Annotated in this window: 98 protein-coding genes, 1 tRNA gene and 7 pseudogenes (2 of these 106 only partly in view); 54 read left to right on the top strand and 52 right to left on the bottom strand. The window is 71.2% G+C overall.

Annotated features, from left to right (window positions below):
• From ACWZEH_RS18990 to bldG, 9 genes are all read right to left on the bottom strand, one after another.
• On the bottom strand, window position 1 holds a 1-nt sliver of the coding sequence (locus ACWZEH_RS18990; RefSeq protein WP_456192361.1) for a DNA polymerase III subunit delta'. Its footprint begins 1205 nt before the window's first position; just 1 of its 1206 coding nucleotides falls inside the window; the start codon is cut by the window's left edge — 1 of its three bases falls inside, at window position 1; the stop codon falls past the left edge of the window.
• 202 nt (window positions 2-203) lie between these two features.
• Window positions 204-3503 (bottom strand): dTMP kinase, encoded by a 3300-nt coding sequence (tmk, locus tag ACWZEH_RS18985; RefSeq protein ID WP_456192360.1) that lies wholly within the window; start codon window positions 3501-3503, stop codon window positions 204-206.
• Between the two features lie 144 nt (window positions 3504-3647).
• Window positions 3648-6533: a type I DNA topoisomerase gene (gene topA, locus ACWZEH_RS18980; protein ID WP_456192359.1), complete on the bottom strand. Its 2886-nt coding sequence runs from the start codon at window positions 6531-6533 to the stop codon at window positions 3648-3650.
• A gap of 266 nt (window positions 6534-6799) precedes the next feature.
• The gene (locus tag ACWZEH_RS18975) at window positions 6800-6997 is read right to left on the bottom strand and encodes a hypothetical protein (RefSeq protein WP_456192358.1); all 198 of its coding nucleotides are present in this window, start codon (window positions 6995-6997) and stop codon (window positions 6800-6802) included.
• Between the two features lie 287 nt (window positions 6998-7284).
• Complete coding sequence (locus tag ACWZEH_RS18970; RefSeq protein WP_456192357.1) at window positions 7285-8805, bottom strand: DUF7059 domain-containing protein; 1521 nt, start codon at window positions 8803-8805, stop codon at window positions 7285-7287.
• A gap of 135 nt (window positions 8806-8940) precedes the next feature.
• On the bottom strand, window positions 8941-9531 hold the full coding sequence (locus ACWZEH_RS18965) for a small secreted protein (protein WP_456192356.1): 591 nt from the start codon (window positions 9529-9531) through the stop codon (window positions 8941-8943).
• A 196-nt stretch (window positions 9532-9727) separates the two neighbouring features.
• Complete coding sequence (locus ACWZEH_RS18960; protein ID WP_456192355.1) at window positions 9728-12133, bottom strand: sodium-translocating pyrophosphatase; 2406 nt, start codon at window positions 12131-12133, stop codon at window positions 9728-9730.
• A 480-nt stretch (window positions 12134-12613) separates the two neighbouring features.
• A complete protein-coding gene (locus tag ACWZEH_RS18955) occupies window positions 12614-13051 on the bottom strand; it encodes an ATP-binding protein (RefSeq protein ID WP_456192354.1) in 438 nt (145 codons plus the stop codon).
• A gap of 113 nt (window positions 13052-13164) precedes the next feature.
• Window positions 13165-13506 carry an anti-sigma factor antagonist BldG gene (gene bldG / locus ACWZEH_RS18950; RefSeq protein WP_003991900.1) on the bottom strand — a complete coding sequence of 114 codons (342 nt, stop codon included), beginning with the start codon at window positions 13504-13506 and terminating at the stop codon, window positions 13165-13167.
• 79 nt (window positions 13507-13585) lie between these two features.
• Here bldG and ACWZEH_RS18945 point away from each other — a divergent pair, with 79 nt between their 5' ends.
• Window positions 13586-16123 (top strand): DEAD/DEAH box helicase, encoded by a 2538-nt coding sequence (locus ACWZEH_RS18945; protein WP_456192353.1) that lies wholly within the window; start codon window positions 13586-13588, stop codon window positions 16121-16123.
• Between the two features lie 86 nt (window positions 16124-16209).
• Here ACWZEH_RS18945 and ACWZEH_RS18940 read toward each other — a convergent pair.
• From ACWZEH_RS18940 to ssd, 7 genes and pseudogenes are all read right to left on the bottom strand, one after another.
• Window positions 16210-16419 (bottom strand): annotated as a pseudogene (locus ACWZEH_RS18940) (Rv3654c family TadE-like protein); the annotation flags it as partial.
• Between the two features lie 374 nt (window positions 16420-16793).
• The gene (locus tag ACWZEH_RS18935) at window positions 16794-17159 is read right to left on the bottom strand and encodes a TadE family type IV pilus minor pilin (protein ID WP_456192352.1); all 366 of its coding nucleotides are present in this window, start codon (window positions 17157-17159) and stop codon (window positions 16794-16796) included.
• Entirely contained in the window at window positions 17146-17355 is a 210-nt protein-coding gene (locus tag ACWZEH_RS18930; protein ID WP_456199687.1) for a DUF4244 domain-containing protein, read from the bottom strand. Before ACWZEH_RS18930 ends, ACWZEH_RS18935 begins: the two co-directional genes overlap by 14 nt.
• A gap of 93 nt (window positions 17356-17448) precedes the next feature.
• Window positions 17449-18237 (bottom strand): type II secretion system F family protein, encoded by a 789-nt coding sequence (locus ACWZEH_RS18925; protein WP_456192351.1) that lies wholly within the window; start codon window positions 18235-18237, stop codon window positions 17449-17451.
• Window positions 18234-19085 (bottom strand): type II secretion system F family protein, encoded by an 852-nt coding sequence (locus ACWZEH_RS18920; RefSeq protein ID WP_456199685.1) that lies wholly within the window; start codon window positions 19083-19085, stop codon window positions 18234-18236. Before ACWZEH_RS18920 ends, ACWZEH_RS18925 begins: the two co-directional genes overlap by 4 nt.
• A gap of 133 nt (window positions 19086-19218) precedes the next feature.
• Window positions 19219-20517 carry a TadA family conjugal transfer-associated ATPase gene (locus tag ACWZEH_RS18915; protein ID WP_456192350.1) on the bottom strand — a complete coding sequence of 433 codons (1299 nt, stop codon included), beginning with the start codon at window positions 20515-20517 and terminating at the stop codon, window positions 19219-19221.
• Window positions 20518-20627: 110 nt separating this feature from the next.
• The gene (gene ssd / locus ACWZEH_RS18910; protein ID WP_456192349.1) at window positions 20628-21734 is read right to left on the bottom strand and encodes a septum site-determining protein Ssd; all 1107 of its coding nucleotides are present in this window, start codon (window positions 21732-21734) and stop codon (window positions 20628-20630) included.
• Window positions 21735-22300: 566 nt separating this feature from the next.
• On the opposite strand from ssd, the gene ACWZEH_RS18905 reads away from it, so the two are divergent.
• A complete protein-coding gene (locus ACWZEH_RS18905; protein WP_456192348.1) occupies window positions 22301-23146 on the top strand; it encodes an HAD family hydrolase in 846 nt (281 codons plus the stop codon).
• Between the two features lie 400 nt (window positions 23147-23546).
• Here ACWZEH_RS18905 and ACWZEH_RS18900 read toward each other — a convergent pair whose 3' ends face one another.
• Window positions 23547-24371 carry a Fic family protein gene (locus tag ACWZEH_RS18900; protein WP_456192347.1) on the bottom strand — a complete coding sequence of 275 codons (825 nt, stop codon included), beginning with the start codon at window positions 24369-24371 and terminating at the stop codon, window positions 23547-23549.
• 96 nt (window positions 24372-24467) lie between these two features.
• Window positions 24468-25739, bottom strand: coding sequence for a polysaccharide deacetylase family protein (locus ACWZEH_RS18895; protein ID WP_456192346.1), 1272 nt, complete (start codon window positions 25737-25739; stop codon window positions 24468-24470).
• Window positions 25740-26074: 335 nt separating this feature from the next.
• On the opposite strand from ACWZEH_RS18895, the gene ACWZEH_RS18890 reads away from it, so the two are divergent.
• From ACWZEH_RS18890 to ACWZEH_RS18865, 6 genes are all read left to right on the top strand, one after another.
• A complete protein-coding gene (locus tag ACWZEH_RS18890; protein WP_456192345.1) occupies window positions 26075-28654 on the top strand; it encodes a SulP family inorganic anion transporter in 2580 nt (859 codons plus the stop codon).
• Window positions 28655-28870: 216 nt separating this feature from the next.
• Window positions 28871-30826, top strand: coding sequence for an acetate--CoA ligase (gene acs, locus ACWZEH_RS18885; protein ID WP_456192344.1), 1956 nt, complete (start codon window positions 28871-28873; stop codon window positions 30824-30826).
• 255 nt (window positions 30827-31081) lie between these two features.
• On the top strand, window positions 31082-32518 hold the full coding sequence (gene nhaA / locus ACWZEH_RS18880) for a Na+/H+ antiporter NhaA (protein ID WP_456192343.1): 1437 nt from the start codon (window positions 31082-31084) through the stop codon (window positions 32516-32518).
• Window positions 32519-32741: 223 nt separating this feature from the next.
• On the top strand, window positions 32742-33230 hold the full coding sequence (locus ACWZEH_RS18875; protein ID WP_456192342.1) for a phage holin family protein: 489 nt from the start codon (window positions 32742-32744) through the stop codon (window positions 33228-33230).
• A complete protein-coding gene (locus tag ACWZEH_RS18870) occupies window positions 33227-34177 on the top strand; it encodes an alpha/beta fold hydrolase (protein WP_456192341.1) in 951 nt (316 codons plus the stop codon). Before ACWZEH_RS18875 ends, ACWZEH_RS18870 begins: the two co-directional genes overlap by 4 nt.
• Before the next feature lie 211 nt (window positions 34178-34388).
• A complete protein-coding gene (locus ACWZEH_RS18865; protein WP_384010081.1) occupies window positions 34389-34577 on the top strand; it encodes a hypothetical protein in 189 nt (62 codons plus the stop codon).
• Between the two features lie 98 nt (window positions 34578-34675).
• Here ACWZEH_RS18865 and ACWZEH_RS18860 read toward each other — a convergent pair whose 3' ends face one another.
• The 3 genes from ACWZEH_RS18860 to nth all read right to left on the bottom strand — a co-directional run bounded on the left by ACWZEH_RS18860 (window position 34676) and on the right by nth (window position 37794).
• Window positions 34676-35875, bottom strand: a complete 1200-nt coding sequence (locus tag ACWZEH_RS18860; protein WP_456199683.1) for a MarP family serine protease — start codon at window positions 35873-35875, stop codon at window positions 34676-34678.
• Window positions 35876-35992: 117 nt separating this feature from the next.
• On the bottom strand, window positions 35993-36700 hold the full coding sequence (locus ACWZEH_RS18855; protein ID WP_456192340.1) for an NUDIX hydrolase: 708 nt from the start codon (window positions 36698-36700) through the stop codon (window positions 35993-35995).
• Window positions 36701-36837: 137 nt separating this feature from the next.
• Window positions 36838-37794 (bottom strand): endonuclease III, encoded by a 957-nt coding sequence (gene nth / locus ACWZEH_RS18850; protein WP_456192339.1) that lies wholly within the window; start codon window positions 37792-37794, stop codon window positions 36838-36840.
• A gap of 334 nt (window positions 37795-38128) precedes the next feature.
• Between nth and ACWZEH_RS18845 the strand changes: the two genes are divergently transcribed.
• A complete protein-coding gene (locus tag ACWZEH_RS18845) occupies window positions 38129-38803 on the top strand; it encodes a Crp/Fnr family transcriptional regulator (RefSeq protein ID WP_042163713.1) in 675 nt (224 codons plus the stop codon).
• Window positions 38804-39087: 284 nt separating this feature from the next.
• Here ACWZEH_RS18845 and ACWZEH_RS18840 read toward each other — a convergent pair whose 3' ends face one another.
• The 4 genes from ACWZEH_RS18840 to ACWZEH_RS18825 form a co-directional block, all read right to left on the bottom strand.
• Window positions 39088-39918 carry an MBL fold metallo-hydrolase gene (locus tag ACWZEH_RS18840; RefSeq protein ID WP_456192338.1) on the bottom strand — a complete coding sequence of 277 codons (831 nt, stop codon included), beginning with the start codon at window positions 39916-39918 and terminating at the stop codon, window positions 39088-39090.
• Window positions 39915-40862 carry an NUDIX hydrolase gene (locus tag ACWZEH_RS18835; RefSeq protein WP_456192337.1) on the bottom strand — a complete coding sequence of 316 codons (948 nt, stop codon included), beginning with the start codon at window positions 40860-40862 and terminating at the stop codon, window positions 39915-39917. The genes ACWZEH_RS18840 and ACWZEH_RS18835 overlap by 4 nt, the downstream gene beginning before the upstream one ends.
• A 105-nt stretch (window positions 40863-40967) precedes the next feature.
• Window positions 40968-41438, bottom strand: coding sequence for a RidA family protein (locus tag ACWZEH_RS18830; protein ID WP_456192336.1), 471 nt, complete (start codon window positions 41436-41438; stop codon window positions 40968-40970).
• Window positions 41435-41596, bottom strand: coding sequence for a Sp36 family protein (locus tag ACWZEH_RS18825; RefSeq protein WP_019355547.1), 162 nt, complete (start codon window positions 41594-41596; stop codon window positions 41435-41437). Before ACWZEH_RS18825 ends, ACWZEH_RS18830 begins: the two co-directional genes overlap by 4 nt.
• Window positions 41597-41677: 81 nt before the next feature.
• Between ACWZEH_RS18825 and bagA the strand changes: the two genes are divergently transcribed.
• Together bagA and bagB are read left to right on the top strand one after the other, a co-directional pair.
• Entirely contained in the window at window positions 41678-42655 is a 978-nt protein-coding gene (gene bagA, locus ACWZEH_RS18820) for an ATPase BagA (RefSeq protein WP_456192335.1), read from the top strand.
• Window positions 42656-42749: 94 nt separating this feature from the next.
• Window positions 42750-44222 carry an ATPase BagB gene (gene bagB, locus ACWZEH_RS18815; RefSeq protein ID WP_456192334.1) on the top strand — a complete coding sequence of 491 codons (1473 nt, stop codon included), beginning with the start codon at window positions 42750-42752 and terminating at the stop codon, window positions 44220-44222.
• 238 nt (window positions 44223-44460) lie between these two features.
• On the opposite strand, the gene ACWZEH_RS18810 is transcribed toward bagB, so the two are convergent.
• Complete coding sequence (locus tag ACWZEH_RS18810; RefSeq protein WP_456199682.1) at window positions 44461-44796, bottom strand: WhiB family transcriptional regulator; 336 nt, start codon at window positions 44794-44796, stop codon at window positions 44461-44463.
• Window positions 44797-45214: 418 nt separating this feature from the next.
• Between ACWZEH_RS18810 and ACWZEH_RS18805 the strand changes: the two genes are divergently transcribed.
• Entirely contained in the window at window positions 45215-47512 is a 2298-nt protein-coding gene (locus ACWZEH_RS18805) for a transglycosylase domain-containing protein (RefSeq protein WP_456192333.1), read from the top strand.
• Between the two features lie 89 nt (window positions 47513-47601).
• Here ACWZEH_RS18805 and ACWZEH_RS18800 read toward each other — a convergent pair whose 3' ends face one another.
• Window positions 47602-48069 (bottom strand): GatB/YqeY domain-containing protein, encoded by a 468-nt coding sequence (locus tag ACWZEH_RS18800; protein WP_456192332.1) that lies wholly within the window; start codon window positions 48067-48069, stop codon window positions 47602-47604.
• Window positions 48070-48268: 199 nt separating this feature from the next.
• Between ACWZEH_RS18800 and ACWZEH_RS18795 the strand changes: the two genes are divergently transcribed.
• From ACWZEH_RS18795 to ACWZEH_RS18730, 13 genes are all read left to right on the top strand, one after another.
• Complete coding sequence (locus ACWZEH_RS18795; protein WP_456192331.1) at window positions 48269-49195, top strand: metallophosphoesterase; 927 nt, start codon at window positions 48269-48271, stop codon at window positions 49193-49195.
• A gap of 147 nt (window positions 49196-49342) precedes the next feature.
• A complete protein-coding gene (locus ACWZEH_RS18790; protein ID WP_456192330.1) occupies window positions 49343-50146 on the top strand; it encodes a Pr6Pr family membrane protein in 804 nt (267 codons plus the stop codon).
• A 33-nt stretch (window positions 50147-50179) separates the two neighbouring features.
• Window positions 50180-50253, top strand: a tRNA-Pro gene (locus ACWZEH_RS18785).
• A gap of 409 nt (window positions 50254-50662) precedes the next feature.
• A complete protein-coding gene (locus ACWZEH_RS18780; RefSeq protein WP_456192329.1) occupies window positions 50663-51235 on the top strand; it encodes a transposase in 573 nt (190 codons plus the stop codon).
• Window positions 51236-51303: 68 nt separating this feature from the next.
• Complete coding sequence (locus tag ACWZEH_RS18775) at window positions 51304-52269, top strand: transposase (protein WP_456199680.1); 966 nt, start codon at window positions 51304-51306, stop codon at window positions 52267-52269.
• A gap of 624 nt (window positions 52270-52893) precedes the next feature.
• On the top strand, window positions 52894-53508 hold the full coding sequence (locus tag ACWZEH_RS18765) for a hypothetical protein (protein WP_456192327.1): 615 nt from the start codon (window positions 52894-52896) through the stop codon (window positions 53506-53508).
• A 53-nt stretch (window positions 53509-53561) separates the two neighbouring features.
• On the top strand, window positions 53562-54584 hold the full coding sequence (locus ACWZEH_RS18760) for a hypothetical protein (protein WP_456192326.1): 1023 nt from the start codon (window positions 53562-53564) through the stop codon (window positions 54582-54584).
• A 57-nt stretch (window positions 54585-54641) separates the two neighbouring features.
• Window positions 54642-54947 (top strand): hypothetical protein, encoded by a 306-nt coding sequence (locus tag ACWZEH_RS18755; protein WP_248510718.1) that lies wholly within the window; start codon window positions 54642-54644, stop codon window positions 54945-54947.
• Window positions 54948-54949: 2 nt separating this feature from the next.
• Complete coding sequence (locus tag ACWZEH_RS18750) at window positions 54950-56287, top strand: WXG100 family type VII secretion target (protein WP_456192325.1); 1338 nt, start codon at window positions 54950-54952, stop codon at window positions 56285-56287.
• On the top strand, window positions 56287-57018 hold the full coding sequence (locus tag ACWZEH_RS18745) for a hypothetical protein (protein ID WP_456192324.1): 732 nt from the start codon (window positions 56287-56289) through the stop codon (window positions 57016-57018). Before ACWZEH_RS18750 ends, ACWZEH_RS18745 begins: the two co-directional genes overlap by 1 nt.
• Complete coding sequence (locus ACWZEH_RS18740; RefSeq protein WP_456192323.1) at window positions 57015-57923, top strand: hypothetical protein; 909 nt, start codon at window positions 57015-57017, stop codon at window positions 57921-57923. Before ACWZEH_RS18745 ends, ACWZEH_RS18740 begins: the two co-directional genes overlap by 4 nt.
• Before the next feature lie 59 nt (window positions 57924-57982).
• Window positions 57983-58348: a hypothetical protein gene (locus tag ACWZEH_RS18735; RefSeq protein WP_456192322.1), complete on the top strand. Its 366-nt coding sequence runs from the start codon at window positions 57983-57985 to the stop codon at window positions 58346-58348.
• Window positions 58349-58543: 195 nt separating this feature from the next.
• Window positions 58544-59383 carry an IS5 family transposase gene (locus tag ACWZEH_RS18730; protein ID WP_456192207.1) on the top strand — a complete coding sequence of 280 codons (840 nt, stop codon included), beginning with the start codon at window positions 58544-58546 and terminating at the stop codon, window positions 59381-59383.
• 227 nt (window positions 59384-59610) lie between these two features.
• On the opposite strand, the gene ACWZEH_RS18725 is transcribed toward ACWZEH_RS18730, so the two are convergent.
• Together ACWZEH_RS18725 and ACWZEH_RS18720 are read right to left on the bottom strand one after the other, a co-directional pair.
• Window positions 59611-59856, bottom strand: a complete 246-nt coding sequence (locus ACWZEH_RS18725; protein ID WP_456192321.1) for a helix-turn-helix domain-containing protein — start codon at window positions 59854-59856, stop codon at window positions 59611-59613.
• 131 nt (window positions 59857-59987) lie between these two features.
• A complete protein-coding gene (locus ACWZEH_RS18720) occupies window positions 59988-60875 on the bottom strand; it encodes a septum formation family protein (RefSeq protein ID WP_456192320.1) in 888 nt (295 codons plus the stop codon).
• A gap of 863 nt (window positions 60876-61738) precedes the next feature.
• Between ACWZEH_RS18720 and ACWZEH_RS18715 the strand changes: the two genes are divergently transcribed.
• The gene (locus ACWZEH_RS18715) at window positions 61739-62902 is read left to right on the top strand and encodes a serine hydrolase domain-containing protein (protein WP_456199678.1); all 1164 of its coding nucleotides are present in this window, start codon (window positions 61739-61741) and stop codon (window positions 62900-62902) included.
• A 480-nt stretch (window positions 62903-63382) separates the two neighbouring features.
• On the opposite strand, the gene ACWZEH_RS18710 is transcribed toward ACWZEH_RS18715, so the two are convergent.
• Together ACWZEH_RS18710 and ACWZEH_RS18705 are read right to left on the bottom strand one after the other, a co-directional pair.
• Window positions 63383-64309 (bottom strand): class I SAM-dependent methyltransferase, encoded by a 927-nt coding sequence (locus tag ACWZEH_RS18710; RefSeq protein ID WP_456192319.1) that lies wholly within the window; start codon window positions 64307-64309, stop codon window positions 63383-63385.
• A 109-nt stretch (window positions 64310-64418) separates the two neighbouring features.
• Complete coding sequence (locus ACWZEH_RS18705; RefSeq protein ID WP_456192318.1) at window positions 64419-65030, bottom strand: helix-turn-helix domain-containing protein; 612 nt, start codon at window positions 65028-65030, stop codon at window positions 64419-64421.
• Between the two features lie 207 nt (window positions 65031-65237).
• On the opposite strand from ACWZEH_RS18705, the gene ACWZEH_RS18700 reads away from it, so the two are divergent.
• Window positions 65238-66890, top strand: a complete 1653-nt coding sequence (locus tag ACWZEH_RS18700) for an MFS transporter (RefSeq protein ID WP_456192317.1) — start codon at window positions 65238-65240, stop codon at window positions 66888-66890.
• Between the two features lie 205 nt (window positions 66891-67095).
• Here the strand turns inward: ACWZEH_RS18700 and ACWZEH_RS18695 are convergent, their stop codons facing one another.
• From ACWZEH_RS18695 to ACWZEH_RS18670, 6 genes and pseudogenes are all read right to left on the bottom strand, one after another.
• Complete coding sequence (locus ACWZEH_RS18695; RefSeq protein WP_456192316.1) at window positions 67096-68175, bottom strand: TerC family protein; 1080 nt, start codon at window positions 68173-68175, stop codon at window positions 67096-67098.
• A gap of 397 nt (window positions 68176-68572) precedes the next feature.
• Window positions 68573-68692 (bottom strand): annotated as a pseudogene (locus ACWZEH_RS18690) (IS5 family transposase); the annotation flags it as partial.
• A 464-nt stretch (window positions 68693-69156) separates the two neighbouring features.
• Window positions 69157-70611 carry an FAD-binding oxidoreductase gene (locus tag ACWZEH_RS18685; RefSeq protein WP_456192315.1) on the bottom strand — a complete coding sequence of 485 codons (1455 nt, stop codon included), beginning with the start codon at window positions 70609-70611 and terminating at the stop codon, window positions 69157-69159.
• Between the two features lie 169 nt (window positions 70612-70780).
• Window positions 70781-72031 (bottom strand): phthiocerol/phthiodiolone dimycocerosyl transferase family protein, encoded by a 1251-nt coding sequence (locus ACWZEH_RS18680; protein ID WP_456192314.1) that lies wholly within the window; start codon window positions 72029-72031, stop codon window positions 70781-70783.
• Between the two features lie 40 nt (window positions 72032-72071).
• Window positions 72072-72806, bottom strand: a complete 735-nt coding sequence (locus ACWZEH_RS18675; RefSeq protein WP_456192313.1) for a DUF3159 domain-containing protein — start codon at window positions 72804-72806, stop codon at window positions 72072-72074.
• A gap of 69 nt (window positions 72807-72875) precedes the next feature.
• On the bottom strand, window positions 72876-73526 hold the full coding sequence (locus ACWZEH_RS18670; protein WP_456192312.1) for a GOLPH3/VPS74 family protein: 651 nt from the start codon (window positions 73524-73526) through the stop codon (window positions 72876-72878).
• 818 nt (window positions 73527-74344) lie between these two features.
• Here ACWZEH_RS18670 and ACWZEH_RS18665 point away from each other — a divergent pair.
• The 3 genes and pseudogenes from ACWZEH_RS18665 to ACWZEH_RS18655 all read left to right on the top strand — a co-directional run.
• Window positions 74345-74581, top strand: a pseudogene (locus tag ACWZEH_RS18665) (IS110-like element IS110 family transposase); the annotation flags it as partial.
• A gap of 163 nt (window positions 74582-74744) precedes the next feature.
• Entirely contained in the window at window positions 74745-75485 is a 741-nt protein-coding gene (locus ACWZEH_RS18660) for a MerR family transcriptional regulator (protein ID WP_456192311.1), read from the top strand.
• Between the two features lie 551 nt (window positions 75486-76036).
• The gene (locus ACWZEH_RS18655) at window positions 76037-76387 is read left to right on the top strand and encodes a PRC-barrel domain containing protein (RefSeq protein ID WP_456199677.1); all 351 of its coding nucleotides are present in this window, start codon (window positions 76037-76039) and stop codon (window positions 76385-76387) included.
• A 109-nt stretch (window positions 76388-76496) separates the two neighbouring features.
• On the opposite strand, the gene ACWZEH_RS18650 is transcribed toward ACWZEH_RS18655, so the two are convergent.
• Together ACWZEH_RS18650 and ACWZEH_RS18645 are read right to left on the bottom strand one after the other, a co-directional pair.
• Complete coding sequence (locus tag ACWZEH_RS18650) at window positions 76497-77255, bottom strand: recombinase family protein (RefSeq protein ID WP_456199675.1); 759 nt, start codon at window positions 77253-77255, stop codon at window positions 76497-76499.
• A pseudogene (locus ACWZEH_RS18645) lies at window positions 77232-77330 on the bottom strand (zinc finger domain-containing protein); the annotation flags it as partial. The gene ACWZEH_RS18650 and the pseudogene ACWZEH_RS18645, both read right to left, overlap by 24 nt.
• 226 nt (window positions 77331-77556) lie before the next feature.
• Between ACWZEH_RS18645 and ACWZEH_RS18640 the strand changes: the two are divergent.
• On the top strand, window positions 77557-78426 hold the full coding sequence (locus tag ACWZEH_RS18640) for an MBL fold metallo-hydrolase (RefSeq protein WP_456192310.1): 870 nt from the start codon (window positions 77557-77559) through the stop codon (window positions 78424-78426).
• Between the two features lie 362 nt (window positions 78427-78788).
• Window positions 78789-78932 (top strand): hypothetical protein, encoded by a 144-nt coding sequence (locus ACWZEH_RS18635; protein WP_456200031.1) that lies wholly within the window; start codon window positions 78789-78791, stop codon window positions 78930-78932.
• 453 nt (window positions 78933-79385) lie between these two features.
• On the opposite strand, the pseudogene ACWZEH_RS18630 reads toward ACWZEH_RS18635, so the two are convergent.
• A pseudogene (locus ACWZEH_RS18630) lies at window positions 79386-79910 on the bottom strand (SDR family NAD(P)-dependent oxidoreductase); the annotation flags it as partial.
• Between ACWZEH_RS18630 and ACWZEH_RS18625 the strand changes: the two are divergent.
• Complete coding sequence (locus tag ACWZEH_RS18625; protein ID WP_456192309.1) at window positions 79842-80297, top strand: DUF4291 family protein; 456 nt, start codon at window positions 79842-79844, stop codon at window positions 80295-80297. The pseudogene ACWZEH_RS18630 and the gene ACWZEH_RS18625 overlap by 69 nt on opposite strands.
• On the opposite strand, the gene ACWZEH_RS18620 is transcribed toward ACWZEH_RS18625, so the two are convergent.
• A complete protein-coding gene (locus tag ACWZEH_RS18620; RefSeq protein WP_456192308.1) occupies window positions 80252-80758 on the bottom strand; it encodes an ATP-binding protein in 507 nt (168 codons plus the stop codon). The genes ACWZEH_RS18625 and ACWZEH_RS18620 overlap by 46 nt on opposite strands.
• A gap of 195 nt (window positions 80759-80953) precedes the next feature.
• On the opposite strand from ACWZEH_RS18620, the gene ACWZEH_RS18615 reads away from it, so the two are divergent.
• The 5 genes from ACWZEH_RS18615 (at window position 80954) to ACWZEH_RS18595 (ending at window position 84103) form a co-directional block, all read left to right on the top strand.
• Window positions 80954-81868, top strand: coding sequence for a helix-turn-helix domain-containing protein (locus ACWZEH_RS18615; RefSeq protein ID WP_384056056.1), 915 nt, complete (start codon window positions 80954-80956; stop codon window positions 81866-81868).
• A complete protein-coding gene (locus tag ACWZEH_RS18610) occupies window positions 81825-81962 on the top strand; it encodes a DUF397 domain-containing protein (protein WP_384056054.1) in 138 nt (45 codons plus the stop codon). Before ACWZEH_RS18615 ends, ACWZEH_RS18610 begins: the two co-directional genes overlap by 44 nt.
• Window positions 81963-81997: 35 nt before the next feature.
• Entirely contained in the window at window positions 81998-82219 is a 222-nt protein-coding gene (locus ACWZEH_RS18605) for a DUF397 domain-containing protein (RefSeq protein WP_456192307.1), read from the top strand.
• A gap of 299 nt (window positions 82220-82518) precedes the next feature.
• Entirely contained in the window at window positions 82519-83484 is a 966-nt protein-coding gene (locus ACWZEH_RS18600) for a hypothetical protein (protein ID WP_456192306.1), read from the top strand.
• Window positions 83485-83725: 241 nt separating this feature from the next.
• On the top strand, window positions 83726-84103 hold the full coding sequence (locus ACWZEH_RS18595) for a DUF6247 family protein (RefSeq protein ID WP_456192305.1): 378 nt from the start codon (window positions 83726-83728) through the stop codon (window positions 84101-84103).
• Window positions 84104-84444: 341 nt separating this feature from the next.
• Here ACWZEH_RS18595 and ACWZEH_RS18590 read toward each other — a convergent pair whose 3' ends face one another.
• From ACWZEH_RS18590 to ACWZEH_RS18580, 3 genes are all read right to left on the bottom strand, one after another.
• Window positions 84445-85005: a sigma-70 family RNA polymerase sigma factor gene (locus ACWZEH_RS18590; RefSeq protein WP_456192304.1), complete on the bottom strand. Its 561-nt coding sequence runs from the start codon at window positions 85003-85005 to the stop codon at window positions 84445-84447.
• A gap of 207 nt (window positions 85006-85212) precedes the next feature.
• Window positions 85213-86115, bottom strand: coding sequence for a hypothetical protein (locus ACWZEH_RS18585; protein WP_456192303.1), 903 nt, complete (start codon window positions 86113-86115; stop codon window positions 85213-85215).
• 23 nt (window positions 86116-86138) lie between these two features.
• Entirely contained in the window at window positions 86139-86984 is an 846-nt protein-coding gene (locus tag ACWZEH_RS18580; protein WP_456192302.1) for a transglycosylase SLT domain-containing protein, read from the bottom strand.
• Between the two features lie 740 nt (window positions 86985-87724).
• Here ACWZEH_RS18580 and ACWZEH_RS18575 point away from each other — a divergent pair.
• The 8 genes from ACWZEH_RS18575 (at window position 87725) to ACWZEH_RS18540 (ending at window position 96436) form a co-directional block, all read left to right on the top strand.
• Window positions 87725-88174 carry a DUF6668 family protein gene (locus ACWZEH_RS18575; RefSeq protein ID WP_456192301.1) on the top strand — a complete coding sequence of 150 codons (450 nt, stop codon included), beginning with the start codon at window positions 87725-87727 and terminating at the stop codon, window positions 88172-88174.
• Window positions 88171-88461, top strand: coding sequence for a hypothetical protein (locus tag ACWZEH_RS18570; protein ID WP_384012952.1), 291 nt, complete (start codon window positions 88171-88173; stop codon window positions 88459-88461). Before ACWZEH_RS18575 ends, ACWZEH_RS18570 begins: the two co-directional genes overlap by 4 nt.
• Before the next feature lie 123 nt (window positions 88462-88584).
• Window positions 88585-88869, top strand: a complete 285-nt coding sequence (locus ACWZEH_RS18565) for a hypothetical protein (protein ID WP_456192300.1) — start codon at window positions 88585-88587, stop codon at window positions 88867-88869.
• A 34-nt stretch (window positions 88870-88903) separates the two neighbouring features.
• Entirely contained in the window at window positions 88904-89761 is an 858-nt protein-coding gene (locus ACWZEH_RS18560) for a DUF8175 domain-containg protein (RefSeq protein WP_456192299.1), read from the top strand.
• Between the two features lies 1 nt (window position 89762).
• Entirely contained in the window at window positions 89763-91037 is a 1275-nt protein-coding gene (locus tag ACWZEH_RS18555) for a TrbL/VirB6 family protein (protein WP_456192298.1), read from the top strand.
• Between the two features lie 199 nt (window positions 91038-91236).
• Window positions 91237-92730 carry an SCO6880 family protein gene (locus ACWZEH_RS18550; RefSeq protein ID WP_456192297.1) on the top strand — a complete coding sequence of 498 codons (1494 nt, stop codon included), beginning with the start codon at window positions 91237-91239 and terminating at the stop codon, window positions 92728-92730.
• A 254-nt stretch (window positions 92731-92984) separates the two neighbouring features.
• Window positions 92985-94598, top strand: coding sequence for an ATP/GTP-binding protein (locus ACWZEH_RS18545; protein WP_456199674.1), 1614 nt, complete (start codon window positions 92985-92987; stop codon window positions 94596-94598).
• Window positions 94595-96436, top strand: coding sequence for a type IV secretory system conjugative DNA transfer family protein (locus ACWZEH_RS18540; RefSeq protein WP_456192296.1), 1842 nt, complete (start codon window positions 94595-94597; stop codon window positions 96434-96436). The genes ACWZEH_RS18545 and ACWZEH_RS18540 overlap by 4 nt, the downstream gene beginning before the upstream one ends.
• Window positions 96437-96500: 64 nt before the next feature.
• On the opposite strand, the pseudogene ACWZEH_RS18535 reads toward ACWZEH_RS18540, so the two are convergent.
• Together ACWZEH_RS18535 and ACWZEH_RS18530 are read right to left on the bottom strand one after the other, a co-directional pair.
• A pseudogene (locus ACWZEH_RS18535) lies at window positions 96501-97007 on the bottom strand (DUF418 domain-containing protein); the annotation flags it as partial.
• 644 nt (window positions 97008-97651) lie between these two features.
• Complete coding sequence (locus ACWZEH_RS18530; RefSeq protein ID WP_456192295.1) at window positions 97652-98044, bottom strand: hypothetical protein; 393 nt, start codon at window positions 98042-98044, stop codon at window positions 97652-97654.
• Window positions 98045-98259: 215 nt separating this feature from the next.
• Here ACWZEH_RS18530 and ACWZEH_RS18525 point away from each other — a divergent pair, with 215 nt between their 5' ends.
• Entirely contained in the window at window positions 98260-99294 is a 1035-nt protein-coding gene (locus tag ACWZEH_RS18525) for a C40 family peptidase (protein ID WP_456192294.1), read from the top strand.
• 117 nt (window positions 99295-99411) lie between these two features.
• On the opposite strand, the gene ACWZEH_RS18520 is transcribed toward ACWZEH_RS18525, so the two are convergent.
• Window positions 99412-100338 (bottom strand): hypothetical protein, encoded by a 927-nt coding sequence (locus ACWZEH_RS18520; protein ID WP_456192293.1) that lies wholly within the window; start codon window positions 100336-100338, stop codon window positions 99412-99414.
• 268 nt (window positions 100339-100606) lie between these two features.
• On the opposite strand from ACWZEH_RS18520, the gene ACWZEH_RS18515 reads away from it, so the two are divergent.
• The 3 genes from ACWZEH_RS18515 to ACWZEH_RS18505 all read left to right on the top strand — a co-directional run bounded on the left by ACWZEH_RS18515 (window position 100607) and on the right by ACWZEH_RS18505 (window position 104363).
• The gene (locus tag ACWZEH_RS18515) at window positions 100607-101086 is read left to right on the top strand and encodes a DUF4913 domain-containing protein (protein ID WP_456192292.1); all 480 of its coding nucleotides are present in this window, start codon (window positions 100607-100609) and stop codon (window positions 101084-101086) included.
• Between the two features lie 127 nt (window positions 101087-101213).
• Window positions 101214-102689, top strand: coding sequence for a hypothetical protein (locus tag ACWZEH_RS18510; protein WP_456192291.1), 1476 nt, complete (start codon window positions 101214-101216; stop codon window positions 102687-102689).
• A 30-nt stretch (window positions 102690-102719) separates the two neighbouring features.
• Window positions 102720-104363, top strand: a complete 1644-nt coding sequence (locus ACWZEH_RS18505) for a glycosyl hydrolase (RefSeq protein WP_456192290.1) — start codon at window positions 102720-102722, stop codon at window positions 104361-104363.
• Between the two features lie 171 nt (window positions 104364-104534).
• On the opposite strand, the gene ACWZEH_RS18500 is transcribed toward ACWZEH_RS18505, so the two are convergent.
• Complete coding sequence (locus tag ACWZEH_RS18500; RefSeq protein ID WP_456192289.1) at window positions 104535-107555, bottom strand: AfsR/SARP family transcriptional regulator; 3021 nt, start codon at window positions 107553-107555, stop codon at window positions 104535-104537.
• Window positions 107556-107773: 218 nt separating this feature from the next.
• Here ACWZEH_RS18500 and ACWZEH_RS18495 point away from each other — a divergent pair, with 218 nt between their 5' ends.
• Entirely contained in the window at window positions 107774-109405 is a 1632-nt protein-coding gene (locus ACWZEH_RS18495) for a hypothetical protein (protein WP_456192288.1), read from the top strand.
• A 3-nt stretch (window positions 109406-109408) separates the two neighbouring features.
• On the opposite strand, the gene ACWZEH_RS18490 is transcribed toward ACWZEH_RS18495, so the two are convergent.
• A complete protein-coding gene (locus ACWZEH_RS18490) occupies window positions 109409-111049 on the bottom strand; it encodes a PH domain-containing protein (protein WP_456192287.1) in 1641 nt (546 codons plus the stop codon).
• Window positions 111050-111247: 198 nt separating this feature from the next.
• On the opposite strand from ACWZEH_RS18490, the gene ACWZEH_RS18485 reads away from it, so the two are divergent.
• Together ACWZEH_RS18485 and ACWZEH_RS18480 are read left to right on the top strand one after the other, a co-directional pair.
• Window positions 111248-111550 carry a zinc-ribbon domain-containing protein gene (locus ACWZEH_RS18485; RefSeq protein ID WP_456192286.1) on the top strand — a complete coding sequence of 101 codons (303 nt, stop codon included), beginning with the start codon at window positions 111248-111250 and terminating at the stop codon, window positions 111548-111550.
• A gap of 195 nt (window positions 111551-111745) precedes the next feature.
• A complete protein-coding gene (locus ACWZEH_RS18480) occupies window positions 111746-112603 on the top strand; it encodes a sporulation protein (protein WP_456192285.1) in 858 nt (285 codons plus the stop codon).
• 225 nt (window positions 112604-112828) lie between these two features.
• Here the strand turns inward: ACWZEH_RS18480 and ACWZEH_RS18475 are convergent, their stop codons facing one another.
• Window positions 112829-113764 (bottom strand): M56 family metallopeptidase, encoded by a 936-nt coding sequence (locus tag ACWZEH_RS18475; protein WP_456192284.1) that lies wholly within the window; start codon window positions 113762-113764, stop codon window positions 112829-112831.
• A gap of 6 nt (window positions 113765-113770) precedes the next feature.
• Complete coding sequence (locus ACWZEH_RS18470) at window positions 113771-114160, bottom strand: BlaI/MecI/CopY family transcriptional regulator (protein WP_456192283.1); 390 nt, start codon at window positions 114158-114160, stop codon at window positions 113771-113773.
• A 141-nt stretch (window positions 114161-114301) separates the two neighbouring features.
• On the opposite strand from ACWZEH_RS18470, the pseudogene ACWZEH_RS18465 reads away from it, so the two are divergent.
• Window positions 114302-114440: pseudogene (locus tag ACWZEH_RS18465) on the top strand (twin-arginine translocase TatA/TatE family subunit); the annotation flags it as partial.
• A 260-nt stretch (window positions 114441-114700) separates the two neighbouring features.
• Here the strand turns inward: ACWZEH_RS18465 and ACWZEH_RS18460 are convergent.
• On the bottom strand, window positions 114701-115343 hold the 3' portion of the coding sequence (locus ACWZEH_RS18460) for a TIGR03943 family putative permease subunit (protein WP_456199673.1). The gene runs 98 nt beyond the window's last position; only the last 643 of its 741 coding nucleotides appear in the window; its start codon lies beyond the right edge, outside the window — the gene reads right to left on this strand; it ends in the stop codon at window positions 114701-114703.

Below are 115343 nucleotides of genomic sequence, written 5' to 3'. Positions count from 1 at the left end.
TGGGTCACTCCGCCCTTCCGTCACGTTCGCCATTGCTCACCGGATCCGTTGGCCGGATCCAGTGAACGAACCCATTGTGGGGGTGACCACCGACAGTCCCGGACCGGCGGCGGGCCGGGCCGGGGAGAACGGCGCTGGGCGGGGCCGTCGTTCCGGCCCCGCCCAGCCCGGCATCGGCGCGTCCCGGTGGGCGGCCGCTCGTGTCAGCGGCGCCGTCCCCAGCCCTTGCCCCTGCCCCGACCGCCCTCGTCGGGTTCATCGTGCTCGCCCGGTTCGCCGCGCTCGTCGTCGCTCGAGCCCAGCAGTTCGTCCGCCAGGGTCGGCAGGTCGTCCAGCGGGGTCTCCTCGGCCCAGTCCGAGCGCTGCCTGCGCCGGTCCGGCATGTTCTCGAGGTCGACCCGGGGCAGCTCGCGCGTGCTGGTCACCTCGTCCTCGTCCTGGGTGATCGCGGGGAGCACCGCCGTCTCCTCCGTGGCACTCGGCGGCGGCACGGCCGGCAGCACCTCGGTCTCGTCGCCGGCCGCCTTCGGCGGAACCGGCACCTGCGGCAGCTCGGTCGTCACCTCGGCCTCGGACGGCTGGGAGGACCTGGCCCAGCCGGGCTCCCCTCCGCTCTCGCCCCTCGCGGAGTCGCGCCGGTCCTCGCGGAACCGGTCCGAGGACTCACCGGAGCCCGACCCGTCCTCTCCGGTCCCGGCTCCCGCCCTGCCGCCCGGCACCCTGGGCAGCACCGCCGTCTCGTCCGCCGACGCGGACCCGCGGGACGCGTCCGGCCCGTCAGAAGCGTCCGGACCACGCGACGCGTCCGACCCGCTCGGCGTGTCCGGCGTGTTCGGCGTGTCCGGCGTGTTCGGCGCAATCCTCCTGGAAGGGCCCGCCGCCGCCGCGGCCGCGGCCCGTTCCGCGAGGAGCCGGGCCTCCTCGGCCCGCCGCAGTGCCTCCTCGGCCTTGCGCTGCTTCTCCAGGCGCAGTGCCTCGGCCTCGGCGCGCAGCCGCGCCTCCTCCTCGGCCTCCTTGCGGCGGCGCTCCTCCTCCGCCTCGCGGCGGGCCTCCGCCTTCGCGCGTGCCTTCTCCTCGGCAAGGAGCCGCTGCCGCTCCTCCTCCGCCCGGCGGGCGGCCTCCTCGGCGCGCTGCCGGGCCTCCTCCGCCTGCCGTTCGGCCTCGCGCCGCTGCGCCTCCTCCAGCTCGCGCCGCTTGCGCTCCTCCTCCTCGGCGCGCAGCCGGGCCAGCTGCTCCTCGCGCTCGCGCTCCAGGCGCTCCTCCTCCGCCTTGCGCGCCGCTTCCTCCTCCGCCTTGCGGCGGGCCTCCTCCTCGGCCTTGCGCCGCGCTTCCTCGATGGCCTCGATCTCGGCCTCGGACAGCGGCAGCACCTGGTCGAGCCGGTGCCGGATGACCGTACCGACCGCGTCCGGCTCCTGACCGGCGTCGACGACCAGGTACCGGCCGGGGTCGGCCGCGGCCAGCGTGAGGAAACCGGCCCGCACGCGCGCGTGGAACTCGGCGGGCTCCGACTCCAGCCGGTCCGGCGCCTCGGTGAACCGCTCGCGCGCGGTCTCCGGCGCCACGTCGAGCAGCACGGTGAGGTGGGGTACGAGGCCGTCGGTCGCCCAGCGGTTGATGCGGGCGATCTCGGTCGGCGACAGGTCGCGCCCGGCGCCCTGGTAGGCGACCGAGGAGTCGATGTACCGGTCGGAGACGACGACCGCGCCACGCTCCAGGGCGGGCCGTACGACCGTGTCGATGTGCTCGGCGCGGTCCGCCGCGTACAGCAGGGCCTCCGCGCGGTGGGACAGTCCGGCGCTGGAGACGTCCAGCAGGATCGACCGCAGCCGCTTGCCGACCGGCGTCGCCCCCGGCTCACGCGTGAGCACGACTTCGTGGCCCTTGTCCCGGATCCACTCGGCGAGCATTTCGGCCTGGGTGGATTTTCCGGCTCCGTCGCCGCCCTCCAGGGCGATGAAGAACCCGGCGCCCGCAGTCGCGGGTCCGGGATCGTCGCCGCCGAGCAGCGCCTCCCGCAGGTCGTGGCGCAGCGGCACCCCGGAACGGTCGTCGACCTTGGCCAGAACGAGTGCGGCCACCGGCAGCAGCAGCGCGCCCACCAGCATCAGCGTGAACGCGGCACCGCCGTGCGCGAAGACGAACCGGCCGCTCTCCAGCCGGTGCGGTCCGATGCCCGCGGCCACCAGTGGGGCGGTCACCGCGCCGAGTGCCACGAAGAGGCGGACGACCGCGTGCAGGTGCTCCGTCGTACGGGCCCGCCGCTGGTCCTCGGTCTCCTGGTCGAGCAGGGTGTGCCCGGTGTTGGCCGCCGTGCCCGCGCCGACACCGGCCAGCGCGGTGATCAGCAGCACGCTGGTGACGTCCGGCACGAGTCCGGCGGCGAGCAGCGCGACGCCGGTGAAGGCGAGCGCCAGAGCGAGCAGCCTGCGCCGCGACAGCGACGGAAGCAGGGCCGGCGCCGTCCGTATGCCGACGACGACACCGCCGGTCAGCGCGGCCACCAGCAGGCCGTACAGCACGGGTCCGCCGCCCAGGTCCTTGGCGTGCAGCACGAACACGGCGACGGCGGCCGACACCGCGGCGGCCACGGACGCGGACGCGAGCACCAGCAGCGGCATGGCGCCGGTGCGGCCCTTGTCCGAACCGGCACCGGAGCCGGTGCCGGTCTTCGGGCGTCGCAGGCCCTCCAGCGGCGACCGCGCGCGCGGGGTGCGCGTGCCGGGCAGTTCGAGGAACGTCACCATGGACAGCGACGCGGCGAACAGTCCGGCCGCGACGTACGAGGCGAGCGCCGCCTGGTGCTGCCCGAACCAGTCGATGCCCGTGCCCAGCAGGTTGTTGAGGAGTCCCGCGACGACGAGGACGAGGGCCGCGGCGGGCACCACCACGAACCCCGTACGCAGCGACAGGCGGCGCAGCGCGTCCATGTGGTCCGGCAGCGGCCGCACCGTCGCGCCCTCCAGGGGCGGGGCGGGCAGCAGCGCGGGCGCCGCGCTCTCGCGGCACACCGTCCAGAAACGCTCGGCGACCGACGTCACGAAGGTGGTGACGAGAAGGAGGGCGAGCGCGTCGTCGGGCGTCCAGTCGATCCACAGCGGCGCGACGATGAGCAGGGCCGCCCGCAGTCCGTCCGCGCCGACCATGGTCCAGCGGCGGTCCAGCGGGCCGCCCGGAGAGGTGAGCGACGTGAGCGGGCCGAGGAGGACGGCGCCGAACAGCAGCGTCGCGAGGATCCGCACCCCGAAAACGGTCGCCACTGCGAACGCGACGCCCCGGTAGCCGCCGCCGAACGAACCTTCGGCGACCGCGGCCTGGAGGGCGAGGAGCACCAGCACGAGGAGGGCGAGGATGTCCCCGACACCACCCACGAACTGCGCGCTCCAGAGGCGTTTCTGCTGTGGGCTGCGCAGCAGGGCCCGGATGGCCCGCTCGCGGGAGTCCGCGACCAGGGCGTCGTCGGGGGCCGTTTGAGGGTCCGTTGGCGGCTTGGCTCGCGTCATGCGTTCAGCCTATCGGCCCGCGCCGGCACCCCGGCCCCCGCCCTGACATGCGCACGTCCCGACACCGAAGTGTTGCCGGGACGTTCGCGTTCCGAACCCCCGGCGAAGATCCACACCTGGGAACGGGCAGGCCCTGAAGGCCCCTCAGTCCTCGGCGCCGGCACCGCTCGGGGCAGCCGTCGCCTTCTTCGTGGCGGTCCTGGTCGCAGCAGCCGTCGTCTTCGCCGCGGCCGTGGTCTTCTTCGCCGTGGTCTTCTTGGCGGCCGCCGTCTTCTTCGCCGGAGCCTTCTTGGCCGCCGCCGACTTGGCCGGGGCCTTCTTGGCCGTCTTCTTCGCCGTCTTCTTGGCGGGCCCCTTGGCACGCTTCTCGGCGAGCAGCTCGAACCCGCGCTCCTGGGTGATCGTCTCGACACTGTCGCCGGAGCGCAGGGTGGCGTTGGTCTCGCCGTCGGTGACGTACGGGCCGAAGCGGCCGTCCTTGACGACGACCGGCTTCTCGCTGACGGGATCGGTGCCCAGCTCCTTCAGCGGCGGCTTGGCCGCGGCCCGCCCACGCTGCTTGGGCTGGGCGTAGATCGCCAGCGCCTCCTCCAGCGTGATCGTGAAGAGCTGCTCCTCGGACTGCAGCGACCGTGAGTCGGTGCCCTTCTTCAGATACGGCCCGTACCGGCCGTTCTGAGCGGTGATCTCCACACCCTCCGCGTCGGAGCCCACCACGCGCGGCAGCGACATCAGCTTCAGCGCGTCGTCGAGCGTCACCGTGTCCAGGGACATCGACTTGAAGAGGGAGGCCGTGCGCGGCTTGACCGCGTTCTTGCCGGTCTTCGGGGTGCCCTCGGGGAGGACCTCCGTGACGTACGGGCCGTAACGGCCGTCCCTGGCGATGATCGGACGGCCCGTCGACGGGTCGGTGCCCAGCTCGAAGTCACCGCTCGGCTTGGCGAGCAGTTCCTCGGCGTACCCCACCGTCAGCTCGTCGGGCGCCAGGTCCTCGGGGACGTCGGCGCGCTGGTGGTTCTCGGAGTCCTTCTCACCGCGCTCGATGTACGGGCCGTACCGGCCGACCCGCAGCACGATGCCGTCGCCCACCGGGAACGACGACACCTCTCGCGCGTCGATCGCGCCCAGGTCGGTCACCAGTTCCTTGAGGCCGCCGAGGTGGTCCCCGTCGCCGTTGCCCGCCTCGGCCGCTCCGCTGCCGCTGCCGCCCGCGGGGAAGTCGCTGTCGGGGGCGCTCTCGCCGAAGTAGAACCGCTTGAGCCACGGCACGGACCGCGCCTCGCCGCGCGCGATGCGGTCGAGGTCGTCCTCCATGCGAGCGGTGAAGTCGTAGTCGACGAGCCGGCCGAAGTGCTTCTCCAGCAGGTTGACGACGGCGAACGAGAGGAAGGACGGCACCAGGGCCGTGCCCTTCTTGAAGACATAGCCGCGGTCGAGGATCGTGCCGATGATCGACGCGTACGTCGACGGACGGCCGATCTCCCGCTCCTCCAGCTCCTTGACCAGCGACGCCTCGGTGTAGCGGGCCGGGGGCTTGGTGGCGTGGCCGTCGGCCGTGATCTCCTCGGCGGTGAGGGGGTCGCCCTCGGCGGCCTGCGGCAGCCGGCGCTCGCGGTCGTCGAGTTCGGCGTTCGGGTCGTCCGCGCCCTCGACGTAGGCCTTCAGGAAGCCGTGGAAGGTGATGGTCTTGCCGGACGCGGTGAACTCGACGTCGCGTCCGTCGGCCGCCGCGCCACCGATCTTCACGGTGACGGAGTTGCCGGTGGCGTCCTTCATCTGAGAGGCGACGGTCCGCTTCCAGATCAGCTCGTAGAGCCGGAACTGGTCGCCGGTCAGGCCGGTCTCGGCAGGGGTGCGGAAGCGGTCGCCGGAGGGGCGGATCGCCTCGTGCGCCTCCTGCGCGTTCTTCACCTTCCCGGCGTAGGTGCGCGGCTGCGGCGGCAGGTAGTCGGCACCGTACAGCTGTGTGACCTGGGCTCGGGCCGCGGAGACCGCCGTCTCGCTCAGCGTCGTCGAGTCCGTACGCATGTAGGTGATGTAGCCGTTCTCGTACAGCTTCTGCGCGACCTGCATGGTGGACTTCGCACCGAAGCCGAGCTTGCGGCTCGCCTCCTGCTGCAGCGTCGTCGTACGGAACGGGGCGTACGGCGAGCGGCGGTACGGCTTGGACTCGACGGACCGCACGGAGAACCGGGTGTTCTCCAGGGCGGCGGCCAGGGCGCGGGCGTTCGCCTCGTCGAGCTGGAGGGTGTTCGCGCTCTTCAGCTGCCCCAGGGAGTCGAAGTCGCGGCCCTGCGCGACGCGCCTGCCGTCGACGGACTGCAGACGGGCGACGAGCGTCGACGGGTCCGACGAGTCCCCGGCGCGGCCGGTCGCGAAGGTACCGGTCAGGTCCCAGTACTCGGCGGAACGGAATGCGATGCGCTCGCGCTCCCGCTCGACCACTAGCCGGGTGGCGACGGACTGGACACGGCCGGCGGACAGCCGGGGCATGACCTTCTTCCACAGGACCGGCGAGACCTCGTAGCCGTAGAGGCGGTCGAGGATGCGGCGGGTCTCCTGGGCGTCTACCAGCTTCTGGTTGAGCTGGCGCGGGTTGGCCACGGCCGCGCGGATCGCTTCCTTGGTGATCTCGTGGAAGACCATCCGCTTGACCGGGATCTTCGGCTTGAGCACTTCCTGCAGGTGCCAGGCGATGGCCTCGCCCTCGCGGTCCTCATCGGTGGCGAGGAAGAGTTCGTCGGATTCCTTCAGCAGGTCCTTGAGCTTCTTGACCTGGGCCCGCTTGTCGGCGTTGACCACATAGATCGGCTGGAAGTCATGGTCGACGTCCACACCGAGACGGCGGACCTCACCGGTGTACTTCTCGGGCACCTCCGCGGCGCCGTTGGGAAGGTCGCGAATATGCCCGACGCTCGCCTCGACGATGTAGCCAGGGCCGAGATAGCCCTTGATCGTCTTCGCCTTGGCAGGCGACTCGACGATGACGAGTCGGCGGCCGCCCTTCGCGGTCTCGCTGGTCGGGGACAACTTCGCTCTTCTCTCCGGTCGACGCTGGGGCCTCTCCGGGCTCTCGTCCCGGGGTCGGGTCTGCATTCACGGCTCGTGACGCTGCGGAGTGTGACGGTACATCCCGCCCCCGTGTCAAACGGGAAAAGCCCGCAACGGCCACTCGAACGGTAACCCGACTTGCACCGTTCCTGCCGCCCGGACTGCCCAGACCCTGCCCGCCCCTATGCGGAGCGCACCCTCTCGATTACCGGAACCCCTGTTCGTCCGCGGTCCCCGGACGGACCTCAGAGGCGGGTGAGGCACCACACCCCGACGAGGAGGGAGGTCAGTGAGACCAGGCTCGCGACAGTGACCGAGGCGACCGGACTCACACCCTGGGCCACGGGGCGACGCCGGCGGACGCTGATCGCGATCCAGGCCAGCAACCCGCCCCCGAACAGGCAGAACACCATCCCCACGAAGATCGCCGGTCCGCTTTCCATGGTCCCCCGAGCCCTTCTTCCCGGCCGCTGACGCCGGCCCGGGGGTGAGGCTGGCACGCGCGGACGGCGGGAAGGCGAACCGGAAGTGAACGCGGGGGCGACGGCGGCGGGTGCGAAGGCGGCCGGCCTCGGCGGGGGTGTCCGAAACCACTCGAAAGTTGGCGAACCCACCACCCTCCCGAGCCTCTCTTCCCTCCCGGCTCCCCGTCTTCCCTCCCGGCTCCCGGATCCGCCTCCCGAGTCCTCGATCCGCCCCCACCGTCATCAGGGCCGGAAGTCCCGCACCGTCACCTCACCGGCTCCAGGAAGCCCTGTTCGACCAGCAGCCGGATCTGGGCCGGGGTGCGGTCGCGCAGCACGACCGGGTCCTCGCCGAGGAGCTGGGCGATGGCGTCGAGGATGCGGCCCGCGCTCATCGTGCCGTCGCTCACACCCGCGAAGCCGGCGCCGACGGTGTCCACCCGGGTGGCCCGGCGCATGCCGCGGTTCTGGCGCAGCACCACGTGTTCCGGGTCCTCCGCGCCGGGCAGCCCGACCTGTTCCTGCACCACCTCGGCGGCCAGCTTGAAGCGTGCTGCGAGCAGCGCCGCGTCGTCGTGCGTGCGGAGGTGGTCGAGCCGTTCGAAGTGGGCCCGCACCGTGTCCCCGAGCGGCTGCTCGACCGGATGCGGCCATTCCTCCACCGTGATCGACGGCAGGTCGGCACCCGACTTGCGCAGCGTGATCCAGCCGAAGCCGACCGCCTTCACGCCGCGCGCCTCGAACTCGTCCAGCCAGGCGTGGTACCGCGCCCGGTACCCGGCCGTGTCACCGCGGTGGTCGCCGGCGTCCCGCAGCCACAGCTCGGTGTACTGACTGACGTCCTGCACCTCGCGCTGCACGATCCAGGCGTCGCACCCACGAGGAACCCACGACCTGAGCCTGTCCTGCCAGTCCTCCCCTTCGACGTGCTGCCAGTTGGCGAGGAACTGCGCGAACCCTCCGTCCCCGAGCCGTTCCCCCGCCTCCTGAACGAGCGTGCGGCACAGATCGTCCCCGCCCATACCGCCGTCACGGTAGGTGAGCCGCGCGCCCGGCGAGATCACGAAGGGCGGGTTGGACACGATCAGGTCGTACTTCTCGTCCGCGCGGACCGGTGCGAACAGCGACCCCTCGCGCAGATCGGCGGCCGGGGCCCCGGAGAGGGCCAGGGTGAGCGCGGTGATGTGCAGCGCGCGGGGGTTGACGTCGGTGGCCGTCACGCGCGTGGCGTGCCGGGTGGCGTGCAGCGCCTGGATGCCGGAGCCGGTACCGAGGTCGAGCGCGGAGGCCACGGGCGTGCGGACGGTGATGCCGGCCAGGGTCGTGGACGCCCCGCCGACGCCGAGGACGACGCCCTCGTGCGCACTGCCGATGCCGCCCGCACCGCCGACCGCGCACCCGAGGTCGGACACGATGAACCAGTCCTCGTCCGCGGGCCCTCCGTACGGCCGTACGTCCACGGTCGCGGTGACCTCGCCCGCGCCGGCGCGGGCCAGCCACCCGTCCTCCAGGCAGGCGTCGACGGGCAGCACGTCCGCCACGCGCGCGTGCGGCACGGGTTGCTGCAACAGGAACAGACGTACGAGCGTCTCCAGCGGGGTGTCTTCGCGCGTGGCCCGGAAGGCGGGCACGGTCTCGCTGCGGGCCAGCGCCGCGTACGCGGGGGCGCCGAGCAGTTCGAGCAGTCCGTCGGCGGTGAAGGATGCCCCGAGCAGCGCCTCCCGGAGGCGGGCGGCGGTGTCGGGACGGTCGGACGAGGGCAGGGGCGACAGGCCGGTGTTACTCACGCCCTCCATTGTGGCCGCCGCCCCCGCCCCGCGCGTGCCGTGACCGTCACGACCGCCACGGCGGTGAGGGCCGCCGCGGCGGTCGCGGCGGCCCTCGTGGTCACAGGGTGAGGGCGGCTGTGCGCCGGCGTACCGTCAGCCCGTCGTGGACTGCGCCGAACCGGTGGCCGTCCTGCAGCTGGGCTGCCGGGCCATCGCCTCGCCGACCTCGCCCTCCTCCAGCGTCTTGAGTGCGTCGTTGCCGCTCTTGCTGAGCTTGTCCAGCTCTGCGGCGATGTCCTTCAGACCGTCGGCGAACTTCGCCTGGTCCTCCGTGTCGAGCCCGTCGACCTGCTTCTTCAGGGAGGCGTACGAACCGGAGATGCTGTTGAGTTCCTTGACCGCGTCCGTCTGCTTCTTCTCGCCGTTCTCGACGTCCGGCGCCCCCGCCTTGGTCACGGCCGCGCCGATCGCCTTGTAGGCGTCGGACATGTCCTGGAAGGCTTTCGAGTCGGTCCTCTGCACCTCTTCCGGGGTGCTGTTGTCCGAGGTCTCCTTCTGGATCGCGGCGTTGGCGGCCTGGATCTTCTTCGCCTGCGGCTGTACCGCGCCACAGACCTGGTCCGCCCAGGAGTCCAGCTTCTCGTTGCTGTCGTCGCCGCCGCATCCCGTCAGCGCCAGTACCAGTACCGCACCGCTGGACAGCGCGGCCGCGAGTTTCTTGTTCACCGGATCGGCCCCTTCCATGACTCCCGGCCCCGGAACATACACGCCGGATGCGCGACATCTCCCCGACGGGTGCCCGCCAAGACCACCATTGAGGCCATTTGCACCATCGAGAGAAGGCTCACGACGAGGGGCACGCAGCACACGGCGCGGGCGGGCGACGCGTCGTCAAAACGCGCTGCCCGCCCGCACCTCGAGCCGGGACTCGGTGGCGTGCCTAGGAAACCACCGCCGGGTCGGCCGGCTTGGAGTCCGGTTCGGCGTCGCCTTCGTCACCCATGGCGATCCCGCGCCGCTTGGACACGTACACCGAGCCGACGATCACGGCCAGGGCGAGGACCGCGATCAGCACCCGTACGCCGACGTTCCTGTCCGCGCCGTAGGAGAACTGGATGACCGCGGGCGCGATGAGCAGCGCGACCAGGTTCATCACCTTCAGCAGCGGGTTGATGGCCGGTCCCGCGGTGTCCTTGAAGGGGTCTCCGACGGTGTCGCCGATGATGGTCGCCTCGTGGGCCTCGCTGCCCTTGCCGCCGTGGTGGCCGTCCTCGACGAGTTTCTTCGCGTTGTCCCACGCGCCTCCGGAGTTGGCGAGGAACACCGCCATGAGGGTGCCCGAGCCGATCGCGCCCGCGAGGAAGGCGCCGAGCGCCCCGACGCCGAGCGTGAACCCGATGAAGATGGGTGCCAGCACGGCGAGCAGACCGGGTGTGGCGAGTTCGCGCAGGGCGTCCTTGGTGCAGATGTCGACGACCTTTCCGTACTCCGGTTTCTCGCTGTAGTCCATGATCCCGGGCTTCTCGCGGAACTGCCGCCGCACCTCGAAGACCACCGAACCCGCCGACCGCGACACCGCGTTGATCGCCAGTCCGGAGAAGAGGAAGACGACCGCCGCGCCCGCGATGAGCCCGACGAGGTTGTTGGGCTGCGAGATGTCCATCATCAGGCTCATCGGGGCGCCCTCCCCGCTGAGCCGTTCGCCCACGTCCCGCGCGCCGGTGGTGATGGCGTCGCGGTACGAGCCGAACAGCGCCGCCGCCGCGAGAACCGCCGTGGCGATGGCGATGCCCTTGGTGATGGCCTTGGTGGTGTTGCCGACGGCGTCCAGGTCGGTGAGCACCTGGGCTCCCGCGCCCTCGACGTCGCCGGACATCTCCGCGATGCCCTGCGCGTTGTCGGAGACCGGCCCGAAGGTGTCCATCGCGACGATCACACCGACCGTGGTGAGCAGGCCGGTGCCCGCGAGCGCCACCGCGAACAGCGCCAGCATGATCGACGTGCCGCCGAGCAGGAACGCCCCGTACACGCCGAGGCCGATCAGCAAAGCGGTGTAGACGGCCGATTCGAGCCCGAGGGAGATACCGGCGAGGACGACGGTGGCCGGGCCGGTGAGCGAGGTCTTCCCGATGTCCTTGACGGGGCGCCGGGTGGTCTCGGTGAAGTAGCCGGTGAGCTGCTGGATGAGGGCGGCGAGGACGATGCCGATGGCGACCGCGACGAGCGCGAGGATCCGCGGGTCGCCGTCCATGCCCTGGACCGCCGCGTCGGTGACACCGTCGAGGTCGGCGTACGACGACGGCAGATAGACGAACACGGCGATCGCCACCAGGACGAGCGAGATCACCGCGGAGACGAAGAACCCGCGGTTGATCGCGCTCATGCCGCTGCGGTCGGCGCGTCTGGGGGCCACCGCGAAGATGCCGATCATCGCGGTGAGGACGCCGATCGCCGGCACGAGCAGCGGGAAGGCCAGTCCGGCGTCGCCGAAGGCGGCCGAGCCCAGGATCAGCGCGGCCACCAGCGTCACGGCGTACGACTCGAACAGGTCGGCCGCCATGCCCGCGCAGTCGCCGACGTTGTCGCCGACGTTGTCGGCGATGGTCGCGGCATTGCGCGGGTCGTCCTCCGGAATGCCCTTCTCGACCTTGCCGACCAGGTCGGCGCCGACGTCGGCGGCCTTGGTGAAGATGCCGCCGCCGACCCGCATGAACATCGCGATGAGCGCGGCCCCGAGCCCGAAGCCCTCGAGCACCTTCGGCGCGTCGGCCGCGTACACGAGCACCACGCAGGCAGCGCCCAGCAGGCCGAGCCCGACGGTGAACATGCCGACCACACCGCCCGTGCGAAAAGCGATCCTCATCGCTTTGTGCGAGACGGCGGTGAGATCCTTTTCCGGCTCGCCCGGACCCGGTGTCGCCTCGCGGGCCGCCGCGGCGACTCGCACATTGGCGCGGACGGCGAGCCACATGCCGATATACCCGGTGGTCGCCGAGAACGCCGCTCCGATCAGGAAGAAACCCGATCGTCCGGCACGCTGGTGCCAGTCGTCCGCGGGCAGCAGCAGGAGCAGGAAGAACACGACTACGGCGAATACGCCGAGCGTGCGAAGCTGGCGGGCCAGATAGGCGTTCGCGCCCTCCTGGACCGCCGCGGCGATCTCCTTCATTTTGTCGGTGCCCTCGCCGGCCGCGAGCACCTGGCGCACCAGGACCCCCGCGACGGCCAGCGCTGCCAGTGCCACGAGCCCGATGACCACCACGAGCACGCGGTTGCCGTCGGTCAGCACGGCAGCTGCGAGGGAGAGGGGTTGGCCCGGCTGATGTGAGAGCGAAAGCTCCGCCATTCGTCCTCCTTGACGCTTGGGCTGAGCTCAAGATGTGGACGGGATTGTAGGTACCCGGAACCTGATCAAAACAGAGTGCGTTAAATGTAAATGGCCGCACATGCTCTTCACGCAATGATCGCCGGACGGCCGGGGAACCACAATCCGTAATGCCACTGAGGCATTCGACGGATCATTCACCTGATCAGACGAATGATCCCTTTGATGATCGCGCAAAAGCCTCTTCGGCCACTTGCCTGATCGTGAATTAATTCACGCGATGAACGGCACTGCGGGCAGCCCGCCCAGGAGCGCTCGTACGGTCCTGGGCGCACGGGGCGGTGCACCCGGGGGCCGCCCGGAGGGGACGGAGGGCGGGGCGGCCGGTACAGGGACCACCGCAGGCGCGGGCGATCGCACCCGCACATGCCGAAGGGCCCCACGGATGGGGCCCTTCGGCACGAGTGAGTCGGATACGTCCGATCGGAGGGGTCAGACGGGTCAGGCGGGGAAGGTGGCCGGCGGCGTGGTGGACCACCTCATGCGGATCGATCCGCCGTACTCCCCGGCACTGACCTCGACATCGTCGACGAGTCCGCTGATGACCGCGAGGCCCATCTCGTCCTCCTCGATCTCGGCCTCGGTGCCCCCGGGCCCGTCGCCGGGCGTGCGCCCGCCGGGAACCGCGTGGGGCGCCTCGTCACCGACCTCGATGGAGAACTGCTTCTCCTCCTCGGTCAGCAGCACCTTCACGGGGGCTGAGATGCCGCCGTTCCGGTGCAGTCCGACGGCACGTGTGCACGCCTCACCGACGGCCAGGCGGACCTCGTCGAGGACGGCCTCGTCCACTCCGGCCCTGCGCGCCACCGCTGCCGCCACCAGGCGGGCGGTCCTGACATGCTCGGGCAGCGCGCTGAAGCGGAGCTCAACGGTGGCCATGCGTCCCCCTCGCGAACTTCGGACGTGCTGTGGGGAGGCGCCGGGCCGCCGAAGAGCCCGGTCCCCCTCGTACTTCACTGCTGCTCCCGGGCGCGGACGCCCGGGACCGGTGATCAGTCGGTGGCCGCCACCGCTTCCTCGACCGAGGTGTGAATCGGGAACACCTTGGTGAGGCCGGTGATACGGAAGATCTTGAGAATGCGCTCCTGGTTGCAGACCAGGCGCAGCGAGCCCTCATGGGCACGCACACGCTTCAGGCCGCCGACCAGCACGCCGAGTCCGGTTGAATCGAGGAAGTCCACACCCTCCATGTCGACGACAAGGTGGAAACTGCCGTCATTCACCAGCTCGACCAGCTGCTCGCGCAGCTTGGGCGCGGTATATACGTCGATTTCGCCACCGACCCTGACGATCGTGCGATCGCCCATGGTCTCGGTCGACAGGGACAGGTCCACGGATCCTCCAGCACCTAGCTTTCGAGCGGTCGCCCTTGGGGCATTTCGGCTCAGCCCCCGGGACGGTTCGCCAGCCGCGATGGCATTCAATCACTTACCGGCAGGCATGCACGACGCCTTGGACCCATTGTCCGTCATGCCGGTGACACACTCGGTGCCGATGGCCAAGAATCTTCGACCCGATCGGCCCCCGGCGGACGGCGCACCCCAGCCCTCGCCGAGGGCGCTCCTCGACCGGCTCGCGGCCGGGCCGAGCAGGGCTTCGCGCATTACTCATACGGAGCACTTGCCCCCGCGGGCGGGTCGCCATGCCGTCTGGCCGGACCGGATCCGGGCGGAGGTGCTCGCCGCCGTGCAGGCCGCGGGCATCGACCATCCGTGGGCCCACCAGGCACGCGCCGCCGAACACGCCCTCGACGGCGAGTCCGTCGTGGTCGCCACCGGTACCGCCTCCGGCAAGTCCCTGGCGTATCTCACGCCCGTCCTGTCGGCGCTCCTGGACGGCTCCGAGGCCCCGAACGGCCGCGGCGCGACCGCCCTGTACCTGGCCCCCACGAAGGCGCTTGCGGCCGACCAGTGCCGTGCTGTGAAGGAACTTTCACAACCTTTGGGCCATTCGGTGCGCGCCGCGGTCCACGACGGCGACACTCCGTTCGAGGAACGCGAGTGGATCCGCCAGTACGCCAACTACGTCCTGACCAACCCGGACATGCTGCACCGGGGCGTCCTCCCGTCCCACGCCCGCTGGGCCTCCTTCCTGAAGTCGCTGAAGTACGTCGTCGTCGACGAGTGCCACACCTACCGGGGCGTCTTCGGCTCGCACGTCGCCCAGGTGCTGCGCCGGCTGCGCCGGCTCTGCGCCCGCTACGGCGCCTCGCCCGTGTTCCTGCTCGCCTCCGCGACCGCCGCCGAGCCCGCGGTCGCCGCCCGCCGCCTCACCGGTCTGCCGGTGGTCGAGGTCGCCGACGACGCCTCACCTCGTGGGGAACTGGTGTTCGCCCTCTGGGAACCTCCGCTGACCGAGCTGCACGGCGAGAAGGGCGCCCCCGTCCGGCGCACGGCCACCGCCGAGGCCGCCGACCTGATGACCGACCTCACCGTCCAGGGCGTGCGCTCGGTCACCTTCGTACGCTCCCGGCGCGGCGCCGAGCTGATCTCGGTGATCGCCCAGGAGCGCCTCGCCGAGGTCGACCGCTCGCTGGTCCGGCGGGTGGCGGCCTACCGGGGCGGCTATCTCCCCGAGGAGCGCCGCGCCCTCGAACGTGCCCTGCACTCCGGCGAACTCCTCGGACTGGCCGCGACGAACGCCCTGGAGCTCGGCGTGGACATCTCCGGCCTGGACGCCGTGGTGATCGCCGGCTATCCGGGAACCCGGGCGTCCCTGTGGCAGCAGGCGGGCCGCGCGGGCCGGTCGGGGCAGGGCGCCCTCGCCGTCCTGGTCGCCCGCGACGACCCCCTGGACACCTTCCTCGTCCATCACCCCGAGGCCCTGTTCGACCGGCCCGTGGAATCCACCGTCCTCGACCCCGACAACCCCTACGTGCTCGCCCCGCACCTGTGCGCGGCGGCCGAGGAACTGCCGCTGACCGACGAGGATCTGGCACTGTTCGGACCGGCCGCCGAGGAGCTGCTGCCGCAGCTGGAGGCCGCGAAGCTGCTCCGCCGCCGGACGAAGGCCTGGCACTGGACCCGCAGGGAACGGGCCGCCGACCTGACCGACATCCGCGGGGAGGGCGGCCGTCCCGTCCAGGTCGTCGAGGACGGGACGGGACGGCTGCTCGGCACGGTGGACGCCGGCGCCGCGCACACGACCGTCCACGAGGGCGCGGTCCACCTGCACCAGGGCCGCACGTATCTCGTCCGCTCCCTCGATCTGGAGGATTCCGTCGCCCTGGTCGAGCAGGCCGCCCCGGCCTACACGACGGTCGCCCGCGACACGACGTCGATCTCCGTGCTGGAGACGGACACCGAGATCCCGTGGGGTGACGGCCGCCTGTGCTTCGGCTCCGTCGAGGTCACCAACCAAGTGGTCTCCTTCCTGCGTCGACGTGTCATCACCGGCGAGGTACTGGGCGAGACGAAACTCGACCTGCCACCCCGTACGCTGCGCACCCGCGCGGTGTGGTGGACGGTCACCGAGGACCAGCTGGACCGGGCCCGGATCAACCCGGAGATCCTCGGCGGCGCCCTGCACGCCGCCGAGCACGCGTCGATCGGCATGCTGCCCCTCTTCGCGACCTGCGACCGCTGGGACATCGGCGGGGTCTCCGTCCCCCTGCACCCCGACACCCTGCTGCCCACCGTCTTCGTCTACGACGGTCATCCGGGCGGGGCCGGCTTCGCCGAGCGCGCCTTCCACACCGCCGGCGACTGGCTCACCGCCACCCGGCAGGCGATCGCCTCCTGCGAGTGCGAGGCCGGGTGCCCGTCCTGTATCCAGTCCCCCAAGTGCGGCAACGGCAACGAGCCTCTGCACAAGCGGGGTGCGGTACGGCTCCTCACGGTGCTGCTGGAGGGGGCACCGGCGAAGGAGGGCGGGGCGGGGGAGAGCGAGGCGGAGCGGGCGGATCGAACGGGCCCGACGGGCGGTGTGGCGCCGGAGGCCGGCCAGGGGTGAGCGACAGCGGGGGCCACCGGACCGGCCGGTCCCGCCCGCGCCCTGACCTCCGCCTCGAACAGCGGTCGTCCCGCGGCCACCGACACGTCCGAGACCTCACCCTCAAGGGTGCACCGCACCAGACGCGTGCCCTGCGCCCCGGCCACCCGGCCGGCCCGCGCGCAGGCCGCCGCCGTACCGTCCGTCCACCGGTCCGCCGCCGCCAGCGCGGCGAGGTCCGCACCGCCGGCCGCCCGGTGCCGGACCACGACGGCCTGCCCCAGGGCGAGGACGCCACCGAAGACGACACACAGCACGGCAATCGCCCCGACGCTCCAGACGGTCGCGGAGCCCCGGTCAAAGCCCTGTCCCGAGTGTTGGTGCCGACCTGGGGGCCGGGCCGGGCGCCGACGGCTCTCCTGATGCCGGCCGCCGTCCCGGTGACGGGCGGACTCCCAACAGCCGCCACCGTCCCGGTACCGGTCGGGCTCCCGGTGACGGTCGCCGTCCGGGCCGAAACCTCGCCCGGGCCCGGCTGCCTCCCGCCCGGCCCGTACCGCGCGCCCTCCGCACTCCCCACCGGTACGGCGCTCGGCCCTCCGGTCCGACGGACCGGCTCCACGCCTCCGCTCACGCTCTCGGCCGCGAACCCGGCCGCTCTGCCGTCGCCGCCTGTCGCGGATCCCGTGCTTCACGTGTCCGCCCCCACCGTCTCCTCCACGGCCGCCACCGCCTCCTCCCGTACGTCGAAGGGCAGTCCGTGCAGCAGCGGGGGCCTGGCCACGACGATCACGCGAACGTGCGCCGCCTCCCGGCGCACGGTGACCTCCGCGCCGGACGGCGCCGCCCGGCGGGCCACCTCGACGACCGCACCGGGGGAATCCTGCCGGGCCGCCGCGCGGGCACCGGTGCGGGCCGCATCCACGCACTGGATCTGCGCCGCCACCACCAACATCCCCCATACCAGCGCCATCGCGAACATCACCAGCACGGGCAGCACCATCGCCGACTCCGCCGTCACGAAGCCACGGTCCGAGCGGTGTTCACATGTCGCCATCGAGCGCCTGCTCCACGATCTTCGTCAGCGCCTCGTCGACCGGGCCGCTCGTGACCACCTTGTAGAGCACGACGGCGAACGCCACCGCCGCCACGATGCCCATGGCGTACTCGGAAGTGACCATTCCGGCGTCCTTCCGTGCCGTGTGCCCCCTGCACAGCAGGACATACAACCGCGCCCGTACCACCTGCATCACCTGATACATCTCAACTCCCTCGTCAAAACGCCCTGCTGAAACACCACTTGGTTGTCCGGCGGTTCGTCCTGCCGCCGTTTGGGCCCCCTCCCGTCATCGACCGCCCCCTCCCAGCACCCCGCCGGCGAGTCCGATCACCACGGGCAGTACGCCGACCGCGATGAAGGCGGGAAGGAAGCACAGCCCGACCGGCGCGGTGACCATGACGGCGGCCCGCCGTGCCCGTGCCGTCGCCTCGCGGGTCCACTGCGCGCGGGAGTCCGCGGCGAGTCGTGCGACGGGCGCGGCCATGGGCAGTCCCGACACGTCGGCCCGTTCCAGCAGCCGGGCCAGGGCCGCGGCTCCCGGCACGGCGGCCAGTCGGCACCAGGCCGCGCCCGGCTCCCCACCGAGCCGTACCTCCGCCGCGCCTCTGGCCAGCGCGTCCCCGACCGGCCCGCCCAGGGCCTCACCGACGGCCTGCGCGGCGGTCACGGGCCCGGCGCCGGCCGCGATGCAGGCGGCCAGCAGATCGGCGGCAAGGGGCAGTTGCCGTGCCGCACGGGCCTGCGCGCGTTCCCGCTCGTGCGCGCCGGCCGCCGTCTGCCGCAGGCGCCATCGCCACAGTCCGGCGGCGCAGGCCAGCCCGACCAGCACTCCGGTGGGACCGCCCACCAGCAACCAGCCCGCGCAGGCCACGCCCGCCGGGGGCAGCCAGCCGCGCGCGCCTCCCGGCACGGTGAGGCGTGGCCGGGCGGCCGCCTGTCCCACGGCCAGCGTCCCGGCCAGCCGTCGTCGCAGCCGGTGCTCACGCCGCGCGTGGCACAGCCACCAGGCCGGCCAGCCGAACGCCAGCACCGCCCCCATGGCAATCCCCAGCCTGTGGACAGCCTCGCCACTCATGCCGACGCCTCCTCGGCACCCCGCATGATCCGCAGCACCCACCACAGCCCCAGGCCCTCCAGGACCCCGCCGGCCACGAGACAGCCGAGTCCCGACGGGGTGTGCAGGAGGATGTGCAGGGGGTCGGCCCCGAGTGCGGCACCGAGCCCGAGCCCCAGGGCGGGGAGCCCGGCGAGCATCACCGCGGTGGCGCGGGCACCGGCCAACTGGGCGCGCAGATCGGCACGCCGGTCCCGTTCGGCACGCAGCGCCGCTTCCAGCCTGTCCAGTCCGGCCGCGAGCCCCGCCCCCTGGTCCACGGCGACCTGCCAGCACGCGGCGAGTCCCCGGAGCCCTTCGGCGCCCGGCTGCCGCGCCGCCACCGCGAGCCCCTCCGGGACGTCCCCGCCGAACCGTGCCGCCGCCAGCACCGCCGCCTGGGCGTCGCCGAGTCCGCCGGAGTCCCGCACGGCCGGTGACAACGCCTCACCCGGCTGCCGCCCTGCGCGCACCTCCCCGGCGAGTGCCCCGCACAGTGCGATCACCGCGTCGCCCCGGCGCTCACGGGCCCGGCGCTCCCCAGCGGCCAACCGCCCCCGCCGCAGCAACGGCACCCCGGCCGCGCCCGCGACGAGCGGCAGCGCCGATGCGCCCAGCAGCGCGAGCACCGCCCCGGCGGCCAGGGCCCACCATTCGGCCCGCAGCCTTCCCCGGGCGCGTCCCCACGCGCGGATCACCCGGGGCCGTCCCGGCGACCCGCTCCCGACCGGCCCGCCGTCGGCCAGCAGCAGCCGCGCCCGCCTGGCTCCGGCCCGCCGGCCGCCCAGCAGCCACGCGGCGGCTCCCAGGCACGCCATGGCCGTCCCCATCGACATCCCGGCGGTCCCGTTCACTCCTGGTCCCCTCTCACCATCTGCTGCCTCCACCGGTTCAACGGCCCCTTCAAGGGCCGCTCGTTCAAGGGCCTTTCGGCCAGGGGCCGACCTCCCGCGAGCCGACCGCTCACAGTCCGCCGCCGTCGGCGCCGCCGCTCCGGAGCAGGCCCCGCAGCCGCTCCCATCCCCGCTCGGGGACGAACGCGTCGGAACCCCAGCGCAGGGCGGGCACGGTCCGCACCAGCCCCGACGAGTCCCGTTCCAGCACGTGCACCTCGGCGATCCGCCGCCGGCCGGTCCGGTCGCGGACCAAATGCAGCACCACGGACAAGGCGGCCGCCAGTTGGCTGTGCAGTCCCAAACGGTCGAGCCCGGCCGCCGTGCCGAGCGCCTCGAGCCGGGCGGGTACGTCCGCGGCGGCATTGGCATGGACGGTCCCGGCACCCTCGTGTCCGGTGTTGAGGGCTGCCAGCAGATGGACCACCTCGGGCCCGCGCACCTCACCCACGACCAGCAGATCCGGCCGCATCCGCAGCGCCTGGCGCACCAGGTCCTCGAGCGTGACGAGCCCGGCGCCCTCCTGGTTCGCGGTCCGGGTCTCCAGGCGTACGACGTGCGGATGGTCGGGCCGCAGTTCGGCCGAGTCCTCGGCGAGGACGATCCGCTCGTCCGGACCGACCAGCCCCAGCAGTGCGCTGAGCAAGGTCGTCTTGCCCGTCCCGGTGCCACCACTGACCAGGAAGGACAGCCGCGCGTCGAGCAGTGCGCGCAGAATCCGGTCGCCGCCCGGCGGCACCGTGCCGGCCGCCGTCAGTTCGTCCAGGGTGAAGGCGCGGGGCCGTACGACGCGCAGCGACAGGCAGGTGCAGCCGACGGCCACCGGGGGCAGCACGGCGTGGAGCCGTGTCCCGTCGGGCAGTCGCGCGTCGACCCAGGGCCGGGCGTCGTCCAGACGCCGGCCGGCCACGGCGGCGAGCCGCTGGGCGAGCCTGCGTACGGTCACCGCGTCCGGGAAGGAGACGCCCGTCAGCTCCAGTCCGCCGCCCCGGTCCACCCAGACCCGGTCGGGTGCCGACACGAGCACGTCGGTGACCGACCGGTCGGCGAGGAGCGGGTCCAGCGGCCCGCTGCCGATCAGTTCGGACCGCAGGTGTTCCGCGGCTCCCAGCACTTCGGCGGCACCGAGCACCCGCCCCTGCTCCCGCAGGGCCTGAGCCACCCGCGCGGGCGTCGGTTCGGACCCGCTCTCCGCGAGCCACCGCCGTACCCCGTCGAGCAGTCCAGGAGGCATCCTTGGCCCATTCCCGGCGGCGCTCACCGGCGTACCGGACGCCCTTCCCGCCACCGGCGCCCCGGCCCCGTGCCCCGCTGCCCCGGCGCTGCGGGAGCCCGCGGCAGCCACGCCCCCGGTACCGACCGGGGCCATACCCCCGAACCCGGTCGGCTGCGCCCCACACCTCTCCACGGGCAGCGTGCCCTCCCGGCCGCCCACCGGCGTCCCGCGCGGCCCCTCCGGCCTCTGACCTCCTCCGGTGCTCATACGGCCCTCGCCTCCACCAGCGCCCGATCCCAGAACTCCTTGCAGAACCGGGCCAGCGGACTTTGGCTCGACGCCCCTGGCGGCCGCCCCGAGCCGGGCGGTCGCTGCAGGCCGGGCTCGACGGGTACGTCGCCGACGAGAGGCAGTCCGAGCAGCCGGGCCACCTCCCGGTCGTCGAGGCCGGGTGCGTACGGACCGCGCACCGCCACCCGCAGGTCGCGCAGGACCATGCCGACGGCGGAGACGACGCGTCCGGCCGCCGCGACGGCGCGCAGTTCGGCGGGGACCACCAGGAGCCCGAGGTCGAGCTGCGCGAGGATCTCGGCCACCCCGCCGTCGACGCGCCGCGGCAGGTCGACCACGACCGTGCCGCCCCCGCGCCGGGCCGCGGCGAGCACCGCCCGTACGGCCTGCGGCGGCACGGTGACGCAGTCGCCGCGGTCCCAGCTGAGCACCCGCAGGGAGTGCAGTTCGGGCAGCGACTCCTCCAGGGCGCCACCGCCGACCCGCCCCCGTGAGGCGGCGAAAGCGGGCCAGCGCAGCCCTTCCGCCGTTTCGCCGCCGAGGACCACGTCGAGTCCGCCGCCCAGCGGATCCGCGTCCACCAGGAGGGTGCGCAGCCCCTCCCGCGCCGAAGTGACGGCGAGCGCGCACGCGAGCGTGGAGGCGCCGGCCCCGCCCCGGCCGCCGAGGACGCCGACGGTCAGGGCCGGCCTGCCCACGCCCTCGGCCACGTCGGCGATGCGGTCGACCAGCCACTGCTCGCCGTCGGGCAGCATCAGCACATGGTCGGCGCCGATCTCGACGGCCCGGCGCCAGACCCCGGAGTCGTCCTGGTCGCGGCCGACCAGCACCACTCCGCGCCGCCGCGTGGCACCGCGCACGCGCCGCGCGGCGTCGTCCCCGACGAGGACCAGCGGTGCGGCCTCCCAGCTGCCCCGCTGCTCCGGTACCCCGTGGTGGACCTCCGGGGTGGCACCGGCCGCCGCGCACAGGCGCAGCAGATCGTCGAGAAGTCCGGTGTCCTCGGTGACGATCAGCGGTCCGCCCTGCCTGCTTCCTCCGGCGGCGGGCGGCGGATCGTGTGTGACGGTTCCTGCCATTTTCTTCCCCCTTCGCTGCATCACGCGGCGCCCCTTCGGCCCCGCGATTCCCAAACGTGTGAAGAACCGGCAAGCGGTCTCCATATGAACGGCCGGCGGAAACCGGCCGTACGCGACTCGACAAACGGAACGGGCGGTGAACTCGCCACGAGCGGGACGCGCTGGAATCACGGTGCGGCGATCCGGAAAATCATGTGGATCTTGGTCAAAAACTGTGGACGGTCCGACGCCTGTGAATATCGCTGTCACCCATACCGGTGAGCCCCGAGCGGCTCTTGGGGAATCCCTCAGAGCAGCCCTGCGGCTACACAGAGTCAAAAGTCATGGACATGACAATCCACGAGGACAGGGCCGTCGAGCGGCGCCTCGGCCGTGACAAGAAGGAGGAAAAACCCACCCGGACATGCGACGACCCCCGCCGGGGGGGAGAGCGGGGGTCGTCCCCACGGCCGACTCGGGGGGGGGGAGGAGCCGGACCGGGTTAGCACGGTCGCGAACGATCCGTGACTTCCATGGTGTACCCGAGAGCCCTCTCAGGCAAACCCACGCGCCACACCTTACGCCGAATGGGCTGCGCCTATGCTCAGGGCGTGGAAAACCACTCACTGCCCCGTACAGCCGCCTTCTTCGATCTGGACAAGACGGTCATCGCGAAGTCGAGCACGCTCACGTTCAGCAAGTCGTTCTACCAAGGCGGCCTGATCAACCGCAGGGCAGTCCTGCGTACCGCATACGCCCAGTTCGTCTTCCTGGCCGGCGGTGCCGACCACGACCAGATGGAGCGGATGCGCAAGTACCTGTCCGCACTGTGCCGCGGCTGGAACGTCCGGCAGGTCAAGGAGATCGTCGCCGAGACCCTGCACGACCTGATCGACCCGATCATCTACGACGAGGCCGCCACCCTCATCGAGCAGCACCACACCGCCGGCCGCGACGTGGTGATCGTGTCCACCTCGGGCGCCGAGGTGGTCGAGCCGATCGGCGAGCTGCTGGGCGCGGACCGGGTCGTCGCCACCCGCATGGTCGTGGGCGACGACGGGTGCTTCACCGGAGAGGTGGAGTACTACGCGTACGGGCCGACGAAGGCCGAGGCGATCAGGGAGCTGGCCGAGTCGGAGGGCTACGACCTCGCCCGCTGCTACGCCTACAGCGACTCGGCGACCGACGTGCCGATGCTGGAGTCCGTGGGCCACCCGCACGCCGTGAACCCGGACCGGGCGCTGCGCCGCGAAGCCGTCGTGCGCGAGTGGCCGATCCTGGACTTCCACCGGCCCGTAAGGCTCAAGCAGCGCATCCCCGCGCTCTCCGTCCCGCACCGTCCGGCCCTCGTGGCGGCGGCCGCGATAGGAGCCGCCGCGGCCACCGCGGGCCTGGTCTGGTACACCAGCCGACGCCGCGCGACGGTGGCCTGACCGGGCACGGCGAAGGCGCGCCCGCGGGACCGGTCTCCGTCCGGCACACGGATGCCCGGTTGGCGCGCCTTTGAACCCAAAAGTAAAGAAGCGGGCCCCCCACTTCCGCTTGCTTGGAACCTGGAGTACAAAGGACTCAACGGCCCGCGAGACCAAGGACATCCGAGAGGATCACCTTCACAACGCATCTGGCCCCACGGACCGAGCATGGCCACAGGGCACCCACGCGACGTCGACCCGTCGATTACGGGCCAGCCGCACCAGGGACGGGCAGAGTTCCCGACCTGATGGGCATATATCGAGGACGCCTGGTAACCAGGTGGACATGCCAGCGGCGGTACGAGAATTCGTACCGCCGCATTTCCGCGCAGGCCTCCGCACCCAGGCTCCCGAGCGCGCGTTACGCCGCCCCTCGCTGCAGTGCCTCGCACACCGCCATGGACTCGCGCGCCCCCAGCTCGACCGCCCGTCCGCAGTGGGCGATCCAGGCGGCCACGCCCTCGGGAGTGCCGGAGACGTAGCCCTCCAACGCCGTCAGACAGGCGTCCCGGCCCAGCTCTGCATGGCCGACCTCGGCCGGGCAGACCGACTTCGGGTCCAGTCCGCTGCCGACCAGCACGATGCGCTCGGCCGTACGCGCGAGAAGGCCGTTGTGGGAGGTGAAGGGGCGCAGCGCGAGCAGCTCGCCGTGCACGACGGCGGCCGTGACCAGCGCCGGGGTGGGGCCGCCCGCGATAATCAGCTCGGCCAGGCCCTCCAGTCGGCCGTGCGCCTCCGCCGCGCCGGGCAGCGGGAGGCCGATCAAGGGCTCGTCGACCCGCTCACCGTCCTTCCGGGGCCGTCCGACCTGGTCGGCGCGGCCGGCCGCCGCCACCAGGTGCAGCCGGGCGAGCACCCTCAGCGGCGACTGCCGCCAGATGGTCAGCAACTGGCCCGCCTCGGCGGACAGCCGCAGCGCGGCACCCATCGTGCGTGCCTCGTCGTCGGTGCCGAAGTCGCTGCGCCGGCGCACCTCCTCCAGCGCCCAGTCCGCGCCGGACAGCGCGGCCGAGCCGCGGGCGCCACGCAGCGCCGCCTCGGAAGTGATCTCGTTGCTGCGCCGCCGCATGACCCGGTGTCCGTAGACACGGTCCACCGCCTTGCGTACGGATTCCACGGATTCGGCCACCCCGGGCAGCGCGCCCAGGGCCGCGAGCGGATCGGCGGTCGCCCCTGTCGTACTCATGAGTACGACAGTACGCACCTTCGGCGCCCGCCCCTCGAGGGAGTGGCCTTCTTCACGCCGGGCCGCCGCCCGCGGCCATGGCGGAGGCCGCCCCGCTCACCCCTTCGCGACGGGCGCCCCGGGGACGCCCTTGGGATCCGGGGCGGGACCGGCGGACAGGAAGGACTTCCAGCCCTGCTTCGGGGCCTCGCCCACATTCAGGGTGCGCAGCTTCTCCAGGGTCCGCGGGTCCTGGGCGTCCAGCCAGTCCGCGAGCTGCCGGAAGGAGACGCAGCGCACCTCCGGCTTGGTGCAGACCGCCTCGACGGTTTCCTCGACGGCGCGCATGTAGGTGCCGCCGTTCCAGGACTCGAAGTGGTTGCCGATGATCAGAGGTGCCCGGTTGCCGTCGTAGGCACGCCGGAAGCCCGCGATGAGGCCGTCCCGCATCTGGTCGCCCCACAGTTCGTGCTTCGCGGGGTCGCCCTGGGTGGTGGTGCCGGACTGGTTGACCATGAAGTTGTAGTCCATGGTGAGCTGCTCGAAGGAGTGCCCCGGGAACGGGACGAGCTGCAGCGACAGATCCCACAGGCCCCGCTTCCTCTCCGGCCACACCTGGTCGTTGACGCCACTGGTGTCGTAACGGAAGCCCAGCTCGCTCGCGGCCCTCGTGAAGTTCTCCTGACCCTCCAGGCAGGGGGTGCGGGCGCCGATGAGCTCCTTGTCGTAGTCGAAGGGCAGGGGGGCGGCGTTCTTCATGCCGGTGTGTGTCTTCCAGGACTTCACGAACTCCTTGGCCTGGGCGATCTCGTCCTTCCACTCCTCCACCGACCACTCGCCGACCCCGCCGTCGGCACCGCAGAAGTGGCCGTTGAAGTGGGTGCCGATCTCGTTGCCCTCCAGCCACGCGAGGCGCAGCTGCTCCACGGTCGCCGCGATGCCCTGCGCATCGTTGAAGCCGATGTCCGAACGGCCCGGCGAGTGCTGCGGCGGGCGGTACAGGTCGCGCTTCTCCTCCGGGAGCATGTACACGCCGCTCAGGAAGTACGTCATGGTCGCGTCGTTCTCCTTGGCGACCTTGCGGAAGTGCGAGAAGAGCTTCTGGCCGTCCTCACCCGCGCCGTCCCACGAGAAGACGACGAACTGCGGGGGTTTCTCCCCCGGCTTCAGCCGCTCGGGCTCGGTCAGGTGCGGCTGCTGCCCGGTGTACGCGGTGGAGCCGTCGCCGATCGGACGGACCACCTTTTCCGGTGCGGGCGCCGGCTCCGCCTTTTTTGGGCCGTGCGATTCCTTCCCGGAGCCCTCGGCGCCGGTTCCGCAGCCGGCGAGCGAGGCGGCGCAGACCGCGGTGATCACGGCGCCCACGGCGATCCTTCGGGTGGCGGCCATGTCCGCCCACCTTCTTCCTTCTCTCGAGCCAACCCTGGCGGGGTGATGTCTGGTGCTGTGCCGGCCCAGGCCGACAGCGCCGCCAAAGTCGCACGCGATCGAGAAGGAATTAGTACGACAAGCCGACGAAATGCCCACTTCACCCATAGGGGTGATTCATTGCCCTATTTGCCGGGAAAATCTATGCCTGCCCTTTACTCTGAATTACGATTCGTTTACTGATAGTTGGGATCCCCTCGTTCCGACGCCGTGCCCCACGGTCGCGTCCACCCCCACCGTCGAGCGGGTCACCACCCCCTTTCCGTGACCGCGCAGCCCCGGAGGAGACGGGAAGCATGCCAGCCTGTGTTCCCACCCCCACCGCCGGCCCGAACCGGCCCGAACGCGCCCATCCGCCGCACAGTCCGCCGCCGGCCCGGCCACCCCGCCCCCGCCGCCTGCGCATCGCGGGCGCCGATCTGTCGGCCGCCGTCGCGGTCTTCCTGATCGCCCTGCCCCTGTCACTCGGCATCGCACTCGCCACCGGCGCGCCGCTCCAGGCCGGCCTGGTGGCCGCGGCCGTGGGCGGGATCGTCGCCGGACGGATCGGCGGCTCCCCGCTCCAGGTCAGCGGTCCGGCCGCCGGACTCACCGTCGTCACCGCCGACCTCATCCAGCAGTACGGATGGCGGACGACCTGTGCCATCACCGTCCTCGCCGGACTCGCCCAGATCGGCCTGGGCTTCCTGCGGGTGGCGCGCGGCGCGCTCGCCGTCAGCCCCGCGATCGTGCACGGCATGCTCGCCGGCATCGGCGTCACCATCGCCGTCGCCCAGGTGCACATCGTCCTCGGCGGCACCCCGCAGAGCTCCGTCCCCGACAATCTCCGGGCACTGCCCGCCCAGTTGGCGAACGTGGACCCCGCGGCCGTCGCGGTGAGCGTGCTCACCCTCGCCCTGCTCCTGCTGTGGCCGAAACTGCCCGGACAGGCCGGACGCCTTCTGCGCAGGGTCCCCGCCGCTCTCGTCGCCGTCACAGGGGCCACCGCGACGGCCGCAGCGGCCGGACTCGTCCTGGCCGAGGTCGACCTGCCGTCCTGGCGCAGCCACGCACTGGCCGGACTCCCCGAAGGGCCCGTGCTCGGACTCGTCGCCGCCGTGCTCACCACCACACTGGTGTGCAGCGTGCAGTCGCTGCTGGGCGCGGTCGCCGTGGACAAACTGGTGTCCCGTCGTCCCGGTCCGAGCCATGTCCCACGCTCCGACCTGGACCGCGAACTGCTCGGCCAGGGCACCGCGAACATCGCCTCCGGCTGCCTCGGCGGCCTGCCCGTGGCCGGGGTGGCCGTGCGCAGTTCCGCGAACGTGCACGCGGGCGCCGTGAGCCGGAACTCCACGATGCTGCACGGCGTTCTCGTGGTGGTCGCCGCGCTGCTGATGGTTCCCCTCCTGGAGCTCATCCCGCTGGCCTCGCTCGCCACCCTGGTGATGGCCGTCGGCATCCAGATGGTGTCCCTGCACCACATCCGCACGGTGACCCGCCACCGTGAAGCCCTGGTCTACGCCGTGACCGCCGTCGGCGTGGTCTTCGCGGGGGTTCTGGAGGGCGTGGCCCTGGGCATCGCCGTCGCCGTGGGCGTGGCCCTGCACCGCCTCACCCGTACCCGGATCACGTATGAGGAGAAGGAAGGAGTCCATCACGTACATGTCCGGGGGCAGTTGACGTTCCTCGCTGTGCCGAGACTCAGCCGGGCCCTGCATCTCGTGCCCCAGGGAGCCACCGGTGTCGTGGCGTTGGACGGCTCGTTCATGGACCACGCGGCGTACGAGACTCTGCACGACTGGCAGAACACGCACACCGCCCGGGGCGGAGCGGTGGAGATCACCGGCCGCCGGCCCGGAGTGGGCGTGCGGATCGCCGAGCCGGCGGCGCTCGTCTCCTCTCCCGCGGCGGACGGGACCGACGAGACCGGCGTGCCGTCCGGCGCCGGGTGCCGCTGCCGGCCCTGGACCGCCTGGCGCAACCACCAGTGCGAGCCACCGCTCTCCGCACCGGACGACGACCTGGGCGACCACGGCAGCCGTGACACCGGAGACGCTGGTGACGGACAGGACGCTCCCGGCGGGCGGCCGAACCCGTCCGACACGGGGGACGGCCCGCCGGGCACGGGTACGGGCACGGGCACGGGCGTGAGCACGGGGTCGGACACTGCCACCGGCACCGGCACCGGGAGCGTGTCGGGTGTCGGCGGTCCGGAGGCGTCCCGGACCGGGACCGACCTGGTGCGCGGGCTCAGTACGTTCCAGCGGAACACCGCTCCTCTGGTGCGTGGTGAACTGGCCCGGCTGGCGCGCGAGGGACAGCGGCCGACGCAGTTGTTCCTCACCTGCGCCGACTCCCGGCTGGTCACCTCGATGATCACTTCCAGTGGTCCGGGCGACCTGTTCGTGGTCCGCAACATCGGCAACCTCGTGCCACTGCCCGGTGAGGAGAGCGGCGACGACTCGGTGGCGGCCGCCCTCGAGTACGCCGTGGAGGCCCTGGCGGTGCGGTCCGTCACGGTGTGCGGGCACTCGGGCTGCGGTGCGATGCAGGCGCTGCTCGACCCCCGGCCGGACGGCGCCCGCACCCCGCTGAGACGGTGGCTGCGGCACGGGCTGCCGAGCCTGGAGCGCGTGCGGGACAGCAACGGGCCCCAGGTGCGGCTGGCCGGGCGGGCACCGGCGGACACGGCCGAGCAGCTCTGTCTGGCCAACGTCGTCCAGCAACTGGAGCACCTGCGCGCCCACGAGCCGGTGGCCCGCGCCCTGAAGGACGGGCTCCTGACGCTCCATGGTCTTTATTTCCACGTGGGTGAGGCACAGGCGTATCTCCTCACCGATGTCGCCGGGGAGCGGGTGTTCGACCGGGTACGGGCCGAGGACCCGACACTGTGAGGAACCGGCGACCGGACCCCGAAGGCATACGAGGCGGTGCCGAGGCTGAACCGCACACCACCGGCGTCCGTGGGTAGGGATGACCCCTGGCCACGGAAGCAGCCGGTAGACCTCGAAAGGTCTAAACCACTCTGCCGTCGACCCTTGTCAGCGCACCCCTGGTTCTGATGAGCTGTGGCCTGGGACACAACGGACACTCCGGGAAAGGCAGATGCCGTGAGCAACGAAAGCCTGGCCAACCTGCTCAAGGAAGAACGCAGGTTCGCACCCCCCGCCGACCTGGCCGCACACGCCAACGTCACCGCGGAGGCGTACGAACAGGCCAAGGCTGACAGGCTCGGCTTCTGGGCCGAGCAGGCCCGTCGGCTGACCTGGGCCAAGGAGCCCACCGAGACCCTCGACTGGTCGAACCCGCCGTTCGCCAAGTGGTTCAAGGACGGCGAGCTCAACGTCGCCTACAACTGCGTGGACCGCCATGTCGAGGCCGGACACGGCGACCGCGTCGCCATCCACTTCGAGGGCGAGCCCGGCGACGGCCGCGCGATCACCTACGCCCAGCTCAAGGACGAGGTCTCCCAGGCCGCCAACGCCCTGTTGGAGCTGGGGGTACGGAAGGGCGACCGGGTCGCCGTCTACCTGCCGATGATCCCCGAGGCCGCGATCGCGATGCTGGCCTGCGCCCGTATCGGCGCCGCGCACTCCGTCGTCTTCGGCGGTTTCTCGGCGGACGCGCTCGCGACCCGTATCCAGGACGCCGACGCCAAGGTCGTCATCACCGCCGACGGTGGCTACCGGCGCGGCAAGCCGTCCGCGCTCAAGCCCGCCGTGGACGACGCGGCCGGCCGCGTGGACAGCGTGCAGCACGTCCTCGTCGTCCGCCGCACCGGCCAGGACGTCGCCTGGACCGAGGGCCGTGACGTGTGGTGGCACGACCTGGTGGGGCGCCAGAGCACCGAGCACACCCCCGAGGCGTTCGAGGCCGAGCACCCGCTGTTCATCCTCTACACCTCCGGCACCACGGGTAAGCCGAAGGGCATCCTGCACACCTCCGGCGGCTACCTCACCCAGACGGCATACACCCACTGGTCGGTCTTCGACCTCAAGCCGGAGACGGACGTGTTCTGGTGCACGGCCGACGTCGGCTGGGTCACCGGGCACTCGTACATCGTCTACGGGCCCCTCGCCAACGGCGCGACCCAGGTCATGTACGAGGGCACGCCCGACACCCCGCACCAGGGCCGCTTCTGGGAGATCGTGCAGAAGTACGGCGTGACGATCCTCTACACGGCGCCGACCGCGATCCGGACGTTCATGAAGTGGGGCGACGACATCCCCGCGAAGTTCGACCTGTCCTCGCTGCGGGTCCTCGGCTCCGTCGGCGAGCCGATCAATCCCGAGGCCTGGATCTGGTACCGGAAGAACATCGGCGCGGACCGCACCCCCGTGGTGGACACCTGGTGGCAGACCGAGACCGGCGGAATCATGATCTCGCCGCTGCCGGGCGTGACCGCCGCCAAGCCGGGCTCCGCCCAGACCCCGCTGCCCGGCATCGCCGCGACCGTCGTCGACGACGAGGCAGGCGAGGTACCGAACGGCGGCGGCGGCTACCTGGTCCTCACCGAGCCGTGGCCGTCGATGCTGCGCACCATCTGGGGCGACGACCAGCGCTTCCTCGACACGTACTGGTCCCGCTTCGAGGGCAAGTACTTCGCCGGTGACGGCGCCAAGAAGGACGACGACGGCGACATCTGGCTGCTCGGCCGGGTCGACGACGTCATGCTGGTCTCCGGGCACAACATCTCCACCACCGAGGTGGAGTCGGCGCTCGTCTCCCACCCCTCGGTCGCCGAGGCGGCCGTGGTCGGCGCGACCGACGAGACGACCGGGCAGGCCATCGTCGCCTTCGTCATCCTGCGCGGCACGGCCTCGGAGACCGAGGGCCTGGTCGCCGAGCTGCGCGCGCACGTGGGTTCCGCGCTGGGCCCGATCGCCAAGCCCCGGCGGATCCTGCCGGTGAACGAGCTGCCCAAGACCCGCTCCGGCAAGATCATGCGCCGCCTGCTGCGCGACGTCGCCGAGAACCGTGAGCTCGGGGACGTGACGACGCTGACCGACGCCACGGTCATGAATCTGATCCAGGCGAAGCTGCCCCAGTCGTCCAGCGAGGACTGACACCGGGGCGGGTCCCCCTCGGACCCGTCGGTCACGGCCCGCCCGCGGGTCACGGAGGCGCCCGGCGCGCGTGCGCGCCGGGCGCCTCCGTGACATCCGTCACCGAAAGCTGTCGGTGCAGCGCCCAACCACGTTGGTTAGAGTGACCATGAAAGGTGGCTACAACAGGCCACCCGTGCAAACGCTGTCTCATGGAGCGCCGGGAAGTCTGGTCGGCACGCGATTCGTGCTGCCCGTCTACCAGAGGATCACCCCGTGCCCGCACCCCGCACCCCCACCCCGCGCAAGGCCTTCGGCCCTCTCTCCCTGCCCGAGCGGAACTACGTCACGGACGCGCTGCGCACCGAGACCGTCGGCGGTGTGCTGCTGCTCGTCGCCGCGGTCACCGCGCTGATATGGGCGAACGTACCCGCCCTGCAGGACAGCTACGAGAGCGTCAGCGACTTCCACTTCGGGCCCGCAACCCTCGGCCTGGACCTGTCCGTCGCGCACTGGGCCGCCGACGGACTGCTCGCGATCTTCTTCTTCGTGGCCGGAATCGAGCTCAAACGCGAACTCGTCGCCGGTGATCTGCGCGACCCCAAGGCCGCCGCGCTCCCCGTCGTCGCCGCCTTGTGCGGCATGGTCGTACCGGCCCTCGTCTACACGCTCACCAGCGGCATCGGCGGCGGTTCGCTGGCCGGCTGGGCCGTGCCCACCGCCACCGACATCGCCTTCGCGCTCGCCGTGCTCGCCGTCATCGGCACGTCCCTGCCGAGCGCGCTGCGCGCCTTCCTGCTGACCCTGGCGGTCGTCGACGACCTCTTCGCGATCCTGATCATCGCGGTCTTCTTCACCAGCGATCTCGACTTCCTCGCGCTCGCCGGTGCCGTGGTGGGCCTGGCCGCCTTCTGGCTGCTGCTGCGCAAGGGCATACGCGGCTGGTACGTGTACGTGCCGCTCGCCCTGGCCATCTGGGGCCTGATGTACAACAGCGGGATCCACGCCACCATCGCCGGTGTCGCGATGGGTCTGATGCTGCGCTGCCACCGCCGCGAGGACGAGAAGCAGTCCCCCGGCGAGCACATAGAACACCTGGTCCGACCTCTCTCCTCGGGCCTCGCGGTTCCACTGTTCGCCCTGTTCAGCGCGGGGGTGGCGGTCTCCGGCGGCGCGCTCGGGGAAGTGTTCACCACGCCCGAGACGCTCGGCGTGGTCCTCGGCCTCGTCGTCGGCAAGACGGTCGGCATCTTCGGCGGCACGTGGCTGACCACCCGCTTCACCAGGGCCTCGCTCAGCGACGACCTCGCCTGGGCGGACATCCTGGCGGTGTCGGCCCTCGCCGGGATCGGGTTCACCGTCTCCCTGCTCATCGGCGAGCTCGCCTTCGAGGGCGACGCCCTGATGTCGGACAGTGTCAAGGCCTCCGTGCTGGTCGGCTCGCTGATCGCGACAGTCGTCGCGACCGTGCTGCTGAAGATCCAGAACGCCAAGTACCGCAAGCTGACCGAGGACGAGGAACGCGACGACGACCTCAGCGGTGTCCCGGACATCTACGAGGAGGACGACCCGGCGTACCACCTGCGCATGGCCGGGATATACGAGAAGAAGGCCGCCGAGCATCGGCGGATCGCGCGGGAGAAGGCCGAGGAACACGAGGGGCTTGCCGACGTACCGGGCGGGGCAGGCGAGGAACACGACGGTCCGGCATGATCTGACGGGACGGTACGAAGTCAGGACGGTCGAACGCCCCCGTCGGACGTCCGCAGCCGCACCGACACCCGCTCCCGCAGCCCTCGGGGCGGTCACCACCACAACGGGACACACGCGGCCGGGCACGGGTGGTGGCGCGGACGAGGGCCGTCAGGCGGCAGACTGAGCCTTACTCAGAGGTACGCAGAGGCACGCAGGACGAAAGAAGAAGAGGGAGACCGCGATGAGCGCACCCGACGGCAGCCCGGTCGGCGCCGAACGCAGCATCGGTCAGTTGTTCGCCTCGGCGACGGAGAACATGTCCGCGCTGGTGCACGACGAGATCGCGCTGGCGAAGGCACAGCTCAAACGAGATGTGCAGCGGGGCGCGACGAGCGGCGGGCTGTTCACCCTGGCCGGCCTCGTGCTCCTCTTCTCCCTGCCGATGCTGAGCTTCGCCCTGGCCTACGGGATCCACACCTGGAGCGACTGGAACCTCGCCGTCTGCTTCCTGCTGTCCTTCGCGGCGAACGTGCTGTTCGCGCTCCTCCTCGCCCTCATCGGGGTGGTCTTCGCGAAGAAGGCGAAGAAGGGCCGCGGCCCGCAGAAGGTCGCCGCCTCGATGAAGAAGACGGCGGTCGTGCTGCAGAAGGCCAAGCCGCACCCGCGTCCCGAACTCCCCAGGGACCGGGCTCCCGAGGCGATCGAAGCTGTGGCACGCTCGTCCTCATGACGGACCCCGCCACTCCTTCGGCGCAACCCCTCTCGGCCGTACGCCTCGACATCCCGGGCGGCGGCGAGGTGACCCACCGGGACGTCGCCGCCAACGGCGCGCGCTTCCACATCGCCGAGCTCGGCGACGGCCCGCTGGTGCTGCTGTTGCACGGCTTCCCGCAGTTCTGGTGGACCTGGCGGCACCAGTTGACGGCGCTGGCCGACGCCGGGTTCCGCGCGGTCGCCATGGACCTGCGGGGCGTCGGCGGCAGCGACCGCACACCGCGCGGTTACGACCCGGCCAACCTCGCGCTGGACGTCACCGGTGTGATCCGTTCCCTCGGCGAGCCGGACGCCGCGCTGGTCGGGCACGACCTGGGCGGGTACCTGGCCTGGACGGCGGCGGCGATGCGCCCCAAGCTCGTACGGCGGCTCGCGGTGTCGTCCATGCCGCATCCGCGGCGCTGGCGGGCGGCCATGATCGCCGACGTGCGGCAGTCGTCCGCCATGTCGCACATCTGGGGGTTCCAGCGGCCCTGGATCCCGGAACGGCAGCTCACCGCCGACGGGGGGGCGCTGGTGGCCAGGCTGATCCAGGACTGGTCCGGGCCCCGCCCGCCCGAGGAGACGGCGCTGGAGAACTACCGGCGGGCCATGTGCATCCCCTCCACGGCGCACTGCTCGATCGAGCCGTACCGCTGGATGGTGCGGTCCCTGGCCCGGCCGGACGGCATCCAGTTCAACCGCCGGATGAAGCGGCCGGTGCGGGTGCCGACACTGCACCTGCACGGCTCGCTCGACCCCGTGGTGGGCGTCCGCAACGCCGCCGGGTCCGGGGAGTACGTCGAAGCACCGTACCGCTGGCGGCTGTTCGACGGACTCGGCCACTTCCCGCACGAGGAGGACCCGGCCGCGTTCTCCTCCGAGCTGATCAACTGGCTGAAGGACCCGGAACCCGACCGCTGACAGCCGGCCGAGCGGCGGCTTCGGGTACCTCTTCCGTCCTCCGCTCCGCCCTTCCCGGCCCCTCTCCGCACTGCTCCGCCCCCTTCCGGTACGCAGATCCGATCACCAGAACTGAACACCTGTCCTACGAACGGCCATTTGCCTGACGCATAGGCCAATTGGCCCTCCGCGAGGCGGTTATGGACCATGAGGTGGGGGCAGGGGTCGGAGTATGGGCTGGACGCACGACCACAGTGACACAGGCCGCGACCGCCGCTCGGCGGGCGGCAGGGGATCCCACCAGCAAGGCGGTGCACCGCAGATGGCAGGTACGGATCTCCGGGTCGGGATTCCGCGTATCCTCCGCCGCCGGGCCCGCTGGGTCTCGGTACGGCTGCGCCACCATCACCCTCGCGGCTGACGGGAGACGTACGGCCGAACGTGCCACCGGCCGTGTTCCCGGCCGTGCTCCTGGCGGTGTTCCCGGCCGTACGCCCGTACGCGGGGCCCTCCCGCCGCTCAGAGTGCGCAGCTGTCGCTGTCCACCTGCTGGGTCGCGGAACGGCCCTTGACGATGTCCTCCTGGATCTCGTCCACGGTGAGCGCGTACCCCGTCTCCGCGTCGTCGAGGGACTTGGCGAACACCACGCCGTAGACCTGGCCCTCGGGGGTCAGCAGCGGTCCGCCGGAGTTGCCCTGACGGACCGTCGCGTACAGGGAGTAGACGTCACGGCGGACGGTGCCCCGGTGGTAGATGTCCGGGCCGTTGGCCGCGATGCGCCCGCGCAGCCGCGCGGACCGGACGTCGTACGCGCCGTTCTCCGGGAAGCCGGCGACGATCGCGCTGTCGCCGCTGCTCGCGTCCTCGGTGGTGAACCGCAGCGCGGGCGCCTTGAGGTCCGGGACGTCGAGGACCGCGATGTCGCGTTTCCAGTCGTAGAGGACGACCGTCGCGTCGTACTTCCTGCCCTCGCCGCCTATCTGCACGGTCGGCTCGTCGACGCCGCCCACGACATGCGCGTTGGTCATCACGCGGCGCTCGGAGAACACGAAGCCGGTGCCCTCGAGGACCTTGCCGCACTGCGGGGCGGTGCCCATGACCTTGACGATGGACCGCTGCGCCCGCCCGGCCACGGGGCTGCCGGCCAGGGCGGGGTCGGGTGGCTGGACGTCGGTGATCGGCTCGTTCGCGAACGGGCTGAAGACCTGGGGGAAACCGTTCTGCGCGAGGACGGAGGAGAAGTCGGCGAACCAGGTGTCGGCCCGGTCGGGCAGCGCCCGGGAGACACCGGTCAACACCTTGGACTGGCGGACCTCCTTGCCGAGCGTCGGCAGGGTCGTGCCCGCGAGGGCGGAGCCGATCAGCCAGGCGACCAGGAGCATCGCGACGACGTTGACCAGGGCACCGCCGGTGGCGTCGAGCGCGCGGACCGGGGACCAGACGAGGTAACGGCGGAGCTTGTTGCCCAGGTGCGTGGTCAGGGCCTGGCCCACGGAGGCGCAGACTATGACGACGACGACCGCGACGACCGCGGCGGCCGTGCCGACCTCCGCGTTGTCCGTCATGAGGTCCCAGATGACGGGGAGGATGTAGACGGCGACGAGACCGCCGCCCAGGAACCCGATCACCGACAGGATGCCGACGACGAACCCCTGGCGGTAGCCGACGACCGCGAACCACACGGCGGCGACCAGCAACAGGATGTCCAGCACGTTCACCGCGTTCTGCCTCGCCTCGTCATTCCGGTCGTTCTTGCCGGGCCGGAGTCCGGGGGCACACGGCATGAACCGCCGTCGTCACGAGCCCCCGTACCGCACGGCACCGCGCCCACCCTGTCATGACCGCCAGTCCAGCGGGACCTGCTTCTCCCGGTCCCAGGGACGCTCCCACCCCGTGTAATGGAGCAGCCGGTCGATGATCCCGGCCGTGAAACCCCACACCACGGCCGATTCGACCAGGAATGCCGGGCCCCGGTGGCCGCTGGGATGGACGGTGGTCGTCCGGTTGTCCGGATTGGTGAGATCCGCCACGGGAACGGTGAAGACGCGCGCGGTCTCGTTCGGATCGACGGCACCGACCGGGCTGGGGGTCCGCCACCAGCCCAGGACCGGCGTGACGACGAAGTCGCTGACGGGGATGTAGAGCTTCGGCAGAACTCCGAAGAGCTGGACGCCGTCGGGATCGAGCCCCGTCTCCTCCTCGGCCTCGCGCAGCGCGGCCCACAGCGGCCCGTCGGCCAGCGGGTCGCCGTCCTCGGGGTCGAGGGTGCCGCCGGGGAAGGCCGGCTGCCCGGCATGCGAACGCAGCGCGGCCGACCGCTCCATGAGCAGCAGCTCCGGACCGCGCTCGCCGTCACCGTCGCCGAACAGGACGAGGACGGCGGCCTGGCGGCCCGCGCCGTCCGCCGGGGGCAGGAAGCGGCTCAGCTCGTCCGGTGCGACCGTCTCCGCGACCCGGACCAAGGGGTCCAGCCAGGAGGGCAGGCCCTCCTGGCTGAGCGTCACCCGGCCGCCCCGGGGACCGGTCACCCTCGTCATCGCCATCCCTGCCGTCCTCGCCCCCACCGCTCCCCTGCTCCGTTCAACACCCGCCGGTGCCTGGATCGTTCCACCGGCGCCCGCCGTATATGCCCCCGTCATGCGGCCCAGATGGCCCAGGTGGCCCGGGCTGCCCGGGCGGCTCATCCGGCACCCAGCGGCGGGGCCGGCCGGCCGCCCGCGTCGAGGTAGGCCTGCGGGGGGTTCAGGCGCTGGCCCGGGAGGCCGCCCTTCTCGTACTTCAGCAGCTTCTGCGCCTTGTCCGGGTCGGTCTCGCCCTCGCCGTACGCCGGGCAGAGCGGGGCGATGGGGCAGGCGCCGCACGCGGGTTTACGGGCGTGACAGATGCGGCGGCCGTGCCAGATCACGTGGTGCGAGAGGTCGGTCCACTCGCTCTTCGGGAAGAGCGCGCCGACGGCCGCCTCGATCTTGTCGGGGTCGGTCTCCCCGGTCCACCTCCAGCGCCGCACCAGACGCTGGAAGTGCGTGTCCACGGTGATGCCGGGGCGGCCGAAGGCATTGCCGAGCACGACGAAGGCCGTCTTGCGGCCCACACCGGGGAGCTTGACGAGATCCTCGAGCCGGCCCGGCACCTCGCCACCGAAATCCTCCGCCAGTGCCTTCGAAAGCCCTATCACCGACTTGGTCTTGGCCCGGAAGAAACCGGTGGGGCGCAGGATCTCCTCCACCTCCTCCGGGTTGGCGGCGGCCAGATCCTCGGGGGTGGGGTACTTCGCGAAGAGGGCGGGAGTCGTCTGGTTGACGCGCAGGTCGGTGGTCTGGGCCGACAGGACCGTGGCGACCACGAGTTGGAAGGGGTTCTCGAAGTCCAGCTCGGGGTGGGCGTACGGGAACACCTCGGCGAGCTCCCGGTTGATCCGCCGGGCGCGGCGGACGAGGGCGAGGCGCGACTCCGCCTTGGGCGGCTTGGTCGCCCTGCCGGCGGCCGTGGGCTTCGCCGACTTCGCCCCGGTCGCGTCGCCCGCACTCGCGCTTGAAGCCACGTCCGAGGTGTTGCTCGAGCTGTCGTTCGAGGTCGAGGCCGACACCGGATCCGAGGTCTCGCTCCCGGTCGCACTCGCGGTCGATTTCTTCTTCACCGGCGCCTTCTTTGTCGGTTTCGCCGTTTCCCTGCCGCCATCCGAGCCCTGTTCGCCCACGGCGGAATCCCGGTGTACCGTCACCCGAACAGCCCTTCGGGCCTGCTCTCCCACCGGCGATTTGGACACCCGGCCAGCCTACGGCCCGGCGCCGACATCCGTCCCGACCCCTGGAGACCGGCCCCCAATTGGACCCCTGCCGCTTACCCCGGCAGGCCTGTGCGGCATCCTTGTGACAGATCACACTGTTTGGACTGTCCGGCAAACTGGGCACTTCGGTCCCCTGGTACGTGGGGATCAGGATCCCCTGAGCAGGTCGACAAGGAGAGAACACGTGGACGACGTTCTGCGGCGGAACCCGCTCTTCGCGGCGCTCGACGACGAGCAGGCCGCGGAGCTTCGCGCCTCGCTGAGCGAGGTGACCCTCGCACGGGGCGACTCCCTGTTCCACGAGGGCGACCCCGGAGACCGGCTCTACGTGGTCACCGAGGGCAAGGTCAAGCTCCACCGCACCTCCCCCGACGGCCGCGAGAACATGCTGGCCGTCGTCGGGCCCAGCGAGCTCATCGGTGAGCTGTCGCTCTTCGACCCGGGCCCGCGCACCGCGACCGCCACGGCACTGACCGAGGTCAAGCTGCTCGCCCTCGGCCACGGCGACCTCCAGCCCTGGCTGAACGCCCGCCCCGAGGTCGCCACCGCGCTGCTGCGGGCCGTCGCGCGCAGGCTGCGCAAGACCAACGACGCCATGTCGGACCTCGTCTTCTCCGATGTTCCGGGCCGGGTCGCCCGTGCCCTGCTGGACCTCTCCCGCCGCTTCGGCGTGCAGTCCGAGGAGGGCATCCACGTCGTCCACGACCTCACGCAGGAGGAGCTGGCCCAGCTGGTCGGCGCGTCCCGCGAGACGGTCAACAAGGCCCTGGCGGACTTCGCCCAGCGCGGCTGGCTCCGCCTGGAGGCCCGCGCGGTGATCCTCCTGGACGTCGAACGTCTTGCGAAGCGGTCCCGCTGATCCCGCTGACCCGATCCCGCTGACCCGGCCCGGCCCTCCCGGGGCCACGGACCCCGGGGACCAGAGCTGCAGACCTCAGGGTCCCCCGGGCCCCCAGGACCCCCGGAGCCCGTCCGGCCCCAGGGGGTGTTTCGAAGGTCCTGTGCGGTGCCCGCGGTGTCCGGTGCGTGCTCTCGGCGTGCCGGACGAAAGCTCTCGTACTGGACGTACTCGGGGTTTCGGCCGGTGCGGCGAGAGTGCGTGCCGGGCGCCGTGGGTGCTGTGCGGGACCTTCGAAACACCCCCTAGATGAGCCCGTGCTCCCGCAGGTACTCCAGCTGCGCGCGGACCGACAGCTCCGCGGCCGGCCACAGGGAGCGGTCCACGTCGGCGTAGACGTGGGCGACGACCTCGGTCGGGCTGCGGTGGCCGTTCTCCACGGCCGTCTCCACCTGGGCCAGGCGGTGCGCGCGGTGCGCCAGGTAGTACTCGACGGCTCCCTGGGCGTCCTCCAGTACGGGGCCGTGGCCCGGCAGGACCGTGTGGACGCCGTCGTCGACCGTGAGCGAGCGCAGCCGGCGCAGCGTGTCCAGATAGTCGCCGAGGCGGCCGTCGGGGTGGGCCACGAGGGTCGTGCCGCGCCCCAGGACCGTGTCACCGGTGAGGACGGCCCCGTCGGCCGGCAGGTGGAAGGCGAGCGAGTCGGCGGTGTGGCCGGGGGCGGGGACGATCCGCAGTTCCAGGCCGTCCACGGCGACCACGTCCCCGCCGGACAGTCCCTCGTCCCCCAGGCGCAGCTCCGGGTCCAGTGCCCGTACGTTCGTACCGGTCAGCTCGGCGAAGCGGGCGGCGCCCTCGGAATGGTCCGGGTGACCGTGCGTCAGCAGGGTGAGGGCGACGCGCTTGCCGGCCCGCTCGGCGGTGTCGACGACGTTGCGCAGATGCCCCTCGTCCAGCGGACCCGGGTCGATCACGACCGCCCGCGCGGAGCCGGGTTCCGACAGGATCCAGGTGTTGGTGCCGTCCAGGGTCATCGCCGAGGCGTTCGGCGCCAGGACGTTGACCGCCCGCGCGGTGGCGGGCCCGGAGAGGGCCCCTCCGCGCGGTTGGCCGGGAAGGGCTGCCGCGTCCGTCATGCGGGTGCTCCACCGTTCGGGATGTGCTGGGCGGGCCGGGCATGCCGCGGGACGCGCCGGGTGAACTCGTCGTGCCCCGGCCAGGACAGCACGACCTCGCCCTCCTCCAGCCGCGCGGTGGCCAGCACCGGCGTGAGGTCACGGGCGGATGCCGCCTCGAGCGCCTGTGCCGCCGTCCTGTACGCCTTCAGCTGGCGCAGGGTCGCGATGGTCGGCGGCATCATCAGCAGCTCGCCCCGGTCGTACGCGGCGGCCGCCTCGTCCGGGGAGATCCACACCGTACGGTCGGCCTCCGTGGAGGCGTTCCGGGTGCGCTGTCCCTCGGGGAGGGCGGCGACGAAGAACCAGGTGTCGTAGCGGCGTGGCTCGAACTCCGGGGTGATCCACCGCGTCCACCCGCCGAGCAGGTCCGAGCGCAGGACCAGTCCCCGGCGGCCGAGGAACTCCGCGAAGGACGTCTCCCGCGCGACGAGCGCCGCGCGGTCCGCCTCCCAGTCCGGGCCCGTGGTGTCACCGACCACGGAGTCGGGCGTCGGGCCCGCGAGCAGCACGCCGGCTTCCTCGTACGTCTCGCGCACCGCGGCGCAGACGATCGCCTGGGCCGCCGTTTCGCCGACGCCGAGTCTGTCCGCCCACCACGCGCGCGTGGGGCCCGCCCAGCGGACGTGGAGATCGTCGTCGCGCGGGTCGACCCCACCGCCGGGATAGGCGTACGCGCCCCCGGCGAAGGCCATGGAGGTGCGTCGGCGCAGCATGTGGACGACGTAGCCGTCGCCGGTGTCCTTCAGGAGCATGACGGTGGCCGCGCGCTTCGGTGCGGCCGGGACGAGGGTCCCGTCCGCGAGCGCGCGGATACGCTCCGGCCATTCCGGCGGATACCACTGCCCGCCGGTCCGACCACCCGACCGGCCCCCGGCCTGCCCATCAGCCCGCGCATTCGCCATGGCCGGAGGCTATCCCGCGACGGGCCGATGTTCGAGGGGCGACGGGGGAGCGGGGGAGAAGCACCCGCCCGCCCCCGCCGGTCCGTCCCGGTCGGTCCGCCTTCGTCAGTCCGTCCCGGTCAGTTCCACCTGGATCTCGACCTCCACGGGCGCGTCCAGCGGCAGTACCGCGACGCCCACCGCGCTGCGGGCATGGACGCCCTTGTCGCCGAGGACGTCGACCAGCAGCTCGCTCGCGCCGTTGAGGACGCCCGGCTGGCCCGTGAAGTCCGCGGCCGAGGCCACGAACCCGGTGACCTTCACCACGCGCGCGACGCGGTCCAGGTCGCCGGCGACGGACTTCACGGCGGCGAGGGCGTTCAGCGCGCAGGTGCGCGCCAGCTCCTTCGCCTCCTCCGCCGTGACCTCGGCACCGACCTTGCCGGTCAGCGAGAGCGCGCCCTCCACCATGGGAAGCTGGCCGGCGGTGTGGACGTACCGGCCGGACAGCACGGCCGGACGGTACGCGGCCAGCGGCGCGGCGACCTCGGGCAGGCTCAGCCCGAGCTCGGCCAGCTTCGCCTCGACCGCGCTCACGCCTGCTTCTCCCGCTTCAGGTAGGCCACCAGCTGCTCGGGGTTGTTCGGGCCGGGAACGACCTGTACGAGCTCCCAGCCGTCCTCGCCCCAGGTGTCCAGGATCTGCTTCGTGGCGTGGACCAGCAGCGGAACCGTCGAGTACTCCCATTTCGTCATGCGGCGACTCTAGCGGCTGCATTCCGGGGAGATCCCACCCGGAGCCGCCGGTACGCGCGGGGAGGAATTAGGCTCAAAGGCGTGAGCAGGCTTCAGGTCGTCAGTGGCAAGGGCGGAACCGGCAAGACCACGGTGGCCGCGGCCCTCGCGCTGGCTCTGGCCACGGAGGGGAAGCGGACGCTTCTCGTCGAGGTCGAGGGCCGCCAGGGCATCGCACAGATCTTCGAGACGGAGGCGTTGCCGTACGAGGAACGGAAGATCGCCGTCGCTCCCGGGGGCGGGGAGGTGCACGCCCTCGCCATCGACGCGGAGCGGGCCCTTCTGGACTACCTCCAGATGTTCTACAAGCTGGGCGGCGCCGGACGGGCCCTGAAGAAGCTCGGCGCGATCGACTTCGCGACCACCATCGCGCCGGGTGTGCGGGACGTCCTGCTGACCGGCAAGGCGTGCGAAGCGGTACGGCGCAAGGACAGGCGCGGACGGTTCGTCTACGACTACGTCGTGATGGACGCCCCGCCGACCGGGCGCATCACCCGCTTCCTCAACGTCAACGACGAGGTCGCGGGACTCGCCAGGATCGGCCCGATACACAATCAGGCACAGGCCGTGATGCGGGTGCTGAAATCGCCGGAGACGGCGGTGCACCTGGTCACGCTGCTGGAGGAGATGCCGGTCCAGGAGACCGTGGACGGCATCGCCGAGCTGCGGGCGGCCCGGCTGCCGGTGGGACGGGTCATCGTCAACATGGTGCGTCCGGAGATGCTGGACGCGGCCGATCTGGAACTCGTGGGGACGGTCACGCGTTCTTCTGTCGCGCGGTCGTTGTCCGTGGCCGGTCTCGGCGGCGCGCGGCGCGGCGGGCACGCCGAGCGGCTGGTGGACCCTCTGCTCGCGCAGGCGGAGGAGTACGCCGAGCGGTACGCGCTGGAGGCCGAGCAGCGCGCCGCGCTGGCCGAGGTGGAGCTGCCCCGGCACGAGCTGCCGCTGCTCGCGGAGGGCATGGACCTGGCGGGCCTGTACGAGCTGGCCAAGGAACTCCGCGCCCAGGGTGTGTCATGACCGGCAGGAACCCGCCCGCCGAAGCCGCGCCCCGTACGGGCGTGCCCGTCACCGACCGGCAACCGAACCGGAAGCATCGGAAGCAGGGAATGTCATGAGTCGTCGTCCGGAACCGGCGCAGGCGCACGACCCGGCCCACTCGGGCGGCCCGGCCCGCCACCACCTCTCCTCCGTACCCACGCTCGACATCGACCCGCTGATCGAGGACCGCGGCACCCGGATCGTGGTGTGCTGCGGTTCGGGCGGGGTGGGCAAGACGACCACCGCGGCGGCGCTGGGCCTGCGCGCGGCCGAGCGGGGGCGCAAGGTGGTCGTCCTGACCATCGACCCGGCCCGCAGGCTGGCCCAGTCCATGGGCATCGACTCGCTCGACAACATCCCCCGCCGGGTGAAGGGCATCGACGACTCCGCGGGCGGCGAACTGCACGCGATGATGCTCGACATGAAGCGCACGTTCGACGAGATCGTCGAGGCGCACTCGGACCCCGAGCGGGCCTCCGCGATTCTGGGCAACCCCTTCTACCAGTCGCTCTCGGCGGGCTTCGCGGGCACGCAGGAGTACATGGCGATGGAGAAGCTGGGGCAGTTGCGGGCCCGTGACGAGTGGGACCTCATCGTCGTCGACACCCCGCCGTCCCGGTCCGCGCTCGACTTCCTGGACGCGCCGAAGCGGCTCGGTTCCTTCCTCGACGGCAAGCTCATCCGCGTACTGCTGACCCCGGCGAAGGTCGGCGGCCGGGCGGGGATGAAGTTCCTGAACGTCGGGATGTCCATGATGACCGGCGTCCTGGGGAAGGTGCTCGGGGGCCAACTGCTGGGCGACGTGCAGACGTTCGTGGCGGCGATGGACTCCATGTTCGGCGGGTTCCGTACCCGCGCGGACGCCACGTTCAAGCTGCTCCAGGCGCCCGGGACCGCGTTCCTGGTGGTCGCGGCCCCGGAGCGGGACGCGCTGCGCGAGGCCGCGTACTTCGTGGAACGGCTGGCCGCCGAGGACATGCCGCTGGCCGGCCTGGTCCTCAACCGGGTGCACGGCAGCGGCGCCGACCGGCTGTCGGCCGAGCGGGCACTCGCCGCCGCAGAAAATCTTGAGGACTCCCGCATTGTGGATCAGGAGGACGGGAACGCTGGACTTCGTAACTCACCCGACACATACGAGAGTTCGGCCGATCCCGCTACGGAGGTTCCCACTCCGGAGGCACCCGGGGCCCCTGACGCATCCAAGACACCCACAACCGTCCCTCCCGGCACCCCGGCACAGGACGACGTCCCCGACGAAGGCTCCCCCGCCACCGTGGACGACACCGGCGCCGACAGGGCGGACGAGGCGGACGTGGGGCGGTCCGTCGACCAGCTCACCGTGGGCCTGTTGAGGCTGCACGCCGAGCGGATGCAGCTGCTCTCACGCGAGCAGCGCACACGGGACCGCTTCACCGCGCTCCACCCCGAGGTGGCGGTGACGGAAGTGGCCGCGCTGCCCGGCGACGTGCACGACCTCGCGGGGCTGCGGGACATCGGCGACCGGCTCGCGGCCGACCGGCCGGAGCTGCCCTCCGCGAGCACCTGACGCACGTCGGCACGCCCTGACGGCGGCGCCGTGCCCTGTCACCGGGTCAGCCGGAACGACACCGGCGCGCCAACACACCCTGAGGCGCGCCGACATCCCCTGAGGGACAGGGTCGGTCCCGACGGATCCGTCGTGACGCGCGGCAGAGCACCGCCAGCCCACCGGGCACGCCCGCCCGGAGTCCTGCCGCCGTCCGCCCACGCAGAGGCCGAGAACCTCCGAGAACCCCCGAGAACCCTCAGCCCACCGCCACGAGGTTCGCGTACACCTCGTCGTCGAGGGGGACGACCCCCGTCCCCTGCTCGTACTCCGTGCGCGCGGTCTCCAGCAGCCGGCGCCAGGACGTCACCGTGGGCCGCCGGCGCAGCAGTGCGCGGCGTTCACGTTCCGTCATCCCTCCCCATACGCCGAACTCGACGCGGTTGTCGAGCGCGTCGGCCAGGCACTCCGTGCGTACCGGACATCCGGTGCACACCGCCTTGGCCCTGTTCTGCGCTGCTCCTTGAACGAACAGTTCATCCGGATCAGTAGTGCGGCAGGCAGCCTGCGCACTCCAGTCGGTAACCCAGCCCATACCGGCGCCGTCCTCTCCCGAATCGAGGCTCCCCCACGGCGGCAGCGGCATATTCACCGCCGCCAGTTGAGGACGTTACGGAAGGTGGGCACAGCGCAACACCCCCAGCGGGCCCAATCTTGAATGGCCCGAACGGACTATGGGTAAGCGGCAGATCACCCGGGGGAGTGAGCTGGCGACATGCGCGACAATCCCGGCGTTTCGGGTCGTTTCACTTGCGCCACAACGGACACCGTGTGACACGGAAGGTGGTTCCGGACACGCGCCCAACACGCCCCGACAAAAAAGTCGGAGGGATCCGGAACGATTCGGGGTCGCCGGACGTATTGATTACGTGACCTCACTGCTGTGACAGTTGTGAGCAGCTTAGGCCAAGGCCTGTACGCCTGTCCGGCGAATGAGAACGTAGGCTGCTCCCATGCCAAAGAAGCGCTCGGGCGGTGGTCTGTCGCCAACGCAGCAGGCCGCCAAGTTCCTCGGTGTCAGTGTCCTGTCGGGAGCCGTACTGGCCGGTATCGCGATCCCCGCCGTGGGCGCGCTGGGCCTCGCCGCCAAGGGGTCGGTGGAGAGCTTCGACGAGCTCCCCACCAATCTCAAGAGGCCCCCGCTGAGCCAGCGCACCACCATCCTCGACGCGGAGGGCGGCAAGATCGCGACCGTCTACTCGCGCGACCGCACGGTGGTCGGCCTCAAGGACATCTCGCCGCACCTGCAGAAGGCGATCGTCGCGATCGAGGACTCGCGCTTCTACGAGCACGGCGCGGTCGACCTCAAGGGCGTACTGCGCGCACTCAACCGCAACGCGCAGACCGGCGGCGTCTCCGAGGGCGCGTCCACCCTGACGCAGCAGTACGTGAAGAACGTCTTCGTGGAGGAGGCGGGCGACGACCCGACGAAGGTCGCGCAGGCCACCCAGCAGACCATCGGCCGCAAGATCCGCGAGCTGAAGTTCGCGATCCAGGTCGAGGAGGAGCTGGGCAAGAAGAAGATCCTCGAGAACTACCTGAACATCACGTACTTCGGCCAGCAGGCCTACGGCGTGGAGGCCGCCGCCCAGCGCTACTTCTCCAAGCCCGCCAAGGACCTCAGCCTCCAGGAGTCGGCCCTCATCGCCGGCCTCGTCCAGTCGCCGAGCCGGTACGACCCGGTCAACGACGAGGCGGAGGCCACCAAGCGGCGCAACGTGGTCCTGGCACGGATGGCCGAGGTGGGTGACATCTCCCGGGAGGAGGCCGCCGAGGCGTCAAAGGCCCCGCTCGGACTGAAGGTCAGCAGGCCGAAGAACGGCTGCATCACCGCGGTCGACGACGCGGCCTTCTTCTGTGACTACGTGCGCGAGGTGTTCCTCAGCGACCCGGTCTTCGGGAAGGAGAAGGAGGACCGGGCCAAGGTCTGGAACCAGGGCGGCCTGACCATCCGTACGACGCTCGCCCCGCAGGCGCAGAAGTCGGTGCGGGAGTCACTGAAGACGCACGTCTACAAGTCGGACAAGGTCGCCGCGGCGACCACCCTGGTCGAGCCCGGCAGCGGCAAGATCCTCGCGATGGGGCAGTCCAAGCCGTTCGGCTACGGCAAGGACGAGACCGAGTACAACTACTCGGTCGACGCCGCCATGGGCGGTTCCAACTTCGGGTTCCCGACCGGCTCGACGTTCAAGCCGTTCGTGGCCGCGGCGGCGCTGGAGCAGGGCCGCCCGGCGACGCAGACGTACCCCGCGCCCTACGAGATGCCGTACCCGGACCGGGTCCAGACGTGCAGCGGCGACCCCTGGGTCAACAGCAGCAACGAAAAACTCGAGAACGAGACGGAGTCCGAGGTCGGGCCGTACGACCTGAAGGAGGCGATGGCCCTGTCGGTCAACACCTTCTTCGTGGAGATGCTCGCCGACATCGGGATGTGCCCGGTGGTGAAGATGACCGACGCCCTGGGCGTGGTCCAGGGCAACGGCGACAAGGTTCCCGAGGTGCCGTCGTCGATGACGCTCGGTTCGACCGGCCTCTCGCCGCTGACCATGGCGAGCGCCTACGCGGCATTCGCCAACCGGGGCGTGCACTGCACGCCGATCGCGATCGAGTCGATCACCCAGAAGATCAACGGAAAGCAGCAGTCGCTCGAGGTCCCGAAGTCCACGTGCAAGCGTGCGCTGTCCGAGGAGACCGCGGACACCATCAACACCCTGCTGCAGGGCGTGGTCGACTCCGGTACGGGGCGTGAGGCCGGCCTGACCGACCGCCAGAACGCGGGCAAGACAGGCACGACGGACGAGCGGCGGAACGCCTGGTTCGTCGGCTACACGCCGAACCTGTCGGGCGCCGTCTGGGTCGGCAGCCCCCAGCAGGACGTCAAGATGCAGAACATCACGATCGGCGGGGTCCCCCACGCGCTCGTCTTCGGTGGCGCGGTCCCCGGTCCGATCTGGAAGGACGCCATGACCGGCGCCCTGTCGGGCAAGGAAGCGCCCAGCTTCAACCTCGTCAACATCCCGGACCGCGAGAACGAGGACGAGAACCGGGACCGGGGCAACGGGAACGACGGCAACGGCGACAGCGGCGACAGCGACCGCAACAACAACGCCGGCGGGATCATCGGCGGCCTCTTCGGCGGCGGCAACGGCGGCGGGACCGGTACCAACGGCGGAGCGGAACCGCTCCCGACCATCTCCATCCCGGAGAACTTCATCCAGGGCCCCGGCAACGGGCCCGGCGGACGACGCTGACGGCACACCGGCGGCACGGGCGACACAGACGAAGGGCCCCTCTTCCCCGCGCCGGCTCGGGAGGGAGGGGCCCTTCGCTGTCCACCGGTTCAGCTGCCGGCGAGGGACTTCTTCACCGCGGCGGCCACGCGGCCGCCCTCCGCCTGCCCGGCCACCTTCGGGTTGACGATCTTCATGACCGCGCCCATGGCCCGCGGGCCCTGCGCACCGGAGGCCTTCGCCTCCTCGACGGCCTGGGCGACGATCGCGTTCAGCTCGTCGTCGGACAGCTGCTGGGGCAGGTAGCGCGCGAGCAGCTCGCCCTCCGCCTTCTCCCGCTCGGCCTGCTCGGGACGCCCGCCCTGCGCGAAGGCGTCCGCCGCCTCACGACGCTTCTTCGCCTCGCGGGTGATCACCTTGAGGACCTCGTCGTCGGAGAGCTCGCGCTTCTCCGTCCCCGCGACCTCCTCCTTGGTGATCGCGGTGAGCGTCAGCCGGAGCGTCGAGGAGCTGAGCTCGTCGCGCTCTCTGATCGCAACGTTGAGGTCGTCGTGCAGCTTCGACTTGAGCGTGGTCATGCCTTGATTGTCGCAGGAACGGAGGGAGGGACGCCCACGCATTTACGGCGTGCTCCCGAATCCCGGTGTCACAGGGCCCGTTCGGGCGGACGGCCACCAGCCCGCACCGGTCCCCGCCGGCCCGTACCCGCGCCGGGGCCGGCCGCCCGGAAGGTGACCGCCGGACATCCGCACCTCCCGGATCTGACACGATGGGCGTATGCGCGCGCGATACGGAATCCCCCTGGGAATCACGGCGGCCGGCGCCGCCGGACTGGTCTACGCGGCGGGCTTCGAGGCCCGCTCCTTCCGGCTGCGGCGGGTGACGGTCCCGGTCCTGCCCGCCGGAATGCGCCCCCTGCGCGTGCTGCAGGTCTCCGACATCCACATGGTGAGCGGCCAGCGCAAGAAGCAGCGCTGGCTGCACTCGCTGGCGGGTCTGCGTCCGGACTTCGTGATCAACACGGGCGACAACCTGTCCGACCCGGAGGGCGTTCCGGAGGTGCTGGACGCGCTGGGTCCGCTGATGGACTTCCCCGGTGCGTACGTCTTCGGCTCCAACGACTACTACGGCCCGAGGCTGCGCAACCCCGCCCGCTACCTGATCGAGAGGGCCCAGGGCCGGCACGGTCTGAACGGTAACCCCCCGGTCGCCGACGTGGTCCACAACCCGTGGGAGGACCTGCGGGACGGCTTCGACGGCGCGGGCTGGCGGAACCTGACGAACACCAGGGACACCCTGAAGATCGAGGGCGTCACGATCGAGCTGACCGGCCTGGACGACCCGCACATCAAGCGGGACCGCTACACGGAGGTGGCGGGCGGCCCGTCGGGCACGGCAGACTTCTCGATGGGCGTCGTCCACGCGCCCTACCTGCGCGTCCTGGACTCCTTCACGGCCGACGGCTACCCCCTGGTCCTGGCCGGCCACACCCACGGCGGCCAGCTCTGCATCCCGTTCTACGGTGCCCTGGTCACCAACTGCGACCTGGACACCGACCGCGTGAAGGGCCTGTCCTCGCACACGTCCGAGGGCCGGACGTCGTACCTCCACGTCTCCGCGGGCTGCGGCACCAGCCGCTACACCCCGTTCCGCATCGCCTGCCCTCCGGAGGCGACGCTGATGACGCTGGTGGGTCGGGAGTAGCCCGGGAGCGGGACGGCCCGGATACGGGGAGGGCCCGGGTGGTGAGGGGACGGCCCGGACACGGGACGACGGGCCGCCCGGCGACGAGGTCCCCCGTCCGGCCCACCCACATCGCCCCGACCAGGTCGTTCACCCACTCTGGGGTTCATGACCGCCCCGATACCCAGGGACATCCCTGACCTCCCCGTCATCCCGGGGAGACGAACGAACCTCATGCCGTCCTCCGCCCCCGCGGGAGCCGTGGCACCACCCGTACGCCGCCCCCTGACAGCGGCGTACCGCCTGCTCCTGGCGCTGGCAGCGATCGCGGCGGTGACCGTGGAACTCCTGCTCGGCAGCCCGGCGCGCGTCCTGAGCCACTTCGCGATCCAGAGCACGCTCCTGCTGGCCGTGGTCATGCTCGCCTCGGCCCGCCGGGCCTGGACGGCCCACCGCCCCCTGCCGGGCGCCCTGGCCGGAGCGACGCTGCTGTACGTGGTCGCGGCAGCCCTGGTCCACCACGTACTCCTGGCGGACGCGACACCGGCGTTCACGATGACGGAGCCGACGACGACGGCGCCCCTGACCGGAACAGCCGCCACACTGGCCACCCTCGCGCCGCCCGCCCTGCACACGCTGCTCCCCGTCGCGGCGGTACTGGACTGGCTGCTCCTTTCCCCACCGGCCCGCACGCACCTCGCCCACGCCGCCGCATGGCTCCTGTACCCGGCGGCGTACCTGGCCTTCACCCTGCCCCTCGGCGCCCTCCTGCCCGGCACCCCGGCCCACCACCTCTACCCCTTCCAGGACACCGCCCGGCACGACTACCAGCACATCCTGAGCGTCTCCCTCCTCCTGCTCCTCGTCCTCTACGGCCTGGCCCTCGTCCTCATCACCGTGGACCGCACCCGCCCGGACCCCGTCCGCCTCGGCGCCAAAACCGGATTTCGTCTCCGGCCACCGGTGGGCTAAAGTGAACGTCGTCGCCGCGAGAGCAGCGACAATCGGGGTGTGGCGCAGCTTGGCAGCGCGCTTCGTTCGGGACGAAGAGGTCGTGGGTTCAAATCCCGCCACCCCGACAGTGAAGTACCAGGTCAGGGGCCTGATCCGCATCGCGGGTCGGGCCCCTGGCTGGTTCAGGGGGCCATCCTGGGAGCCAAGCTCGGCATCCGACTCCCAGGAGGAGGTGGACCGAGGAAGCCGTCTCCGCAAGCGGGTAGCCAGCGCCACGGCGGTGAAGCAATCGGCGCTGGCCTTGGTTCTGCGAACCCCTGGCTGTCAGTGCTCGTCCTTAGCTTGACTCTGTCGGGGATCTTGAGGATCCCCGGCGGGGCAGCATGATCAACGGGCATGCTCGGCTCTGTTCAAGGACCGATGCAGTTGTCGAGGTGCCCGTTGTCGCTCCGCCCGCGTTCTGGTGAGCAAGTTCCTTCTCTGACCGTGCAGATGGCTCGGGCGAGCAACCCGGGCGGGACGACGGCGATGTGGGTGAGAGATCACCTGGGCGGGCTGTGGCGGGACGAGGACTTCGCCGACTGGTACCCGCGTGACGGTCGCCCGGGGCTTTCGCCCGCCCAGCTGGCCACCGTCTGTGTGCTGCAGTTCCTGCTCAATCTGTCGGACCGGCAGGCGGCCGAGGCGGTTCGCTGCCGCATCGATTTCAAGTACGCGCTGGCCATGGAGCTGGACGATCCCGGCTTCCACCACAGCGTGCTGGCCGACTTCCGCGACCGCCTCACCGAGGGCGGCCGAGCCGACCGTCTCCTCGACCTCGCGCTCGCGCGCCTGAAGGAGGCCGGTCTCGTCCGCGAGCGCACCACCCAGCGCACGGACTCCACCCACGTCCTGGCCGCGGTGCGCGACCTGACCCGGCTGGAACTGTGGTCACCGAGGCCGTCCGCGCCGCGCTGGAAGAGCTGGCCGGCACGGCTTCGCACCTGCTGGCCGGCCTGGTCGACGAGGAGTGGGGGCGCCGCTACGGCCGCCCGGTCCGTCTGGGCAAGAACCCCACCCGCCCCAAGACCAGGATCCTCGCCACCGGCAACGACGCCGTCCGGCTGATCGAGCACCTCGGGCAGCACGGGCCGGAACGCCTGTCCGGGCCCCGCGTCCAGGCCCTGCGGCAGATCATGGTGCAGAACTACTACCACGACGGGGCCGGCCGCCTGCGCTGGCGCACCACCGAGGAAGGCGGGCTGCCGCCCTCGGCCGTCGCAGTCGTCTCGCCCTACGACCCGACCGCCCGCTACGCACGTCGCGGACACGTCACCCGCTGGAAAGGGTTCGTCGCGCATCTCACCGAGACCTGTGACCCTGACGGCGTCAACGTGATCACGGATGTGGCCACCACCGACGCCACCGGCTACGACGCGAAGGCGCTGCCCGGCATCCACACCCGGCTCAAGCGCCGCGGTCTGCTGCCTGCCGAGCACCTGGTCGACGGCGGCTACACCTCCCTGGTCCATCTGGAACAGGCGGCCCGCGAACACCAGGTCACGGTCACCGGGCCACTGCCGGTCAACACCACCCGCCAGAACCGCAGGAACAACGGTTTCGGCCGCGACGACTTCCACATCGACTTCGACCGCCGTCAGGTCACCTGCCCGCAGGGCGAGACCAGCGCGGGATGGCACGGCCCTTATCCGACCTCCTCACCCACCGCGGCGCCTCTGATCATTGCGCGGTTCACCAAGAGCCAGTGCCGTCCCTGCCCGGTCCGCAGTCGCTGCACGACCACCGCCGACGGCGCCCGGAGCGTGGGCTTTCCCCCGCGCGAACTCCGTGACCTGCAACTCCGCGTGCGCGCCGAACAGCAGACGTCCGAATGGCAGGCCCGCTACGCGGTCCGCTCCGGAGTGGAAGGCACCATCAACGAGCTCGCCCACGGACACGGCATGCGCCACTGCCGCTACCGGGGACAGCACAAAGCCCACTTACAGCACGTGTTCACAGCTATCGCCACGAACATCGAGCGCCTCAGCCGACAGCCGCCGGCCGGACAAGCACCCCCGTCCCGGCCGCCGACCGCCTTCCAGAACTACCTGGACCAGCACGGGATCCCCCGGCCGAGGTCTTGGCGGTCCGCCCGAGACTGAGCAGACCACCAAGATCCCCGACAGAGTCAAGCTTAGGCTGGTACGTGCTGTACCGCGCGTCCCCTAGGAGAGCTCGTGGACCACCTGTACAAAGACTCGGCAACCTCAAGAAGGGCTCCAGGGTCATCGTCGCCGTGCGCAACAAGGCCAACGTGCACGTGATGACCCGCAGCGCGTACAGCAGTTACAAGTCGGGAAAGAGGTACCGGGCCCTCGGTGGCAGCGCCACTCGCTCTCGCTCTCCCCTCTAGGTCACCATCCCCAATAGCGGGCACTGGATCGTCGCCGTCGACCCCGGTGGTTGCCCTGGCCGCATCAGCGCTTCTGTCCAGGTGGAGCCCCCTCCCGCGGTTTCCTCCCGCCGGCCCGGGGGTCGCAGCGCAACCCGGCACGGTCCGTCGCCGCGACTTCCCCTGCTGAACAACCGAGGGCGCATAGGTGCGTATGCGCGGATTCCGTCTTGTGGTGGTCTATCTCATCTGTCCCAAGGCTTAACAGACCCCGCTCTGGTGTCACCAAGCGGTCACGGATAGCGTTGATTCGCTTCACCTCCCCCCCCCCACCTCAACGGAGTTCACAGTGAATTGCCCTGCCCGGCTGGTGACGGCCGCGCTCACCGCATCCGTGGCCCTGCTGCTGACGGCCTGTAATTCGGGAGGGGGTGACGACTCGGACTCCGACAAGATCGAGGGCGCGGATCAAGGGGGCGGGAAGGCTTCGGCTGCGGCCAGTGCGTCCGCTTCGGCTTCGCCGGGTGGTACCGGGCGGCCGGAGATCAAACTGCCGGACTCGTTCCAGATGAACTTCGAGGGCTGGACGAACAGCGACCCGAAGTTGCAGGCGATCATGGACGACGGCAAGGAAGCGCTGCGGGCTGACCACGCGGCGATCATCGAAGCCGACCCTGATGCCAGTTACGTGGCCTTCTACAACTCGGGCGTTGCCCTGGAGTCCTCCCAGAAGTGGATCAAGGGCTATGTGAAAACTGACGACAGCCTGATCGGCAAAGTAAGAGTCTTCGACTCCCAGGTTCGCCTGAACAGCCAGGGGTTGGGTGTGCTCTTCTACTGCGTGGATGAAGGCGATGCGTCCACCAAGAACCGTAAGACGAACAAGGTCGTGGGTACCCCCACCGACGTGAGTCCGTACCTTCAGTACCGCACGACGCTGGAGAAGACCTCCGAGGGCGTGTGGAAGACCCGTTCAGTGGAGACCGAGCGGGGAGCGTGCGGGCAGTGAAGGGGACAAGTAAGGGCGGCCCTTTCCTGGTCGCGGTGGCGTTAGTTGCCCTGATGACCTCCGCCACGGGCGCGTACGGCTATGGCGAGGGCGACGACGCTGCTCCCACCCAGCCACCGCAGGGCCCCTCAGGCGGGTCCTCCGGCAACATGCTCACTGCGAAAGCCGACGCCACCAACATCAAGGTCACACAGGTCAGCGGCGGCAAGGCGGGCAGCTCCCCCAAGGGACTCGCCCCGGTGGACCCCAGCTGGACGCCCCCACCTTGCTGGTACGAGCCGGTGGCGACGCCTCAGCAGCTGAAGAACGGCGTGGAGCAGCTCAAGAAGGGCGGGGAGCTCGTGCGCGTCACTCCCTCGCTCAGCTGGGGCGAGGATCTGATGGTGAACCGCTACGAGAAAGGCGACCAGCAGAGCGACGGCGAAGAGGGCTACGAGAACTTCAACCTCGGCAAGGACGGCATGTTCTGGCGCGGGGTCATCAACAAGAACATGGCGAACGACATCGATGCGTACGACTGCGAGCGCACGTTGTTCTGGCAGAACGCCGGCACCATCCCCGATGACGAGCGCGCTCCCACCCCGGACGTCCTCGCCGCCTATGCCTACGACAAGATCCACATCCCCGATACCGAGATCGAGCTGAAGCCTGAAGGCAAGTCCACGGTGAACCTGCCCACGTGGGTGTGGCTGGACTGGGCGACCTTCAAGGACGTCAAGGTGCGCGCCGAACTGCCCAACACCGGTGTGTGGGCGGAGACCACCGCGAAGCCGGTCACCCTGCACCTGGAGCCCGGAACCGACGACGCCCAGACCTACCCGGCCTCCGGCGACTGCGAGATCAACGACGACGGCTCGATCGACACGGCGTACACCAAGGGCGACGCCGGCAAGACGCCACCGTGTGGCCTCACCTACCTGCGCGCGAGCAGCGGAGAGCCGTTCCAGCTGACGGCGTCTGTCACCTGGGCAATCTCCTGGGAAGGCTCCGGCGGCGCGGCGGGCGATCTGCCGAACGGCACCTTCGAGACCACCCAGGACATGAACGTCCAGGAGATCCAGTCCATCAACCGCTGATCGCCAGCCTTCCAGCGGCGGTCGGCGAGGACACCAACGGAACAGGAGCGGGGGACCGTGAGCGACCTGTCGATCGACTACGAAGTACTGAACCGGGTGAGGCACAACCTCGACCACATAGCCCACTTGATGAAGAAGCCCGGCCAGGAGATGGAGCGCGTCAGCGGCGACTCCATGGGCGTGCCCGAACTCGCCAGGCGCATGGATGACTTCGGCGACGAGTGGTCGTACGGCATCAAGCAGCTGACCAAGTTTTCCGGGAACGCGTCGAAGGCGCTGCTCAAGATCAAGGAATCCTTCGAGAAGCTGGACGACGACCTTGCCCAGGCGCACAAGAACCAGGGCAAAGGGGGTGGGAAGTAGCTATGACTGAAGCGAAGTTGGAAGACTTCCCGGCCCTGGGTTTCGCGCCCTGCCCCGGTGACCACACGGTGGCGGACGATGTGGCCAAGACGGTCCGCAGGACGGCGAAGGCACTAGTCGAAATCTGCCAGGTACTGCACGGCACCGGTGCCGGCGACTGGAAGGGAAAGGCGGCAAAAGCCTTCCGGGAGAAGTTCGACGACGAGTTCCGCCCACGCATGGACGACGCCCGAGACTCGTTCCGGGACGCCGCCACCGCCCTGGAGGACTGGGCGGAGTACATGGCGCGCAAGCAGACAGCCGCCGTGAAGCTGGAGACCCAAGCGGCCGAGGTCAACGAGCGGCTGGCCAAGTCGTACGGGAAGGTCGGCAAGCTCAACGATGCCGACGATGACAAGAAGGAAGACCAGGAACACAAGGACAAGGTCCAGGCGGCCAACCGGGCGGTGAACTCCCAGGAAATCGAACTGGAGGAACTCCGCCGCAAGGGCCGCACAATGAAGAAGAACTACCAGGAATACGGCAAGGAGATAGCCGATCGTCTGAACAAAGCCATGGACATCGCCCCGAACGAGCCCGGCATGTGGGACAAGCTCGGGGACGCCATCACGGACCTCGGCGAGGCCCTGGGCGATCTGCCGGGTCAGGTGGGTGAGTTGCTCTCCGACATCGGAGACTGGATCAAGAAGCACTCGGACTGGATCACCGTCGCAGCCTCTGTGCTTGGCGTCATTGCCATCTTCTGCCCAGTACTGGCTCCGCTAGCCATCGGGCTGAGTGCGGTGGCGTTCTTGGCACACGCGGCGAAATATGGCGTGAGCGGGCTCTTCCCGCCCTCTGGTGAGAACGCTGGCAACTGGCTCACGCTGGGCGGCGACCTGCTCGGCATGGTGCCCGGCGTCGGTGCGGCGAAGACAGGCATCGTGGCCGGTGTCAAAGCGGGACGGGGAGCCGGTGGGCTGGCCAATGGCGCCAAGGTCGGTATCAAAACGGCCGGAAAGGTGGCGAAGAACGAGATGAAGGGGGCCGACCTGGTCGCAAACGTGATCGACAAGCCAGTGATGGCTGCCGCCACCAAGCTGGGTGTCTCCCGCGGTACCGCTCTGACTGCCACAGAGGTCACCCAGGCTGTCGTCCAGACCGCCTGGACGGCGCCGACCGCGGTCAATGCCTATCAGACGAGCGCCGGTCGGGCCGACGCCGCCAACTGGGGCACCGGCGTCGGTAACATCGCCACGGGCACCCCGGGCGGCGGAGGAGGCAAAGTTGCCGCCGTCACCGGCGGTGTCGTCGCCGTTGGCAGTGCCATCGGTCTGGGTGCGTGGGAGCTGACGGACTGATGGCCTCTACCGACGCACCGACCACGATCGAGCCTTCCAGTGCCGCCGTCTCTCCCACCGACGCACCAGACTTGTGGTTCGAACTACCGCCGGGCTTCATGGAGTTCGACCTCGGCGAGGATCCCGAGACGAGCATCCTGCGGATGGCGGACGCGGCGGACGCGCTCTTCGCCACCGCGACGCAGGAGCAGAAGTTCAGACTTGTGGTGTCGAGCCAGTACATCCTCCAGATGATGATTGCTGCGGGCGCTGAGCACGTCTCCAGCTGCCTGCTGCGTATGCCGGGGGACGAGCTGTCCCAGGGCACCCTCTGCGTGATCATCGAGAGGCCGGAGACCGGCCCGCAGAGCCAGGACAGGCAGGGGGCAGCGAAACGCACAGCCTCCCAGTGGCGGAGCATGTTCCCGGATGCCGATATCGGGTTGGTCATGCTGCCGTACGGCATCTCTGCCCTGTGCATACGGGATCAGGAACTGCAGATCCCTGGCGATCTCTTCGGCCTGGCCGACCCCATCCCCACCAGGGTCCGACAGGCCCAGTTTTGTGTGCCGCTCAAGACCGGCCCAGGATCGGCTCTCTTCGTCTTCACGACGGAGGACAACAAGCACTGGTCCGAATACCTCGATGTGCTCAGCGGCATCATGAAGTCGGTCTCAACTAAGGAACCGCACAGGGGACAGGGCCCAGTGGTCGACGGCTCGGCTGCCGCGGAAACGGAGAAGCCAGCATGATCAGCGTTGCACAAGCAGAGGATGACGCGCGAAAGAGGCGTACGCGGTTCCCCATCCTGCTGGCGGTCGGCATCGGCTGCTACGTGCTCGCCGTGATCGCGGGAATGTCCCTGCTGGTGGACGATGTCGGGTTTGTCGTCCTGGTTCTCCTATGGATCGCGCACGGTGTGTTGCTCAGCGTGCTGATTCATAGGCTTGGAGCCAAAGAGCCGAGTGTGTATGCGGCGCTGTTCATCGTGCTCCTGTCGGCGATCTGCGCGCCTGTCACCGACATGGCGCGCGACAACCTCTCCCTTCAGCAGCGCGGCGAGAGGGTCACAGCCACGGTGGCGAAGGAACGGACCACTCCCGCTAAGGGACGCGAGGGCCCCCACACCCGCTACACCCTGGAGAGACAGGACGGCACTCGGGTCCGAGGACCGGAGATGGACATGACGTCGGACCCCTACGACGTCGGCCAAGTGCTGACGGTGATCGAGGATCCCGAGGGCGAGTTCGCCCCCGAAGCTCTGGGCGACGTGGACGCCACCGGTGAGCTGATCGGCGCAGGAGCGCTCGCCCTTGCCGCACTCATCACCATCGGTTTGACGACATGGTGGGGATCGGAGGCTGCATGGAGACGGGAGGCACGCAAGGGTCCGGGCGTCACACGGAAGGTGTACAAGACTGTCACCCACAACCACACCACGCAGGCCGAGCAGGAGGAGAAGCTGCGTGACGCCCTGCGCACGTACCCTGCTGACCGTCGCGGCTACATCAAGGTGCGCCCCGAGGACTACCCCGACGTGTCGCAGCGCCGGGCCGCCCGTATCGCCTGGGAGGCGGGCCTGCGCGCGGAGGCTGTGGGCAACCGGGGCTCGTGGCGCTTCGGGGAGACGGTGAACGAGGAAGTTCCGCACGACTGACCGCTCGGTCTCCCGATCCCCGGTCTGCGGGTCCGTTTCACGCTCGTCGCACTGGCCACGTGATCGCCACGATCATTGGACTCGCCTGGAAAGCCGGCGGCGAGGCAGAACGCAGCCTGGCAGGAAGGGGGGACCGCGCGTTGAGGGATGCAGAGATCCTGGTCCAATTTGATGGCCGGGGCCGTGCCGAGTTCCTGCTCGGTGGTTTCGAGGCCATGATCTCCGACAAGATCGCGGCGTTCGCGTCCGAACTCGGCTATGAACTCCACGAGATGGACTTCGTCACCAGAGGCCAGTACCGATTGATCTATTTTCGCGACGACTCACCCGATGTCCGCCAGAGGGCCCAGGGCACGCTGGACAGACTACGCGCGGGCGGCGCCCTCTTCCTGCCTCAGAGGGCGTTTATGCAGGTTAAGCCCTAAATGCGGCTCTCGCCCCTGCCCTGCTTTGGGGGCCTTCATCCCGTAGGTGGCGAATGGCGGTCTCCAGGGCGGATGCTCAGCCATCCGTCTCGTTCGCTTCCATGCCTGGAAGTCCGTCTGGTTTGAAGTTGCCGTGGAATCGCCCAATGAACAGCGGAATCGAACATTCCGCCTCGCTCATGATCACGCTACGTCGTGAGCGAGCGCAAGCCGTACCCCAGCGACCTGTCCGACGCCCGATGGGCCCTGATCGAGCCGACGTTGACGGCCTGGAGAAAGGCCCGGCTCGACCGCAGGCCAACCGGGCAGCCGGCCAAAGTCGATTTACGCGACGTCTTCAACGCGATCCTCTACGTGAACCGCACGGGAATCCCCTGGAAATACCTTCCACATGACTTCCCGAACCACGGCACCGTCTATGCCTACTACGCGGCCTGGCGCGACGAAGGAATCTTCGCCCGGCTCAATTACGACCTGACCGGACTGGCCCGCGTGAAGGAAGGGCGCAAGCCTGAACCGACCGCCTCCGTGATCGACACCCAGAGCGTGAAGACTTCCACCAACGTGCCCGTGACCAGCCAGGGAACGGACGCCGCGAAGAAGATCGTCGGTCGGAAGCGCGGCATCCTCACCGACACGATCGGCCTCATCCTCGCCGTTACCGTCACCGCCGCCAGCCTGTCGGAGAACGCCCTGGGAATCCGTCTCCTCGACCAGGCGAAGGAGACGTACCCGACCCTCTCCAAGAGCTGGGTCGACACCGGCTTCAAGAACGCTGTCGTCGAGCACGGCGCCCGCCTCGGAATCGATGTCGAAGTCGTCAACAGGAACCCGGAGACCCGCGGCTTTCAGATCGTAAAAAGGCGCTGGGTGGTCGAGCGGAGTATCGGTTGGCTCATGATGCACCGCCGCCTCGCCCGCGACTACGAGACCCTCACCACCAGCTCCGAGGCCATGATCCACATCGCCTCGATCGGCAACCTCACCAGGCGCATAACGGACGAGACGACACCCACCTGGCGAGGAACGTACTAGGACGTAAACGGCAAGTTGCCCACTTCAAACGCCCTCTGAGGACCATGCCCGCCAGGCCGCCGTACGCGAGCCAGTCCGTCACCGCGTCCTTGGCCGTGCAGTTGGTGGGGGCGATGACGAGACCTTCCTCGTGGTCCCGCACCACCTCCTCGACCTCGTTCCCGGCCTCTGCCGTTGCCGTTCCTCGTCCCGGTGCAGGCCGCCGTCACCATGGCTCCGACGCCTGGTCACCAGGCCGCACGCTCCGCCTGTTCCGCCTGTTCCGTCTGTTCCGCGATGAAGTCGCCCGGGGCGGAGGCCGGGATACGCCGGCGTCGGCCGATGGTGACCGAGGGCAGCCGTCGCGTACGGATCAGGTCGTACACCGTCCACCGGCCGGGCCTCGGGCGAGGGTCTGCCGAACAAGTGGTGCGACCGGAGTGGTGGGAGCCAGTGACGGGCTGCCGACAGTCGGCCGTCGAAGGTGATGCCAAAGGCGTTCAGGGCGGTCTTCCGGCGCATGGGCCGGCGGGCCTGGCCCATGCGGCCGGCGGCAGGACCGGACAGGCCCCGGGAAGCGGGGCCTGGTCCTTGACGGACACGGCCCCGCCAACCCGACGGAGCGTCAGCCCGCCCAGACCTCGGCCTCGTCGGCCGGGACGGTGGTGGCCAGGCCCAGTTCCTTGCGGGCGGCGACCGACTTGTTCGGGTCGATGTCGGTGAACGCCGGGTCGTAGGCGATGTAGAACGCGTCGGCGTCGGCGGCGTTCGCGGCCTTCTTCCAGTTCCCGGCCGCCTTCGTCAGCGTCGCGCGGAGCTTGCCGACCTCGGTGCCCTCGATGCCTTCCAGGCCCTTGACGTGTACCCCGAGGGCGGCCTCGACTGCCTTGGCCTGCGCCTTGTAACCGGCCAGGTCGTCCTCGACGGTGTCCTTCTCGGGCTGGTTCGCCCACAGGGCCTCGTAGACCGCGTTCGAACCCTCGAGGTACGTGCTCTGTTCGGGCTCGAGGGACTTGGCGGTGTCCAGCGAGCCGCTGAACGCGCCCTTCTCCGCGGTGTAGGTGCAGCTCACCGCGCGGTCACCCGTCGCCCAGCTCTCCCTGGTCGGGGTGTAGGAGGAGAGGAAGACACCCTTGGGGAGTGCCCAGGTGTCCGGGGCGTACTTCTGCGCCTCGACCGGACAGCGGGTGTCCGCGATCGTCGTGACCCCGTCGTCACCGGGGTACTCCTTGCCCTGGTCGATCGCGAACTCGCCGACGACCTGGCCCTCGTGCGCCTCGTCGCAGGGCACGACCTCGACGGCGTACGCCGCCCCCTCGGCCTTGCCGTTCGGGTTGTAGCAGTCGCCGATGTCCAGCGAGAACACCGAGCGCTGGCGAGCCACCTTCTTCGCGCCGTCCTTGGTGCTGTCGACGGCGTCGGAGACGTCCGAGCATCCCACCGCGCCGATCGCGAGCAGGGCGGCAACGGCGGATATGCCGCGAAGGGAACGATACGGGGCACGGATTGTCATGACGTGTACATCCTCTTATGTGATCTTCATGAGGGTCGCGCGCATCGTATGCCGTTCCTGTGGACCGGTTGTGCGAAGGCCCTCGCCTCATCGCGGTGTCTCTGACTCGCGACGGGCCGCGAGGGTTGCATCCGGGCTGCTCGCAGGCGGGAGGGCGGGAGAGCCCTGTGACACTCCCGTGGAGCCGGGCGCTGTTGAGCGTGGAGGAACGCCCGCAAGGGCGGGCGTACCGCGAGGTACGGATTCGCCACGAACCGGGCACACGGCTTGTCGGCCGGATGCCCGCGGATTCGGAGCGTGCATCTGTACGTATTGGACGCGTCCTGGTGAGGAGTTCAGTTCACCGTGGTGACCCACGCGGAGCCGGAGGAGTCGCCGTTCAACGTGGTCGTGCGTAGTCGGGGCATCACGGTCCGGGTGAACTCGGGAGACGACGCCGAGGTCTTCGACAAGCACGGCGATCCGGTTTTCCGTGGCCATCAGCGGCCGGCCGAGAGTGGTTCCTGCAGTCGGGGCCACGGTATGGACGTGCCTTCGGCGGGGGCGCTCGGGCTCCGGGTGGAGGGGGCGCCGCTCGCGAGTGCCGGCCGTCAGTGGCGAGTTCGGCGGAAATACAGCAACCCCGGTAACCGCTCCCCTCCGGCGGCGTCCCGGCGACCCGGTTCGCCGAGCGTTCAAGAGGCAACCGTGGCTGACGGAGCACGGACGTCCGGGGGTGTCACGCACCTCCGCCTCAGAGGGCCGGTCCGGATGAAGAAGGACGGAAACCGGCCGATCACCTTGGCCGGGGCAACCCCGGCGGCCCTGTCCGCGGTCCCTTCCTGCGACCACACCCAAGGGACAGGGGAGGCACGGGCGTGCGGATGTGGATGCGGACGACGGCGGTGGCGGTGGGGGCGGCAGCCCTCTCGGTGGTTCTGGCGGCCCCCGCCGTGGCGGCGCCCCCGGGACCGGGAGCCGGAACGGGGAACGCCACCGACACCGGCGGCCATCTGGCGACCCGCCAGGCGATGCGGGCCGCGGTCGCCGCCGGTGTGCCCGGGGTGACGGCGGCGGCGACAGACCGGCGGGGCACCTGGTCGGCGACCGCCGGGGTGGGCGACCTCCGCACGGGACAGAAGCGCTCCCCGCACGACCACTACCGGGTCGGCAGCATCACCAAGACCTTCGTGGCGACGGTGCTGCTGCAACTGGAGGCGGAGGGCAGGCTGTCCCTGGACGACACCGTCGACACCTGGCTGCCCGGTCTGGTGACCGGCAACGGCCACGACGGCACCCGGATCACCCTGAGGCAGTTGCTGAACCACACCAGCGGCATCTTCGACTACACGGCGGACGAGGACTACCGCCACGCGTACTCCACGAAGGAGGGCTTCTTCGAGCACCGCTACAACACCCTGGCCCCGGGGGAACTGGTGCGGATCGCCCTGGCCCACGAGCCGGTCTTCGAGCCCGGCGCCTCCTGGAGGTACTCCAACACCAACTACGTCCTGGTCGGCCTGGTGATCGAGAAGGCCACCGGCCGGCCTTACGGCGAGGAGATCCGCCGGCGCGTCATCGAGCCCCTGCACCTGACCGCCACCTCGGTTCCCGGCACCCGTGTCTCCCTGCCCCGGCCCAGCAGCCGCACCTACTCCAAGCTGGCGCCCACCGCGACGGGTCCCACCTATGACGTCACGCGTCTCAACCCGTCCCGCGCCTTCTCGGCGGGCGAGATGATCTCCGACTCCAAGGACCTGAACCGCTTCTACCGTGCCCTGCTGACGGGCCGGCTGCTCCCCCAGGAGCAGCTGGACGAGATGACCACCACGGTGTCCACGGGCTCCGGCCGAGGCTACGGCCTCGGCCTGATGAAGGTGACGCTGAGCTGCGGCATGAGCGTCTGGGGCCACAGCGGCGGCATCTCCGGCTCCGGGACCGGCGCCGGCACGACGAAGGACGGCCGGCACTCCCTGGCGTTCAACTTCAACGGTGACTGGGCGGGGGACGGCAACGCGGTCATGGAGGCGGAGTTCTGCGGCGACTGAGGCCCGTGCCCGGTTCCCCGCGCACACGCGGAGGGACCGCCACGGCCACGGCTCCCGGCGGTCCCTCCGTTCCCCTCCCCGGTGCTGCAGTGGTGCTGCAGTGGTGCTGCTCCACCGGGTCCGGTTCCCGTATGGCTACGGCAGAGGAAATGCAGCGGGGGGTGACGGCCTCCCGGTGTCCGGATCCCCTCCTGAGCGGGGGTTCACCGGTCCTCGCGCCGGCCAATGGATGACGTTGAGGGCCGTACCGCCGGGTCCACCGTGCTGATCGGCCTGTTCGGCTTCGTCGCGGTGGGCCTCAAGCTGCCGGAGGGCCCCGGTCGCTGAGCGAGTCCCGCACGGGCACGCCGGCCCGCGTCGCCGTCCCGCTCGCCCTGCCCGGAACCGTGACCGCGCGGTCCTGCGCTTCGCCGAGCAGCAGCAGGCTGGTGCGGGTCCGGTCCGGCAGGTCGCCCGAACTCGTCGGCGGTGGGCGGTGGTTCAGTTCGTGCGGCGGGCGGCCCAGACGGTGCGTTCGGTGCGTACGGTGAGGTCGGTGCGGTGCAGGATGCTGTGGGGGCCGGTGGTGTCGAGGAGCTGGTCGAGAGCGGCGAGGTCCTCGGGCGAGAGCGCTTCGGCTGCGGCGCCGCGGACGCGTTGCAGGGTGGCCAGGGCGTAGCGGCCGATCGCCTCGGCGCGGGAGCCCTCGATGTTCACCGCGAGGGTGCGTTCGCCCTCGAGGGTGAACCCGGCTGCGGTGAGCATCGGTCCCCAGTCGGCGCCCCGGTGGGGCATGTGTTCGGCGTGGAAGCGGTCGGTCGCGGCGTGGCAGCGGTTTTCCAGGCCGAGCCGGTTCTCGGGTGCGCTTTCGGGCAGGAAGCGGGGGTGGCCGGCCAGCTCGACGACGGCGAACAGACCGCCGGGGGCGAGCACGTCGTGGACGGTGCGCAGGGCGTGGCCGGGGTCTGCCATGTGGTGCATCGAGGCGGAGGCCCATACGAGACCGGGCGTGCCGAGGTGGGGCCAGTCGGCGGCGTCGAGGTCGGCCTGCACGGTGCGCACGCGCTCCCGCACTCCCTCGGCGCGCGCCTTCTCCCGCAGGCGGTGAAGGTGTTCGGCCGAGGAGTCGACGGCGGTGACGTGGGCCTCGGGGAAGCGGTCGAGGAGGGCGAAGGTGCCGGTACCCGTCCCGCAGCCCAGGTCCACGATCTCGCGTGGGGCCGCCTCGACGGGCAGCCATGAGGTGATGGCGGCGGTGTGCTCGGCGAGGACTTCCGCGTCCAGGTCGAGGATCTCTGCCTGACTGCCGAGGTCGGAGCCGTGGTGGCTGTGGTCGCCGTGGTGGCTGTGGTCACCGTGGTGGCTGTGGTGGCTGTGGTGGCTGTGGGACGCGCCGTGGTGAGGGGTGTGCGGGTGTGTGTGGGTCATGTCCCCACGCTAGGACGACCATGCGCGTACGGCACGATCACTTTCGTCACACGCAAGGAGGTGGCCGCCCGGGGTGCCGGACGCGCAAGACGTCCGTCGCGGCGCGGGGTCACGTGCGGGAGCCGCCCGCGTCTCGGTCGCCACCGGCGTCCTTGCCGACGATGTCGCGCTGGTGGCCGCGGCGGGCGTCGCGGTCGAAGATGCCCAGGATCTCGCACGGGCCGCCCTCGGCGCCGATGTCGTGCGGCAGCATGGTGGGGAACTCCGCGGCCTGGTTGGTCTCGACGCGGAAGCGGCGGTGGCCCAGCATCAGGATCGCGGTGCCGGAGAGGACGACGAGCCATTCGCGGCCGGGGTGGGCGCGCATGCGCGAGGGGTTGTCCGGGGGCGGCTCGGTGATGCGCTGACGCATGACGGTCATGCCGGGGTCGGCCTTCACGGGCCAGCGCATCAGGCCGTGGGCGCCGTCGATCATCGGGCTGGTGACGACATCGTCGGAGGCGGTCTCCACCAGCTGGTCCAGGGACGTGTCCAGGGCGCGGGCGAGGATGACCAGCTGGTCCAGCGCGAGACGACGCCGACCGTTCTCGATGCGGGAGAGCGTGGACTGGCTGACATTGGCGCGGGTGGCCAGTTCCTCCAGGGACCAGCCCTGGGCCACGCGCAGGGCCCGGATCCGTTTGCGTACCAGGCTGTCCAGCTCGTCATCATTTTGCGTCATGGGCAACATCGTATGCCCTGAACGCAAAGCATGGTTACGGTCCTTGCGGGTGGTCCGGAACGGGCGGGACCACGGCCCGGGGCGCCATCACCGTCCGGCACGCGGGCCGTACCGGCTCACCACCTCATTCGCCCGGCAACCGGCCTCTGCCCGCCATGCCCCGGCGCCGGTTCCACACGCCCCTTTTGAGAGGAATCCGAGGAATCCATGAGCGCGAACACGAATACGCACCAGCCCTCGCAGGTGACGACCCCTGCCGGGGTCGGCGGGGTCGGCGGGGTCGCGCCGGACGCGCGTCAGCTGCGCACGATCCTGATCGCCGTCTCGGTCGCACTGATGGCCGTCATCGCGTCGGTGTCCGGGCTGAACGTCGCCCAGACCCACATGGCGGTCGAGTTCGACGCCTCGCAGAACACGGTCCTGTGGATCATCAACATCTACACCCTCGCCCTGGCCGCGCTGCTGCTGCCGCTCGGCGCCATCGGTGACCGTCTGGGGCGCAAGCCCATGCTGATCGCCGGACTTGCCGTCTTCGGCGTCGCGAGCATCGCGGCGGGACTGGCCCCGACCGCGGAGGTCATGCTCGCCGCACGCGTGGCCGGTGGCATCGGCGCGGCGATGATCATGCCCATCACCCTTGCCGTCATCACCTCCACGTTCCCCGAGGAGCAGCGCGGCAACGCGATCGGCGTGTGGACCGGTGTCGCCGGTGGCGGGGGCATCCTGGGCATGTTCCTCTCCGCCCTCCTCGTCGACGTCGCGGACTGGCGTTGGCTGTTCGTCCTGCCGGTGGTCCTGGTGGTCGTCGCTCTGGCCATGACGCTGAAGTCGGTTCCCAACTCCCACGAGAGGTCCGCCCACGCCTTCGACACCGTCGGCGCGCTGCTGTCGGCCGTCGCGGTGGTCGGGCTCATCTTCGTCCTGCAGGAGGGACCGGAGCGCGGCTGGACCACCGCCGCGACCCTGATCAGCCTTGCTGCCGGCCTCGTCGCCGGGGCCGGCTTCGTGGCCTGGGAGCTGCGCCGCCGGGACGCCTCGCTGCTGGACGTACGCCTGTTCCGTGAGCGCGGCCTCGCCGGCGGCTCGATCACCCTGCTGGTGGTCTTCGGTGTCCAGGCAGGTATCGCCGTGGTCCTCTTCCCGTTCTTCCAGGCCGTGCTCGGCTGGTCGGGACTGCTCTCCACGGTGGCGCTGATGCCCATGGCCGTCATGATGATGACGGCGTCCGGCCTGGCTCCCGGGCTGGCCGCGCGCATCGGCGCCCGCTCGACCATGACCGCGGGAATCGCGCTGGCCGGCGCCGGTCTGGCGCTCATGGCCCTCTTCGTCTCCGTCGCCGGCGGCTACCTGTCCGTCCTGCCCGGCATGCTCGCCATGGGTATCGGCATGGGCCTGTCGATGACACCCTCCACCGAGGCCATCACCGGCTCCCTGCCACGCGAGAAGCAGGGTGTCGCCTCCGCCCTCAACGACGTCACCCGTGAGTTCGGCACCGCACTCGGGGTCGCCATGCTCGGCGCGCTCCTGTCCGCCGGCTACCGGAGCGCCATCGACGACAGGCTGGACGGCGTCCCCCAGGGGACCGCGGACACCGCACGCGAGGGCATCGCCAACGCCGTCGAGGCCGCGGGCGGTGCGGGCCCGCACGCTCAGGACCTGGTCCACGCCGCCCGGCAGTCCTTCGTCGACGGATGGCAGCAGGCCATGTGGGCGGGCGTCGCCGTGATGGGTGTGCTGTTCGTCCACATCGCGCTGCGCGGGCCGAAGAACCCCACCGCCGCCCCCACTCCTGCGGCCACGGCCACGGCCGAGGCGGCGTCGGACGACGCAGAGGACACCGGGACCGTCGCCGCCCGATGACCGCGCAGGGGTCGGTGACGTCACTCCGGGCCCGGGGCCCCCGGCCGCAACCGTGCTGCACCCCCTCCCACCGGACATCACCGACCCCACCGGGCCCGCCGGGCCCTCGCCCTCGGGGCCCGGCCTGCCGCCGAACTCGATCCCGCTTCGGCGAAGGACCGTGGGTGGACACGGCGAGGGAACGTGCACGCCTCCTCCGCGTCGATCAGCCTGCCGGACGAGGCGGATCCTTCCCGTCCCGGCCCTGCTCGGTGGGCGTGCCTCCGCCCGCGCCGGGGTTCTCGGTGGGCGCCGAATCCGGCGGCGAGGCCTCTTCTCCGTCCGCGTCCGGACCGGTGGGCACCGGGTGGGGCGGAGGGGGCCGGAGCAGGCTGAGGGCCACGGAAACGGCCAGGACGACGACGATGACCGCGAGGCTGACCGGTGAGGGGATCTCGGGAATGCTGGTGCTGATCGTCTTGTGGGCCGCCTGGAGGACGAGCTTGACGCCGATGAAGGCGAGGATGATCGCGAGGCCCTTGCTCAGGTAGTGGAACCGGTCCAAGAGCCCTGAGAGCAGGAAGTAGAGGGCCCGCAGACCGAGAATGGCGAACGCGTTGCTGGTGTAGACGATGAAGGCGTCGTCACTGACGGCGAGAACGGCGGGAACGCTGTCCACGGCGAAGATCAGGTCGGCTGCCTCGATGGCGGCCACCACCGCCAGGAGCGGGGTGGCCACGCGTTTGCCGGCTTCCCTGACGAAGAACTTCGTGCCGGCGTACTCGTCGCGGACCGGCATGATCTTGCGGAGCAGCCGTACGGCGAAGCTCCTGCCCGGGTCGAAGCTCTCCTCCTCACCCTTGAGGAGCTTGTAGGCGCTGTAGAAGAGGACGGCGGCGAAGGCGAAGAGCACGACGGTGAAGCGGCTGACCACGGCGACGCCGAGGGTGAGGAAGATCCCGCGGAAGATCAGGGCACCCATGACGCCGAAGAACAGCACACGGTGCTGGTAGGCGCGGGGCACCTTGAAGTACGCGAAGATCACGGCGAAGACGAAGAGGTTGTCGACCGACAGGCTCTTCTCCAGGAGCCACGCGGTGGTGTACTCCGTACCCGCCGTCGTGCCGAGAACCAGGAAGACGACCACACCGAAGATCAGGGCGAGGCCCACCCACAGGGCGCTCCAGGCGCCGGCCTCCCTGAAGCCGATGACGTGCGCGGTGCGATGGGCCAGCAGGTCCACCACCAGCGACACCACCACGGTCGCGGCGAACGCCAGCCACAGCCAAAGCGGGACATCAAGCACACCAGTCACCCCTCAACGGCCCACGCCGACGTACGGAGCCCATTTACCGCATTCTGCGCCCATTCGTGCGCTCAAGCGATCCAGGAGACAGGATCGGGTTCTCTCCCGCCCCTCTTCGGCATACGGCTCTTCGGCATACGGCCTGCCCCCGAGACCGGTGCCGAGCGGGCGGCGGACATCGTCCGTGCCCTGCCCGGTCCGGAACCTCCTACTCATACGTCTCCTTCCAGCGGACGCGATGCCTCCGGTCGCCCTGGCCCGCGCCGTTCACCGCGGCGAGGGACAGGGGTGAGGCGCCGTTGTTCCACAGGCCGAGGTGGTCCCGGACCTCACGGCTCGGGATCCTGCCCTTCGTCGAGTAGCGCTTGCACTGGATCACCATGCTCCGGCCGTCGGGCGGGCGGCCGGTGTTCAGCGCATGCCGGCGCCGCTCGACCCGCCACGCACTCAGCACCGGCTCGATCAACGCCCAGCGGGCATCGGACAGACCACTCGGACACGGACGGCGTTCGGCCATGACCCGGGCATACCGCCGACCAGGGGCTGTGCGCCCAGGCGTGCAGCGCGACCGGCAGGAGCACGTTCCGCCGGCATCTCGGGACGAGACAGGCGCAAGCCGTATCCCATCTCAGCCGTCACCCCATAGGGCACGACCGCCACATCAACCCCGCCAGCCGCGTCGGGACGACGATCCCGCCTCGAGCAACACGGAAGGAAGCTCCTTTTAAGGCAGAAACGACCGCCAAGACCGTGTCCTACGTGGCGAGTCGGACGAGTCGCCTGTAGCAGCAGAGGGCGGCGGCGAGACCGAGAAAGGCCAGGTGGTTGCTCTCTGCTGCTACAGACGGTTCCTCAAGCTGACCATGTGGGACACGGCCCAAAGCCTGTTGCAGAAGAAGATCAGGGGTCGGCTCCGGCCGTGATCTGCGCCAGCAGGCGATTCTCTGCACAGTGTTTTTCGCTGTTCGCGCCGCCTACGCCTCACACGGGCGTGGATCCGGCGTCGGCAGTCCCCGTGGGGAGCGGTGTGGCGGCGAAGACGGAGTCCGGGTCGACTGCGGACTTCACGGCGAGCAAGCGCTCGGTGTTCGGCCCGTAGGAGTTCGCAACCTGGTCGGGAGTCTCCGGCCCCAGGAAGTTCACGTAACCGCCCGGCACTGAGAATGGCTCGAGGGCTGCGTGAAGCTCTTCCAGCCAGCGCAGGTGTGGTGAGCTGCCGTCGCCACGTCCTACGCGGTCCTTGCTTTCGCCGCTCTCCCACATGGAGATCAGCTCGACCATCAGGTGCGGTTCGCGTCGGCCGAAAGCCGTCGAGCCGAGAGGCGGACGGGCGGCTGCACCGTGGAACTGGTGCCACACGATCGCGGAGAACGGTGAGGTGAACTCCTGGGCAGCTCGCTCCAGCACGGTCGCGAAGGGGCCGGTGACGCTCTGGACGGTCCGCGTGCGAATCGCGCCCATCCGCCCGGGCGGGAACATGGCGTCCGTCGCGGCCAGCGCCGCAGAACGGGCGACCGGTCCAACCTCGGCGAGCATGGGTGTACCGAGTCGGCCCAGGGCACGCACCGGCCCGTTCTCTGCGTTCCCCACCTCAAGATCCCCCGACCAGGTCGGCGCGACGTACACCGCCGGCCTGCCGTCCGGGCCGGGAAGGAACCCCACGTCCACCGTCAGCTCGTCGGGACTGTCCTGAAGGATCCCACCGAGGTCGGCCAGAATGTCGGCGCTCCGGGCGATCGGGTACAAGATGGTTCCCGACACCACTGTCGGCACGGGGTGCAGACGGATCCGGGCCGAGGTCACGACACCGAAGTTGCCGCCACCGCCGCGCAACGCCCAGAAGAGGTCCGGATGATGTTCAGCGTCGGTGTTCACTCGCGAACCGTCGGCCAGGACGACTTCGGCACCGAGCAGGTTGTCGGCTGCGAGCCCGAACTTCCCGATCAGGGGACCGTATCCGCCGCCGAGCGTGAGGCCGACCATTCCGACGGTGCCCGCCGTTCCGGTGACGGCAGTCAGGCCCACCCGCTCGGCGGCCGATACGACGTCGGACGAGAGCGCCCCGCCACCCACCGTCGCGAAACGGTGGTTGATGTCGACCTGGACTCCCCGCATGTCGGTCAGATCGAGAACCAGCCCACCGGGACGGAACGCCCGGCCCCAGAAGTCGTGACCCCCGCCACGCACCGAGAGCGGCACCCCATGGTTACGAGACGCGCGTACTCCGGCCTGCACGTCAGCGGTGGTCGCGCACCGCACGACGACAGAGGGACGGACATCGACCGCTGCGTTGAACAACGCCACTGCCCGTGTGTACTCCGGTCCGTTGGTGAGCACACGGCCCGCTGGAATATGGGACCGCAGCTCAGCCAGCAAGGCAGTGCTGACTGCGTCGCGGGCATCGGCATCGGCATCGGCATCGGTAGGGGACTGCATGGTCACTCCTGTGTGTTGCTCATCGGGTGCGGCCGTCGAGGGCGCAGCGTGGATTCGGAGACCGGGTGGTCAGCGAAGTTCGTAGCGTTCTGCCTCGGTCGGCGAGGGCGTTCCGAGCCGCCGGACGGCCGGCGGTATATCGGAGACAGAGCTCGGCGTCCTGAGCGGATCAGGAAGGCGGGGAGTCGGGCTCGGCGCACTGCTGGGCGAGGACGGTTGCCATGTCGGGCAGCAGGACGGCCACGGGGTCGCGGGTCAGCTCTGTCATGCGCAGGCGTCCCCCGACGGTAACGACACCGAGGACGTGCTCACCGCGCAGTTGGGTGGTCTGCGTCGGCCCCCACAGAGCGGTGAGACAGGTGCGGCCGTGTGCCGGCGTCTTCACCACCCCGAGGTTGGTGATCTGGATGTCGGCGGCGGTGACAACGGTCATCATCGCCTCGGCCTCTTCAGGGGTGGCCGGCGGCTGCTGGGCCAGCGCCTCCGAGCCGGTCTTGAGTACCTGCGGTGCGCGCTGGCGTTCCAGAGCCTGGTGATGCTGCCGGGCCAGTTCCCAGAAATCCCGGGCCTGGGATGCCTCGCTCGCCGTGCGCGCTCCCGCGAACCGGTTGGCGACAGCGTCGGGCAGGCCTGCGGCACGGCGCAGGTCGATCGGGCTCAGCACCCTCACCCGGGTGCGGCCCGCTCGGTGGAAGACCGTGCAGGCGGCAGCGCACAGGGCGGCGTGCACGGACACGCCCTCAGTACGGCAACGGCTCACGAGCCGTGCGGTCAGACCGCGTTGCAAGGCCAAGGCGGAAACGTGCGGTGCCCGTCCAGAGAACTGCGTCAGCTCGCCGGGCGCGTTCATCAGTTCATCCTGGGGCGGGCCTACGGTGGGTGTCGCAGCGTCGAGGGCTCGCAGGAGAGCCTCCTGGGAGGGCGGTACGTCCCGCCCCGAGGCCGGCTCTCCGCCCTCCCTGTCGCCGTCGAGAGCGGCGACAAGGTCTGCCACCACCCGCATGCCGCCGGTGCCGTCGGTGATCTGGTGGGCGAAGGTCAGCACGATGACGCTGCCGGTCTCCGCGGGAATGAGTACGGTCCGCATCAGCGGGCCGGGCTCCGGCGCGATGGGGCGCGTCTGCTCACCAGCGACAACCGCCTGCCAGGGAGTTCCCTCGGCGGCCGTTTCGACCCTGACCGGACCCTCTGCCCAGCGGTATCGGGCCTGGGGAGCCCGGCGGTCGACCGAGACGCGAAGCAACGGGTGCAGTGCCTGCACATCCCGCAGTGCCCGCGCCAGAGTCTGCTCGGAGACCTTCCGGCCGATCTCGGCGACCAGGGAGAACTGGACGGGGTTTCGGTGCATGTAAAGGTCGATGGTCCGCTCGAAAGCTCCGAGTTCCCTCGCCGTCTCCGCGTGCGTATGGCTGATCGACATCCAGGGGCCCTTTCTCTACTGATGTGACGTGACGGCGTCGCTACCTGGACGCACCCTGGCGAGGCGGGAGTTCGGCCTCCTGCTGAGCGATCGTCTCGGCCGGCCGGCTGTCCACCAGGCGCTTCGACGTTCTGCGGAAGGCCCAGGCGACGACTAGCGCGGCCACCACGGTCAGGGGGGTGCCCATGGCGATCTTCGCGAAGGCGAGCCAGCCGGTGGCGTCGTGCACGTAGAGCCACTGCTTCACCACGAACCGGGCTCCGAGGACGAGTGCCGCGGCGAGGGTGGCGATGTCGTGTGCCCGCAGAACCTGACGGTCCTCGCGCCAGGCGTACGTGCCCCCGTGCAGGAGGTTCCACGCCACGCCGGTCAGGGGACGGCGGAAGAGGACCGAACCGAATGTGGCGAGGAAACCGGCGAAGGCCACCCAGATGCCAAGCAGGAAGAAGTCCTTGGCGGAACCGGTGAGCGCGACGATGCCTGACGCGACCAGAACGCCGGTCAGGCTGCTGGAGGCGGTGAGGAGACGTTCGCCGCGCACCATCCGGACCACGGTGAGCACCGCACCGGTGGCGACGGCCGCGATGACGGCCGCCTTCGTGGACAGCAAGGCGAGAGCGATCACGAACACCGCGACCGGGACGGTCGAGTAGACGAATCCCGCCGTGCCGCCCATGGACTCGAGCATGGGCGGCCGCGGGGCGGGGGGCGGCGTGCTCCTGGGGCTCCTGTCGCTGGTCGGGGAGGGGCCGTGCCGGCCTTCGGGGTGGGACATCGATCACTCCTGGTCACGTGCTGCGGCTTCAGCGTTCCTAGGGCGTTTCTCGTCGCGTGGCACTGCGGTTCAGGCGCTCCAACCGCCTCCCACGGCCCGGCTCGCGAGATAGGAGTCGCGCAGTGCCTTACGCAGTCCGGGGACGAACGCGTCGAACCGCGCTGCATGCGCCTTGAGGTCGGACTTGTGGGTGCGGCGGTCTTCCTTGCTCCACACCGAGGTCAGCTCCAGCTCCACGGCCAGGACGGCCATGGCCAGCTCGTCCGTCAGGTCCTCGGCGGGAGCGCCGTCGAGAACGGCCGCGCGCACCCGGTCCTGGAGGGCGTGCACCAGGTCCGGGTGCACCACGGTGACCCGGTCGGTGGATACGACCCCCAGCTTTTTCTGACGTGTGACGGCGACATCCCCGGAGGCGAGCAGCTGGTCGCGAACCGGGGTTTCGGCCTTGTGGGCCTTGTTGTGCAGGAACTTGAGCCAGCCCTTGGGCTTGTCCTCAGGCAGGTCGTACCAGACTGCGGCGGTGGACGGGTCCTCAGGCGGGTTGCCGGGGAGTCGCCGGACCTTCCCCCCGGTGGCGTCCAGCAGACCGTCGCGGGCCAGCTCGGTCATCGCCCCGGCCCGCAGCAGCTGGCCGCGCCCCTGAATATTGTCGAGCTGGAACTTCTCCTTCTTGACGGTATAGCAGAGCAGGTACAGCTTCTGAGCGAGAGTCGTGGGCACGGTAGCTCCCTTACGTGTCAGCCGATGCAGGCCAAGGGATTTTTATCGCCGATAAAGAAGTGAAATACGCACAGCGGCAAGGTTTACCCGTCACGCCCTCCTCGGCTCGCCTTTACGGAAACGGAAAGCACAGAAGCGGGCGTTTGTCACTCCATATCTTGCAGTGAATCTTCCAGTGAGCGACTGCCCTGCCGCTGCGTTGCCTTCCAGCGGGACTACTACCTCCGGTTCGAGCCGTGAAACTGGTGACGTTACGGCACACTTCGGCGCACCACAGGGGAGAGGCATTCGTGACATCGCTGAGGTTATTGCTCTGCTTCAGGCCGACCTGAGAGCTTTCGTGCCAGAGGTATCGCGGTCCCGAAGGCTGCCCCGCCACTCAGCGTGGGGCCGGCTGGGATTCCGCAGAAGGGGCGGATTTTCCCGTTGCAAACCGGCTTGCAACCTTCAGTCGGGCTCGCCCAAATCACGCGAACCGGGCTTCGTTGAACGGCATCAGAAGCTACGGGAAGCCATAGTCGGACGGCTCGGACTCGCTGCCGGACGACAGCACGTCGACGCCTGGCGTTCCGTTCTATTTTTCGCGGTATTGCAATGGGACCTGCCGGCCTCCGGATCCGGTATGACTGTTGCTCCTGGCCGACCCAATGGCCTGGGGGGGTGTCACCGGGCCCGGGGGGTGCCGTCGGAGACACTGATAAGAGGTCCGGCTACTTGCCCGGTCCGGCGCCGTGCCGGACAGTCCCTGGAGGGCAGGTCTGCATGACGTGGATGCGCGCGCACGGCACCACTGCCGGTCCCGGCACCGCCTACCTGCGATGTTCGGCACCGAAGACGTGGGCGTGTTCCTCGGCCTGGGCGTCGGCATGACGGCCCCTCACGGACACGGACCGACTCGGGTCGGCAAGAAGGTCCTCGACAAGCAGCCGCTCAACAGTGGCCCGAGGCCGCGGGCCGTGTTCGACGAACTGGCCGTGAAGTTCGGCACGGCGCTGGTGATTGTGAACCAGCCCGCCTCCTTCGGCGCCCTGCCCCTGGCCGTCGCCGGGCACGCCCTGGGCAGCCCCCCGACTTCGACGATCTCCGCACGCCACCGAGAGCGTGCGGCCCGCACCCTCATGAGCCCTCCCCCGCACCACCCTGCCCTTGCGTCATAGTTTTCAATGGGCTCACGGCGTGACCGCGTCGACGCACCGGACGGTGAGGGAGACATCGATCATGGCGTGGAGCACCCGGGAGGTGGCGGAGCTGGCCGGCGTCAGCCTTAGGGCCGTACGGCATTACCACGACATCGGGCTGCTCGACGAGCCGGATTGCCGCTCCAACGGGTACAAGCAGTACGGCGTCAGCCATCTCGTCCGACTCCTGCGGATCAAGCGCCTCACCGTTCTGGGGTTCTCCCTCTCCCAGATCGCGGACATGCGCGACGACCCGGATTCCGACCCCGACCTGCGCGATCTGCGGACTCTCGACGATGAGCTGGCCGCCACCATCGAACGCCTGCAACACGCCCGCGCCGAGGTCGGCGCCTTCCTGCGGGGAACGGCCGCGAGCGACCTTCCCCTCCGCTTCGCCTCCGTGGACGGGACAACCGAGCTCCCTCACCCGGACCGCTCTTTCGTCACCGTTCTCGGTACGGTCCTCGGACCCAGGGGGATGGACGCCTATGCGGACTTGCTCCATCAGGAGCCGCAGCCGGTGGCACGCGAACTCGACGAGCTTCCCGCCGATGCCGACGAGCCGACGCGCCAGAGTCTCGCCGAGCGTCTCGTGCCTTACGTCCGAGGTCTCCGGACTCGGCATCCCGGGCTCAGCGACCTTGCTTCGGACGCCCCGCGCGGCCGACAGCACACCGCTCGCACCATCGGCAAAGCCATCAGCGATCTCTACAATCCGGCCCAGGTGGACGTGATGCAGCGGCTCCACGAGCTCCTGTCCGATTCGGATGACCCACGGTGACCGCCCCCAGAGGGCGGTTCGTGACTCTTTGAGTGGTTCCCTGGCTCGCCTGATGGTGTGACGAGTGGACGAAAGAGTCGTTGCCGCCGCCACTGCCACCTGCTGCCTGGACATCAGTGAACCGAAATCCGTGCGGTCGGCTGCCGCACGTGCCTCGCTTGGGTCAGGGCGGCAGGGGACGGTGGCATCGCGGGCTGACCGTTCTTCGGCGAGCCGACTGTACAGAGGTGCGCTGCCGTTCGAGTCGACCCCATGATCATTCGTCACATGTGCCAGAACGTTTTCTCCACCCCTGCAGATACTGCTTCCGGTTTCCATCGGCCGGCCCTGGCCCGCCTTTCGTGCAGCGGCCGCCTCCGCCAACGGCCTTGGCGATTGCGGAGCCGCCACCCAGTCCGCTTCGCCGGCAGCCGACTTGGCTTGCCCACGCGCCGGCCGTCGCTTTGAATGCCTGATTGCTCGGCACGTGGCAGGGAAGGGAGAGAACGTCATAGGAGACCAGGCCACCGTCTGCGGTTGGCCGGGATGAAGGGGCTGGGTCTGTGAGCAATATGTGGATGTACGCGCAGGACAGCGGTCACACGTACGGCCAGTCGCTGGTGGGCTTCACCGTGGAGGCCGCGGACGGGGGCATCGGCCACGTAGACCGTCAGCAGGACCAGCCCGGCATACAGCACCTGGTGATCGACACCGGCATGTGGAAGTTCGGCAGAAGCGTGCTGGTCCCGGCCGGTGCCGTCATTGCCATCGACATCAGGACGCAGACGGTGAAGGTCGCACCGTCCCGGGAGGAAATCAAAGCCGCTCCCCGATTCACCACCGACAGCGAGACAGGTGATCCCGAGTACCTGTCCGCGGTCGGCGACTACTACCTTTCTCTCCGCTCCGCGCCCCTTCGCTGAACCTGAGCGCACCCCGCGGGGCCCACCTGCCCGGGAGAATTGGGGGTGCCGCCAAGGTGAGCCCAGAAGCCGCCAATAGTTGATCTTGGATGGTTGGTGAGGGCCCGGCTCACTTGTCGGCGCTGTCGGCTGCGTTGGCTTCGGCGAGGATGCGGTAGACGGTGGCGATCGAGGGGTGTTCGCCCTTGTTCTTGCCCGCGGTGATGACGAGCTTGCGGGCGATCTCGGGGACGGAGACGCCGCCTGCCCGCAGGCTGCGGGCGTAGTCGGCCATGTCGTCGTCGACGACCTTGGGGCGCCCGCCGTGGCGGCCGTGTTCGCGGGCGGACGCCTGGCCTTCGAGGGACTTCTCGCGGATGTACTCGCGCTCAGACTCCGCCATGCCGGTGAAGAACGCGAACAGGGCGACGTCGTGCCCGGACGGGTCGTAGACCCCCTGGAGAGGGCCGGTGAGGAGTTCGAGCTCGATGTCGTGGTGGCGCAGGTCCTCGGCGATGGCCAGGAGCTCGGCGGCGCCGCGCCCGAGTCGCTTCATCTCATGCACCGTGAAGATCACCCGCTGGTGCGGGACGGCCTTCTTGACGGTGCGGGCGAAGTCCATCGCCTTGACGAACTCCGGCCGCACCTTGGTCCGGGTGCTGATCTTCTCCGAGAAGACCGGGTCGCACCCGGCCTCCGCCAGGGCATCGAGCTGGCTCTGGAGCTCTTGCTGGGCGGTACTGCAACGGGCGTAACCCACCCTCGTGGGCTTCGTCGCGGTCTCCGGCACGGCGGTGTCGATGGCCGGGCCCCTCTCCCACGCGCGGCCGGGGCCGCGGCCGGTGGGGGTCTTCACCTCCAGCTCGGTGCGGAACTGGGGCACCAGCATGAAGCGCGGGGTGTGGTACTTCGGGGCGACCTTGCCGCCGCGGGTGCGGCAGGTGCTTCCGGCGGGCACCTCACAGGTGGGGCAGTCGAACTATTCGACTGCTGCGGCTGGTTCGGCGAGCTCTGGCATGTCGCAGAACCTACCGCGAGGGCCATTGTGCGAAAGCTGTTTTGTGAAAGATTATGAGAACGAAGATCGGGGACAAACCGGACGCGGCCCGGTGGGGGTCCGTGATCTCTCAGAACTACTCGTTTCTGAGAAGGCAGTTGGGTGTGGGTCCAGGCGTGGCAGGATCGCGGCCATGTCCCGCAGCGTTCCCCGCCTCCGGATCGGCTCGACCGAGATCATCGCCCTCGCCGACGGCGAGGGCCCGTTCTTCTCCCCGCGCGCCGAGGCCTTTCCGGAGGCCACGGCCGCTCAGTGGGCCGAGGCCGACCGCTACGACCCGGGCGCGGTCGACGCCGAGGGCCGCTGGCGGCTCCAGTTCCGCGCGTACGCGATCCGCGGCGACAATGGCCTCACAGTCGTGGACGCCGGGATCGGTCCGGCGGACGGCCCGGCCGGCTCGTGGGCGCCCGTGCCCGGGGCGCTCCCCGAGTCGCTCGCCGCCGCGGGCATCGACCCGGCCGAAGTCGACACCGTGGTGCTCACGCATCTGCACACCGACCACGTCGGGTGGGCGGTCGTGACCGAGGCGGCCGTCCCATCAGCGGGCGGCGCGGTGGACGGCAACGCTTCGACCGGCGGCGCGACCAGCGGCCGCCGCCCCTATTTCCCGAACGCCGAATACCTGCTCCAGCGGGCCGAGTTCGACGCCCTCGACGCGCTCAACCCGCAGCTTCGCGAGACCCTCACCGACCCGCTCGCGGCGGCCGGTCGGCTCCGGCTTCTCGACGGGGATACGCCGCTTCGCGCCGGGCTCGCGGTCGCCACGCCCGGTCACACGCCCGGGCACCAGAGTGTGCTGGTCGCCGACGGGCGCGAGCTGGCGCTCGTCACCGGCGACCTCCTGGTGCACGCGCTCCAGCTGCTCCACCCCGAGCTCGCCTACTCGCACGAGAACGACCCTGAGGCGGCCAGGCGCTCAAGGGAGCGCATGTTCGGCCACGAAACCGCCACCACGCTGCACCTGGCGACGCCGCATCTGACGGAGCCGTTCATCTCGGCGTGATTGCGGCTGTCCGATCCGTTCGGCGCGGGTCAGCCCGCGAGGGCGTACAGACGCTCGAATTTCTCGGCGGCCTCGTCGTCGACGGGACCGAAGACCGTGAGGCGGCAGCCGCCTCGGGCTGGAGCCACATCCGGTCCGCGTACAGGCGCAGCACGCCGACCTCCCGATTGCGGGAGATCTTGACGCCCTTGACCTTGTCGGCGACGTTGCACCGACCCCAGATCTCGCCGAACGCCTGGAGGAGGCCGGGCAGGACGCGAAGCTCAGCTTCGAGGTTCAGCCCAACGGCCGGTTGAAGCTGAACGTCGACCGGCTCGGCGAGAGCGAGTCCCTGAAGTGGCTGCGCAAGACAACCTCGAAGAATGCTCCCGAAGATCGACCTGCTGCCGGACCAGCTGTTCGAGGTCGACTCCTGGACCGGATTCCTGGACGCCTTCGTGCAGCTGCGCGACCTCGGTGCACTGCACCGCGCAGGCGTGCTCACCGCCGAGGAGTTCACTGCTTAGAAGCAGGAACTCCTCGCGCGCATCCAACCGGATCGGGCGGCTACTCCGACGGCAGTCACAGCGCCCCCGGTCCGTCCCTCCAGAGGAACTACACCCAAGGCGGTTCGGTGGGCAATGAGTAGTGCACGCTGGTGAGCTGTTCCGAGAGCACCCGCAACTGGTGGACCGTGGCAGAGTCCTGGATGGCACGTTCCCGGCCGCGGAGGGCGGGCTCGCCACGGAGCTGGAACGGCCCATCGGGCACGACGTAGCTCCCCCAGGCAGGTTGGGGACGGTTGAGGCGTACAGGGAGGTCTTGGCGCCGTCTGGTGTGGGGCGGAAGGCGATGCACGAGAGCAGGCGCGTGAGGATCCCGTATACGCGGCCCCGGGTGTTGTTGGCGCCGCCAGTGAGCACGTTGGAACGTGTGAGTCCGGGGGCGGCAGCCATGCTGCGCAGCCTCAGCCCGGCGGCATCGGCCCTTCGCTGCAGTTCCATGGCGAAGTAGAGATCGGCCCGCTTGGACTGTACGTAGGCGAACGCCGCTCGGTAGCGGTGCTCAGCATTGAGGTTGGCCATGTCGAATCGGGCGAATCGCTGACCCTCGCTGCTGACAGTGACCACGCGCGGGTCGGGGGCCGCTAGCAGGTGAGGCATGAGGAGGCCGGTGAGCGCGAACGTGCCGAGGTGGTTGACGCCGAACTGGGACTCGAAGCCGTCGGCGGTCCGGGAGAACGGCACCATGGCGATGCCAGCGTTGTTGACCAGGAGATCGAGCCGGCCGTGGCTCCAGCCCTCGGCGAAACGGCGGACGGACTTCAAGTCGGCGAGGTCGAGCAGGCGCAGTTCGAAGCGGGCGCCGGGGACTTCGGGCCGCGGCCGCTCCACGGCGTCCTGCCCGCGCTCGCGGTTGCGGCATGCCAGGACGACATGGGCGCCGCGGCAGGCGAGTTCGCGAGCGGTGACGTATCCGATGCCGCTGTTGGCGCCGGTGACCACGGTCAGTCGCCCCGACTGGTCGAGGAGGGAGTCCGGTGTCCAGCGGTCGCGCAGCGAGGCTCGGGCGGCAGCCCGGGAGCCACGGGTCATGGGAACCTCAATCTGTGGGTCAGGGGTGCCTGCGGGCGCGTGCGCCTGCAGCCCCTTCCCCACCGTTCGCTCCAGCTCGGGCTCTCCGGTGAAGCCGCCCGCCGCTACGCGGACGAGTGGACGGTCTCCATCACCGACATCACCGGCCTCGCCCACGAGATCCACGGGTACGTACGGGACGGCGACCTGGAGGCCGCGCGGCGGCTCCTTCCGCGGGAAGCCCCCTACCCCGCGCCCGACGACCTCCTGGATCACCTGCGCCCACCAGCGCAGTCGCCGGTCGAGACGTCCTCGTAGCGGGAGCGGTCCAGAGAAACGTCCGCCCAGACCGTCTTGCCGACGGGGTGGCGGGGGGCTGTGCCCCAGCGTTGGGCCAGGGTGTCGACCAGGAGGAGGCCTCGGCCCGATTCGCCCTCCGGCGGTGCGGTGGGCAGGGTCTCGGGGGGTCGTTTCGCCGCGTTGGCGTCGGCCACCTCGATGCGGACCACGTCCGCCGTCGTGTCCAGGGTGAGGCGGACGGCGAAGTCGCGGCCCGGAGTGCGGGCATGCTGTACGGCGTTCGCCGCGAGTTCCGCCACGACGAGCGCGACCGTGCACGACTGGTCCGACTCCGGCAAAAACCCCCACTCCCCCATCGCCTGTACCGCGTGGCCCCGGGCCAGTCGCGCACCTCGCGGTGAGGACGTGAACTGCGCCGACAGGATGCGGGGTTCGTCGGGCGGGGTGGTGGCGGTCGGCTTGGTCGGCTCTGTCAGCACGGGTCTGTCCTTCGGCGTACGTCGGTGCTCTTCTTCGGCAGGTCCGAAGACATCTCGCTCGGTGCGCGAGTTGTCACGTTCCGTACCCAAGAATCGGGGCGTCGCCCTACGCTCGAAAGGTGACACAGCATTACTTATGGGTCCGTAAAGAAAGGAAGTGACGTCTTGGCCAACGCAATTGACCCCAGTACGTCGATGGCCGCCCTGTTCGGCGCGCGGGTGCGCAGGCTCCGCACGGCCGCCGGACTGACCCAGGCCGAACTCGGCGCCAGGACGCACGTGGTGAGCACCCGGATCACGCAGATCGAGCGTGCGTCCGGAGCGAAGCCGACGCTGGAACTGGCCCGTGCGCTGGACGCCGTCCTCGGCGGGGACGACCTGCTGGTCGAGTTGTGGCCGTACGTGTACCGGGAGGCGTTTCCGGACTGGTCGCGGAAGTTCATGGAGTACTCGGGGCGGGCGGTGGCCGTCAGACAGTACGCGGCTCACGTGGTGCCGGGTCTGTTGCAGACGGAGGCTTACGCGCGGGCGGTTCTGAGTGTCGGTCGAACGCTCGACGGCAAAGAGCAGTTGGAGGAGCGGGTCGCCCTGCGCATGGGACGACAGGAGCGCCTTGGCACGCCCGATCGTCCCGAACTGTGGTTGATCCTCGACGAAGCGGTGCTCAGACGTCCCGTCGGAGGGCGTGTGGTGATGCGTGAGCAGTTGGTGCGGCTGCTCGGAACTGCGGCGGAACCTCACATCACCGTGCAGGTGCTGCCGTTCGACCAGGGCGAGCACGATGTGATGGGTGGCTCGCTCACGGTGCTCAGCATGCCGGACGGCTCGGAGAGCGCCTACACGGAAGGCGCGCATTACGGCCAACTCGTCGAGAATCCGGACGATGTCAGGAGCTTGGCGCTGGCCTACGATCGGCTGCGGGCGGCAGCTCTGCCCCCGCTCATGTCGCTCGACATGATCCGATCCGTGATGGAGGACAACCACCGTGGAGCGAACGTCCCGTCCCGATCCGAACGGCGCCGCCTGGCGCAAGAGCAGCTACAGCAACCAGGAGGGCGGCGACTGCGTGGAGGTGGCCGACGGGTTCCGGACCGTCGTCCCCGTCCGTGACAGCAAAGCCCCGCACGGCCCGACCGTGTGCTTCGAAGCCGCCTCCTGGACCGCCTTCATGGACGAGGTGAAGGCCGGGCGGCTCCGTCCCTGACGGCATAACCCGATCCGTGATGGAGGACAACCACCGTGGAGCGAACGTCCCGTCCCGATCCGAACGGCGCCGACTGGCGCAGCAGCAGCTACAGCAACCAGGCCGGCGGCAACTGCGTGGAGGTGGCCGACGGGTTCCGGACCGTCGTCCCCGTCCGTGACAGCAAAGCCCCGCACGGCCCGACCGTGTGCTTCGAAGCCGCCTCCTGGACCGCCTTCACAGGTGAGTTGAAGGCCGGCGGGCAGCTCCGTCCCTGAGGTGGCCGGGGTCCGGTCGGCGTCCGGCCGGCGGGGTCACCGGGCCCTTGTCCGCGAGGGTCCGGCGGGCCGCTGACCTCCATAAAGAACCGGGGGAAAGAACTACCCGCCCACCCACCCTCCCCGCCGGAAAGCCCGCGTCACTCGTCCGGGTGACCGGCTTGCAGGGGCGGGATACGGGCGGTTACGTTCACCGCGAGAAGCGCGTTCAGCGCGACAACCGCAAACAGATACGGCCCCCGATCGGGACGGGCATCCCGGACGAGGGCCTCACCGATCAGGAAGCTACGACCTTCCCAATGGCTGACTCGCAGTCTAACGCGCGCCTGCGCGCCGACGCCGGAGCTCCGATCTCCGGCGTGATCCACGTACGCACCCGGCTCACCGCCGACTTCACCGTGATCTCCAACGCCCTCGCCCAGCGACGCGGCAGCGCGGTCACCATCGGCGTCGCGGTGTACATCCTCTCCCTGCCCACCGGCACCCCCGTGACCATCACCGCCCTGTGCGAGCACTTCAGCGAGGGCGAGATCCTCATCTCGCGGGCACTCAGGGAGCTCGAAGCCGCCGGCTACCTGGAGCGCCGCCGCGAGCGCCTGCCCTCCGGGAAGATCCGCACGCGGACGTACTTCTACGACGTACCCGGCGGCGGCGACAACGGCGGCAACGGCCCGGAGGGCCCTCCCGAGCCGCCGAAGCCGCCCCGGCACCGGACCCGGCCCCGGAAACAGCCCGCCGTCGCGGAGGCCTCGGCCACTGCCGTGCCCCTGCGGGGGGCGGTGCCCGCTCCCCGCCACGAGGAGGCCGAGAACCCGGCCTCCTCACTCGCGGGCACAGACGCCGACCCGGCGCCCTCACTCGCCGATGCCGACCCGGAGGCGGTCGCCCTGCTGACCGCCCTGCGCCGGGTCGATCCCCGTCTCGTCCTGTCCGTGCGGGAGGCCGCCCGTCTGGCGCCGGCCGTCGCCGCGTGGCTGGCGGCCGGGGTCGGACCGCGCGAGATCACCGACCTGCTGACCGTACGGCTCCCCGACACCTTCCGGGCCCGCCCGGCAAGCGTCCTGGCCTTCCGCCTCCGGGAAACGCCATTGCCCGCGCCGCCCCCGGCACCGCTCCCACCGGTCGCCGAACGCCCGGCCGTGCTGCCCTTCCAGACCTGCGACGGCTGCGAGCGCGCCTTCCGCGCACCGGAGCCCGGACGCTGCCGGGACTGCCGGGGGCGCCGTGACCGCCTCACCCGGGAGCCGCTCCGTGCGGCCGGCTGAGCCGGTGGGCGGGCATGCGGTCGGACCCCGGGTGGGAGGCTTGATGTGCGGGGGTCGAGACGCACGCCCTTCGTTCCCCGCACTCCCCCGGGCTCCGTACAACGAGATCAGGGAAATGGCCACCGCCGTGCAGCGCGGCACTGTCCCGCTTGAATTTCCAGGCCCCGTTCGGAACGCTGATGCACAGCAGCACCGACTCCGTGCACCCGACGGGAGTCACCTACGAGACGAGGCCGTCCGTATGACCAGCGCCTGGGACCCGGTGTCCGGAACCCCCCCGATCCCTCAGCCCGCCGGCACCCCCGAGGACCTGCGTGCTGCCCTCGCCCTGCTCGCCCCGGCCGCGCTGCCCGTCTTCGACGCCGAGCGTGCGGTGGCCCTGCAGCAGGCACGGGAGCAGGTGAGCGCCGCGCCCATGCGTCGCTTCGTCGGCCAGTGGGCCGTGTACGTCGCCGTCGAGCGTCACCCCGAGCAAGCAGCCCGCCTGCACGCGCTGGAGGCCCGAGCCGCCGAGACGGACGACCTCGCCGAGGCCCGTGCCCTCGCCACCGAGATCGGCTCCCTCCTCGATGCCGCCTGCGCCGAGGCAGGCATCGAGAACGGGCAGGGCACCGCGTGAGCGACGGGAAGGAATGGCGCTGGGAGTACGACCCCGATGCCGAACACCTGATCTTCGGGCTTCCCCGGCATGTCGTCGGCGAAGTCGAGCGCCTGGCCGACGAGCTGGTCGCCCTCGCCACAGTCGGTGTAGACGTCACCGACATCGGGAGCGGGCCCAGTCACGGAGGGCCCGGCGGTCTGCGCCGTATCCCGTTGCTCGCTGACGGGTGGTTCTACGCTCTTCCCCTACCGCGGATGAAACTCATCGCGGTGGTCCGGGTCGTGCCGCCGTTCACCGATGTCCGAGCCGGGCAGTGGGGGAACCACGTACCGGTCGCGGGCCGTTCGGTCACTGGGGATTCAAGCAGCGCGGTCGGTGTGCATGCCGCGTTCTTCCAGGGCTGTTTTCAGGCTGCGCAGGGCGTAGTAGACGCGGGACTTGACGGTGCCCTGGGGGACGCCGAGGGTGACGGCCGCCTGCTGGGTGGTGCGGTCGGCGAAGAAGGTGGCCTCCAGCACCTCGCGGTGTGCGGGGGTCAGGGCCTGGAGGGCGTCGCGCAGGACGATGGACGACAGCATCCGTTCGATGTCGTCGGCCTCCGCGCCCAGTTCGGTCAGCCAGGTCGCGCCGCCTATCTCCAGCGGGCGGGCCATCTTCGTGCGGTGTGCGTCGATCACGATGTTGCGGGCGACGCGGAACATCCAGGGGCGGACGGCCATCCCCTCGCCGTCCGCCAGGTTCTGCTTGTTCCAGCAGCGCAGCAGCGTCTCCTGGATGACGTCCTCCGTGCGGTGGGTGTCTCCGCCCAGCATGCGCAGCACGTACGAGTAGAGGGCCGGGCCGTGCTCCAGGTAGAGGTCCCGCAGGGCCCGTTCCTCGGGGGATACCGCGCTCGCCGACCCGATCACCGTCACGTTCATGGTGTGCTCCCGCTCCTGCTCCTTGGGATGGCCGGCCCCGGTCGTGGGGATTGGGACCGGGGCCTCCGGGGAAGGGAGTGTTCCTAGGGATGCTCCACGTTCGTTCCATGTTCGTTTGACGTTCGATTGACGGCTCGTACAACGCCTGTGGGGCCACCCCGTGGAACGGGGTCGCCCGAGCGGTGGAGCGGCGGGTCGGTTCCCGGGTCAGACGTAGGTCGACAGGGCCTCCAGCTGGGCGCGGACCCGGTGGGCCAGTTGCTCGTCCGCGGCGGAGAGGCGACCGCTGCTGTGCAGCCTGTTCCACATGTGCAGCAGTTCGTTCCCGTGGATCTCCGCCGCCCTGTCGTCCTCCAGCCGCTGCCACGCGGCCGCCGCCCTCGCCACCGCCGCCGGTGCCTGCGGGGCACCGGCCCCGCACAGGATGCGGGCCACCGACAGGGCCAGCACCGTGGCCTCCCGGTGGTCCCCGCGCAGGTGCGCCAGGTACGCCTCCATCGCCCGCGCCTCCAGCGCGTCCGGGTGCTCCGTGCCCGCCGAACTCGTCAGGCGCTCACGCAGGGCGGTCGCCTCGGCCGACGCCTCCTCCAGCCGGCCCGTGGTCGCCAGCGCGTTGATGCGCGTGATCTGCTCCGCCAGCTCCGTAGGGAGGGAGCGGGACGGAGGAGGAGGCGGCGGTGCCGGGGCGGGGGGTGGTGCCGGGGCTGGAGCGGGGGTGGGGGCGGGGGCGGGGGGTGCCGTTGCGGCGGCCCGGGCCCGGGCGACCGCCAGGGCTATGGCGGAGGCGGGCGCGGGGGCAGGGGCGGGCGCGGGGGCAGGGACAGGGGTGGGGGCGGGCGGGGGAAGAGGCGCCGGTTCAGGGGCCCGGTGAGCGGGGTCCGTCGGGTCGAGGACCCGGCTGGAGCCGTCGGGGAAGACCTCCAGGACGAAGTGGGACTCGCCCGGACCGTCGTTCACCGTTGCCCCGACCGCCGCCGCGCGCTGCTCCGCGTACTGCTGCAACCGGTCCAGTACGGCCTCGTGCACGGACTGGCCCGGCTCAAGCACCAGAGGCTCTCCGTTGATCTCGGCGAGCCCTTCGCCCGAGATCCGCACCTCGAAGTGGGCCATGGCTGCTGTCCTCCTCGTTGTTCTCATGCGTCGGGGGTGGTGGACGGGGAAGGCGACGGGGAGGCGGAGGGCGAGCCCGTCGGGTCCGGGTCCATGCCCGGGGTGACGCCCGGGGTGGAGCCGGCGGGCGGGGCGGCCACACCCTCGTACTTGGCGAACTGGGCGCGGATGGCGAGGACGTAGCCCTGGGCCTCGTTCGTCTGCGGCACCCCCTTGGCCGCGCGGACGGCGTCCATCCCCACGTGGTAGCCGGCCAGGGCGAGGTCCAGGACGCTGCCGGTGGCCTCGTTCGCGTCGATCATCTGCTGGGCCTCATCGGCGAGATCGCACAGGTAACGGCCCTGCGCCATGATCGAGTCCTCCGCGTCCAGCGCCGAGGTCTCGTCGTTGTCGTCGTCGTCCTCGCCGTACTTGTCGAAGATCTCGGGCGGCAGCTGCGAGATGCCCTCCTCGCCGTTCTCGCCGACGAGTGTCTCGTTGAAGCCGGACTCCCTCTCGATCTGGGAGGCGATGACGATCGGGCCGATCGCGTCGCACAGTTCGCCGGCCTCCTCGATCGGGTCCGCCAGGTCCTCGGGGACCGTCGAGGTCTCCAACTCGCCCTGGCCGTCGCCGTTGAAGATGGCGATCACCTCGTCCGCGTCGTCCGCACTGGCGGAACCGCCCCCACCGCCGCCCGAGAACAGCAGGATCAGCGCGATGAGCGGGGCCAGCAGCACCCCGAACCCGCCGATGATGATGATGACGACCAGGGCGCCGAGCAGGGCGAGCGGCGACAGCAGGCAGCCGCAGCCGGTGCCTGCGGCGATGGTGTTCCTGACGGCGGTGGAGGTCCCGCCCTCCCCGCTCTCTCCCGTGCCCGCGCTCATGCGTGCCCGCCTTCTTCCTCTCACCTTGAACCGCGACGGCCGAACGGCCCGTTGTGCTGTCGACGGGCTCGAAAGATCCAAACGGGCCCCGGCGCGAATAAGTTCAAACCCGTAGAAATCAGATGAGCCAGAGCAGCCGAAGCACGAGCGGAGAAGGGGGCGGGGCGCACATGGGCACTCCTCCGGCAACGCCGTCGGGCCCGCAGTCATGGGTACGAGGGCCGAAACCCGCACGGCCGACGGCCCCGGCCGCCACACCGCCCGTCACACCGCCCGCCGCGGACGGCGGAGCCTCCGGTGCGGGTCAGACTCCGGTACCCGGGGCGACCGCGGGTCCGGGGACTCCGGATGCCGGGCCGGCGACGGGGTACGGCGCGGGTACGGCGGTCCAGCCGGGGGCACCGGCCCGGCCCGGGGTGCCGGGGCAGGCCGGAGCACCGGGGCAGCACCCTCAGCCGGGACAGCACATCCCGCCGAGGCCACACCCTCAGCCGGGACCACACGCCCAGGCGGGAACGGCCGTGCACCCGGCACCTGTTCCGGCTCCCGCCCCGGCATCCCCCGCACCGTCCGCGTCAGCGGCCCCCGCACCCGCCTCGCCCGCACACGCGCACGCGCACACGGCGGCACCCGCCCCGGCCCGGACGCCCCGCCCCTCGCCCCCCGCCCCCCGCAAGAGAGCCCCCGCCCCCGCCTCCGCCGGCGAGCCCTCCTGGGGTGAGCCCAGACGGCGGACGACCGTGCGCGGGAAGTCGCGGGACGAGATCGGGTGGGTCAAGGCGCACGGCGGAGCCGGTGCCTCCTCGCTCGCCGACGCTCTCGGCGGGGTCGACGTGGGGGCCCGCTGGCCGGAGCCCGCGCGGGGCGAACCGCGCCGGGTCATGCTGGTCGGCCGGACCAGCGCACGCGGACTGCGTGCCGTGTCACGGGCGTTGGGTGCGCTGAAGGACGGAAAGGCCCCGCAGGGGATCGACCTGCTGGGTGTCGTCCTCGTCGCCGACGCCCCCGGGCGGCTCCCGCTCAGCCTGCTGCGCCGCATCCGGGTCGTCCGCTCGGTCACCCATGTGCACCGGGTGCCGTGGATCCCGGCCTGGCGGGTGGGCGGTCAGCCCAAGTACCTGCCCCGACAACTCAGCGTGCTCGCCGACCTGGTGGGCACCAAAACCGACGGCGAGAGAACCGTTTCATGACCTCCCCCCTCACCCACCTCGCCCTCCCCCTCGGGGAGCGGCTGGCCGGCTACACCCCGACCGCCGACGCCGGCGTCATCCTCGGCATCCTCGCGTGGTGCGCCTCGGCCGCGGGGGTCGGCGGACTGATCATCGTCGGCATGCAGATGGCGATCCAACTGCGCCGCGGCGAGCCGGGCGAGGGCGGCGAGCACTTCCGCGGGGTCTTCTACGTCACCCTCGGCTGCCTGGTCGCCTCGACGGCCGGGCCACTCGTCGCCTTCCTCGGCAATCTGTCCCTCCTCTGAGGTTCGCAAACCTCTCGGCACCAGTCACCCCAGCCGCATCCAGGCCCCACCTCAGCCCAGCCCACCTCACCCCTACCTCGCGCCCACCGCTCATGCCACGGCGCCGACCTCTCGGAGATCCCCATGTCCCTGCTCCTCGAAGCCACCAACGTGCTCGCCGCCGGCGTGCCCCAGCCGGTGAGCAACGCCCCCGGCGAGCTGACCTCCAAGGTCAACACCGTGCTCGGCATAGCCGCCTGGGCCGGTACCGCCGCCGGCGTCGCCGGGGTGCTGATCACCGGCACGATGATGGCCGTCTCCCTCAAGCGGGGTGAGAGCTCGGAGCACATGAGCCGCCTCGGCATGGTGCTCGGCGGCTGTGTCCTGGTCGCCACCGCGGGCCCGCTGGTCGGCTTCGTCTTCAACTGATCCGGCGGACGGGGAGGAGCCGGGGACGGTCGAGATGTTCACACGCAGGGAGTACCGGGAGCCACGCCGGTACCGGTCGGACCCGTCGGGGCCGTACTGGAAGCAGCGCGGCTGGCAGGTGTCGGCGGGGTTCCTCGCCGTCGTCGTCGTACTGAGCGGGATCGTCGCGCTGACGACCGACCAGGACCCCGACGGGAACAACGGGAACGCGCCGGCGGCCGAGGGGCCGCTGTCCGGCACTCCGGCCATGAAGGACGGCCGGCCCGAGGGATGCCGTACGGACGACAGCGACGGCGACGCCCTGCCCACGGCTCCGCCCGACGACGTCGACTGGCACACCCTCGACGTCACGCGTGTGCCCGTCTCGGCCTCCGCCGGCCCGACCCTGACCCAGGGGCCCCTGTGGTGGTGCTTCGCGCACACGCCGACCGGGGCCGTGCTGGCCGCCCACATCATTCCCTCGCAGATGAGCGGTCCCGACTGGCGGACCGTCGCGCGGGAGCAGGTCGTGTCCGGCCAGGGCCGGGACCTGTTCGTCTTCAAGCGTTCCACGGTCCGGGACGACGACACCGTCGAATCCGGCTCCGGCGCCAGTGCCGATGCCGGAGCCGGAGCCGGAGCCGGTGACGGGCCGGGCTCCGGGTCCGGCGCGAGTGCCGGGACCGGCAGTTCGTCCGTCGCCTCCTACGCCGGATACTCGGTGCCCGCGTACTCCGGCGAGGCGGCGACCGTCGAACTGCTACTCAAGACCAGTCAGGGCTACGCCACGACCTCCATCGCCCTGCGCTGGAGCGGCGGCGACTGGAAGGTCCAGCCCTCCGACAACGGTGCCCTGCACACGCCCGTGAAGGCGGTCCAGGGAACCAACGGCCATCTCCTTTGGGGGGTTTGACATGGCGTGCCCGACCGGTAACCCCATCGTCGACATCGCGGTGGGATTCTTCAGCTTCCTCGGGGATCCCATCGGGACCATCGTCGAGGGCGTCGCCAACGCCGTCCTCGCGGGCGCCATCGCGGTGTTCGGGGCGCTGACCACCAGCATCCCGACCCTCTCGGGCACCACGACGGCCCAGGACATCAACAGCCAGACACAGTGGATCGTGGTCTATCTGGCGGTCGGCTCGCTGCTGTTCGCGTCCGCGCGGATGGCCATCGAGCGGCGCGGTGAGGCCGGCACGACCGCGCTCAAGGGCATCATGCGGGTCATCCTCGTCTCGGGTGCCGCCACCACCGTCGTCACGGCCGCCGCCACCCTCTCCGACGACTACTCCACGTACCTCTTCAACGCGGGCGCGGAGAAGCAGCTGAGCGCCGTGGGCGCCTGCTCCGACGGCAACGGCATCGAGTCCTTCCTGCTGCTGGTCCTCGCCTTCCTGCTGCTGATCGCCGGGATCATCCACACGATCCTGCTCTACATCCGCCTCGGCGTCATGATCCTGCTGCTGGGCACCCTCCCGCTGGCCGCCGCCGCCTCCATGACGAACTGGGGCGGCGGCTGGTGGCGCAAGCACCTCGGCTGGATGATCGCCTGGCTGCTGTACAAGCCGGCGGCCGGCCTGGTGCTGTACGCGGGCTCGGCCATGATCACCTCGGGCCAGGACGGCGGCAGTGACATCAACGAACGCATCGCCGGTATCGGCGTGATGCTGCTGTCCGCCGTCGCCCTGCCCGCGCTGCTGAAGCTCGTCGTACCCGCCACCGCCGCGCTCGGCGGAGCGTCCGCGATGTCCGGGGCGATGTCCTCGGCGGGCGGTTCCCTGGCGTCCGGCGCCCGTTCGCTCGGCGGCGGCGGGGGCGGCGGCAGCAGCAGCGGTGGCGCCGGCGGGCAGAGCGGTCCGCGCGGCGCGTCGGGGGCGTCCGGCTCGGGCGGCTCGGGCGGTTCGCAGGGCTCCTCCGGTTCCGGCGGCATGTCCGGCTCCTCCGGTTTCGGTGGCGCCGACGGCGGCGCGGGCCGGCCGGGAGCCCCGGGGGCCGGGGCGGGAGCCGGCGCCGGCGGAGGAGGAGCCGGCGGTGGCGGAGCGGCCGCCGGTGCGGGCCGGGCCGCCGCGGCGGCGGGAGGCCCGGTCGGTGTCGCCATCGGGGCGGCGGTGACGGCGGCGCAGGTCGTCGGCCGTACCGCCTCCGGCTCCCTCGAGGGCGCCGACGGCGACCAGGGGCACAACCGCTGACCCCGGCGACGGCCCGTCCGGGCTCGCGCGGCGCGCGGCGCACCGCGGCCCGGACGGCCGCCCGGCGCACCGGCACCTGAACGGCCGCCGGACTCCACGTCCCCCCGACGGAGTCCGGCGGTCTCCTCCCTCCCCCGCCCCGCTCACGCCCCGCCCGCCCCCGTAACCCGATCACTTCACGAAGGGAAAACGGACCCTCATGTCCACGGAAGCCGTCACCCATCCGACCTACGGGAACTGGCGCCGCCCAAGGCGTCCGGGGCTCGGTCCGCTCGGGCTCGTCGGCACCTTCGGTGTCTTCGGCGGGCTCGTCCTCACCCTGCTCGCGTCCCTGATCTCGCTGTACGCGGCGATGGTCGTGTTCGTCCCCATCGCGTTGTTCCTGGTCCCGCTCGCCATCCGCACCCAGGACGGCCGCAACGTCTACCAGCTGATCGCCCTGCGCATCGGCTGGCGGCGGCGCAAGGCCAGGGGCGCGCACCTGTACGTCTCCGGGCCGCTGTCCGCCCGGCCGGGCGGCCGGTTCCGCCCGCCGGGGCTGCTCAACAAGGTCTCCGCGACCGAGGGCCGGGACGCCTACGACCGTCCCTTCGGCGTGCTGCACCACCCGAACCGCAACCTGTACACGATCGTCCTGGGCTGCGACCCGGACGGCGGTTCGCTCGTCGACCCGGACCAGGTCGACGTGTGGGTCGCCCTGTGGGGCGAGTGGCTGGCCCGCCTGTCCCACGAACCCGGGCTGCGCGGCGCGTCCGTGATCGTGGAGACCGCCCCCGACCCGGGCACCCGGCTCGCCCACGAGGTGCTGCCCCGCATCCGGCCGAACGCGCCGGCCGCCGCCCGTGCCGTGATGGAGGAGGTCGTCGAGCGCTACCCCACCGCGTCCTCCGAGATGCACACGTACATCAGCCTCACCTACGGCGTCCCCGCGGGCCAGAAGCGGAAGAAGGAGGACGTGATCACCGACCTCGCCATCCGCATCCCGGGCCTGCTCAGCGGTCTGGTCGCGGCCGGCGGCGGAGCGGCGTACCCGCTGTCGGCGGAGCGGATCGCGGAGGTCGTGCGGGTCGCCTACGACCCGGCCGTCTCCGCCGACGTCCTCAACGCCCGCGCCCAGCAGGGCGGTACGGGCCTGGAGTGGGACGACGCCGGGCCGGCCGCCGCCGTCGAGACCGTGAACAGCTACCAGCACGACTCGGGGGTGTCCCGGACCTGGCTGATGACGCTGGCACCGCGGGGCACCGTACGGTCCTCGGTGCTGCGGGGCATGCTGGAGGCGGCGCCCGGCACGCGGCGCAAGCGGGTCGCGCTGGTGTACCGGCCGATCGACCCGGCCACCTCGGCCCGGATCGTCGAGGCGGACCGGCGCAGCGCCCAGTTCATGGCGACGTCCGGCCGGGGCATGGTGCAGGCCCGCGCGGCCTCCGAGATGCGGGCGGCGGAACAGACCGCGGCCGAGGAGGCGTCGGGCGCGGGACTCGTGGAGTTCTCGCTGATGCTGACCGTCACCGTCGACACCATGGAGCAGCTGGCCGACGCGAGCGTCACGGTGCGCAACCTGACCGCGGCCTCCCGGGTGCTGATGCGGCCCGCGGACCGGATGCAGGCGGCCGCCTTCAGCTGCACGCTGCCCGCCGGGATCCTCCCGTGGGAGCAGACCCTGATCCCGCACGAACTGCAGGAGGCGCTGTGAGCCGCCGCGACGAGAAGAGGGCCGAGCTGGCCGACCGGCTGGCGGAGCAGCGGGCACGCGCGGAACTGGAGGCGAGGCGTCCCGGAGCGGGGCCCCTGGGGCCAAAGAGGTCCGGGCGCAGGGGCCGCAAGGAGCGCAAGGAACAGGAGAAGCGGGAGAAGCGGGGGAAGGCCGGGTACGAGGACGGGTTCGGCGAGGACGGCGGCAAGCAGGGCGACGGGAAGAAGGCCGCTTCCCGCCCGCGCGAGCCGTACGTGCCGCCGCGCGGCTGGTACGGGGCCGGGGGCGGGCGGGTCGGCTACCTGGATCCGCCGACCATGTGGCGGGCCACCACCGTGCAGGCGTGCGGCATGTGGCCGTTCGCGGCCGGTTCCGGCTCGCCCATGACGGGCGTACCGCTGGGGCAGCACCTGTTCACCGGTGCCACGGTCTGCGGCGACCCGCTGAACTGGTTCACCCGGGCCCGGTACATCTCCAACCCGTCGCTGTTCATGCTCGGCATGCCGGGTCTGGGCAAGTCCACGCTCGTCAACCGCATGCTGATCGGGCTCTCCGCCACCGGTGTCGTCCCGCTGGTCCTCGGCGACCTCAAGCCCGACTACGCCGACACGGTCCGTGCCCTGGGCGGCCAGGTGATCTCCATCGGCCGCGGGCGGGGCGGCATCAACGTCCTCGACCCGGGCGCCATGGGCGCGGCCGCGGCCAGGATCGGCGGCGAGGCGGGCGAGGTGCTGAAGGCCGAGACGCACGGCCGGGTGCTGAACATGGTGGCCGCGCTCATCACCATCGTGCGCGGCCGGCCGATGGACGACCACGAGCAGTCCGTGCTCTCCGCCGTCCTGCACCACCTGCGCGAACGCACCCCGCCCGGCCGGACCGTGCTGCTGCCGGACGTGCTCCGGGTGCTCACCGAGGGCCCCGACCGGGTGCGCGCGGTCACCCTCGACCGGGGGGACGACGCCCGCTACCGGGACGCCGTCGACCCGCTGCACCGCTCCCTGCTCGGCATTCTCGACGGTCCGCTCGGCGACACCTTCGCCTCCGAGACGTCCACCCGCATCAACCCGGACGCGCCCGCCGTGTGCATCGACATCTCCGGCATCGGTGAGGCCGACACCCAGCTGACCGCCGCCGCGATGCTCGCCGCCTGGTCCGACGGGCTCGGCACGGTGGCCGCCTCGCACGCCCTCGCGGACGCCGGGCTCGAGCCCCGGCGCTGGTTCTTCACCGTGCTCGACGAGCTGTGGCGCCCGCTGCGCGCCGCCTCCGGCATCGTCGACCGCATCGACGCCCTGACCCGCCTCAACCGTTCCCTCGGCCTCGGCGACGCCAAGATCACCCACACGCTCAAGGACGCCGAGGCCCTCGGCACCGACGCCGACCGGGCCAAGGCGCGCGGCTTCGTCGAGCGGGCCGGGATGGTGGTGTGCGCGGGGCTGCCGAAGGCGGAGATGGAGGACCTCGGCAAGGTGGTGGGCCTGTCCCGGCGCGAGATCGAACTCGTGTCGTCCTGGTCCTCGCCGCCCGGCTGGGGTGTCTCCGGCGACCACGAGGAGCCGCCCGGCCGGGGCCGCTTCCTCATCAAGGTCGGCGGACGCCCCGGCATCCCCATCAAGGTCGCCATCACCGACGCCGAGCGCCGGCTGCACAACACCAACACCCGGTGGACGCCGAACGAGGAACGGGTCGAGCAGGCGGTCGAGCAGCAGCTCGCCCACACCGCCGCACAGGTGGCACGGGCCGCGCAGGAGGGGGCGTACGCGTCGCCGGGTGCCCCCGGCGAGCCGGGCGTTCCGGGGTTCCCGGGCGGCCCGGGGTTCCCCGGCGGTCCGGGTGCCGGGGCCGCCGCCGGGGGGTGGTCCGCGTGAGTGCTCCGGGCACCGGTGACCTGCACGAGCAGCTGCCGTGGGCCATCGTGGCGATCGCCGGCACCGGCCTGACCATGTTCACCGTCGCCTGGTGTGGCGGGACCCTCGGATCCGGGCTGTCCGGCAACGGCTGGGACGGCCCGCCGTTCGCCATGTCGACCGTGTCGCACCTGGTCTCCGACGGGCCGGCCGGCCTGTGGCCCGGGGCTCCGGCCGCCGCCCTCTACGGGGGCATGCTCGTCCTGCTGGCTCTCATCGCGCTGCCCGTCGTCCTCGCCCTGCGCCTCGTCCTGGGCCGGTCCGGCCGCACCAAGGGCCTGGCCGGGCGCCGCGAACTCGCCGCCATGTGCCCCAAGGGCATCGAGGCCCGCGCCCGCGAACTGCGCCCCAGCCTCAACGGCCGCGACCGGGTGCACCCGGACGAGACCGGCAACCTCCTCGGCGACCTCAGCCCCAACGGCCCCGAGCTGCGCAGCAGTTACGAGGACGTGGAACTGGACCTCATGGCGCCCCGGGCCGGCAAGTCCACCGGCATCGCCGTCCCCCGGGTGCTGCGCGCCCAGGGCGCCGTCCTGCTCACCTCCAACAAGTCCGACGTGTACGCCGTCACCCGCGCCGAGCGCGAGAAGGCCGGCACGGTCTGGACGTTCGACCCGCAGGGCATCGCGCACACCCCGCGTGCCATGTGGTGGAACCTGCTCGGCGAGTGCCACACCATCGAGGGCGCCCGCCGCATGGCCGGTCACTTCGTGGCGTCGGTCAACGACGACACCGCGAAGAAGGACTTCTGGATCTCGGCCGCCCAGAACACCCTCACCGCCCTCTTCCTGGCCGCCGCCCGCAGCCGCACCCCCATCACCGAACTGCTCGGCTGGCTCGCCGACCCCGCCGACCGCACCCCGGTCGACCTGCTCCGCGACGCCGGACTCGTCGCGATGGCCGAGCAGTTGCAGGGAACCGTGCGCGGTGCGGTGGAGACCCGGGACGGCATCTACGAGACCGCCCGCCAGACCGTGTCCTGCCTTCTCGACCCGGAGATCCTCGCCTGGGTCTCACCCGACCCCCACCTGCCCGAGTTCCGTCCCGACCTGCACGTCCTCGGCCAGGACACGCTCTACCTGCTCTCCAAGGACGGCGGTGGCTCCGCGGCGGGCGTCATCGCGGGGCTCGCCGACGCGACGATGCGGGCGGGCGTGGTCGCCGCCGAGCGCATGGGCGGCCGGCTCGACCCGCCGCTGACGGCGGTCCTCGACGAGGCCGCCAACGTGTGCCGCATCTCCGATCTGCCCGACCTGTACTCGCACTTCGGTTCGCGCGGCATCAACGTCGTGACACTTCTGCAGAGTTACCGGCAGGGTGCCCGGGTGTGGGGCGAGATCGGCATGGACGCGCTGTGGAGCGCGGCGACGATCAAGCTCCTCGGCGCGGGCCTGGACGACGCCGACTTCGTGCAGAAGATCTCCACGCTCGTCGGCCAGCACGACGTCCGTACGCCCACCGTCTCCCGTAGCAAGGAGGGGACTTCACGGTCGTACTCCTACCGTCAGGAGTCCGTCCTGCCGCCGGACCGCATCCGCGCCCTCCCCAAGGGCACGGCGCTGCTCCTCGCCACCGGCGTCAAGCCGGCGCTGATCCGGCTGCGCCCCTGGTACAAGGAGCCCGGCGCCGGGGCGATCTCGGCGGCCGCGAAAGCGGAGACGGCGGCCATCACGGAGCGTGCCGCGCGCCGTCTCCTGCCGGGACTGGGGGACGCTCCGGGGACGGAGGCGGCGGGGGTCCCGGGGCTGCCGGGCGCACAGGGGGTTCCGGGGGTGACGCTGTCCAAGCCGGTGCGCTGACCCGGTCCCGGTGCGGGTGCGGGTGCGGGTGCGGGAAGGTGCCGGGCCGGCGGCCCAGCGTGAGCGTACGCAGGACCAGCTCGGCCGGCCCGTACCGCACCCGGCCCGTCAGCCGGACGCTGACGGCGAGTTGGCCGGCGTAGAGCAGTACGCACCCCGCGAGGACGGCGACCGTGCCGGCCCGGTCGTACAGTCCGAGCCCGTACCCGGTGAACACGCAGGCGAGGACGAGCGACTGGGCGAGGTAGTGGCTGAGCGCCATGCGTCCGGCGGCGGCGAGCGCCCGGGCCGCCGCCGGGACGCGGGCCTCGCACCGCAGGAGCAGCAGGAGCAGGCCGCAGGCGTACGACGCCGTCAGCGCCGGAGCGGTCAGCACCGTCACCCCCTGCCCGACCAGAAACCAGCGGCTGTCCAGCGGCCCGCTCGCGCAGCAGGCGGCCACCACACCGCCGGCGAGGCCGGGCGGCAGCAGGCGTACGACGGCCCGCCGCAGCCACACCGCGTCCCGGCCGCGCCGCTCGGCCAGCCGGGACTTCGCCGCCGCCAGCCCCGCCAGGGCGGCGGCCAGCATGGCCGGCGCGTACAGCAGGTCCGTGGCGATCACCGCCGGCAGTTCGCGCAGATGCGCGCCCAGCACCGATCCGGCGTCGCCCCGGTAGGCGGCGACGGTGTCGGCGACGCGGGGCGCGTACTCGGTGACGGTGACCGGCTCGGTGAGCGCGACGGTCAGCAGCCCGTACCCGAGCAGCAGCGCCGACAGCACCACCAGCGGGCCGGCCGCGAGGTACAGCGCGGCCCGCGCGGAGATCCCGCGCAGCCCGTACAGCACCAGCGCGATGACGGCGTACGTGGTCAGGATGTCGCCGGGATACAGGAGGACGGCGTGCCCGGCCCCCAGGACGAACAGACCCGCGGCGCGCCGCAGATGGCGCGGGGCGAAGGCGACGCCCGCCTGCCGGGCGGACCGGTACTGGAGGACGAAGCCGTAGCCGAAGAGGAAGGAGAACAGGACGTAGAACTTGGCCGTGACCAGCGCGGTCACCGTCCACGCGGCACCCCGGTCCAGTGTCGAGGTGCCGGGCCCGCCGCCGAAGGCCGTGTACGGGCCCGCCATCAGACCGGCGTTGACCACCAGGATGCCGAACAGGGCGAACCCGCGCAGCACGTCGAGTTCGCCGACGCGCCGGGGCCGGCCGGGCAGGGCCCCCACCGGCCTCACCCCGCCATCACGACCCCGGTGCCGAACGCCAGGGTGGCGGACAGGAACCATCCGAACGACGGTGCCAGCAGATGCCTGGGCGTCCACAGCCTGGCCTGCGTGGGATGCTCACGCACGTACACGACCGGCACGTTGTCGCCGACCGGGGGCACTCCGTAGAACGGCCCGCAGCGCCCCGGGTCGAGGACGAGGTCCCTGCCGAAGTGGTCGGAGAACACGACGAGTCCGCCGCGCCGCCGGTCGGTCGCCTTGCGTGCCGTCACGAACCCCATCACCCGCCGGCCGCGCGCCCACAGGGCCGCGGCCGTCGCCATCGCCCGGACCGCGGCCAGCAGAAAGCCGATGCCGAACCCCGTGCACAGCGCGAGCACCACCAACTCCGCGTTCATACCCATCCCTTCGTCCAGGCCCTGCCGGCCGGTGCCCTGTCGGCCGGTGCCCTGCGCGCACAACGGCCGGTGAGGTCGACCCGGTTCACCCCGGTTCCCGTCCCGCCCGCCTTGAACCTCCGGACGACACGGCTCCGTTGTGTGGGCGATCCCTGGCATTCCCACGTCCCACCATCCCTACCCACGCGGCGCCTACGAAGGGAGCCACGAACCGCATGAGACGGATCCCGGGCGCACACGGCCACCGGACGGCGGCCGCCGTCGCACTGGCCCTCGTCCTGACGGCGGCACTCCACCAGCCCGCCAGCGCCGAACCGGCGACCCTCCCCGAGGTGCGCGCCGAACTCGACCGCCTCTACCACGACGCCGAGGTCGCCACCGAGAAGTACAACGCCGTCGACGGCAAGGTGACCCGGCAGAAGAAGCGCCTCGGCGCGCTCAGGGCCCAGGTGACGTCGACGGAGAAGAAGCTGACCCGCCTCACCGAGCTGGCCGGGGTGGCGGCCCGCACCCAGTACCGCGGTGGCGGTGTCCCCGCCGAGATGCAGTTCGTCCTCGCCGACGACCCCGAACGCGCCCTGGACAACGCCTCCCTGGCCCGTCAGGCGCACCAGGGCACGAACCGGGTGATGACGGCCCTGGCCAAGACCCGGGAGGAGCTGCGCACGCGCAGCGACGACGCGGCCGACGAACTGAAACGGCTGCGCAAGAACCGCAGCACCATGGACTCCCACCGCGGGACGATCCAGGACCGCATCGACGAGGCGCAGAAGGTGGAGTCGCGGCTGGCGGAGAAGCAGCGCCGCGAACTGGCCGCGCTCGAAAGGGAAGCCGCCGACGAGGCCCAGGCGGAGTGGGTGGAGTCGGGCGTCCTGGACACCGCCGGCACCGAGGGCAGCAGCGCGGGCAGCAGGGCCGTCGCCTTCGCCACCCGTGAGCTCGGCAAGCCCTACGTCTGGGGCGCCGAGGGCCCCGACTCCTACGACTGCTCCGGCCTCACCTCGCAGGCGTGGCTGGCGGCGGGCGTGGCCATCCCCCGTACCTCGCAGGAGCAGTGGCGCCTGCTCCACCGCGTCCCGGTCGCGGACATGCGCCCCGGTGACCTGATCATCTACAACGCCGACGCCACCCACGTCTCCCTCTACATCGGCGACGGCAAGATGATCCACGCCCCGCGCCCGGGGCGTTCGGTGACGGTGGCGCCGGCCGGGTCGCTGGAGATCCTCGGGGTGGTGCGGCCGGACGCGTGAACGTGAGGCGGGGCGGACCCCACATGGGGTCCGCCCCGCCCCCCGCCTCTGGTCCGGGCTGCCTGCGCTCCCCCCGTCGGCGGCTCCGCACCACCGAGGGGCCGGACAGGAAGCTACCTAACGGCCTCCACCTCCTCCGCCCGCGCCCCTGCGGCGTCCCCCCTGCCCGTGCGACGACGACGAGCTGTGTGACGGCGCGGGGGGCCGACTGGGCGCCGAACTGTCGTGCGACTGGGCCGGCTGCTGGTACTGCTGCTGGTACTGCTGCTGCTGCGCGAGGTGCCCCGCGACCTGCTGGTTGTACTGCGGCAGCGTCGGGCCGTAGCCGCCCGTGGGCATCTGCTGCCCGCTGGACTGCTGGTACGGGTCATGCATGGGCTGCGGGGACCCCACGGCCACCGCCGTTCCCACGGCCTGGGCCGCGGCGCCGAAACCCTGGATGCCCGGGTGGTTCATGCCGGCCCCGGCACCGTAGACGGCCCCTCCGACGGTCGCGACAGCGGATCCCGTGAACCTGGCGAGGGAGGGAGCGGGCTGAGGCCTTGTGGGGTCAGCCCTGACGCTGTAGGCGTAGTAGGCCTGCCGGCTGGCCTCGGCCGCGTTGGCGGCCGCGGTCGCGCCGACCGCGCCGCCGTAGCCCTGCACGGCCGCGGTGGGGTCGGACGAGTACTGCGCCGCGAGCATGGCGGCCGACTGCCCTGCCAGCGGAGCCGCCGCCAGGGCGGCGTTGGAAGCACGCGTCCAGCCGCTGTCGCCGGTCGGGGCGGCAGCGGACGGCTGGGAGTACTGGGAGGGCGGGTACTGCGAGTACTGCGACTGCGAGTACTGCGACTGGGAGTACTGCGACTGCGAGTACTGCGCCTGTGACTGCTGCGAACTGCTCGACGTGGAGGGCGGGTAGGGCCCGGAGCCGTCGCTCTCCGGGCTGCTGCTGCCGTAGCGGCCCGCGGAACTGCTGCTCTGGTGGCCGCCGCTCCCGCCACTCCGGCGGCTCCCGCCGCTCTGTGCCGTATAGAAGCTGTCGTCCGAGTTGTTTCCTGACATGTGGCACTTCCTCTTCGTTCACGGATCGGGTCGTGGGAACACGACACCGCCGAACACGACTCCGTCGCGGAGTCATCAGCACAACGGCACCGGAGCGGCGAGGGTTCAGAGACTCCGGCCGCTGTCCCCCCGGAGGCGGTGAACCCCGGGCGCCATCCGTGCGTTGTGGTGCCGGACGCGACGAGGCCCGATCTCCACCCGAGGGAACATTCATGCGCAACCCCGTGTCAGTCACCTCCACACCCGCCGGAGAACAGGAGGAGCGGTCATGAGGAACGACACCGCTCCTGCCGCGCAGGAGGAGCAGAGGGGCGACAACGGGGCCGGGGCGCCTCAGGCCCCGTCCGCGCCCCTGTTCATCCTCTACTTCGAGGGTCCCGATTACGTCCAGGCGCTGCGGCAGCTGACCCTGTGGGCGCACCATGTGCTGCTGCCGGTCTACGGCCGGGAGGTCACCTCCTCCACTCCCTGGTGCTCCCGCTGGTGGGAGCACCCGGAGGCGGTGGCCCAGCTCCACGGTCTGTGGCTCGCCTGGATGGAGCTGACAGGTCCGGGGTCGGGCCTGAGCGGGCCCGCCAACTGGCACCGCGACTACCTGCTGCCGGTGATGGCTTCCCTCCGGGACCCCTCGGGCCCCTTCGCCGGCTGCAAGCCCGGCATGCACCGCCCGAAGGAGAAGCCCACCGTCGATGCCCTGGACCCCTTCGGGCCGCCGCCCCCTCCGCCCCCTCCGCCCGCGTCGGCCTGAGGGAGCGGCGTGGCGTTAGGAGCCACGGCCGGCCTGCCCCGCCGTGGCGTCCCGTCTGTTGAACCGTTGCCCCCGGCCCGCCCGTTGTCGCTTCCTGTCAGCACCTCCGACCTGAAAGAGGGGCACCGTGGCGGATGACAACGCGGCCTCCCCGAACCGGAACCGGTTGACCAAGGAGCGCCCCGAAGTCGGACTGGCGCGTGACCTGGTCAAGACCGAGTACCGCCTGCGGGACGAGCGTCGCGACAACGGGCGGGATCCGACCGGCACGGCGGGCCTCTGGAACCGCCTGGCGGCCGAGCTGCGCCGGCTCATGGACCGTCTGACGGGCCGCTCCCAGTCGGCGGCGACCCCGGCCGGCGGGGACTACGCGTCCGTCGCCGGACGGGAGGCCGACCGCTCCGGGCCGTGGCCGCCCGTCCCGGCGCGGAGTCCGGCGGAGAGAACGTCCGAGATGTCCTCGGCGCGGTCGGCGGATCCGGACATGGCGCGCCTCGGGGAGAGGATCGGCCGGCTGTCGACGCTCCAGCACGAGGCCTTCGAGGACGCGGTTCTCCACCTGGTCAGGACCGACGCTAACTGGAAGAAGGCGTTCGAGCAGTCCCCCGAGAGCATGCCGACCGTCGCCCGGTACGCCGCCAACGCGTACATGCGGGAGTCGCTGCGGGAGACGTCCCAGGGTGTGGACCCGCCCCGACGGGAGCGGGCGTCGGCGCAGGAGACCGCACTGCGGACCGCGCCGGCCACGACCGGGAACGCCTACACCGACAGCAGTACGCAGACGGAGACGGAGACGAACGCGAGCACGAACACGGCCGCCCCCGGCCTCACCGCCACCCAGGCCATGGAGGCCGCCCGGGACCGGATCATGGCCGCCGACGCGCGGCAGTTCGCGGCACTGCGCGAGCGCTGGGAGCGTCCGGCTTCGCAGGAGCGGTCGGACACCGCACCGGCCGCGACACAGGTCGCGGGGCAGGACCGGAGCAGCTTCGAAGGGCCCCGCCGGAACGAGATGGCCGACGGCGAGGCCTTCCGGGCGGCCGAGCGGACGCGATGGGAGCGCCTCGGCACCTCCCCCACCGCCACCCCGGCCCTCACCGACGCCCCCGACAACCAAGCCCTCCAAGCAGCCCGGCAGACGCAATGGGAGCGCCTCGGCACCGGCCCCACCGCCACCCCCAGCGCCCAGGACGCCTTCGACGGCCAGGGCTTTGGCGCCGCCGAGCAAGCCCAACGGGAGCAGCTCGGCAACAGCCCCACCCTCGCCCCGCGCCCCGCCGACGTCTTCGACGGACAGGCCTTTCTCGCGGCCGAGCGGGCTGCTCAGCAGACCGGGCGGGCCGCCCACGCAGGCGGCCCGGTGGACAGCGCCCCCACGAGCGCGCCCCCGAGCCCCGTGACGCCCCCGGCGCCGTCCACGCCCCTGCCGTCCCTGCTCAGCGGCGACGGGCACAGGGCCCTGCGCGGCTCGCTCGAGTCGCTCGCCCCTCTGAGCTCCCCCACGGCCCCGGGCAGCAGCGGTTCACCGACGAGGTCCCGCCCGGTACCCGTCGGAGCCCCCATCACCACACCCATGAAACCCCAGCCGAGAGGACGGAAATGACGTACGTCGCCCCACCAGGAGGCGTGATCCATGCGTAGACCCTTCATCCGCAGGCCCGTCCTGCGCAGGCGCACCTCGTTCCTGCTGGCGCTGCTCCTGGTCGCCGTCGGGGTCACCGGCACCGCCCTGCTGATCCAGAACCAGCGCTCGGACGACGTGAGCATCGCGGGCTCGCCGGCCGCCAACGCCGGCACCGGTGAGCACACCGTCACCTTCAAGAACACGACGGCCCAGCGGATCTGGATCGGCAGCACGGTCAACGCCGACGGGTCGGCCGAACTCACCGGGCTGCCGACCTTGGACCCGGGCCAGTCGGCCACCATCACGATCCCCGAGAACTCCGGCGCCGGGCACTGGCGCGGCAAGTTCTTCGCCCGCGAGGGCTGCACCGGCGAGGAGGGCAGTACGTTCCACTGCGCCGTCGGCGACTGCGGGCCGTACTCCGACCGGTGCTCGACCGGTGAACAGCCGACCGGGCTCGCCGAGTTCAACTTCGACCCGAAGGACAGCCTGGCGCCCTGGTACAACGTCAGCTACGTCAACGCCGTCGCGTCGCCGATCACCATCACGCCGGACGGCGTGACACCGCCCGAGTCGGGCGAGTGCACGTCGGCGGGCTGCGTCGAGGACCTGCTGGCCGCCTGCCCGGCCGACAACCTGGTCAAGGACGAGGCCACCGGCCGGGCGCTGGTGTGCGTCAACCCGAACCGGGACGCGAAGACCCCCTACAGCGACGCGCTGGCCGGCAAGTGCCCGACCGCGTACAGCTGGTCCAAGCACGACACCGAGCAGGGCAACCAGGTCGTGTACCAGTGCCGGCAGTGCACCGGCATGACCGTCACCTTCCACGGCACCGGCGAGGCCGCCGCCCCGCCCGACGACAACGCCGTGGCCCCGCCGGCCCCCGTGGTCACCGAGCAGCCCCGCGGGGGCGGCAGCACCCCGGCCGCCTCCCGCAAGGGCATCAGCCTCAACCCCGTGGCGGGTGCCTCCGAGGCCCTGGCCGACTCCGGTTCGTCCTGGTTCTACAACTGGGCCTCCTCCAGCGACGGTGTCACCAGGCCGGAGGGTGTCGAGTACGTCCCGATGATCTGGGGCCCCGACTCGGTCACCGACGCCCAACTGGGCCAGGCCGCCAAGGAGGGGAAGGCTCTGCTCGGCTTCAACGAGCCGGACCATCCGGGCCAGGCCACCATGTCGCCCGAACAGGCGCTGGACCTGTGGCCCCGGCTGGAGTCCACCGGTCTGCGCCTGGGCGCACCCGCGGTCGCCTCCGGCGGTGACCTCGAGGGCGGCTGGCTGGACCGGTTCATGAAGGGGGCCGAACAGCGCGGTCTGCGCGTCGACTTCATTCCCCTGCACTGGTACGGCGCCGACTTCGGCCCCGACGCCGTCAACCAGCTGCGCGGCTATCTGCAGGCCGTGCACGACCGCTACGACAAGCCGGTCTGGCTCACGGAGTACGCCCTGATCGACTTCTCCCAGGGCACTCCGCGCTACCCGAGCGAACAGGAACAGACCGACTTCGTCCGGTCCTCGACCGAGATGCTGAACGGCCTGGACTTCCTGGAGCGCTACGCGTGGTTCGTGCTGTCCACCGAGACCCACCGGACGGGTCTCTACGACGGGGCGGTCGCCAACGCGAGCGGGCGTATCTACCGCGAGGTGCGCTGAGGTGCGCCGAGGTGTGCTGAGGTGCTGACGCGCTGAGGCCCCCGCCGCGAACACGTGGACGGTTCAACTCCGAAAAGATCAACGGAGTTGAACCGTCCTCGTCTCTTTCCCGTTGATTCGGGTGCACCCCGGCGGCTCCGCGGCGGGGCTCATGACCCAAGGAGATCCATGTCAGGCGGTCCGTTTCGGCGCAGCCCCTCGGGCACGCGCGTCGGCCGGGCCGTCCTGCAGGCGGGCGAGCCGCGCGCGGACCTTCTCGGCGTCCGGATGACCGAACTCCGCGAAGATCGCGAGGGCTTGCCGCCAGCTCGCCCGGGCGGCCTCCGGCTCCCCGGCGTCGAGGTGGACGTCCCCGAGGTTGCCCAGTGTGTGGCCCTCGCCCCACCGGTTGCCGATGTCCCGGTGTGTCGCCAGCGCCTGACGGTAGTACTCGACGGACTCGTCGTAGCGGTCGAGCCGGTGGTGGACCGTGCCGAGGATGTCGAGGGCGACGCCCTCGACCCAGCGGTTGTCGCCGGCGCGCAGCACCACCAGCGCCCGCTCCAGACAGCCGAGGGCGTCGTCGTACCGGCCGAGCCGCTGGTAGGCGTCGCCCAGGTTGCACAGGGCGATGCCCTCTCCCCAGGCGCTGCCCTCGATGCGGTCGAGGGCCAGCCCCCTTCGGATGTACTCGACGGCCTTGCCGAGCCGGCCGACGTGCAGGTAGACGTCGCCCAGGTTGGCGACCACCGACGACCTGGCCGTCCTGTCCCCGAGTTCCTGGCACAGCTCCAGCGCCCGGTGCAGGTGCACGATGGCCTCCTCGAGCCTGCCGGCGTTGCGCAGCGCGGCGGCCGTGTCGGACAGCCCCTGGGCCTCGCCCTGCCGGTCGCCGGCGGTGCGGGCGGCGATGAGACCCGTACGGGAGGTGTCGAGCCAGTCGTGCGTGTGGCTGCGGAGGTAGAAGAACCCCCACAGGACGGCGGGCAGCCGCCACGCGATGCCGGGTTTCCCGGCCTGGTCGGCCTGGTGCACCGCGACGACCAGGTTGGGCCGTTCGGTCTCGCACCAGTCGAGCGCCTGCTCGTGCGTCGTGAACTCCAGCGGCCGGCACCCCTCGGGCAGCGGTTCCAGGGGGATGCGGCGGCGGTTCGGGGTGATGTGCGGGTAGGCCGCGTCGGCGGTGTGCAGGTACCAGGAGAGCAGTCGCCCGACGGCGAGGTCCCGCTCCTCCCGTGTCTCCTCGGCACGCACCCGTTCGGCGGCGTACACGCGCAGCAGGTCGTGCAGGGTGTAGCGGCCCGGGAAGTGCTCGGTGAGCAGGTGGGCGCGGGTCAGCTCGGCGAGGATGCCGCGGGCCTCACGCGGGGGGAGCCCGGCGAGAGCGGCCGCCGCGGGCGCGGAGATGTCCGGCCCGGTGTGCAGGCCCAGCAGCCGGAACAGGCGTGCCGCCGGGGCGGACAGCGCCTTGTAGGACCAGGAGAAGACGGCCCGCACGTCGGTGGTGATGTCGTCACCACCGGCGAAGGCGTCCAGGCTGCCGTGGCTCTCGCTCACCTCGTCGGCGATGGCGCTGAGCGGGAAGGCCGGGTGGGCGCAGGCGTGGGCGGCGACGATGGCGAGCGCCAGCGGCAGCCGGCCGCACCGCGCGATGATCTCGTACGCCGCCTCCGGTTCCGCGGCCAGCCGGCCGGTGCCCAGGCGCCGGGCCAGCAGGTCGTGCGCCTCGGCGGAGGTCATCTGGTCCAGCGTCAGGGGGTGCGCCCCTTCACCGGCGACCAGACCGGTGAGCCGGTTGCGGCTGGTGACGATGACCAGGCAGCCCGGGGAGCCGGGCAGCAGCGGGCGGACCTGTTCGGTGTCGCGGGCGTTGTCGAGGAGGATCAGCACCCTGCGCTGCGCGAGCAGGCTGCGGTACAGCGCCACCTGCGCGTCGAGACCGGCGGGTATCCGTATCGGGGGGACGCCGAGCGCGTCGAGGAAGATCCGCACGGCGTCGTCCGGCGTCACCGCCGAGCCGGTCGGGTCGAAGCCGCGCAGGTTGATGTAGAGCTGGCCGCCGGGGAAGCGGTCGGCGACCCGGTGGGCCCAGTGCACGGCCAGGGTGGACTTGCCGATCCCGCCCATGCCGCCGATCGCGCTGATCACGACGGTCGACGGAGGACTGCCGTCCTCGGGCAACAGGGCTCCGGTCCGCTCGAGTTCGGCGTGCCGTCCGGCGAAGGTCGGGAGATCGGCGGGCAGTTGCGCCGGACGGGCGGTTCCCTCCGGGGAGCCGTGCGGGTCGGAACGGTCGTCCCCGTCCGCCGGCGCGACGACGGACGGCTCGGACACCACGGGCGCCGCGGACGGCTCGGCCTGGTCGGAGGGCCGCACCTGCCTGAGCGGGGCCGGGGACGCGGACCGGAGCGGAGCGGGAGTCGAGCCCGGAACCGGGTCGGGCATCAGGGCCGGGTCGGCCGCCAGGATACGGTCGTGCAGGTCCTGGAGCTGGGCGCCGGGCTCGACGCCCAGCTCCCTGACCAGGGCACGGCGTGTCCCGCGGTACGCCGCCAGCGCCTCGGCCTGCCGCCCGGCCCGGTACAGCGCCAGCATGAGCAGTCGGCACAGCTGCTCCCGCAGGGGGTGCCTGCCGGTGAGCGGGATCAGCTCGGCGATCACCTCGTGATGGCGTCCGAGCTCGATGTCGACGTCCAGCCGCGCCTCCAGCGCGGTCAGCCACTCCTCGTCCAGCCAGGAGCGCACCGTCTCGGCCAGCGGGCCGGGCAGTCCGGCCAGCGCGGCTCCCTGCCACCCGCCGAGCGCGGCGTGCAGCAGTTCCGCGGCGCCGGACGGGTCGCCCGCGGCGCGCGACTTCTTCGCCCGGGCGACCCGGTGCTGGAACACGGCGAGGTCCAGGGCGTCGTCCGGGATCCGCAGCACGTATCCGTCCCCGACGGAGACGATCACCCGGGGCTGTCCGGCAGCCGGGTCACGGCCGGGCTCCAGCACCTTGCGCAGGCGCGACACGTAGGTCCGCAGGACGGACACGGCAGCCGCGGGCGGCCTCTCTCCCCAGACGGCGTCGAGGAGTTCACCGAGCGGTACGGGGCGTCCACGCCGTAACAGCAGCAGCGCCAGCACAACCCTCTGTTGCGGCGAGCCGAGGTCCAGTTCCCGTGTCCCGCGCCATGCCCGAACCGGACCCAGCACAGCGAAACGAACGGAATTCACGTAGTGGTCCACCCTCGGACTCTAGTAGGACACCGCATCGTCACCGTCACTCGGACGGAACGTGCCCTTCCGTCCCCCTGTCATCGCTGTTTCGGCTGTTGTCCCGCTTGTCGACCGGGAGTTGAACCATTTTCACGCGGCGTCCGTTGCGGTACGCGGGTCACGCCGGTACGGATCCGACCGTGCCGTGCGGCCGGGAACGGCAGAGAGGAACGCTTATGAGCCGGGGCGAAGGGGAAGAGGCGGACGAGCCGGTCGCCGGAGGCGAACACACCGTGTCCGGCAGGCCGCCCGAGCCGTCCCCGCACTTCACGGTGGTCATCTCCGGTGACGGCTCCGCCGCCATCAACGGTGAGCCCGTGCCGGTGGCGGAGGGGGAGGCGGTCGACGCCGCGATCCTCGACACCCTGCACGGACACGCACGCGACCAGGACATCACCGTCACGGCGGCGATCTCCGACCCCGCCGCGGGGTACGTGGCGTTCGTCGAGGTCTCCCCCGACGGCTCGAGCTCGCTGCTGGAACAGGAGCCGGAGGCGTCGGCCCCGGCACCGCCACCAGCACCAGCACCAGCACCGTTCCTCGTGAAGGGGGATGCCCCCGACGACGCCGCCGACGACGGGCCCGTCGGTGCCACCGGTACCGCGGCCGCCCCGGGCGTCGATGCCGACGACGCCTACGACGACTTCGACGCCGCCGACTTCGACGAGGCGTCGTACGCGCTTCCCGAGCCCGAAGGACCGCCGCCTCCGGCCGGTGGCCCAAAGGCGGAATCGGGACCGGAGCCCGGGGCCGGGCCGGGTTCGGGTTCGGGTCCGGGCATGGGTATGGGCATGGGCCTGGGCTGGGGTTCGGGCTCAGGGTCGGAATCCCGTTCGGAATCCCGTTCGGAGTCGGCCGCCCGCCCCGTACCGCCGCCGAAGCCTGCCCGCAGGACCGCCTCCCGGCAGTCGGACGACGAGTTCGAGGGCCCCGGGCTGCTCAGCAGGCCCCTGGTCGTCGGGCCGGTGGCGCTCGGTGTGGCCGCGCTGGTCGTCATACCGCTGGTGATCCTGGGCAGCGGCGGATCGGACGGCGACGGGAACCAGGAACAGGCCGCCGCCCGTGCGAGCAGCTCGCCTTCGGCCGAGGCGTCACCGACCCTCAAGACGCCCCCGCGGCCGATCCCGCCCCCGCCCAGTTCGACGTCCGCCTCACCGTCGGCCAAGCCGAAGGACAAGGACAAGGACAAGGACGAGGACAAGAAAAAGAACGGGCCGAAGCCGACGTACACCCCGGAGGCGAAGAACGGTGGCGGCGTCACCGTCACCGTGACCGCGACGCCTCCGAAGGACACCACCACCGTCACGGCGAAGCCCCCGCAGGACACCGCCGCCAGTGCCGTGAAACGGCTCGCCGAGAGCGACCCGTCCGGACGGCACATCTGCTACCGCGCGTACGTCGCCGACCGGGGCTGGCAGAAGCCGGTGTGCGACGGCACCATCGCGGGGACGTCGGGCCAGAACAAGCCGATCAAGGCCCTGAACATCGCGGTGCACGGCGTCGACGGCTCGGCCGCCAACGCGTTCCGGCAGGTGTCGAAGCCGGTCGACGGCCGGGGCCAGTGGCAGCCGAGCTGGACGGCCATCACCGGCGACGGCAAGAACTTCTACATCGGCAGCGCGAAGAAGAACGCCCCGAACATGCTGGGCTTCGCCATCAACGTCGGCAGCGGCGAGGTCTGCCACACCGTCCGTCTGCGTCAGAGCGACTGGGGTCAGCGGGCGTGCGGCAAGGCACGCCCCGACTACACCTTCGGCGGCACCCTCGACAACGACGTCTGGCTGGAGGCCGTGAAGTTCACGGTGTGAGGCTCACGGTGTGAACCGCCCGGCTGCGGCGGCCTCCGCCGACGGCCCCGACGACGATGCCGGCGCCCGCCCCGGTGCGAGGTGCCGGAGGATCCGGCTCAGGTCCGCCGGCGCCGCCGCCAGGCGGACCGGGGTGCCGGCGTCGTCGAGTTCGGCGATGTGCCAGGCACCGGGGACGCCGTCGCCGTCGCTGCCCCGGACCAGGCGGACCTTCCCGAGGGTGAGGCGTTCCACCGGGATCGGCCGCGCCGCGAAGCGGCCCGGGCCGGGGTGCGGGGTGACGGAGGGCCGGCCGTCGCCGCCCAGGACGACGTGGGTGCCGAAGCGGCGGGGGTTGTAGTCGGTGACCTCCAGGAAGCGGGCCCGGAGGAACACCTCCTCCTCGTCGTCCCGGCCGGCGGACAGCGTCTCCCTGCCGGACCCGCTCTCCTGTGGCCCGCTCTCCCCGGGCCCGCGGAAGCGGGTGACGCGCCACGCCCAGGCGAACAGGGCCAGCGACACCAGCGTGCCCGCGACCGGCCAGACGGTCGTCAGCTGTGACGTGAACAGCGTGGTGGGGTGCAGGGAGCAGAGCGGAAGCAGCCACAGGGCCGTACCGAAGAGGACCGCCACGAAGGGGAGGACCGACGGCAGCACCTCGCCGTCGGGGCGTCGGCGGCGCCGCATCCGCACCAGCACCCGGGCGGCGGGGTAGCCCGCGACGAGGGCCGCGGCGGCCGCGGCGACCGCGACACTGCCGGGAGTCACGTTGTGCTCACGCCAGACGTGACGCTCACCGGCGATCTCCTTCACGCTGCCGCGCCAGACGGTCAGCTCGACGTCGTCACCGGCGCGGAACGCCCGCGCGGCCTCCTCGGACACCTGCAGCCGCTCCAGCGGGCGGGCGTCGGTGAAGTAGAGCCAGCTGCCCTTCTTGGGGTGATGCGCCTCGGTGCGCTCGATCGCTGCCGGCATCGTCGTCACGCACGTCTCCCCCCGCTCCGCGGCAGAGGCCGCGGCGGTGCACGGCGCGGCCGACTTCCAGGCCCGGAGGTCCGCGTCGGTGGCCGGGACGAACGCCGCGGCCACGCCCGCGAGCGCCAGCAGCAGCACGCTCACGACGAGGGAACCGATCCAGCCGCGCCCCGTGGTGCGGTACGAGATGACGGCGAGGTGACTCGACTCCGGAGTGCCGTGCCGGCGGTGCAGCGCACGGAACACCTCCAGCTTCTCGTTGAAGTCCGGGTCGTGGGAGGTGAGCCCCACCGGCAGGGGCAGAGTCCACCTGCGCCCGCCCCCCTGGCCCGTCCCGTCCCGCCCGTCCCGCAGTACGACGACGATGCGGCGGACGTCCTGGGCCCGGGACGTGTTCGCGTGCTTCAGGCGTACGCGCAGATCGGCGATGTCGCTCCAGCGCACGCTCCGGCGGCGCAGGAGCGTGTGGGAGTGCACACCGTGGGTGTCGGCGCGGACCCACGCGGTGGCCCTGTCCATCGCCGCGACGGCGGCCGCGGCGGACAGCACCGCGACGACCGGCCACACGGCGAGGCCCATGAGGGCCCAGAGCAGCACGGCCGCCGCCGCCCCCGTCGCCCCGAATCCGACGAGGAACCACAGGGCGCCCGACCACTGGGACCGGCAGGTCACTTCCCGCACATCGCTCATGCCCGAAATCCTGCCCGCCGTACGCCCGCGCCCGCCTGTACACAGTGCGGCAGTCTTCCGGCCTGCCACACTGCCGACCGCTCCCCCTCACTCACCGCGGAGACCCCGCATCGTGGTTCCGGTGGACAGTGGTTTTCGTGGCGCAGGTGGTGGCACCCTCAGAGGCAGCGGCCGGCCATGCCTGGAAGGGGCAATCACATGATCATTTTTGGCACCAAGGGATATCTCTACCAGCTCGCGATACTCACGCTGGTGTGCACCCAGTGCGGGAACCCCTCCGCGCACACGCTCAGGAAGCGGGTCACGAAGTTCACGCTGTTCTTCGTGCCGCTGTTCCCGGTCTCGACGAAGTACATGACGCAGTGCACCTTCTGCGGCGCCGAGTCGAAGGTGTCCTCGGAGCAGGCCGAGCAGTTGCAGGCGCAGGACGCGGGCGGTCCCGGCAGCGGCCGGCCGTACGGACAGCCGCCCCAGCAGCACCAGCAGCCGTACCAGCAGTAGAACCGCGGGGCGGGCAGCGTCCTCCACCGTCCGGCTCCCCTCGGTCGCGCTGCCCGTGCACGGGTCGCCCCACCCGGCCGCCACGGACGTCACCCGGCACTCCCTCTATGCTCCACGCGGTTGTTCCCTGTGCGCAGGTACAGGCAGGTGTACGCACGCGGCAGGTCAAGCGGCAGGTAAGGAGCGGATGCCTCGATGGTGTTCAAGCGGCTGCTCGGTTCGCCGGGTTCGGGCGGGCCCACGGTCGACACGGTTCTGGAGCCGGGGCCCGTCCGGCCCGGCGGGACGCTCGCCGGGCAGGTGCGGCTAGTGGGCGGCGACACCGCGTTCGACGTCGAGCGGGTGGCCCTTGAGCTGGTGGCCCGGGTGGAGGGCGGGAGTGGCGGGAGCGGGGTCGCCGTGCCGTTCGAGCGCTTCGCCATCGGTGGTGGGTTCCGGCTGGACGAGGGCGGGGCGCGCACCGTGCCGTTCGGGGTGACGCTGCCGTGGGAGACACCGGTCACCGAGCTGGACGGCCGGGAACTGGGCGTCCGCCTCGGTGTGCGGACCGAGCTGGCGGTGGCCGGGCCGCGGGAACCGGACGCCGGCCCCGGTCCGCTCGGTGTCGGTCCGCTCGGTGTCGGTCCGCTGCCCGCCCAGGAGGCGATCATCGGCGCGTTCCGGCGGCTCGGGTACGGGCTGCGGTCCGCCGGTCTCGAGCACGGCCGCATCGGCGGCACCGGGCAGCGGCTGCCCTTCCACCAGGAGATCGGGCTCACCCCGGCCCCGCCGTACGCGGACCGGGTGGAGGAGATCGAGCTGACCTTCCTCACCCACCCGGGCGGCATCGACGTCGTCCTGGAGGCCGACAAGCGGGGCGGCGGGAGCGCGGGCGGTGACGAGGACACCGGGCACGACGCGCTCAGCCGGTTCACCGTCGGCCACGACGACGCCCGCGACTGGGCCACCGAGGTCGACGGCTGGGTGCGTGAACTGGTCGAGCACCGGGAGGCGTACGGCAGCGACAGCGCGTACGGACACGAGGGACCGCGCTCCGGGCCGGGTATCGGCTGAAGGTGCGGCCCCGCCGCACCCGCACCGCCCGCTGTACCCACCGCACCCGCTGTGCCCGCCTTAGGGGTCCTTGCACTATGAGCGCCCGATGAGGTCGCGTGGTCCGGTGCCGTGCCTCGCAAGGCGCCACAGAGCCCTGGTAGCGGAGCTACCAGGGCTTTTCAGCAACGCGGCGAGGTGCGGTGCCGGGCCGCGCGACCCGGGCGGGCATAGTGCAAGGACCCCTTACAGCGGCGTCGCCGTGCGCAGGATCCAGAAGAGGGTCACCGCCGCGTTGGCGGACGACATCGCCGACGCGGCCGTACCGGCGGCCGCTCCCCAGGCCGCCAGGCCCGCCGAGGTGAACACCTCCGGCCAGGGTCCCGTGGCCGGAGCCGGGGCGAGCAGCGCCGCCACCCGGCGGGGGACCGGTCCCGGCGCCGCGAACGCGAGCAGGGGCGGGCCGCCGGCCCGGGAGACGAGGGCCGCCCTGCCGATGGCGGTGGCGACGGTACGGCGGTCGCCGACCGTACGGGCCGCCTCCTCGTCCGCCCAGCGCTCCGCCGCGTACGACACCGCTGTCCGCAGGGGGCGCAGGAACGGGTTGGCGTGCGCGGCCAGCCGTACGGCCAGCAGGAACCGGTGATGGCGTGCGGTGAGGTGGGCGCGCTCGTGCGCGAACAGGGCGCGGCGTTCGGCGGGGGCCAGGTGGTCCAGGAGGGCGGTGGTGACCACGACCCGGTCGCGGCGCGGTCCGGTGCCCGGGAGGGCGTACGCGTACGGGGCGTCGTCGGGCAGGACCGCCACCTCCGTGTCCGGCAGGCCGGCCAGGGCGCGGTGGGCGCGGCGGCGGGTGCGGACGTGCCGCCACAGGGTTCGGGAGCAGGCCAGCAGCACCGCGCACAGGGCCGGGATGGCGACCTTCCCCACGAGCTCGTCGTACGGAACCGCCTCCCGCACCTGTGGGTCCGACCAGCCGTCGGGCAGCGGGTTGCCGGGCAGGGTGGCGGTGCCGACCACCATCACCAGGCACAGGCACACCGTGCTGCACACCGCCATCACCGCCGCGACCCAGGTCAGCATCCGCGTCGCGGCCCGCGGGTGCAGGTGCTGTGCGGCGAGCCGGGCGATCGGCCATGCCGTCAGCGGCAGGACGAGCGGCAGGAAGACGAACACCCCCATGAGGCTTCAGTCTTCCCCGTCGCTCCGGGGCTGACCCAGCAGTTCCCTCAGGAGTCGTTCGTCGTCGGGGCCGAGTCCGGTGACGAAGCTGGCCAGGACCGCCTCCCGGTCGCTCTCGGCGTCCAGCACCCTGCGCATCCGGTGGGCAACGAGGCCGGCGTGGTCGGAGGCGGAGGTCCAGACGAAGGAGCGGCCCGCGCGTTCACGGGTGACCGCGCCCTTCGCGAGCAGCCTGGTGAGGATCGTGACGACCGTCGTATAGGCGAGGTCCTCGCCCAGGCGCTCCTGCACCCGGCCCGCCGTCGCCGGGCCCTCCGCCTCGCGCAGCGCCGAGAGCACCAGCGCCTCCAACTCGCCCTGCCCCCGCCGCCGGTGACGCCGACTGTGTTCGACCACGGCCTGTCTCCCTTCCGTCGTCCTCCCGTTCCCGGACGGTCATCGTATAGACGAGCGGACACCGTCAAATTCTCTACATTGCTGTAGATTCTACGGGCGGCATCCGGCAACGGCTCACGAGAAGGACGGGCGGACCCCCACATGTTCGGACTGAGCGAACTCGCGATCATCCTCATCGTCGTCATAGCCGTGCTCGCGGCGAAAAGGCTGCCCGACCTGGCCCGCTCGGCCGGTAAGTCCGCCCGCATCCTCAAGGCCGAGGCCCGCGCGGCCAAGGCGGAGGCGCAGGAGGACGAGCGGCGGTCCCAGGAACAGCGGTCTCAGCCGGCTCAGCCCTCTCCGCAGCCGCACCAGCCTCAGGGGGAGCAGGCACAGGGGGAGCAGGCACAGGGGGAGCAGGCACAGGGGGAGCAGGCACAGCAGCCGGATGCCCCTCGTGTCATCCGGGGCGAGACCGTCGTCAGGGGGGAGACCGTCACCCGGGACACGGCCGCCGACGGCAGCCCCACCCGGCAGCAGCGGTAGGGCCGGCGAGCCCGCTCAGCCGTTCCAGACCTCGTCGTACGGGTCCCTCGGGGTGGGGACCGGTTTCGCGGACCTGACCTCGAAGTAGGGGACGGGCCCCTCGTTGACGGGGTCCTTCGTCCGGCGCGGGCTGTAGGTGCCGCTGACCTCCAGCCAGGCGTCCGGTCGCAGGACCGGGGGGACCTCGCCGGTCAGGGCGATCTTGACCGGCTGGCCGTCCGCGGCACAGCAGTTGAGGGACATCCGGACCAGGTGGGGAGTGCCGGACGGGTCCAGTGCGACGAAGCCGGTGATCTCGATGGGCCGGTCGCCCAGGCCACGGCCGTCGTCGTAGACCGCGCGGGCCGCGTACTCCCCCACTCCGAGGCGCAGCGTGCCCCCGGCGGGGAGTTCCGGGAAGCCGAACGGCTTCTGCAGGGCCGTACCCGTGTGGGTCGCGCTGTACGAGCCGAGGGCCGGCGGCGCCACCAGGATCAGGGCGAGGACGGGAAGGGCGAGGAGCCAGGAGACAAGGGGCTCGTGGTGCCCCTGGTGATGATCGTCAAAGCCGCCGTCGCGGCTCACGCGGGGCCCGCGGGCCCCGCGCCACTCGTACCGGACCGTCGCCACCGCCGTCACGACGAGCACGGCACCGCACAGCAGGAGCAGCGGGCGCAGG

It is taken from the genome of Streptomyces yamdrokensis (assembly GCF_053890455.1).
Note: the sequence above shows the minus strand (reverse complement) of the source record. Positions and strands in the feature narration are given on the sequence as shown.

Coding starts and splice junctions, on each gene's coding strand:
- tmk (WP_456192360.1), bottom strand. CDS start 3,503: ATGACGCGAGCCAAGCCGCCAACGGACCCTCAAACGGCCCCCGACGAC.
- ACWZEH_RS18975 (WP_456192358.1), bottom strand. CDS start 6,997: ATGGAAAGCGGACCGGCGATCTTCGTGGGGATGGTGTTCTGCCTGTTC.
- ACWZEH_RS18965 (WP_456192356.1), bottom strand. CDS start 9,531: ATGGAAGGGGCCGATCCGGTGAACAAGAAACTCGCGGCCGCGCTGTCC.
- ACWZEH_RS18960 (WP_456192355.1), bottom strand. CDS start 12,133: ATGGCGGAGCTTTCGCTCTCACATCAGCCGGGCCAACCCCTCTCCCTC.
- ACWZEH_RS18955 (WP_456192354.1), bottom strand. CDS start 13,051: ATGGCCACCGTTGAGCTCCGCTTCAGCGCGCTGCCCGAGCATGTCAGG.
- ACWZEH_RS18945 (WP_456192353.1), top strand. CDS start 13,586: ATGGCATTCAATCACTTACCGGCAGGCATGCACGACGCCTTGGACCCA.
- ACWZEH_RS18935 (WP_456192352.1), bottom strand. CDS start 17,159: ATGGCGACATGTGAACACCGCTCGGACCGTGGCTTCGTGACGGCGGAG.
- ACWZEH_RS18925 (WP_456192351.1), bottom strand. CDS start 18,237: ATGAGTGGCGAGGCTGTCCACAGGCTGGGGATTGCCATGGGGGCGGTG.
- ACWZEH_RS18920 (WP_456199685.1), bottom strand. CDS start 19,085: ATGGGGACGGCCATGGCGTGCCTGGGAGCCGCCGCGTGGCTGCTGGGC.
- ACWZEH_RS18915 (WP_456192350.1), bottom strand. CDS start 20,517: ATGGCCCCGGTCGGTACCGGGGGCGTGGCTGCCGCGGGCTCCCGCAGC.
- ssd (WP_456192349.1), bottom strand. CDS start 21,734: ATGGCAGGAACCGTCACACACGATCCGCCGCCCGCCGCCGGAGGAAGC.
- ACWZEH_RS18905 (WP_456192348.1), top strand. CDS start 22,301: ATGGGCTGCGCCTATGCTCAGGGCGTGGAAAACCACTCACTGCCCCGT.
- ACWZEH_RS18900 (WP_456192347.1), bottom strand. CDS start 24,371: ATGAGTACGACAGGGGCGACCGCCGATCCGCTCGCGGCCCTGGGCGCG.
- ACWZEH_RS18895 (WP_456192346.1), bottom strand. CDS start 25,739: ATGGCCGCCACCCGAAGGATCGCCGTGGGCGCCGTGATCACCGCGGTC.
- ACWZEH_RS18890 (WP_456192345.1), top strand. CDS start 26,075: ATGCCAGCCTGTGTTCCCACCCCCACCGCCGGCCCGAACCGGCCCGAA.
- ACWZEH_RS18875 (WP_456192342.1), top strand. CDS start 32,742: ATGAGCGCACCCGACGGCAGCCCGGTCGGCGCCGAACGCAGCATCGGT.
- ACWZEH_RS18870 (WP_456192341.1), top strand. CDS start 33,227: ATGACGGACCCCGCCACTCCTTCGGCGCAACCCCTCTCGGCCGTACGC.
- ACWZEH_RS18865 (WP_384010081.1), top strand. CDS start 34,389: ATGGGCTGGACGCACGACCACAGTGACACAGGCCGCGACCGCCGCTCG.
- ACWZEH_RS18855 (WP_456192340.1), bottom strand. CDS start 36,700: ATGGCGATGACGAGGGTGACCGGTCCCCGGGGCGGCCGGGTGACGCTC.
- ACWZEH_RS18840 (WP_456192338.1), bottom strand. CDS start 39,918: ATGACGGACGCGGCAGCCCTTCCCGGCCAACCGCGCGGAGGGGCCCTC.
- ACWZEH_RS18835 (WP_456192337.1), bottom strand. CDS start 40,862: ATGGCGAATGCGCGGGCTGATGGGCAGGCCGGGGGCCGGTCGGGTGGT.
- ACWZEH_RS18825 (WP_019355547.1), bottom strand. CDS start 41,596: ATGACGAAATGGGAGTACTCGACGGTTCCGCTGCTGGTCCACGCCACG.
- bagB (WP_456192334.1), top strand. CDS start 42,750: ATGAGTCGTCGTCCGGAACCGGCGCAGGCGCACGACCCGGCCCACTCG.
- ACWZEH_RS18810 (WP_456199682.1), bottom strand. CDS start 44,796: ATGGGCTGGGTTACCGACTGGAGTGCGCAGGCTGCCTGCCGCACTACT.
- ACWZEH_RS18805 (WP_456192333.1), top strand. CDS start 45,215: ATGCCAAAGAAGCGCTCGGGCGGTGGTCTGTCGCCAACGCAGCAGGCC.
- ACWZEH_RS18800 (WP_456192332.1), bottom strand. CDS start 48,069: ATGACCACGCTCAAGTCGAAGCTGCACGACGACCTCAACGTTGCGATC.
- ACWZEH_RS18795 (WP_456192331.1), top strand. CDS start 48,269: ATGCGCGCGCGATACGGAATCCCCCTGGGAATCACGGCGGCCGGCGCC.
- ACWZEH_RS18790 (WP_456192330.1), top strand. CDS start 49,343: ATGACCGCCCCGATACCCAGGGACATCCCTGACCTCCCCGTCATCCCG.
- ACWZEH_RS18775 (WP_456199680.1), top strand. CDS start 51,304: ATGGTGCAGAACTACTACCACGACGGGGCCGGCCGCCTGCGCTGGCGC.
- ACWZEH_RS18760 (WP_456192326.1), top strand. CDS start 53,562: ATGACCTCCGCCACGGGCGCGTACGGCTATGGCGAGGGCGACGACGCT.
- ACWZEH_RS18750 (WP_456192325.1), top strand. CDS start 54,950: ATGACTGAAGCGAAGTTGGAAGACTTCCCGGCCCTGGGTTTCGCGCCC.
- ACWZEH_RS18745 (WP_456192324.1), top strand. CDS start 56,287: ATGGCCTCTACCGACGCACCGACCACGATCGAGCCTTCCAGTGCCGCC.
- ACWZEH_RS18740 (WP_456192323.1), top strand. CDS start 57,015: ATGATCAGCGTTGCACAAGCAGAGGATGACGCGCGAAAGAGGCGTACG.
- ACWZEH_RS18720 (WP_456192320.1), bottom strand. CDS start 60,875: ATGACAATCCGTGCCCCGTATCGTTCCCTTCGCGGCATATCCGCCGTT.
- ACWZEH_RS18715 (WP_456199678.1), top strand. CDS start 61,739: ATGTGGATGCGGACGACGGCGGTGGCGGTGGGGGCGGCAGCCCTCTCG.
- ACWZEH_RS18710 (WP_456192319.1), bottom strand. CDS start 64,309: ATGACCCACACACACCCGCACACCCCTCACCACGGCGCGTCCCACAGC.
- ACWZEH_RS18705 (WP_456192318.1), bottom strand. CDS start 65,030: ATGACGCAAAATGATGACGAGCTGGACAGCCTGGTACGCAAACGGATC.
- ACWZEH_RS18700 (WP_456192317.1), top strand. CDS start 65,238: ATGAGCGCGAACACGAATACGCACCAGCCCTCGCAGGTGACGACCCCT.
- ACWZEH_RS18685 (WP_456192315.1), bottom strand. CDS start 70,611: ATGCAGTCCCCTACCGATGCCGATGCCGATGCCGATGCCCGCGACGCA.
- ACWZEH_RS18680 (WP_456192314.1), bottom strand. CDS start 72,031: ATGTCGATCAGCCATACGCACGCGGAGACGGCGAGGGAACTCGGAGCT.
- ACWZEH_RS18675 (WP_456192313.1), bottom strand. CDS start 72,806: ATGTCCCACCCCGAAGGCCGGCACGGCCCCTCCCCGACCAGCGACAGG.
- ACWZEH_RS18660 (WP_456192311.1), top strand. CDS start 74,745: ATGGCGTGGAGCACCCGGGAGGTGGCGGAGCTGGCCGGCGTCAGCCTT.
- ACWZEH_RS18655 (WP_456199677.1), top strand. CDS start 76,037: ATGTGGATGTACGCGCAGGACAGCGGTCACACGTACGGCCAGTCGCTG.
- ACWZEH_RS18650 (WP_456199675.1), bottom strand. CDS start 77,255: ATGCTGGTGCCCCAGTTCCGCACCGAGCTGGAGGTGAAGACCCCCACC.
- ACWZEH_RS18640 (WP_456192310.1), top strand. CDS start 77,557: ATGTCCCGCAGCGTTCCCCGCCTCCGGATCGGCTCGACCGAGATCATC.
- ACWZEH_RS18635 (WP_456200031.1), top strand. CDS start 78,789: ATGCTCCCGAAGATCGACCTGCTGCCGGACCAGCTGTTCGAGGTCGAC.
- ACWZEH_RS18625 (WP_456192309.1), top strand. CDS start 79,842: ATGGGCGCCGCGGCAGGCGAGTTCGCGAGCGGTGACGTATCCGATGCC.
- ACWZEH_RS18615 (WP_384056056.1), top strand. CDS start 80,954: ATGGCCGCCCTGTTCGGCGCGCGGGTGCGCAGGCTCCGCACGGCCGCC.
- ACWZEH_RS18600 (WP_456192306.1), top strand. CDS start 82,519: ATGGCTGACTCGCAGTCTAACGCGCGCCTGCGCGCCGACGCCGGAGCT.
- ACWZEH_RS18595 (WP_456192305.1), top strand. CDS start 83,726: ATGACCAGCGCCTGGGACCCGGTGTCCGGAACCCCCCCGATCCCTCAG.
- ACWZEH_RS18590 (WP_456192304.1), bottom strand. CDS start 85,005: ATGAACGTGACGGTGATCGGGTCGGCGAGCGCGGTATCCCCCGAGGAA.
- ACWZEH_RS18585 (WP_456192303.1), bottom strand. CDS start 86,115: ATGGCCCACTTCGAGGTGCGGATCTCGGGCGAAGGGCTCGCCGAGATC.
- ACWZEH_RS18580 (WP_456192302.1), bottom strand. CDS start 86,984: ATGAGCGCGGGCACGGGAGAGAGCGGGGAGGGCGGGACCTCCACCGCC.
- ACWZEH_RS18570 (WP_384012952.1), top strand. CDS start 88,171: ATGACCTCCCCCCTCACCCACCTCGCCCTCCCCCTCGGGGAGCGGCTG.
- ACWZEH_RS18565 (WP_456192300.1), top strand. CDS start 88,585: ATGTCCCTGCTCCTCGAAGCCACCAACGTGCTCGCCGCCGGCGTGCCC.
- ACWZEH_RS18560 (WP_456192299.1), top strand. CDS start 88,904: ATGTTCACACGCAGGGAGTACCGGGAGCCACGCCGGTACCGGTCGGAC.
- ACWZEH_RS18555 (WP_456192298.1), top strand. CDS start 89,763: ATGGCGTGCCCGACCGGTAACCCCATCGTCGACATCGCGGTGGGATTC.
- ACWZEH_RS18550 (WP_456192297.1), top strand. CDS start 91,237: ATGTCCACGGAAGCCGTCACCCATCCGACCTACGGGAACTGGCGCCGC.
- ACWZEH_RS18530 (WP_456192295.1), bottom strand. CDS start 98,044: ATGAACGCGGAGTTGGTGGTGCTCGCGCTGTGCACGGGGTTCGGCATC.
- ACWZEH_RS18525 (WP_456192294.1), top strand. CDS start 98,260: ATGAGACGGATCCCGGGCGCACACGGCCACCGGACGGCGGCCGCCGTC.
- ACWZEH_RS18520 (WP_456192293.1), bottom strand. CDS start 100,338: ATGTCAGGAAACAACTCGGACGACAGCTTCTATACGGCACAGAGCGGC.
- ACWZEH_RS18515 (WP_456192292.1), top strand. CDS start 100,607: ATGAGGAACGACACCGCTCCTGCCGCGCAGGAGGAGCAGAGGGGCGAC.
- ACWZEH_RS18505 (WP_456192290.1), top strand. CDS start 102,720: ATGCGTAGACCCTTCATCCGCAGGCCCGTCCTGCGCAGGCGCACCTCG.
- ACWZEH_RS18495 (WP_456192288.1), top strand. CDS start 107,774: ATGAGCCGGGGCGAAGGGGAAGAGGCGGACGAGCCGGTCGCCGGAGGC.
- ACWZEH_RS18490 (WP_456192287.1), bottom strand. CDS start 111,049: ATGAGCGATGTGCGGGAAGTGACCTGCCGGTCCCAGTGGTCGGGCGCC.
- ACWZEH_RS18485 (WP_456192286.1), top strand. CDS start 111,248: ATGATCATTTTTGGCACCAAGGGATATCTCTACCAGCTCGCGATACTC.
- ACWZEH_RS18480 (WP_456192285.1), top strand. CDS start 111,746: ATGGTGTTCAAGCGGCTGCTCGGTTCGCCGGGTTCGGGCGGGCCCACG.
- ACWZEH_RS18475 (WP_456192284.1), bottom strand. CDS start 113,764: ATGGGGGTGTTCGTCTTCCTGCCGCTCGTCCTGCCGCTGACGGCATGG.